Origin of the sequence: Micromonospora sp. NPDC005291 (genome assembly GCF_040607415.1) — a bacterium.
Taxonomy (GTDB): Bacteria; Actinomycetota; Actinomycetes; order Mycobacteriales; family Micromonosporaceae; genus Micromonospora.
On record NZ_JBEXGR010000024.1, the window covers coordinates 1 to 103,100 of the forward strand.

The following is a 103,100-nucleotide window of genomic DNA, read 5'->3' on the forward strand; positions in this document are numbered from 1 at the left end:
GTGGTCGGGGGCGGTGTGGTGGGCGGCGGCGTGGTGGGCGGTGGAGTGGTCGGGGGCGGTGTGGTGGGCGGCGGCGTGGTGGGCGGTGGAGTGGTGGGCGGTGGAGTGGTGGGGGGCGGTGTCGTGGGCGGTGGGGTGGTCGGCGGTGGGGTGGTCGGGGGTGGACCGCCGGCCCGGTCGGCGACCAGGATGCCGCGACCGTTGGTGCCGAGGTAGACCCGGCCGTAGACGCGCGGGTCCCCGGTCAACGCCTCGGTGGGGTTGCCGTACTGGTGGCGGTCGTCGTTGACGCGTACCCAACTCGCGCCGGTGTCGTCGGAGCGGTGTACGCCGGGCTGACCGTCCACCGTGCCGTACAGGAACACGGCGGGATTGGTCCGCCCGGGTGCCGCCTTGCCGAAGCCGACGTTGCCGGAGGCACTGACGCCGTTCAGTTTGGTGAAGCTGGCACCGGCGTCGGTGGAGCGCCACAGCCCACCGGGCCCGGCCAGCCACAGCTCGCCCGTACGGCCCGGCAGCGCCTTGAAACGGACGTCGGAGGTGGGCAGCCCGGTCGCCGCGGTCGGGGAGAAGCTCGCCCCACCGTCGGTGCTCAGGTAGACCCGCCCGCCGCTGAGCCCGTAGAACCGGTTCGGGTCGACCCGGTCGGACTCGATGGTGGCGTTGGCCGGGATGCCGGTGGACGGCGTCCAGGAGTTGCCGAATCCGACCGAGTGGACGACGCGTTGGCCCGCGTCCCCAGGCGCCCAGACGAACCGGCTGCCGTCGGCCGCCGCGGCGACCGTGCCGCCGGTGTTGACCCCGGACGGCTCGGTGCCCTGGAACCAGGTGGCCCCGCCGTCGGTGGAGAAGGCGACGTGGCTGTCGGCGGGCCGGTCGGCGTCGGTGAAGTTGCCGGCACGGACCAGTACGGCCGGCTTGCTCTCGGCGTAGTCCAGGCTTGTCGTGGACGTGAAGACCGGCTGGGTGAACAGCATCGGCGGGATGGCGTCCAGGTCGGTGTGCCGGAAACCACCGACGTCACCGAGCGCGCTGATCAGTGGCGCACCGCTGGGTGGGCTGATCAGGTCGAGCACGGCCGTCTCCTCCAACCCGCGGACCATCGGCCGGATGGTGAACTGGCCCCCGGTGTCCCACCTGGTCAGGTCCGTGGTGCCGTAGATGGTGGCACCGGTGCCGTACATCATGCGGTCGGAGTCGTGTGGGTCGATCTCCACCGACTCGTTCATCCAGCCGAGCTTGGGTGCGGTCTCCGGCGGTGCCGGGTTGACGCCGAAGGTCAGCCAGGGCACCGCACTGACGTCCATGGTGTAGCGGCGGGACGTCTCCGGATAGTTGGTGAACTCCCAGATCCGGGTCCAGGTCGCCCCGCCGTCGGTGCTGCGATAGAAGATCGCGTCCGGCCACCAGGAGACCTGGGTGGCCACCATCAGCGTGTTCGGGCGCTGCCGGTCGATGGTGAGGCCGCTGTAGCCGAAGTAGGCGTCCGCGCTGGTGGACGGCAGCGGGCTGATCCGCGTCCAGGCCCCGGTCGACCGGGTGAACTTCCAGACGTCGCCCTTGCCGCCGTCGTACGGGCCGCCGGTGTCGCTGGTGGCGATGTAGAGGTGGCCGCCGACCGGGTCGACGACACCCTTGTGCGCCAGGTAGCCGGTGGGTTGGCCGGCGATGCGCGCCCAGGTCGCGCCGCCGTCGGTGCTGCGGTAGACCGGGTTCTCCTTGTCCGCCACGCCCACGTAGATGGTCTGCGTGGTGGAGCCGGCGGTGCCGGTGCTCTTGTCGAAGCTCACCCAGGTCAGGCCCTGGTTCTGCCCGTTGTAGCCGTTCGGGTCGCTGGGGTCGGCCCGGTAGTTGCCGGCGTTCGGGAATGCGGTGACCCGGGCCCAGGTCGCCCCGTGGTCGGTGCTGCGCCACAGCCCGTTGCCACCCTCGGCGCCGTAGTACACGATGCTGTTCCGGTTGGGGTCGACGGCCAGCCGCTCCCCCATTCCCCGGCCCGGCATGTTGCCGCCGTTCTTGAACGGCAACTCGGTGATCTGCCAGGTGGCACCCTTGTCGGCCGAGCGCAGGATCGCACCGTTGTTCGGGTCCCAGCCGTTGGTGTACATGCCGACCGCCGCGTACACCCGGTTGGTCTGCACCGGATCGGTGGCGATGCTGACCACGCCGTTGTAGCCCCACCGGTCGGCGCCGACCCAGTCGAGCAGCGGCGTCCACGACTGGCTGGCCTGCTCCCAGCGGTACGCGCCGCCGATGTCGGTCCGCGCGTAGATCAGATTTTTCTCGGTGGGACTGAAGACGATGCCGGGCACGAAGCCGCCACCGCCCACGGGGACGTTTCGCCAGGTGTACGCCTCTGCGGCGGCCGGGGCCGGGGCCGACCCGGCGGCGGTGAACGGGACCACCACGACGGCTGTGGCGGCGGCCAGCACGGACACGATCGTGCCAGCGAGACCTCTCGGCATCTGTGGTTCCTCTCGGGATGGAGCCCCGGGGGACGGGGTCGACCAGGTGGTGCCGCCGTGGCCTGGGGGACAGGCACGACGACGGGTACGGGCGGAGCTGCCCTGGCTCCCACCACCCGACGCGACGGCTCCCGCGATCGAGGAACGCGCTTACCGTAACCGATCCCGGCCGTCTATGGAAGCGCTCCCACCATTGATGTCGGTGCGTGTCCCAACCGGAGCCACCCCAGGCTCGGCGGGCCCGTCACCCGTTCCGGGCGAGGACGGCTCACCCGGGGCGGCGGCAGGATCGGACCCCGGCGGACCTCGGCCGCAGCCGCCTCCCGGTCCGCCAACCACGCACCGGAGGAGGGGCAGATGGCCATCGCGGAGATCGGCCGCACCGACCAGGACATCCAGAACGCCGTACTCGACGAGCTGACCTGGGAACCGCGGGTGCAGCCGCACGAGATCGGCGTGACAGTCGCCGAGGGCGTCGTCACGCTGACCGGCCGGGTGGACAGCTACGCCAAGAAGTGGGCCGCCGAACGGGCCGCCCACCGCGTCACCTGGGTCCGGGCCGTCGCCAACGACCTGACCGTGCAGCTGGCCAACGGCGCCGAGCGCACCGATCCGGACCTGGCCGCCGCCGCCAGCCACGCGCTGGAATGGGACGCGTTCGTGCCCATCGAGAAGCTCCAGGTCACCGTCTCGGCCGGCTGGGTGACGCTGCACGGCGAGGTCGAGTGGGAGTACCAGCGCCGAGCCGCCGAGCGGGCGGTCGGTCGGCTGACCGGCGTACGCGGGGTGAGCAACGGGATCACGGTCCGTCCGGCCGCCGCACCGGACGGCCGGAACCTGGCCGATCGGATCGTCGACGCCCTGGCCCGTGCCGGGGCGACCGAGGCCGAACGGATCAGCGTCCGGGTGCATGGCGACACCGCGATCCTCGCCGGGTTGGTGCACTCGATGCCCGAGCGGGCCGAGGTGGAGCAGGTGGCCTGGTCCGCGCCGGGCATCCGGGAGGTGCAGAACCACATCGCGGTCGCCCCGGTGCTGCGCTGAGCGAGCGCGGAACCACCCGGGGTGGGTGAGCCGACCTCACCCACCCCGGGAGCAGGCTGGGGGCATGAGTGATCCGAACGGGCTGATCCAACCGGGGCGCCCCGCGCCCGGCTTCACCCTGCCGGCCACCCCGGACGGGCGCCAGATTGGGCCCGAGCAGTTCCGCGGCCAGCCGATCGTGCTCGCCTTCTACCCCGCCGACTGGAGCCCGGTCTGCGGTGACCAGATGTCGCTCTACCAATCGGCGGCACCCGTCTTCGCCCAGTACCAGGCGGTGGTGCTCGGCATCTCGGTGGACAGCGTCTGGTCACACCGGGCGTTCGCGGAGAGCAGGGGCATCGAGTTCCCGCTGCTGGCCGACTTCGAGCCCAAGGGCGAGGTGGCCCGCCACTACGGCGCGTACAGCCCGCAGGGTGAGGCGGCGCGCGCACTGGTGGTGCTCGACCCGGCCGGGAAGGTGACCTGGAGCTACCTCTCCCCACCCGACGTCAACCCGGGCGCCGACGGCATCTTCGACGCGCTGGACCAGCTCGCCGCCGATCGGAAGGTGATGGCCCGATGACCACGCCACTGCAGGTCACGGCCCGACTTCGGGACCCGGTGACGACCGAGGACCACATTCGAGGGCCGGCCGACGCGTCGGTGACCATCGTCGAGTACGGCGACTTCCAGTGCCAGTTCTGCGGTGCCGCGTACCCGAACCTGCACGAGGTGCTGCGACAGCGGGCCGACACCGTACGGCTGGTCTACCGCTACTTCCCGATCGCCAACGTGCACCCGTACGCCGAACGCGCCGCCGAGACGGCCGAGGCCGCCGCGGTCCGGGGCCGGTTCTGGGAGATGCACGACTGGCTCTACGAGCATCAGGACCAACTCGACCCGGTGCACCTCTCGCTCGGTGTCGAGCAGGTCGGACTGCCGCCGGAGGAGCTGAACGCCGAGGTGGAGAGCCGTGCGCACGCGGACCGGGTGCGCCGGGACTTCGTGGGCGGCATCCGCAGCGGGGTGAACGGCACCCCCACCCTGTTCGTCAACGGCGTCCGGCACGAGGGCGGGTACGACCTGCCCGACCTGCTGGCGGCTGTGGACGGCGCGGGAGAGGCCTGACCACTCAGATCAGCCGCAACTCGCGCGCCCGCCGGACCGCCTCGCGCCGGCGGGTCGCGTCGAGTTTGCGGTAGATGTTGCGGACGTGGGTCTTGACCGTGTTGACCGAGAGGGACAGTTCGCTGGCGATCTCCACGTTGGACAGGATGCTCTGCAGGTAGCGCAGGATGGTCAGCTCCCGCTCGGTGAGCGGCTCGTCGAGCGTGCCCCTCGGCTCGGCGGCAGGCCGGGCGGCAGTCTGCCCAGCCCCTCGCACCAGGTCACTGACCAGCGGGAAGTGCGCGGTGCCCGCGTCGAGGTGTGCGGCCAGCAGGTCCCGCACCGGCGGTTCGGCGCGGGTGAAGACTCGCCGGCAGCCCTGCGGGCCGGCCAGATCCAGCACCTGCTCCAGGATCCGACCCGCCCGCCGCCCGTCCCCGGCTCGTTCGGCCAGCACCGCGTCCAGCAGGCCCGCGTTCAGGCGTACCGGCAGGGGCCAGGCCGTGGCGGCTGGTGCCTGCCAGCCCGGCAGGGTCCGCCCAGCGGCAGCGGTGTCGCCGGCCAGCAGCTCCACCCTCGCCACGGTGACCGCGAGCACCGGGTCGGCCCCGTCGTCTGCGCCGCCGGCCAGCAGGGCGCGGGCGGAGTCCAGGTCACCCCGTTCGGCACGCAGTTCGGCCTCGGCGGCCCGCAGTAGGCCGGCCACCTCGGCGGCGGACCGTCGGTCGACCAGCGCCTCCCGGGCCCGGACGAGCAGCCGTTGGCCGGCCGCCGGGTCGCCGGAGTCGCGGTGCAGTTGCGCCCGGCACAGCGCGGCCACCGCCACCGCCACCGGTTCGCCGGAAGCAGCGGCGAACCAGTCGTCGCCCGCATCCGCCTCGGAGTCGCCGACCCGGCCGCCGGAGACGCCGAGCGTCGGGCCGGCGAGGGCGAGGTTCGCCGCGGCCTCCTCGGGCTGGTCACGCAGCAGCGCCACCAGGGCCAACGCCAGGTACGCGTAGGCGCAGTCGAGCCGACAGGACCAGCCCCGACAGGGCGGCATGCCCAGCGCGTCCCGGGCCGCTTGCTCGGCCGCGCGCAGCTCACCGCGTACCGCGAGCAGCAGCGCGGCGCGACTGGCGGCGACCAGCTCCGTACGCGGCCGACCGGCCTCCCGAGCCGCCGCGCGGGCCCGGACGAACCGCGCGGTCGGCAGCGCCCCGTCGGCCAACTCGACCAGCCCGAGCGCGGTACCGGTGAACGCCCGTAGGTCCGCGTCATCGGCCGCACCGCCACCACCGGCGGTCGGAGCGGAACTCGCCACCCCGGTCGGCGCGGAGTCCGGCACTCGGGTCGGCGTGGAGCCCTCCGGACGGGTCCGCAGCAGCCGGGCGGCGGCGGCCCGGACCTCCGCCGGATCGTCGGCGAGCCGGGCCACGGTCAACTCCAGCGCGGTGACCAACCGCAGGAACCGGTCCCGGCGCGGTAGCGGCAGGCCCGCGGCGTGCCCGGCGGCGGCCCGCAGGTAGCCGGTGGCGGCGGAAAGATCACCGGCGTACGCACGCTCAGCGGCGCAGGCCAACGCCACCTCCGGATCGGCACGGATCACCTCCGTTGGCGGGGCCACGGGTGCCGGGGCGTGCACCGGGTCGCGGTCGTACCGGGTCAGCTCCGGCCAGTGCGCGACGAACAGGTCGCCGGCCAGGTCCCACCGGCCGCCGGCCAGCGCGTGCCGCAGACCGTCGGTCGGGCGTCCGTCGCCCGCGTACCAGTCGGCCGCCCGTACGTGCAGCTCACGCAGCTCGTCCACGGGCAGCCGGGCCAGGTCGGCGCGGAGCAGGTCGGCGAGCAGGGGCTCGCAGCGGTACCAGGGCGGGCGGCTGCCCTCCCGGTGCAGCAGACCACCGGTTCTGGCCAGGTCGGCGAGGGCCTGCCCGGCGTCGGCGCGCCCGGTCAGCGCCTCGGCCAGGTCGGCGCAGACGGTCTCGACGACGGCGGTACGACGCAGCAGGTCCTCGTCGGCCGGGTCGAGCGTCGCGAGCACCTCCTCGTGCAGATAGCCGGCGATCTCCGGTTGGTCACCACCGAAGTGCCCCACCCAGCGCTCCGGGTCGGCCTGCCCCCGCACCGCCAGCGCGGCGATGCGCAACGCGGCCGGCCAGCCCCCGGTGCGCTCGCGCAGCCGGTGCACGGCGACCGCCGGCAGCGCCGCGCCGTGGACGGTGAGCAGATCGGCCACCTCGTCGTCGGTGAACGCCAGCTCGTCGGGACCGATCTCGGTCAGCTCGCCGGCGAGGCGAAGCCGGTGCAGGGGCAGGTGCAGCCCGGCTCGCGCCCCGATCACCAGGTGCAGCCGCTGCTCGGCATGGCGCAGCAGGAACTCCAACCCGGTCAGCGCCGCCGGGTCGGCGACCCGCTGCAGATCGTCCAGGATCAGCAGCACCGGCCGGTCCGCGGCGGCGAGCGTGGCGGCCAGCACCTCCAGTTGGTCCGGGCGCGGCGGCCCGTCGGGCACCGGCCCGTCATCCGCGGACCCGGCCGCCGACCGCAGGGCCGCCGCCAGGTACGCCCAGAGCCGGTCACCGTCGTCACCGACCTCCACGGACACCCACGCCGACACCGGGCCGACCTCGGGCAGAACCGACAGGTTGCCGGAGTCGGGCACACCCGCGCCCGTTTCGGCCCCAGGTGTGTCGCCGGCCAGCCGCGCCCAGGAGGCGAGCAACGTGGTCTTGCCCCAGCCTGCGGGGGCGGCGACCAGGGTGACCGGTCCCGCACTGCCCTCGTTCAGCCGGCGTAGCAGTCGGGGACGGGCCACCACCGGCGCCGGCGGCACGGCCGGAATCAACCGGGACGCCAGCAGCGGTGCCTCCGCCCGGCGCCCCGCTGCCGTGTCGACCCCTGCGCGATCCCGCTGTTCTGGCACCCAGCCCCACCCCCACCACGCGTTCCGCCCCCGGTCGGCCAGCGGTTACCCGGCGCGGGCCGGTTCACCCCTTCCGGGCGAGCACGCTTCACCCGACCGGGACCGATGATCGAGGGACGTGAACCGGGAGGACGGGTGGGACCGATGGGACGGCTGGCGCGGGCGGGACCCGCCATCGGCAGCGCGGCGCTGACCGGCGCGGCGCGGCTGCTGCGCGTACCCCGATGGCGCGGCCGGACCGACGCGGAGGGCGACCCTGCCGCGCGGGCCCGGTGGGAGGTGGTGACGGTCGACCGGCCGCCGGAGCAGGTGCTCCCCGGTGGCCGATGGCCCGAACCGCTTGCCCGCCTGGACGGCGCGGTCGAGGTGCGGGTGCGACTGGCACCCGGCGACCGGGGCACCGAGCTGGCCGCCCGGCCCCTGGTCGGCGCCATCCCGCCCGCCGGGTTGGCCGCGCACCTGGTCGGGGACGACCCGGGTCTGCTGGTGCGCCGGACGTTGCGCCAGATCAAGCAACGTGTGGAGGCTGGCGAGGTGCTGCGCACGGACCGGTCCGCGCTGGACCGTTCCGAGGCCCACGGGTGAGGGCGCTGTGCTGGGTGGCCGCCGACGAGCTGGCGGTACGCGAGGTGCCCGACCCGGAGCTGCGCAACGAGCGCGACGTCATCGTCGGGGTACGCCGCAGCGCCACCTGCGGAGGGGACCTGCCGCTGCTGGCCGGCCCGGACCCGCTTCTGCGGACCGGGGACGTGCTCGGGGCCGAGTTCCTGGGCGAGGTGGTCGAGGTCGGCCCCGCGGTCCGCCGGCACCGGATCGGCGACCGTGTGGTCGTCGGCGCGAGCGTCGCCTGCGGCGGTTGCTGGTACTGCCGCCAGGGCCTGCACTCCTGCTGCGACAACGGCAGCGCCGACCCGGCGAGCACGGACCCGGGTTGGGGACGGTTGGACGCGGGCTGCTTCGGCCGGCCCCGGGCGGCGGGCGGCTTCGCGGGCGGTCATGCCGAGTACGTCCGGGTGCCGTACGCCGACGTGGGCGCGTTCCAGGTGCCGGACGCGGTCGACGACGACCGGGCGCTGTTCGCCGCCGACGCGGCGCCCGCCGGGTGGCTGGCGGCCGAGCTGGGTGCGGTACGACCCGGCGACGTGGTGGCGATCTGGGGCGCCGGGGCGGTGGGCCAGTTGACCGCTCAGGCGGCGGTGCTGCGCGGTGCCGCCCGCGTGCTGGTGGTGGACCGGTACGAGGAGCGGTTGCGGATGGCAGAGCGACACTCCGGCGCCGAGCCACTGGACTATCGCCGCACCGACATCGCGGCCGAGTTGCGCGATCGCAGCGGTGGGCGCGGGCCGGACGTGTGCGTGCTGGCGATCGGCACGTCACCGGCACGGTCGGCGACCGATCGGTTCGGTGGGCGTACCGCCGATCGACCGGACGCGCTGCGCGAGGCCGTGCACGCCTGCCGCAAGAGCGGTGTGGTGGTGGTGCTCGGCGGGGCCGACGAGTTCGTCGACGCGTTCCCGCTGGGCGCGGTGACCGACCGCCGGCTCACCCTGCGCGGGGCCCGTCGGCCCGACCTGCGGGACGTGCCGATGCTGTTGGACCGGATGGCCCGCGACGAGCTGCGCACCGAACATCTGGCCACCCACCGCCTGCCGTTGGAGCACGGCCCCCAGGGGTACGCGCTGTTCCGGGACCGGGCCGACGGCTGCGTACGGGCCGTGTTCACCCCGTGACGCCACACTCGTGATCGCCCATCGGCGACGGCGGATGGCAGACTCTGGGGATGGTTGGGGAGCGAACGTACGACGTGGTGCTGTTCGGGGCGACCGGATTCACCGGAGGTCTGACCGCCGAATACCTGGCCCGGCATGCGCCGCCCGGGTTGCGCTGGGCGCTGGCCGGGCGCAGCCCGGACCGCCTCGCCGCCGTCCGGGAACGGCTCGCCGCGATCGACCCGACGCTGGCCGGGTTGCCGCTGCTCACCGCCGACGTGACCGACGCCGACTCGTTGCGCGCGGTGGCGGACAGCGCCCGGGTGGTGGCCAGCACGGTCGGCCCGTACGTCCACCACGGGGAACCGCTGGTCGCCGCCTGCGCCCGAGCCGGCACCGACTACCTGGACATCACCGGCGAGTCGGAGTTCGTCGACCTGATGTATGTGCGTCACCACGACGAGGCGACCCGCACCGGCGCGCGGCTGGTGCACGCGTGCGGGTTCGACTCCATCCCGCACGACCTGGGCGTCTGGTTCACCGTCAAGCAACTGCCCGCCGACGTTCCGATCACGGTGGACGGTTACGTACGCGCCGGTGGTCGGTTCTCCGCCGGCACGTACCATTCCGCGCTCACCGCGTTTTCCCGCACCGGGCAGGCCAGCCGGGCCGCCCGGGACCGCCGGGCCGTCGAGCCGCGCCCCACGGACCGTCGGGTCCGGGCAATCCCCGGCCGGCTGGCCCGCTCAGCCGAGCTGGGCATCTGGACCGTGCCGCTGCCGACCATCGACCCGCAGGTGGTCCGCCGCTCGGCGGCGGCCCGTCCGGAGTACGGCCCGGACTTCCGCTACCGGCACTTCGCCGCGGTGAAGCGGCTGCCCACCGTGCTGGCCGGCGCGGCCGGGCTCGGCGCGCTCATGGGGCTGGTGAAGCTGCCGCCAAGCCGACGCTGGCTCCTCGGCCGGCTCGCCTCCGGGCAGGGGCCCACCGCGCAGCAGCGGGCGGCGTCCTGGTTCCGGGTCCGGTTCGTTGGCACCGGCGGCGGGCGGCGGGTGGTCACCGAGGTCGCTGGCGGCGACCCGGGCTACGACGAGACGGCGAAGATGCTCGGCGAGTCGGCGCTCTGCCTGGCGCTCGACGAGTTGCCGCCGACCGCCGGCCAGCTCACCCCGGTCGCCGCGATGGGCGACGCGCTGCTCGACCGGCTCATCCGGGCCGGTCTCACCTTCCGGGTGCTGGAGCAGGACACGACGACGCCGCAGGGGCAGGTGGCTTGACCCTCCACCAGGTCGAGGGGGCAGGATTCCCAGCGTGGAGAACGACCTGCACAGCATCGGCGAGCTGGCCCGGGCCAGCGGCCTGACCGTCAGCGCGCTGCGCTTCTACGACTCGGCGGGGGTGCTGGAGCCGGCCCTGGTCGACCCGATGAGCGGCTACCGCTGGTACACCGAGGAGCAGATCACCCCGGCCCGGTTGGTGGCCGGGCTGCGCCGGATCGGCATGCCGGTGCCGGAGATCGCCGCTGCGGTCCGCGCCGAGCCGGCCGGGGTGCACCGGCTGCTCGACACGCACCTGCGCCGGCTGGCGGACGGGCTCACCGACGCCCGACGTGAGGTCGCCCGGCTCCGGGCCCTGGTCGATCCGGCCGAGCCCGCCACCACCACGCTGCTGCTCTCCCCCGCCGGCCTGGCCGTCGCGGTCGACGCGGTGCGCTTCGCCGTCGGCACCGACCCGGAGCTGCCGGTGCTCTCCGGCGTGCTGCTCGACGTGGAGCCGGACGGCGTCCAGCTCGTCGCCACCGACCGGCACCGGCTCGCGGTGGCCCGGGTCGTGCCCGGGGCGACCGTCGACGGCCCACCGGTGCGGGTGCTCGTCCCCGTGGCCCTCATCGACCAGCTCCGCTTGCTGCTCGACGCCGCCGACACCCGGCCGGTGCGGCTGACCGCGTCCGGCGCCGACCTGCGGATCGTGGTGGCTGGCCGGACACTGACCGGCACCGCCCTGCCGTACGACTTCCCGGACTACCGCCGGTTGCTGCGCGAAGCCGTCGACGAGCGGCCAGCGGCTCGCCGGATCCCGGTGGACGTGGCGGCGCTGCGCGCCGCGCTGGCCGACCCGGCGGCACCCACGGTGTCGCGCGACTACGGTGGCGAGCTACGGGAGGTCACCGTGCTGGGCCTCGACGACCAGGGCGGCCTGCGCCTGCTCGCCACCGCCGACCTGTCCTCGGACGCGCTGCGGGTCGGGGTGGACGGTGGCTACCTGCTGGACGCGCTGAACGCGGCCGGCGCACCTCAACTGGTGTTGGAGCTGGACGGCCCGATCGCCCCGCTGGCCGTACGACGCCCGGACGACGCGGACACCTACTCCATGCTGATGCCGATCCGGCTCTGAACCGGGGTCGCCGCACCCCTTCCGCGCTCCCCGTCCCGGGGCGACGGGGGCGCGACGGTAGCATCTGGTGGTTCACCTGTGACCCCGGACGGAGGCGTACGGAGCAGCATGCTCGACATGGAGTTGATCCGGAAGGATCGCGAGGCGGTGGCAACCGCGCTGGCGAAGCGTCTGGATCCCGCCGAGGTCACCCGTGCCCTGGACGAGATCCAGCGGCTCGACCAGGAACGCCGCACCCTGATCACGGAGATCGACGCCGAGCGGCAGCGCCGCAAGGCGGAGGCCCGGGCGTACGCGCAGGCCAAGCGCGCCGGCGAGGAGCCGCAGGTCGCCGCGCCGGAGGCCGAGCGTCAGCAGCTCGCCGAGCTGGAGTCCCAGCTGGACGAGGTGCAGGCACGGCTGCGCACGGCGATGAGTGAGCTGCCCAACCTGCCGGCCGACGATGTCGTCGCCGGGGGCAAGGAAGCCAACCGGGTCGTGAAGACCTTCGGCGAGCCGCCGGTGATCGAGAAGGTCCGCGACCACGTGGAGCTGAGCCGTGCGCTGGGTCTGGTCGACTACGAGCGCGGGGTCAAGCTCGGTGGGTCCGGTTTCTGGATCTACACCGGGGTGGGCGCCCGGCTGGAGTGGGCGCTGCTCAACTACTTCATCGACCAGCACGTCAAGGCCGGGTACGAGTTCCTGCTCCCGCCGCACCTGCTACTGGACTCGGCCGGCTTCGCCGCCGGGCAGTTCCCCAAGTTCTACGACGACGTCTACCACCTGGACAAGGAGTCCGCCCCGCGCGGGCAGTTCCTGCTGCCCACGTCGGAGACGGCGATCCTCGGCGCGTACCAGGACGAGATCCTGGAGACCCCGAAGCTGCCGCTGAAGGCTTTCGCCTACACCCCGTGCTACCGGCGGGAGTCGGCCGGCTCGCACTCCGACGAGCGCGGCACGGTGCGTGGGCACCAGTTCAACAAGGTGGAGATCTTCCAGTTCACTCTGCCGGAGCAGGCCGACACGGCACTGGAGGAGATGCTCGCCCACGCCGAGAGCCTGGTCGAGGGGCTGGGCCTCCACTACCAGCGCACTCTGCTCTCGGCCGGTGACGCCAGCGCCTCGATGAAGAAGACCCTCGACATCGAGGTGTGGATGCCGAGCACCGGCAAGTACAAGGAGGTGTCGTCGGTCTCCTGGGCCGGTGACTACCAGGCCCGCCGGGCGGCCATCCGCTACCGCGAGCCGGGCGGCAAGCAGACCCGTTTCGTGCACACCCTCAACGGCTCGGCGCTGGCCACCAGCCGGCTCTTCCCAGCCATCCTGGAGCAGAACCAGCAGGCCGACGGCTCAGTCCTGATCCCCAAGGTCCTCCAAGACCGCCTAGGCACCGACCGCCTGTCCCCCCGCTAACCCCTCCCTCACCGCGTTGATCATGAAGTTATTGCCTCTCGCCTCGGCGTGTCGTGGCAATAACTTCATGATCAACCGGGCGGGGGCGGAGGCGCCTGGTCAGGGCTGCTGTTAGGAGGAGGGCGGCCAGGGCTGCCAGCAGCAGAGCCGGGCCGATGGTGTCCAGCGTCGTGGCCAGGGTGTGTTGGACCTGGGACGCCGCCTGGATCACCGGGTCGTGCAGGGCGTTGCGGTTGCCGGCGGCGAGCCGTAGCTCGTACCAGCCGTACCAGGCGACGTAACCGCCGGCGAGCAGCAGCACCAGGCCGCTGAGCCGGGGCACCAGCGCGCCGGCGACGCGCAGCCGGGCCACCAGCCCGTCGCGCAGCAGCGCCACACCGAGCGCGGCGACCGCGACCACCAGACCCATCCCGAGGGCGTACGCGCCGAACAGCGCCAGCCCGCGCCCCGTCGAGCCGGCCTGGAGGCTGGTCACCACGATGGCCAGGAACGGCGCGATGGCGCAGCCGAGCGACGCCAGCGCGTACGCCGCGCCGAACAGCACCATCGACGGCCAGGAACGGGTGAGCCGGGGCGCCCGGGCGGACCAGCCGGGCGCGGGCAGCCGCCGGCCGGCGAGCAGCCAGCAGCCGGCCACCACCAGCAGCACGCCGAGCGCCACGGTCAGCCACGGCAGCCGGGGCCGCAGCCAACCGGCCAGCGGCGCGAGCGCCAGGCCGAACGCGCCGAAGACCAGCACGTACCCCAGGGTCAGCCCGGCCGCCGCGGTAAGCGCGCGACCGACCGCGCCGCGGGCGTCCGTCGCCCCGGCGACCAACAGCGAGAGGTACGCGGGCAGCAACGCGAAGCCGCACGGGTTGACCGCGCCGAGCATGCCGGCGGTCAGCGCGAGCAGCAGTGGGGCGGTCACGCCCCGGCCAGGGCGGCGACCCGGGCGGTGAGCGCCTCTCCGTCCAGGAAGCCCTGGTGGACCACCTTGCCGTTCCGGTCGATGATCACGAAGATGCTCTGCTCGGTCACCTTGAACCGGCGCCAGAGCGTTCCCTTGCGGTCGTCGAGCTGTGGCGTCCCGGCGAGGTCGAACTCGGTGACGAACTCCTTCATGGCCTTCTGCTCACCGAGCCCGGCGACGCCGATGATCGGCACGGTGTCGCGGTATTGGGGCGCGACCTCGGCCACCGTCCAGGCCTGGCTGGCGCAGGTGGCGCACCACGGCGCCCAGAACCACAGCACCACGGGCCGGCCGGCGAGCTGTGCCGCGTCGAACGCCGCGCCGGTGAGGGTGGTGCCGGTGAAGCGCAGAGTGTCCGGAACCTGCGCCGGAGCGGCAGCCGGTGATCCGGGCGGAGCGGCAGCCGCGGAACCGGTCGGTGCGGCCGAGGCGCTGGTCGAGGCTGGTGGGGATCCGGCGGTGGCCGGTCCGGACGCCGCCGTGCCGGTGCAGGACGCCAAACCGAGCAGGGAAACGACGAGCGCGCCGGCAAGGGCGGCCCGACGATCCGCGTCGAGCCGGGGCGGTCGCCTCCATGCGTGCCAGCGGCGCATCCGCGTCTCCCTTCGACAGTCGCACTTCCCCTACACCAGGCTGCGAAGGGGTCTATCCCTACTCGGCCTTGGCCAGCCGGAGGGCCAGCTCGGGGCACACCTTGACCGCCTTCAGCGCGCCCTCCCGCAGCCAGGTCGGCACGGGGGTGGTCGGGAAGGCGGGATATCCGTTCGCGTCGAGCCGGATGAAATCCGGGACGACGTGCGCGCAGAGGCCGTGCCCGTCGCACCGCGACCAGTCCAGGGTGAGCTTCTGCGGGTTGAGATCGGGTGCGCCCGGCAGCCCCATCACGCCCTTGACCCGGCGGCCACAACCGTCGCCGGTGCTGTGCAGCCGCAGGTCGTCGGCGAAGACCTCGATCGCGGAGAGGGCGAACCGCGCGGTGCCGTCCGGGTGGCTGCACGCGCCCCGGCCCTTCACCTCGCCGGCGGCGGCCCGGACCACGTCGGCCGGTTGGCTCCCGGCGACGGCCAGGTCCACGGCGCGGGCCAGGTCCGGCAGGCCCATCTTGCACGGTCCGCACTGGCCGGCGGACTCGCCGGCCAGGTAGCGCACCACCTGCGCGGCCTCACCGAGCGGGCAGGTGTCGACGCCGAGCGGGATGATGATGCCCGCACCGAGGGTGCCGCCGACCGCGGCCAGGCCCTTGCGGGAGACCTCGGCCTTCTCCGCCGCCTCCGGGGTGATCCACTTGCCGTGGTAGCCGCCCATCAGGATGCCCTGCACGTCCGGCACCTCGCACAGGTCGAGGACGTCGCGCAGCGGCATGCCGGCGGTGCACTCCACCACGGCCGGCCGGCCCGCCGCGCCGGTCACGGTGAGCAGCACGGTGCCCGGCTCGTCGTCGGTGCCGAGCGCCGCGTACTCGTACGGGCCGAGTCGCGCCCCGACGGCGAGCTGGGCGTACGTCTCGGCGTTGGACAGCAGGGTGGGCAGGCCACTGACGCCGGAGTCGCTGGAACGCTTCTTGGTGCCCGGCGGAATGTGCGGCAGACCGTTGATCCCATTGACCAGCGCGCCGCCCTCGCCGGAGATGAACCGGTGCGGCACGGTGACGATGGTGGTCGGCACCGGCATCCGGCGCTCCTCCAGGGCCTCCATCAGCGAGTCCCGGCCAACCCCGTCGTCGGCCACGCCGATCACGATCTCGTCGGCGTCCAACGCGTACGCGGCCAGCGCCGCGCCGTCCAGGATCAGGTGGGGGGCGCGGGTCAGCAGGACCTTGTCCTTCCAGCTGGCCGGCTCCCCCTCGGTGGCGTTGACCACCACCACGGCGGCGAGGTCCTGCCGCTCGCACGACTCCAGCACCGCGCGCAGTTTGCGGGCGAACGGGAAACCCGCCCCGCCCTTGCCCTTGAGCTGCATGCCCTCGGCGAGCCGGAGCAGTTGCGCCGGCTCCATCGGGCCGATCGGGCCGTGCACCTCCTCGTGCGCGGCCAGGTCGAGCCGGCCGAACTCGGCGAAGCCGGCGGTGAGCCGGGGCTCACCCACGCAGGCGACCGCTGGCACGGCAGTCCGCATCATTTCGCCTCACCTCGCAGCCCAGCCCAGTACGCCCCGTCCACCGCATCCGCGCTGGCCTTGCGGCGCTTGGCGGACCGACCCTCGCCGGCTGCCCGCTTGGCGCGGCGAGACGCCAGGTCGACCAGGGTCGGGGTGTCGTCGACGGGCGGCGGCACCTCGTCCGGCACGTACCGGGCCGGGGGGCGCCAGTAGTCCGGCTCCTCCGGCAGGTCGTCCTCGACGCTGTGCCGGCCGCTGCCACTGCGGGGCGTCGCCGAGATCGGGCTGCTGGAGATCGGCTCGGCGGAGACGGGGCCGGCCGAGATCGGCTCGCCGGCCTGCCACCGGCGCGGGCTGTCCCACGGCTCCTCGGGCTCGGCGACCGTCGGTTGCGGCGGCGCCGAGTAGCGGCTGCCGTCGTCCTCGGTGCGGGACCGGCGGCTGGACCGCTCGGCGACCGGCTCCTCGGCGCTTCGCCGCCGCGTCGTGGCAGCCTCGTCCCGGGTACGCGAGCCGCGTCGCCGGGCCACCGGCTCCAACTCCTCCTCGTCGCGTCGACGGGTGTCGGTCTCCTCCGCGCTGCGGCGGGTCGAGCGGCGGGTCGCGGGCTCCTCGTCGCGCCGGCCGCGCGACGGCCGTTCGGTGTCGCGGCGGGCCGCGGGCTCTTCCTCGCGACGACGCCGGCTGGGCCGGGTCGGCTCGACGAGGGAGCCGGGCTCGGGCACCACCGGGACGGTGAACCGTTCGGGGTCGCGCCGCCCGGCTGGCGCGGCCCACGTGGCGGTGGTGGTCTCCGCCCAGGCGGGACGCTTGTCCGCATCGGAGGTGCGGCGGCGGCTCATACCGGCCAGCAGCGATCGGCCACGGCTCGCCTCGCCCGCCCGGCCGGCCAACGCCGCGTTCCGCACCGCGGCCTGGTGCTGCTCGCGGCTGCGCCGACCGATGGTGACCGAGAGCCGGACCAGCAGGGCCAGCACGACCAGCAGGATGCAACCGAGGTAGCTGAGCACCACCCAGGACTGCGCGGCCCGGCCGGCGTTGAGGCCGTGCAGCACAGAGAACGGCCAGGCCAGGTACGCGATGGAGTGCATCGTGCGCCACAGCCACTTCGGACCGACGCCGGCGAAGCGGGCCCGGATGATGCCGGTCCAGATCACGCTGACCATCAGCAGGGCGGCCACCGTGCCGAGCCCGACGTAGAGCCCTCGGCCGCCGACGAACGGCACCAACGCGTCGGTCGCCGCCGCACGACCCGTGGCGATCTTGGTGAGGACGTGGAAACCGAGCCCGGCCACGCCCAGCACGCCGGTGGCCCGGTGCGCCGACTGCATCAGCACCCGGTGCGAGATGCGCAGCACCAGCCGATCGGTGGCGAGCAGGCCGAGCATCACGGTGAGGCTCAACGCCACCAGGGCGATCACCCCGGCGAAGAACTCGGTGAAGAAGAAGCCGTACGCGTACGCCGTCTGGCCGGCGCCGGTCAGCATGATCGCCGCCCAGAGCGCGGCGAGCACCGACGCGATCAGCATGGCGGCCGCGGACCGCGACGGGGCGCGTACCCCCCGACTGCTGGCGCTGGTCCGGACGGTGGCCGCCTTCTGGTCCTGCTGTGCCCGGGCCATCTGCTCCTCGATCGTCTCGCGGCGGCGTACCACCGGCCGACCCCTGCTCCCCCATCCAGTACGGACCGGCGGGGCGCGCGGATCATCCGCTGGCGAAAATTTCTGGGGCGCGATCGAACCGAGTGGTGCCGACGTGCGTTGCACCCGCTCCCCCGCACCGGTTCAGACAGTGACAGATGTCCATGCATTGACAGTCACTGCAACACGCTTGTAACCTTTCAGAAAATTTCAGCCCGGGTTGCAAGATTCCGACAACCGGCGCTTCCCCGTCGCACCACCACCCCGCCCCTGCCCTCGTCAGGAGTCCTCGATGCACCGTCGTCGACGCGGCTCGGCGATCCTCGCCCTCGGCCTGATCGCCAGCCTGCTCGTCCCCACCACCATGACGGCACCCCCGGCCGTCGCCGCCCCGCCCGGCGGCAAGAAGGTCAACGTCCAGCTCTTCGAGTGGAACTGGCCCTCGGTGGCCAGCGAGTGCCAGAGCACGCTCGGCCCGAAGGGCTACGGCTACGTCCAGGTATCGCCCCCGCAGGAACACGTTCGGGGCAACCAGTGGTGGCTGGCGTACCAGCCGGTCAGCTACCGGATCGAGTCCCGCAAGGGCACCCGGGCCCAGTTCCAGTCGATGGTGAACACCTGCCACGCGGCCGGGGTCAAGGTGATCGTCGACGCGGTGATCAACCACATGTCCGGTCAGGCCAACGGCGGCACCGGCTGGACCGGCTCGTCCTACTCGCACTACGACTACCCGGGCATCTACCAGAACCAGGACTTCCACCACTGTGGGCGTAACGGTGGCGACGACATCGCCAACTACAACGACCGGTACGAGGTGCAGAACTGCGAGCTGGTCAACCTCTCGGACCTGAAGACCGAGTCGGACTACGTCCGTACGAAGATCGCGTCGTACCTCAACGACCTGCTCTCCCTCGGTGTGGACGGCTTCCGGTTGGACGCCAGCAAGCACATGCCGGCCGCCGACATCGCCGCGATCAGAGGCAAGCTCTCCCGCTCGGCGTACATCGTGCAGGAGGTCATCTACGGTGCCGGCGAGCCGGTCCAGCCGACCGAGTACACCGGCAATGGTGACGTGCACGAGTTCCGCTACGGCAAGGACCTGGCTCGGGTGTTCCGCTCGGAACGGCTGTCCTACCTGCGCAACTTCGGTGCGGGCTGGGGGCACCTGCCCACCGGGCCGGCCTCGGTGTTCGTCGACAACCACGACACCCAGCGCGACAGCGGTGGCGTGCTCACCTACAAGGATCGCGGCATCTACGCGCTGGCGAACGCGTTCATGCTGGCCTGGCCGTACGGGTCACCGACCGTCATGTCCAGCTACACCTTCAGCAACCGGGACGCCGGCCCGCCGTCGGACGGTGCCAACAAGACACTCAACACCACCTGCTACTCCGGCTGGGAGTGCGAGCACCGCTGGCCGATGATCGCCAACATGGTCGGCTTCCGCAACGCCACCGAGGGCGCCGGCATGGCCAACTGGTACGACAACGGCAACAACCACATCGCGTTCAGCCGTAGCGGCAAGGGTTTCATCACCGTCAACGACGAGGAGTCCGCGGTGAACGGCCGCTCCTACTACACGGGGCTGCCCGCCGGTCGGTACTGCGACGTCATCCACGGCACGTACGCGGGCGGCACGTGCAGCGGGCCGGTGATCACGGTGGACGGTAGCGGCTGGTTCGCGGCCATCGTGCCGGCGCACGACGCGGTGGCCATCCACATCGGCGCCCGGATCTGAGTCGGCTGGGGCCTCCGGCCGGCGGGTATCGCCGAACCGGGGGCCCCGAACCATCCGCCACCATAGAGTGGTTTCGTGCCGTTTGACCCAAACTCTTCGTACCGTCGCCGTGTCGGCTGGGTGGCCGCCGCCATCGCCGTACCCGCACTGCTGGTGGCCGCACTGCTGGTCGGCCAGGCCCTCACACCGAGCTCGACGACCCCCGACGACCGGGTTGTCGTGGCAGCCGACCCGACCCCGAGCAGTGTGGAGCAGAGCCCCGAGGAGTCGGTCCCCCCGGCCGCGCCCGCCCCGGCCGGGCTGCCGGTGGTCGACTACGACCCGGCCCCCGGAGGGTTCCCCGCCGATCCGGCCAGCATGGACACCACGCCGCTGACCGAGGGCGTGCACCCGACCAAGCGGATCGCCGCGTACGACGCGCCCGGCGGTCGTCCGCGAGCCTTCCTCGAACCGTCGATCCGCGGTGTCGAGCTGACCATGCCGATCGCCGAGCGGCGCGCCGGTTGGACGGCAGTCCTGCTGCCCTCGGCCAACCGGCGGCTCGCCTGGCTGCCGGCCGGCGGGTTCGACACCGTGCCGCTGCGCGACCAGATCGTGGTGGAGCGCAAGGTCCACCGGCTCACCTGGTACCGCGCCGGCAAGGCGGTGCGCTCCTGGGAGGTCAGCCTCGGCCAGTCGGGGCAGAACACTCCGCTCGGGCGGACCTTCATCCTGGGCCGCACCCCACCGCCGGAGGCGGTCTACGGCGGGGTGGACATCTACGCCCTCGGTTCGATCCCCGACGACCCGGAGTCGGTGCCGGCCGGGCTGCGCGGCGCGCACATCGGGGTGCACACCTGGCACAACGACGACGAGCTGGGCGAGAACACCACCAACGGCTGTATCCGGCTGACCCGCAGCGGTCAACGGGAGTTGCTCGCCGAGGTCCGCCCCGGCAGCAGCGTGCTGGTGGTCGACCAACTGCCCACCCCGCCGCCCACCGCCTGAGCGGCGCACAGGGGGCACAACGCTCACTCGCCGAGCAGCCAGCCGTTCTGCTCGGCGACCCGGATCGCATCGGCCCGGTTGCGGGCGCCGGTCTTGCCGATCGCCGCCGAGAGGTGGTTGCGTACCGTCCCCTCGGACAGGTGCAGTGCGCCGGCCAGGTCGGCGACCGTGCCACCGTCCCGGGCCGTCCGCAGCACCTCGGTTTCCCGCCCGGTCAGCGGGCTGACCCCGGTGGCCAGGGTCTCCGCCGCCAATGTCGGGTCGACCACCCGCAGGCCGGCGTGCACCCGGCGGACCGCGTCGGCGAGTTGCCGGGCCGGGGTGTCCTTGACCACGAAGCCGCTCGCGCCGGCCTCCATCGCCCGGCGCAGGTAGCCGGGCCGGCCGAAGGTGGTCACCACCAGCACCCGGCAGGTCGGCAGCGCGGCCCGTAACGCGGCGGTGGCGGCGATCCCGTCCATGCCGGGCATCTCCACATCCAGCAGGGCGACGTCGGGGGCACACCGGCGGGCCTCGGGCACCACCTCGTCGCCCCGGCCGACCTCAGCCACCACGGTCAGGTCCTCCTCCAGCGAGAGCAGCGCGGCCAGCGCACCCCGGACCAGCGCCTGGTCGTCGGCGAGCAGCAGCCGGATCGGCGCGGGCTGGCTCACCGGGCCTCCGCCGGGGTGCGTACCCGCAGCAGGAAGCCACTTCCGTCCGGCCGGCGACCGACGCTCACCACGGCGTCCAGCCGCCGCGCCCGCTCACACAGGCCGATCAGCCCGTGCCCGGTCGCGTCGGGAGTGGACGGACCGCGACCGTCGTCGCTCACCTCGACCCGGTCCGGGTGTACCCGGATCGTGCAGCACCGCGCCCCGCTGTGTCGGACCACGTTGGTCACCCCTTCCCGCACCGTCCAACCGAAGAACCGGTCCCACTCGTCCGGCAGCGCCGGCACCTCGGCCGGCAGGTCCGCCGCGATGCCCGCCGCGGCCAGCGCGGAGCGGGCGCCGGCCAGCTCCACGGCGAGAGTGACCTCGCGGTACGCCCCAACCGTCTGTCGTACGTCGGCCAGTGCCGCCCGAGCCAGCCCCTCCACCTCGGCGATCTCGGCGGCGGCGCGGTCCCGGTCCACCTCGATCAGCCGGCCGGCCAACTCGGCCTTGATCGCCACCACGGTCAGTGAGTGCCCGAGGATGTCGTGCAGGTCGCGGGCGGCGCGGGCCCGCTCCTCGGTGACCGCGAGCCGGCCGATCTCCTGCTGGGCGGCCTGGAGTTCACTGTTGCGCTGGGCCAGCTGCGACACCCCGAACATGGCGAACGAGGCGAGCAGCACCGCGAAGACGATGCCGCTCTCCGCCTCCCAGCCCGGCACCAGCCAGGACGCCAGGACGGGGGTGACCGCGCAGAGTGCCACGCTGGCCGCCGCCTCCCACCGCGGCAGCAGGAACACCGCCGCCGCCGCTACATAGACCAGGGTGGCCAGCCAGTCCCCCTCGGTGCCCGGGATGCTGGCCAGGCCCACCGCGAGCAGGAGCAGGAGCCCGACCCGCGCCCGGCCCGCCGGGATCGGCAGCAGGGACTGGCGCAGCCGGCGGGCCCACTGGAACAGCAGCACGTAACCGACCCCGAAGACCACCAGGGCGGTCACGCCGAGGACTTGCCGCCAGAGCTGTGGCTGGTGCACCGCGGTGGAGAGCGGCACGTTGAGGAAGAACAGCCAGACCGCGGCCAGCAGCCAGCCGGTGTACCGCCAGTGGCGGTTCGCCGGCCGGGGCTGCCCCGTGGAGAGGTCCATCGGGTTCACGCTAGCCGTCGCGCCGGTCAGACCCGCGCGGTGTCCCGGCGGAACAGCCGGGCCGCACCGACGCCGAAGACCAGCGCCCAGACGACGAGGTTCGCCACCGCCGCCGCGCTCACCCCCTCGCCGGTCAGCGGGGCACGGGCCAGCACGCCCATGCCGTACACCGGGGTGAACTTCGCGACCTGCTGGAGCACCTCCGGCAGCACCTCGACCGGGACGAACAGCCCGCCGAACATGGCCAGCACGGCCAGGATCGGGCCGATGAACTGCATGACGTTCTCGGCCGGCACCAGGTAGCCGATGAACAGACCGAACGCGGCGAAGACCAGCGACCCGATCCAGGCGGCGAGCCCGGACAGCAGCCAGACGTACACCGGGATGCGGACCCCGGCCGCGGCGCCCACCAGGAACTCGACCACGACCGCGAGCAGCCCGAGGGTCATCGCGGTGATCAGCTTGGTGGCCACGTACGCGGTCGGGCGCAAGGGGGTGAGCCGCAGCTGCCGGCTCCAGCCCAGCGCCCGCTCGGTGGCCACCGCGCCACCGGCGCTGGTGGTCGCCACCATGGCCGCGTACACGGCCAGGCTGATCATGACGTACGCCGTCACCGGGCGGCCGTTGTCCAGCAGCTGCCCGCCCTGTGGCAGGCCGAAGATGAGGAAGAAGACGCCCGGCATGATCAGCGTGAAGGCGAGGGTGCGGCGGTTGCGCAGCACCCGGCGCAGCTCGATGCGCAGGACGCCCGGGGCGAACCCGCCCAGGGCGGGCAGCCGACGGTCCGGCTCATCGGCACGGGCGGTGACAGGGGTGGGGGTGGCCGGCAGGGTGGTCATCTCAGGCTCCGGTGTGCGCGGTGGTCAGGGCGAGGAAGGCGTCCTCGAGGTTGCGGGAGGTGATCTCCACATCCCGGGCGTTGGTCCGGGTGAGCAGGTGCCGGGCGATCGCGTCCGAGTCGCCGGTACGCACCAGCACGCTGTCGCCGCGTACCTCCACGGCGTCCACGCCAGGCAGCGCGGCGAGCGCGGCCTGGTCGGCGCCGGGCAGGGTGGCCCGCACCGTACGGCCGGCGGCCAGGTTCTTGATTTCCGCGGTGGTGCCGTCGGCGACGATGCGCCCCTGCCGGACCAGCACGATCCGGTCGGCGTACGCGTCCGCCTCGTCCAGGTAGTGGGTGGCGAAGATGACGGTCCGTCCGGCGCGGGCGTCACGGCGAAGGGCCTGCCAGAAGTCCCGCCGGCCCTCGACGTCCATGCCGGTGGTCGGCTCGTCGAGCACCATCAGATCCGGGTCGGGCAGCAGGGCCAGCGCGAAGCGCAGTCGCTGCTGCTGGCCGCCGGAGCAGCGCCCGACCACACGATCGGTGATGTCGGCGATGCCGGCCCGCTCCAGCACCTCGGCGGCCGGGCGGGTGTGCCGGTAGAAGTGGGCGGTCATCTGGACCGTCTCGCCCACCGTGAGGTCCTTGAGCAGCCCGCCGGTCTGGAGCACGGCGGCGACCCGACCCCGGGCCACCGCGTTGTCCGGAGTGCCGCCGAGGATACGGACGGTGCCCGCGTCCGGGCGGGCCAGCCCGAGCAGCATGTCGATGGTGGTGGTCTTGCCCGCGCCGTTCGGGCCGAGGAAGGCCACCACCTCGCCGGGCTGCACCCGCAGGCTCAACCCGTCGACCGCGGTCACCGCGCCGAAGGTCTTGGTGAGGCCGTCCAACTCGACAGCCGGATGCGTACTGGTCATGTCACTGATGCTCCAGCGGCGCGTACTCCGATGCCCGGAGCGGTCGTCACGTCCCGGCCGTGACATTTGTCAGGGGCCGAGCCGATCTTGCGGGCCGAGGAATTCCGCGCCCGGCAACGGGTAACCGCCGGGCCGAACGCGACGACACCGGGAGGACGCGATGGGTACCACGCCGCAGGGCCAGGTCGACACGGTCGTGCTGATCCACGGGCTGTGGATGACCCCGCGCAGTTGGGAGGGGTGGGTCGAGCGGTACACCAGGCGTGGCATGCACGTCATCGCCCCCGCCTGGCCCGGCATGGACCTGCCCGTGGAGCAGTTGCGCGACGATCCCGGCCCCATCGCCCAGCAGAGCGTCGCGACGGCTGTCGCGCACTACGACCGGATCATCCGGGCGCTGCCCCGACCGCCGATCATCATGGGTCACTCGTTCGGCGGGCTGTTCACCCAACTCCTGGTCGACCGAGGCCTCGGCGCGGCCGGCGTCGGAGTGCACCCCGCGGCGGTGAAGGGGGTGCTCAAACTGCCACTGAGCCAGCTACGCTCCGCGTTCTCGATCCTGCGCAACCCGGCCAACCGGCAGAAGGCCGTCCCGTTCACCCCGGACGAATTCGCCTATGCCTTCGGCAACACGATGAGCCGCGAGGACTCCGACCGGGCCTGGCAGCGCTACGCCGTCCCGGGTGCCGGTCGGGTGCTCTTCGAGAGCGCGTTCGCCAACCTCGACCCGACCTCGCCCGCCAAGGTGGACAACGGCCGCAACGACCGCGCGCCGCTGCTGCTGATGGGCGGGGGCGCCGATCATGTGGTGCCGGCGACGGTCGTGCGCTCCAACGCGGGTCTCTACCAGAAGTCCCGGGCGCTCACCGCGTACGAGGAGTTTCCCGGACGCTCGCACTTCACCGTCGGGCAGGACGGCTGGGAGGCGGTCGCCGACTACGCGCTGGACTGGGCGCTCCGCGCGGCGGCACTGCCCCGGGAGGCGACAATCGCCAGCGAGGCCCCCCGCCGCTGAGCCGTCGCGCCCAGCTTCCGCCAGAGGAACTCCAACGTCAGCGCCCAGAGGAAGGCCCGCTGTTCGTTGGTCGCCGCTGCGCCGTGTCCACCATCGACGAACTCGTAGTAGGCCACCTCGTGACCGTCCTCGCGCAGCCGGGCCGCCATCTTGCGGGCGTGCCCGGGATGCACCCGGTCGTCCCGGGTCGAGGTGATGAGCAGGGCCGGCGGGTACGACCGGAAGGTACGGGTCATCGCCGTCATCGGTCAGCCTTGCCACCCTCGCAACTATTCCGACGGGCGACTCGCGGCCGCATTCAGATGTCAGCATGGCGACTCAGCGGGGCTTGATATCAATTTCGCGCTTGATTGATATCATCGACGATGATCGCCCACCTGAGGAGGCACCGTGAGCCGGACGATCCTTGATGTCGATGACGAACTACTCGCCGAAGCCGGCAAGATCCTGGGCACCACGACGAAGAAGGCCACCGTCAACGCCGCCCTCAAGGCTGTCGTCGACCGGGAGAAGCGGCGGCAGTTCGCCGACTGGCTCAAGAGCGGTGGGCTACCCGATCTGACAGGCCCTGTCGAGACCGCCAAGCCGGACGCGGCGTGAGTCACGAGCATTACCTGCTGGACAAGTCAGCCCTCGCCCGTTGGCCCAAACGCCGAGTGGCTCCGGTGCTCGGTGAGCTCTCCGACCGAGGGCTGCTCGCCGTGTGCGGAGCGGTCGAGATAGAAGTCATTCACAGTGCCCGCACTGCCAAAGATGCGCAGCGTGCCCGGTGGTTGCTGGGCGGCTTCCGGTGGCTGTCGATGCCCGACGAGGTCTGGGATCGAGCGGTCGACGTGCAGGTGCAGGCTCTGCACAAGGGCAACCACCGGGCGCTGTCCATGGCGGATCTGCTGATCGCCGCCACGGCCGAGCGACACGGCGTCACCCTCCTGCACTACGACGGCGACTTCGACCTGATCACCGCGATCACTGGGCAACCCAGCACCTGGGTCGTCCCGCCCGGCACCGCTGACTGATCACGCGCTTGTCCGGGACCTGCTTTCCCGGCATGCCTGCGAGCTTCGTGGGTATCTCCGCGGGATGAGGGCGAGCTTCCGGCTTGGCCGGGTCGCAGGAGTGCCGGTTGGCGTCAACTGGAGCGTTCTGGTCATCTTTGCGCTGATCGCGTGGGCTTTGGCCGCCAACCAGTTCCCCCGCTCGTACCCCGATCGCTCGCCCGTGGCGTACACCCTGGCCGGGCTGGCCGCGGCGGTGGTCTTCTTCGTCGGCCTGCTTGCCCACGAGGTGTCGCACGCGGTGGTCGCCAAGCGCAACGGGCTGACGGTCGACGGCATCACGCTCTGGCTGTTCGGCGGCGTGGCCGAGCTGAAGGGCGAGCCGCGCGACCCGGGCGCGGAGCTGCGAATCGCGGGCGTCGGCCCGCTGGTCAGCCTGCTGATCGGGGCGTTCTTCGGCGCCATAGCCGCGCTGCTCGCGCTGGCCGGGCAGGGCGGGTTGCTGCTCGGGGCGGTGGCGTGGCTGGCCGGCATCAACGTGCTGCTGGCCATCTTCAACGTGCTTCCGGCCGCGCCCCTGGACGGCGGCCGGCTGCTGCGCGCCGCCGTGTGGAAGGCCACCGGTGACCGGACCCGGGCGTCCGTGGTCGCCGCCCGGGCTGGCTGGGTGCTGGGGGTGCTGCTGATCGGGCTCGGGCTGTGGCAGTTCCTGTCCGGGGTCGGTTTCGGTGGGCTCTGGTTGGCGCTGATCGGCTGGTTCCTGATCGGCGCGGCCGGGATGGAGGAGCGGCAGGCCCGCACCGGGAGCGCGCTGCGCGGAATTCGGGTAGGCGACGTCATGACCCCGCAGCCGCAGACCGCCTCGGCGGAGATGACGGTCGCCGACTTCGTCGACCACTACCTGTTCGCGTACCGGCATTCGGCGCTGCCGCTGACCGAGGAGGGCCGGCCGACCGGCCTGGTCACCGTCGACCGTGTGCGGGGCGTACCGCCCGAGCGGCGGGCGTCGACCACCCTCGCTGAGGTTGCCTGCCGGGCCGACCAGCTGGTCCTGGCCCAGCCGGGTGAACAGCTCAACGACCTGCTCCCCCGGCTCAGCGAGTGCGCCGACGGCCGCGCCCTGGTGGTGACGGACGACGGCCGCCTAACCGGAATAGTCTCCCCCAGCGACATCAGCCGCGCCGTCCAACGCAGCACCCTCCGCACCCCCAACCCATCCCGTTGATCATGAAGTTATTGCGCCGACACGCCGCGCCAGGCGGCAATAACTTCATGATCAACGGGGAGGTCAACGGGGTGGGGGCAGCGGGGAGGTCAACGGGGGTTAGCGGGGGAAGTAGTGGTTTAGCAGGTTGGTTCCGAACTTCTGCTTCGGGTCCAGGTCGGTCAGCAGGGCGGTGAAGTCGGCGTGGCGCGGGTAGCGGGCGGCCAGCTCAGCCGGGTCGGTGACGAAGACCTTGCCCCAGTGTGGGCGGGGCGCGAACGGTGCCAGCCGCTCCTCCACCGCGGCCACCACCGGCAGCACGGCTGCGGTGTCGTCGGTCCAGGTGAAGTGCAGCACGAAGCTGTCCCGCCGGTGGTTCGGGCTGAGCCACAGCTCGTCCGCCGCCACCGTGCGCAACTCGGACACCTGCAGCACCGGAGCGATCAGGTGCGCCACGTCGTCCAGCGCGGCGAGCGCGTCGGCCGCCGCCGTCCGCGGCACGTGGTACTCGGACTGCAGCTCGTCGCCGCTGCTCGGGGTGAAGCCGAGCTTGAAGTGCGGCAGCCGCTCGTGCCACGGGCCCGGCTCGCCGAGCTGCGGGGTGCAGTTCTCCGCCGGCATCCCGAGCACCGGGTGCCGTGGCTCGTCGGCGGCCGTGGTGCCGAGCCAGTCCGCCGGGGGCGGCGGCTGGTCCGCCACCTGCTTGCGCCACACCTCACGCAGCCGGGGCGTACGCCAGTCGGTGAAGACACTCACGCTGTACGCCGAGCCGAGCGCCTCGTCCAACGCCTCCCGGGGCAGGTCGAGGCGTACGTACTGGCGCAGCGTGAAGGTTGGCACCACGTCCAGGGTGACCCGGGCGACCAGGCCGAGCGCGCCGAGCCCGACCACCATGCCAGTGAACGCGTCGTCGTCGCGGTCGACGTGCAGCAGGTCGCCGTCGGCGGTGACCAGCTCCAGGGCGGCGACGGAGGTGGCCAGGTTGCCGTGGGTCTGACCGGAGCCGTGGGTGGCGGTGGCCACCGCGCCGGCCACCGAGATGTGCGGCAGCGAGGCGAGGTTGGCCAGCGCGTTCCCCTGGGTGTGCAGTTGCTGGGCGACGTCGCCGTAACGCATCGCGCCGCTCACGGTGACCTGCCCACGCTCGGGGTCCACATCGACCACCGGTGGCAGCCCGGCGAGCGTGACCAGGTCACCGACGGTGTCGCCGAAGCGGTTGAAGGAGTGCCCGCTGCCCACCGCCCGGATCCGGGTGCTGCCGGCGACCAGGCGGCGCAGCTCGTCGATGGAGGTGGGTCGGTGGAACGCGCGCGCCGCGTACCGCACGTTGCGGGCCCAGTTGTGGCGCGGCACGACGCCCGATGCGTCGCTCTGCCCCTGCGCGGTCATGTGGCGGTCTCCCGATCGGTGGACTTGTGGTCGGCCAACGCGACGACTAGGGCGCCCAGAGCCATATCCGTCTGGAGCCCGCCATAGCCACGCTGAGCGACCGGCAGGCCAGCCGCGCAGGCGCGTTCGATCTCGCCCCGGGCTGCCTGCCGGGTCGGCGCGTCCCCGGACACCAGGGCGTCCTGGCCACGCCGGATCAGCTGGTCGACCCGGTTCATCTGGTAGCCGCGCAGGCTGGCGGGGAGGTCCGGGTCGGCGAAGGCGGCGCCGCGCAGAGTGGGCAGGTCGACGAAACGGTCACCGGCGTAGCGGGTGAGCGCGGCGGACACCTGCTCGGGCCGCTCGCGGACCTGGTCGAGGACGAGCAACTCGATGGCGGGGCGGCCGTCGATCGGATGGCGGGCGGTCACCGGCTCAACCGTCACACCCGGCACGGGCACCAGCAGCAGCCTCGGCGGCTCCGGACGGCCGTCGCGCCGGGGTGGCTCGTCGAGGATCAGCGCGTCGACCTCGGCCCACCGGATCACCCGGCGTAGGCCGGGCCGTCGGATGGTGAGCCCCTCCGCGCCGATCCCGAACCGGAACGGTCGCAGCGCGCTGACCAGCGCCACCACGCCGAGCGCAACAGCGCCCACCGCGATGACCATCCGTAGCAGGGCGCCGTCGCGCGGCAACGCCAGCAACACCACCCCACCGAGTACGCAGACCAGGGCGAGCACCAGGGCGCCCCGATTCCGGCGTAGTTCCACGCTCGGACCCCCGTTCATGACCGTGGCGTCGGTCCCAGCATCTTCCGCCAAACCGGGCACCGAGGACACCGGTCGATCGGGCACGGTTGTTCTCGTCATCGTCGGGGAACCCTACGCGCATGAGCAGCTACCGTGATCCGGCCCTACGGGGCGATGTCTTCCCCTCCGAGGAGGAGCTGGACCCCACCGGCACCGAGGTCGAGCAGGCCAGCGCGCCGCCGGCCAGCGGGTTGCCGAGCCATCCGGCGCCCACGCCCGGCCCCCGACCCACACCGGCACCCGCGCCGGCCCCGACGCCGGTGCCGACACCCGGGCCGGCGCCGCGCGCGCCCGGTGCCGGGGCACAGTCGATTGTGACCCGGCACCTGGACGGCTCGGTGGAGGTGGTCACCGACCTCGACGGCGACGGCGTCGCCGACATCGTCCAGATCGACGTGGACGGCGACGGGATCCCCGACATCACCTATGTGGACAGTGATGGGGACGGGCGACTGGACACCGTGCTGCGCGACCCGAACGCGATCGGGACGGGCGCCGGCGCTCACCGCGACGCCTGACCGGCGGCACCACGCCCCGGCTCAGAGCTTCGCCATCACCTCGTTGGCGACCAGCTCAAGGTGCTCCAGATCGCTGAGGTCCAGCACCTGGAGGTAGAGCCGCTCACTACCGATCTCCCTGTACCGACCAATGGTCTCCAGGACCTCGCCAGGGGTCCCGGCCAGACCGTTGGCCCGCAGCTCGTCCGGTTCACGGCCGATGGCGGCGGCCCGGCGGGCCACCTCGGCGTCGTCGCGCCCGCAGCAGAGCACCAGGGCGTTGGACCAGACCATCTCGGCCGGGTCCCGGCCGATCTCGACGCAGGCCGCGCGGACCCTGTCGAACTGCGCCGCCGTGTCCGGCACCGAGGCGAACGGCAGGTTGAACTCGTCGGCGTAGCGGGCAGCCAGGCGGGGAGTGCGCTTCGGGCCCGTCCCGCCGAGCAGGATCGGTGGGCGCGGCTGCTGCACGGGCTTGGGTAGTGCGGGCGAGTCACTGACCGGGTAGTACCGCCCGGCGTGATCGAACCGCTCCCCCGGCGGCGTGGACCAGAGCCCGGTGATGACCGCGAGCTGCTCCTCCAGCCGGTCGAACCGCTCGGCCAGCGGTGGGAACGGGATGCCGTACGCGGTGTGCTCCTCGGCGTACCAACCGGTGCCGATGCCCAGCTCGACCCGGCCGCCGCTCATCTGGTCGACCTGCGCCACGGTGATCGCCAGCGGGCCGGGCAGCCGGAAGGTGGCGGCGGTCATCAACGTGCCGAGCCGGATGCGGCTGGTGTCCCGGGCCAGGCCGGCCAGCGTGGTCCACGCGTCGGTGGGGCCGGGCTCGCCGGTCACGTCACCCATCATCAGGTAGTGGTCGGACCGGAAGAACGCACCGTAGCCGGCATCCTCGGCGCAGCGGGCGACGGCGAGCAACTGGTCGTAGGTGGCACCCTGCTGAGGTTCGGTGAAGATCCGCAGTTCCATGATCCGAGCATAGGGATCTGACTCCGGTGCCGCTCCGGGACGGGCGCACCGCCGCATATGCCTTGACGGACATATGATCCGAGGGGCATATTGGCTTCCGTGTCCCTCGACTCCTTCACGGTCCTCGCCGAGCCCACCCGGCGTCGGATCCTCGACCAGCTCCGGGACGCGGAGCACAGCGTCGGCCAACTGGTGGACAACCTCGGGGTCAGCCAGCCGGCCGTCTCCAAACACCTGCGCGTGCTCCGCGAGGCCGGCTTCGTCTCCTGCCGGATCGCCGCCCGGCAACGGATCTACCGCCTCGACCCGGGCCCGCTGCGGGCGGTCGACGGGTGGCTGGCCCCGTACCGCCGGCTGTGGGACCGGCATCTGGACGCCCTGGAACAGCACCTCGACAGTCAGGAGCAGTGAATGGACCGCGACGCGTTCCGCCCCAGCCCACCCGCCGAGGTGCGCGCCGAACCCGCCGAGGACGGCGTCACCCTGGTCTTCGTCCGCGACCTTCGGCATCCGCCGGCCACCGTCTGGGCGGCGCTGACCGACCCGGCCCGACTCGCCGAGTGGGCGCCCTTCCTCGCCGACCGGAACCTCGACTCCCCCGGGGCCGTGGTGCTCACCATGGTCGACGGGGAGACCACCACACCGACCGCGGCGGGCGTACGGCGTGCCGAGCCGCCGCACGTGCTGGAGTACACCTGGGGCGACGACCTGCTGCGCTGGGAGCTGAGCCCGCTGGGCACCGGCACCCGACTCACCCTGCGGCACACGGTCGCCGATCGGGGCATGCTGCCGATGGTCGCGGCCGGCTGGCACCTCTGCCTCGACGTGGCCGACCGGCTGCTCGACGGCGACCCGGTCGGCCCGATCCGGGGTGCCGAGGCCAGGGACTTCGGCTGGCCCGAGTTGCGCGACGCGTACGCCGAACGACTCGGCGAGAGCTGACCTGCCGTACCCGCTGACCGGCGAACGCGCCGCGCACCTCCCCCGACCGGGCCGTCACGGGCGACGGGTGTCCTGGTCATCCGGTGCCGACGCCTCTACCGCCCGCGAGGCCACAACGTCCACGCTGGACGGAGCCTGCCGCGACCGACGGCTCGGCGGACGCGAGGAGGAGACGATGGATGCTCAGCACCGCGACCGGCTGACGACGGCCGTGGCGGACCTGGTCCCGGAGCTGTCCCGACGGGCCGGCGAGATCGAGCAGACCCGGGGGTTGCCCGCCGACCTGCTCGACGCGCTGCGCGCCGCCGGCTGCTTCCGGATGTTCGTGCCGCGTAGCCACGGCGGTTACGAGGCCGACCTGCACACCGGGCTGCGGGTGCTGGAGACGCTGGCACGGGCGGATGGGGCGACCGGGTGGACCGTGATGATCGGCGCCGAGACACCGCACCTGCTGGCGATGTTGCCCCGGGAACGGTTCGACAAGCTCTACGCCGAAGGCCCGGACGTGGTGGTGGCCGGAGGCTTCGCCCCGCAGGGCCGAGCCGAGCCGACCGACGGTGGCTACCGGGTCACCGGGCGCTGGGCGTTCGCCAGCGGCAGCCGCCACGCCGACTGGATCTTCGGCAACTGCCTGGTGACCGACGCCGGACAGCCGCCGGCCGGGGAGCCGCCGCAGCTGCGCTCGATGCTCTTCCCGGCCGACCGGGTCACCGTCCACGACACCTGGCACGCGTTGGGCCTGCGCGGCACCGGCAGCCACGACGTCGAGGTGACCGACGCGTTCTGCCCCACCGACGACAGCCTCGACCTGTTCACCGGGGTGCCCTGCGTACCCGGGCCGGGCTTCGTCGCGCCGCTGGTGCACTTCGTGCTGCACCTCGGCGCGGTGGCCGTGGGCATCGCGCAGGGCGCACTCGACGACATGGTCGCATCGTTGGCCGGCGGCCGGCAGCGGCTCTACGCCCGCCAGTCGCTGGCGGACTCGCCGGCCTTCCGGATCCAGCTCGGCCGGGCCGACCTCGACGTCCGGGCCGCGCGGGCGCTGCTGCGCGACCTGGCCGACGATCTCTGGGCCGCCTGCGCCACCGACCCGGCAGCGGTGGCCCGGCTGCACCCGCGGATCTCGGCCGCGCTGCCCTGGGTGACCGAGCGGACCGCCGCCGCGGTGGACGCCTGCTACCGGGCCGGTGGCGGCGGGGCGTCCCGGGACGGTGCGCCGCTGCAACGCCGGTTCCGGGACATCCACACGTTCAGCCAGCACGCCGCGGCAGCCGAGGGTTGGCTGGGCAACAACGGCACTCAACTGCTCGGCCGCTCGGTCGAGCTGGCGTACTGAGCGCTGGCGGCTCGGTCAGACGTAGGGCCGCTTGGTGTACGCGGCCCGGAGCGCGGCCAACCCTTCCGCCTTCGGCGTCAGGGTGCCCCACCCGGAGTTGAAGTAGTTGGTCCGCACGATCCGCGGCCCACGCTCGGCGTTGAGCTGGGCGATCGCCGCCGGCACGGTGGCGATCCAGGCCGACTGGTTCGGAATTTCGGCCGACCTGACTCCCCACTCCGCGATGATCACGGGCCGGGACAGCGCCACCGGGCCGAGGTCCGCCACCGCCCAGTCCTTGGTGCGGCGAAACCGGGCCAGCGCGGTGTGGCTGGCGTTGGTGGCGTACGCGTTCCACTGGAGGAAGTCGAGTCGGGCCATCAGCGCCTCCGGGTGGGTGCGCTGGAAGCAGGCCCGGTCGAAGCCGCCCAGCCCCACCGAGAAGGTCGTCCCGGCGGGCACCGTCCGGGCCTTGAACCAGGTGAGGATGTAGTTCATCGCCTGCACCGCCCGAGCGTCCGACTCGGCCCAGGTGTACGCCTTGCCGTCCTCGGTGGTGCCGAACTCGTGGTCGGTGTCCAACTCCGAGGCGAGCTGGATGTTCACCCCGAAGCCGAGCGTCCGGTACTGCGCCAGCGCGCGGTGGAACAGCCCGTCGCACTGGCCCTTGAGCACCTGGCCGTACCCGTACGCCCTCGGCCAGGTGGTGCCGGGTCGCTGCTGGATGGTCATCGACGGCGCTGGCACGGTGTAGTTGGTGACGTCCACGGTGAAGGTCTGCGGCCCCGCGTTCGGGGCGCCGTAGTGCTTCAGCTCAAGGACCATGTTCATCTGCACCCCGGCCTTACCCAGGTTGATCAGCCAGGGCCGGTTGTAGCCGGGAAAGGTGTAACCGTCGGCGAAGCTGCGGTACTGGGTGAGCGACCGGAAGCTGCCGCCGGCCATGTCGGCGGTCGGATCGGCCCCGCCGGACAGGTAGTAGCCACCGAGCACCGGCTGGCTCAGGCTGTAGTCGGCGGTGGCCGTCGCGGTGTTTCCGGCGGCGTCGCGGACCTGGGCCGTGACCCGGGGCATCACGCCACCGACCGGTACACGGCCACGGAGCCGCTGTCGGAGACCCGGGTCCAGGCACGCCCGGAGTTGTCGGTGACGGTCACGGTGAGCGGGTCGATGACCGCGGTGACCTTGACCGGCGCGCTGCTGTTGCCCTGCGCGTCGGTGACCACGATGGTGACGGTCAGCGGTTTGGTGTCGGCGTCTGAGTAGGTGACGGTCAGCAGCATCTGGTCACCCGGCGCGAAGACGGATGCGTTCAAGGCTGCGGTCGCGGTGGGAGCGGCCATGTCGGGCCCTTTCTGGCTCGATCGCCAGGGCTCGGCGCGCGGTTGAGCGACGCCGGACCCGGCGGGGTCCACAGTGCGAGAGGCCGGCGGGGCACGGGGACGGCAGGCACGGCCAGTGGGCGGCATCGCCTGACTGTCGGCGGTGCTGACGTCCTTTTCCCCGTGGGCGGAAGCACCGCTGCGGGCGCCCGCAGGGGTGTCGGTGGCAGCCACGGACGGTCGTACGCGTGATCGACACGGCTTCTGTGCCGTGACCGCCGCCGCGTCGAGGCCGGGCTGTGTGAGGGCGGCACCGGTGCGGACGATGTTGTCCCCGCCGGTCCGGAGGATTGGGATGTGGCCCGCCACCCGTCTACCTCCACCTGCCCCAACAGTGCTCTACCAGGGGCTTTACCGTCCAGTCCGGATCGCGACACCGCGCTGGTGTGGCTTCGGCGCAGTGGTTACTCGGAGGCGGTGCCCCGCACAGCCCAGGCCCGCGCGGTGAGCCGGAACGATACGACAGGCCCTTTCCGTCGGCGCTGACGTTCAGTCGAGATGGTCGGCGGGGACAGTCTGGAGCAGCCAGGCCAGCGGCATCCGTGCCCGCGCCTCGTAGGCGCCGTCCCCGCTGAGCCGGTGCAGGGTGACCGTCTGAGCGCCGTCCCGGTCGACCACCCAGTACTGCGGTATCCCCGCCGACGCGTACTCGCGCACCTTGGTCACCGCGTCCATCGCCTCTGAGCCTGGCGAGACGATCTCCACGACGAGTACGACGTCGGTGACCGCTGCCCAGACGCTGCGAGTCGGCGGCTTACGCCAAACACTGAGGTCTGGAATGCGGCCGCCGTCACCGTCCGGTCCGGAGATGCGCACACCGGCCGCCTGGAGCACCTGTTCGGCGGGCCATCCGGCCATGATCAACCAGGCGAAGAGGCGACTGGCGATCATGGCGTGTTCCGAATCGGGCGGCGGCATGACCGACAGGACCCCCTCGGGGCTGGTCTCGTAGCGGTGACCGTTCGGATCGGCAGCGTTCATCGCCGCCACGTCGTCGAGCGTCACAACGGCGGGCATGTGCATGCCAACAGCCTCAGCGCTCATGAACCCCATCCTAGGCGACCAGCTCCGCCGACTCGGGCAGCGTGGAATCAGCGACGTCGCTGTGCCGCGTCGAGCAGAGCGGGCGGGGTGTCGAACTTTTCGTGTGCGGCAAGGTCGACGCCGGGCGCGACGATCGCGTCGATCGCGTCGAGCACGTCGGCGGTGAGGACGGTGTCCGCGGCGGCGAGCTGCGAGTGCAGGTGATCCATGGTGCGGGGGCCGATGATCGCGCTGGTCACGGCGGGGTGCGCGGTGACGAACCCGAGCGCGAGCTGGATCATGGTGAGGCCGGCCTCGTCGGCGACTGTGGCCAGCTGCTCGACGGCGTCCAACCTGGCCTGGTTTGTTGGGATGCTGATGTCGAAGCGCTCCGGCAGGATCGCCGAACGGCTGGTGGTGATGTCCCGGCCCGCACGGACCGCGCCCGACAGCCAGCCCGAGGCCAGCGGGCTCCACGCGAGCACGCCGAGCCCGTACTGCTCGGTCACGGGCAGGACGTGGGCCTCGACCCCGCGCTGCAGGATCGAATAGCTGGGCTGCTCCGTGACGTAGCGGCTGAGGTGATTTTCCCGCGCGGCCCATTCGGCCTGCACGAGCCGGTACGCGGGGAAGGTCGAGGAGCCGAAGTAGCGGATCTTTCCCGCCCGCTGCAGATCGGTCAGAGCCGACAGCGTCTCCTCGTCGCTGGTGGTCGGGTCCCAGCGGTGGATCTGGTAGAGGTCGACGTGGTCGACGCCGAGGCGGCGCAGGCTGTTGTCCAGCTCGGTGACCAGCCAACGGCGCGAGCTGCCCCGGTGATTGCGCTCATCACCCATGGGCATGGCCGCCTTCGTGGCCAGCACGATGTCGTCGCGACGGCCGGCGATGGCCTTGCCCACCAACTCCTCCGACTCGCCCTGGCCGTACATGTCGGCGGTGTCAATCAGGTTGATCCCGCCCTCCAGCGCGGCGTCGACGATCGCCGTCGCCTCTTCCTGGGTGGTTCGTCCCAGTTGGCCGAAGTTCATCGCGCCCAGTACGAGGGTGCTGACCTGCACACCGGTGCGGCCCAAGGTGCGGTACTGCATGACTGTTCCTCCATGAGACGGGAGCGTGGCTTGGCTCTGGCCCACCTGCTCTGGCATGCTGGGCAAGTGGAACCGTGTTCCGCTAGAACCATACGGAACGCTGTTCCGTTTGCCAAGTGGAGTGGTGGAGGTAACGGCGCGGTGGCCGACATCGACAGCGGATCAGGGCAAGCGGCCCCGCGGAAGCGAGCCGACGCCCGGCGCAACGAGGCGACGCTGCTGAGCGCCGCCGCCGCGGCATTCGTCGCCTCCGGCGTCGACACGCCCGTACGCGACATCGCGGCCAGGGCCGGCGTCGGTGTCGGCACGATCTACCGCCACTTCCCGACGCGCGCCGACCTCATCGTCGCCGTCTATCGACACCAGGTCGAGGCGTGTGCGGAGGCCGGGCCGGTGCTGCTGGCCGACAGCAGCACGCCGCACGCTGCCCTGGCGCAATGGATCAACCTCTTCGTCGACTTCCTGGTCACGAAGCACGGCCTCGCCGAGGCGCTACAGTCCGACAACGCCGCCTTCGCGACCCTGCACGCCTACTTCCTGGACCGCCTGGTGCCCGTGTGCGCCCAACTGCTCGACGCCGCCGCCACGGCGGGCGAGATCCGCCCCGACGTGAATGCCTTGGAGTTGCTGCGTGGCGTCGGCAACCTCTGCATCGGCGCTGGCGATCCCCGCTATGACGCGCGCCGCATGGTCGGGTTCCTCGTCGCAGGGCTGCGCCAACGCTAGAACCGCCTGGCAGCGATAGCTTGGCGATCATGGTGGACTGGGAGATTCGACCGGCCTCGGTGATGGACGTCGAGGCGGTGGCCGAGTTGCGGGCTGTGGTGCTACGGGCGGATCTGGAGCGGCTCGGGCGGTACGACGAACAGCGGGTGCGGCAGCGCCTGCGGGACGGTTTCGCAGCGGCGTACACCTGGGTTGTCGAGGTGGGCGGCGCGTTCGCCGGTTGCGTGGCGCTGCGGCCCGCCGCCGACGCCCACTGGCTGGAGCACTTCTACCTGGCCCCGCACCTGCAGGGCAGCGGCATCGGTACGGCCGTGCTGCGCGGGCTGTTGGACCAGTGCGACCGTGACGGCACCCGGCTCCGGCTGAACGTGCTGCAGGGCAGTCCGGCGCGGCGGTTGTACGAGCGGCACGGATTCACGCTGGAGACCGAGGATGCGGTGGACGTGTTCATGGTGCGCGAGCCGGCCCGGCTGGAGCGCCCTGAGACAGGCATGGCGTCAATGTAACGTTGACACATGACGTCGGAGCTGGCTCAGTTGGCGGAGGTTCGCGCTACCCGTGCCCGCCTGGACGAGCAGGAGTTGGCGCTCATCGATCGGGCGCGCCACGACGGCGCGACGTGGGCGCAGATAGCGACAGCATTGGGTCTCGGCAGCCGGCAGGCCGCGGAGCAGCGCCGGCAGCGCCTGGTGGCGGCGCGGTGGTCGCGGCGGCAGCACCTGGACCTCCGCTTCGCACCGCGAATCGCTGCACTACGGACCGCCGTGGCCGACCTCGGGCGTTGGATTGCCGCAGACCAGCGGTGGGACACACGTTTTCGTCGAGCGGCGCTCGTGCGGAGCACGGTGGACGCTGCCCTGGATGCCGCCCCGGGCTCGCTGTACGCGTTGGCCCTGCATCTCGCCACTGACCTCGCCGCAGCGGGCGAGCGACTGCCGGCACCCGTCCGGGCTGCCGCGGCCAAGATTGACGCCACCTTGTCAACGGATCATTGACGCACACCGACGCTATTGCCTGCCCCAAGCTCAAGCTTGAGGATCTGAGTCATGCGTCGCAACGCGGGACTGTTCGTGGCGATCTCGCTGCTGTCCGGCTTCGGCAGCAGCGCCATGTCCCTGGTGGCCGGCATCTGGATCCTGGACCTCACCGGCTCCACCGGGCTCGCGGCCCTCGCCGGGCTCTGCGTGTACGCCCCGGTCCTCGCCGGCCCGTGGCTGGGCGGCCTGCTCGACCGGGCGCCCCGGCGACCCCTGGTCATCGCCGTCAACCTCCTGTTGGCCGCCGCCCTGCTGGCACTCCTCGCGGTGCGGGGGCCAGGGCAGACATGGCTCATCTTCGTCGTCTCGTGCGCCTACGGCGTCAGCTACGTGCTGATCGACGCCGGCGAGACAGCGCTGCTGCCGTCCGCGCTGTCGCCGACGGAACTCGGCAACGTCAACGGGTGGCGCTCAAGCGCACAGGAGGGCATGAAGCTCGTCGCTCCACTGGCCGGGGCGGGCCTCTACGCATGGCGCGGCGGTCACGCGGTCGTCGTACTCAGCGCGGCCATGCCGGTCCTGGTCGCGATTCTGTACGCGGCGGTGCGTCTGCGCCGAACGCCACCCGACCAGCCAACGCAGCGGCGTCGCGGCCTGCGTACCGGATTATCTGTCCTGTTCGGACAGCGTGCGACGGGCGTGCCGGTCGTGCTCGCGGCCGTGTCGATTGCCATGTCCGGGTTCACGACCGCGGCGATCTACGCGATCGTCATCTCGGAGCTGCGCCTACCGACGACGTTCCTCGGTGTGCTGGCCAGCGCGCAGGGCGCCGGTTCCATCATCGGTGGCCTGATCGTCGGCCGGCTCATCGCCCGACGAGGTTCCATTGCCGTCGGCGTCGCCGGGACGGTGCTGTTCGCGGTCGGTTGTCTGGCACGTTGCGTGCCGTGGGTGCCGGCCACGGTGATCGGCGCGGTGGTCGCGGGCGTCGGCCTGCCCTGGACCCTGGTCGCGGCGGTGACCGCCGTGCAGACGCACACACCGGCGGCGCTGCTGGGCAGGGTCTCCGCGACGGCCAACACCGCGATGTTCGGGCCTCTCGTCGCAGCGATCCCACTCGGCTCCGCAGCCGTCCACCTCGGCGCCCGCCCGCCGCTCCTCGCCGCCGTCGCGATCTGCCTGACGACCGTGGCCGCCACGCTCTACCGCCCGCGCCGTGTACCGGGCAGGGGGAGACCCGACCTGTCGACCGTCGGAGACGCTGGACGAGCAGGACGCTGTCCCCCACCTGGGGACGGTCAGGCGGTGCGCGACACGCGTGGATACTGTCGAACCATGTCGGTCAGTCCGGACGAGGTCGAGCTGTTCCAGCACTCCAGGGCTCGCCTGGAGGCGATCGCCTATCGCCTGCTGGGCTCGGCGAGCGATGCTGAGGACGCCGTCCAGGACACGTTCCTGCGCTGGCAGGCCGCCGACCGGGAGCGGGTCGAGACGCCCGAGGCGTGGCTCACGAAGGTGCTCACCAACCTGTGCCTCAACCAGCTCACCTCGGCGCGAGCCAGGCGCGAGAGCTATGTGGGCACGTGGCTGCCCGAGCCGGTCCTCGCCGGGGACCGGATGCTCGGCCCGCTCGACACGGCCGAGCAGCGCGAATCGGTCTCGATGGCGGTGCTCACCCTCATGGAGCGGCTGTCGGCCAAGGAGCGGGTGGTGTACGTGCTGCGGGAGGCCTTCGGCTACTCGCACGGCGAGATCGCCGAGATCCTCAGCGTCACCGAGTCGAACTGCCAGCAGATCTACCGACGCGCCAAACAGCATGTCGCGGGCGACCGGGCCCGCGCGGAGGTCGACGGGGCCGCCGCGCGGAAGATCGTCGCGGAGTTCCTCACAGCGGCCAACAACGGCGAGATCCAGCGGCTGGTCGAGCTGCTGACCGACGACGTGACGAGCACCGGTGACGGCGGGGGCAAGATCCCGGCTCGGACCACGCCGGTCGTCGGCGCGCTGGCGGTGGCGAGGTTCCTGCGCGGCCTGTTCAAGCCCACCGACGCCAAGAGGAACGTGGCGGGCGGCATCCCCGCCTTCTACGCCGAAGTCGTCAACGGCGGCCCTGCGGTGGTGGTCGTGATCGACGGCCAGGTCTTCGGCGTCATATCCCTGGAGGTGACGTCGGAGGGTATCGCGGCCATCCAGAGCCAGGTCAACCCCGACAAGCTTGTACGCGCCACGCGGCAGTGGGCCGCCTCCGAACATGGGGAGCCCCTCCTCCGCGTCTGGTGACCCAGGTCATAGCCGCCTCCTGTCAGGAATCGCGTCGCTGTCCGGTTCAGGAAGCGACCACCACCGAGACAGGAGTGACACCATGAAGCACCGCATCGTCGTCCTCGGGGCCGGATACGCCGGAGCCATCGCCGCCGGGCGTCTCGCCAAGCGGCTGCACCCCGGCGACACTGAGATCACCGTCGTCAACGCCGACGCCGATTTCGTCGAGCGGGTCCGCATGCACCAGGTCGCCACCGGGCAGGACCTCAAGCGCCGCCCGCTCAGCGACGTCTACGCGGGCACCGGCGTGACGGTGCGACTTGCGCGGGTCACCGCCGTCGACGCCGACCGCAGGACCGTGGCACTCCTCGACGAACAGGGCACCGACGAGATCGCGTACGACACGCTCGTCTACGCCCTCGGCAGTGCGTCCGCGGACCACGGCGTCCCCGGTGTCGCCGAGCACGCGTACGACATCGCTGGCCGGACCTCGGCGCTGCGGCTGCGCGACCGCCTCGACCAGCTCGCGGCCGGCGGAAGCGTGCTCGTCGTCGGCGGGGGCCTCACCGGCCTCGAAGCTGCCACCGAGATCGCGGAGGCCCGACCCGACCTCGACGTCGCGATCGCCGCACGCAGCGGCCTCGGGGACTGGCTCAACGAGAAGGCGCAGCAGCACCTGCGCGTCGTCTGCGATCGGCTCGGCATCACCGTCCACGAGCACACCGACATCGCACGGGTCGAGGCGACCGGCGCGGTCACCACCGACGCCCGGGTGATCCCGGCCCAGGTCACCGTGTGGACGGCCGGCTTCGCCGTCCACCCCATCGCCGCCGCCACGACCCTGACCGTCGCGGCGACCGGGCAGATCATCGTCGACACCACGATGCGCTCGGTCTCACACCCCGAGGTGTACGCGGTGGGCGACGCCGCACTCGCCGAGGGGCCGGGCGGCAAGCCACTGCGGATGTCCTGCGCCTCGGGGGTCCCGATGGCCTGGCAGGCCGCCGATGCCATCGCCGCGCGCCTGACCGGTCTGAAGATCCCCCAGACTTCGCCGCGCTACTACAACCAGTGCATCAGCCTCGGCCGCCGCGACGGCATCATCCAGTACGTCACCGCCGACGACCGGGCCAAGCCATCCCTCCTCAAGGGAAAGGTCGCAGCCCGCTACAAGGAGGTCATCTGCAAGGGCGCCGCCTGGGGCATCTCCCACCCGGTGCCGTACCCGGTGCGCCGCCGCCGCATCACCGCGACCCGACCGGAGATCGCCACCGCTATTTCGTGACGAGGTATGCGTCCAGGTACGCGGTATGGGCCAAGCCCGACTGATACGCGCGGGTGGTACCGGCCAGGACGCTGCAGCTCAGCCATATCGGCATTGACACTCGCTGGTCGGCCGCCTCGCATCCCCAATACTGCTCGGCGTGGCCGAGCCGTCCTCGGACGACTCGGCCCGCTTCCGCTGCGTCAGGGTGTCACCCGGGTAGCTGGGCTGTCGCCCGGCAGTCCCCCTCCGTCGGTGTCGGTTTCGACCGGCGGCAACGGTGTGGTTCCGAGGACGCCGCCATCCGTGGAGTACGCGGTGAGGGTGGCCGGCTGGTCCGTCGGCACCTGGGTGGTGCCGGCGTTCGACGCGTCGAGGGTGACCGTCGCCGGGGGTGCGCCTCCGACCGTCACCGTGACACGGGCCGCGTCCGGCGGGGCGATCACCCGCACCCGACCCGTGGGCGGCCGGGTGCCGTCGTCGGCCCGGATCCGCCAGCCGATCGGTCGCTGGTCGGCGCCCTCGGCCGGCAGCAGCAGCCGCAGGTCCGTCCACCATCCGGTCCGATCGTCGCCGTGCATGGCGTACACGATCACTCCCCCGCCGGTTGGCTGCACGGTGAGCAGCGCGGCGGCCTGGCCATGCTCGCTGCCCGACCACCGCACCCGTACCGTCGTGCCGGTTGCCGGGAGATGGCTGTTCAGGAGTGCCGTTTGGACGAAGTTGCGGAGGTTGGCGTCGTCGAGCGGCGTACCTCGGGCGGGTCGGCGGGCGGCGGTGAGCAGGGCATCCATCTCCGGCCCGGTCGGGTCGACCGCGGCGTACGGGCCGCCACCCAGACCGCCCTGGAAAAACACCTGGTCGCCGCGGCTGACCCGGACAACGGGCTCACTCGGAAGGGGTTCGGAAGGCAGGACGGCGAACCCGACTCCTCCTCCGTCCGCCCTGGCCATGTTCTGGTATTCCAGGGTCCCCCTCGACGTGTACCGAGGGTCGCCACTGATCGTCACGGTGGATTCAGCCGGACCGACAACGACCGCAAATCCGGCCCGGTCAGGATAGGCCTGCATCAGCGTCATCACCGGGTCGTCGTCACCCTCGCTGTGGCCGCCGTACCGCATCTGCTGGGCAGCGGCCCCGACCGGACCCACGTACCAGACCAGTGCCTCCCTGGTCAGCAGGCCGAACCGCAGCGGCACCGCGACCAGCGCCACCCGGTGGCCCGGCTGGTCACTGCCGTAGATCAGACGGATCCGGTCACGATCGCCGACCTTCCAGCCGCCCAACGGGGCATCGATTCTCACCGGCGGATCGGTGCTGATCCGCGCCCGGAGCGTGTCCAGCCAGGCCTGATCCCCGGCCAGCGCGCCCCGCGGTGACGCGTCGAGCAGCGCTGTCGGGGTGGCGGCGACCGCGATGCCAGGTGCCCATCCGGGCAGGGGAACCACGTTGGTCTGGACTCCGACGAGCGCGACCCCGACCGCGGCGGCCAGCGCCGTTCGGATTAGCCGCGTCCGCTGATGCCGTCGCTCGCTGCGGGCGAAGCCGGGCCACGGGTCCTCGGGTACGTCGACGCCGTGCGCGGCCTGCCGCAGCGCGGGACTGAGCGTCGAATTCGCGAAGCTCTCGGTCATGCCAGTTCCTCCTCGAGCCGTACCGGGGACTGAGCGGCGGGTGGGGCGAACTCGCTCCGCAGCCGGGCCAACCCGCGCGACGACTGGCTCTTCACCGAGCCGACGGAGCAGCCGAGAACCTTGGCGGTGTCCGCCTCGCTGAGATCCTCGAAGTAGCGCAGCACCAGCACCGCCTGGGTCCTGGGCGGTAACCGCCGCAACGCGGCGAGGAGCAGTTGTCGCTCCTCCACCTGCGCGTACGCGTCCCGCGTCGGCTGGCTGTCGGAGGTCAGCAGCGGCACCTCCAACGGCCGCCGCCGACGCCGCCAGGAGATCGCCGTGTTGACCATCGCCCGGCGTACGTAGACCTCCGGCGCGTCCCTCCGCAGCACCCGCCCCCAGCGTCGATGAGTCTTCTCCAACGCCGACTGCGCCAGGTCCTCGGCTGACCCCCGGTCACCGGTCAACAGGTAGGCCGTTCGGAGCAGTGATCCCCACTGCCGTTGGACGAACAGCCGGAACTGTTCGTCGTCCTCGTGCCGACTCACGCCACCTCCAGGTCGCGTCCACCTCGCGTCTACGTGCGGACGCAGAGTGAGACGCGACCGGGGGCGTCCAGGGTTGAGTCGAGGGTCGCACGCCGGACAGATCTGGGGTTGCGGGTGGCTACCCGGGCGGGGCGAATATCTGGGCACCGATCATGGCGAACGTTGATACCGCCATGATGATTGACCCGAGCGCGGTGTTGACCGTCAAGGCAAGCACCAGCCCTACCAGCGCGATGCAGGCACCGACGACGAATATGGCTCGCTGCCTCCGAGTCATCCGGAACCACGTCCGTGCGCTCATCCTCGCCATGCCGGTAGCGTCCCACGACTCGACCAGACCGGCTTCCCGGCCGTGAGCGGATCTCCTGGTCGGGCAGTCGCCTGACGGTCAGGACGCCGCGAGCAATCGGATCTTGCAGCGAACGCCGCTGGCCTTGGCGAGCCGACCATCACCGGTCAAGTGGACAGGCCATCAACTCCTCAGCCGCGACAGCTTTCCACCGAGGACCTTGCCTCTGATCACCCACGGCCCGGCCGGATGACGGCGGACGCGGCAGAGGCCCGCCGTCACCGACGTCGCTAGCCGGTGTACTTGCCGTTGCGGGTGTCCCCCGCCGCCCCGTCATAGACCACCTTGCGGTAGCGGTGCACCGAGCCCTTCTTGACCGCCTGCCAGTGGAAGGACGCCACCTCGTAGTCGTGGTGCTTGTAGTAGTCACCGGCCGACTTGTAGTAGATCCGGTGCCGGGCGTACCCGCCGCAGTTGGCGAGGTAGCTGTAGGAGTACATCTTCATGCCGCCGAAGTCGGACGAGTAGTAGGTCTTCGCCGGGTGCCACACCGAGCCCGGATTCGGATACCCGGGCAGCTCGGCCCAGTTGTACGAGTTCCAGTACAGGTCCCAGCACGTCATCACCGCTGCGGTGGACATTCCGCCCGACGTCGGCACGGCGAGATCGTCGGCGACGACCAGGGACGCCACGATGGTCCGGTAGGCCAGCTCCGGTGGGGTCGGCGTGCCGGCCGGTGGCTCCGACAGCAGCACCCGCGGGACGGGCACGGACCTGGGCGTGATGGTCAGGTACGTCTGCAGCAGGCTCTGCTTCTCGTCGTACGCCAGGGGCGCGTTGCGGCCCATCTCCCCGTCCTGACGGATACCCCAGTCGCCGGACGCCTCGTCGCGGGAGAACACCACCCGCACACCGTTCTGGTAGCCCAGCCGCGCCAGCTCGATGTCGCGGTCCACGGGCTCGTCGTACACCCCTGGGCTTGCCCCACCGGCGGCGCTGACCGGCGCGGCATTCCACGCGGTCAGCGTCGGCAGGACGACCAGCACTGCGAGCAGTGCACGTCCCGACAGCACTCGTGCCATCACAACTCCTCATCCGATCGATTGCGAGACGCGGACCCCGACGGTTCGTGCCTCGGCGTGCCTTTCCCGGGACATCCTTCGAGGCGAGGTTCAGAGCGTCGTCAAGGTGGCGTCAAATACGCCGGGATTCGGTGTCGTAACGGCGACGCTCGCGTGCGCGATGCCGCCAGCACAGCGCCCAATGGAACATGGACCAGCTTCGACCGGAAGGCACCGGATGAACGCCACGGCGGATCGAGATTGGAGCCGGCGGTGCACCGTCGTGGTCGCCGCCGCCGGGTACGGCAAGACGTTCGCCGTGCGCGGCTGGTTGGGCGACCGCTCGGTGCGTTGGTGCGACGGACCGGACGTCGCGGCGCTGGCGACGGCCGGGCCGGAATGGCTTGCCACCCTCGGCGCCCGGTCCGCGACGGACCTGCCCGCCGACGAGCCGAGCTGGCTCATCCTCGACGACGTTCCGCGACTCTCCGGCCGCCGGCTACAGACATTGCTGGACACGCTGGAACGCCTTCCCCCGCAGCTCAGGGTCGTCCTGGTGACCCGCCACCCGCCAACGCTCTCCCGGCGGCAGTCGGGGCTGCTCGCCGTGCACGGTCCGACGGATCTCACGCTCTCGCCCGACCAGGTGGCGTCCGTACTCGCCGCCGACCACGGCCTGACCGACCCGGCACTCGCGAGCCGGATCCACACCGCGACCGGTGGCTGGCCGGCGCTGGTCACCCTGGCCGCGCGGGCCGCGGCTGCCACCGGCACGGACTGGGACAACCCGTCCGAGCCGGGAACACCACTGGAGTCCTTCCTGGTACGGGAGGTGTTCGCGGAGCTGCCGCCCGAAGTCCACCGGCTGCTGCGGGACGCGGCGCACCTCGACCCGTCACACCCCGATCTGTGCCGTGTCCTCGGGCACCGACACGGGGGGCATCGGCTGGACCAACTGGCCCGCACCGGCATTCTCGTCCCGGTGACCACGGGCGGGCACGGGTACCGGATGGTGCCGGTCGTCGCCAGCGTCGCCCGCCGCCGTTTCCCGTTGGTTCCGGCGGCAGCGAAACGCCTGCACACCAGAGCGGCGGCCTGGTACGTCGAGCACGGGCTCCTCGACCCGGCCCTTCGGTCGTACGGGAAATCCGGTGTCACCGAGGCGGCGGCGCGGATCCTCCTCGACCACGGCGGGGAGCTGCTCGCCTCCGGCGGCGCCGAGGCCGTCGTCGACACCTTCCAGTCCCTACCCGACCATGCCCGAACCAACGGCCTGCGGCTGCTGTACGGGGAGGCGCTTCAGATGCGCGGCGACTTCGACACCGCACTCGCCGTGTACGCCGCACTGGCCGATCGTCAGGAGTCCCTCGCGGCGGGGCTCGCCTGGCGGTACGGCCTCGTGCACTATCTGCGTGGCGAGCCGCAGTCCGCTCTGGAGGTCCTCCAGCGCGGTGTGCTCGACGCGTACCCGTCCACCGACAACGCCCGCCTGCTGGCCTGGACCGCGTCGGCACAGTGGACGACCGGGGACGCCGAGGCGTGTCGGGACAACGCCGAACGGGCTTTCGTCGCAGCGACAGCGGTCGGGGGTGACGCCGCACTCGCCGCCGCGCACACCGCGCTCGCCCTCGACGCCAAGCTGCGCGGTGATCGACCGGCGGCCGACGAGCATCACGAGAAGGCGCTGCGGGCCGCCGAGGCGGCGCGCGACACCGTCCAGGTGACCCGCATCCGAGCCAACCGCGCGTCCGCCCTGGTGGGCGAGGGCCGATATCTCGAAGCGCTGGCCGAGGTGCGACCCGCCGTGGAGTTGGCCCAGGCCAACGGACATGCCGCGATGCTCGCGTTGGCGCTCTGCAACGAGGGCTCGGCCTACTTCCGCCTCGGTCAGCTCGCCGAGGCCACCGCGTGTTACGAACGCGCCGTACCGCTCCTGCAGCGCATGGGGTCCCGCAAGGTGGCGTACCCCTTGGTGGGTATCGGCGATATCCACGCGCTGCGGGGCCGCACCAATCTGGCTCGCGCAGCGTACGAGGAGGCGCTCCGCGCCAGCGAACCCGTCAACGATCTTCAGATCCAGGTGCCCGCGCTCGCCGGACTGGCCCGCGTGCTGGCCGCCGAGGACGGCGCCACGGCGTTCGCCCTGGCACAACGCGCCGTCGAACTGGAACGCGGCCCGGACTCGGCGACCGCCCAGCTCGCGCTCGGCTGGGTGGCACTGGAGATCGGAGATCGCACACGGGCCGCCGAAGTGGCGCGGACGGCATCCGCCGCCGCCCGGTTGCATCGTGACCGTGCGGCGCTCGCCGAGGCGTTGGAGCTTCGCGGGGCTGCCGCCACCGACTTCGACGACACCCGCGACGCCTGGCGGGAGGCAGCGGCGACGCTGCGCGACATCAGGTCGGCCGTGGCGGCGGACCGACTCGCTGTGCTGCTCAGCCGGCTGCCCGGCGCGGATCCGCAGGAGCGCGTCAACGCCCAACTGGCCGCGGAGCGGCTGACGGGTGCCGGCGTGCCGCCGCCGACGCTCAGCCGGCAGGGCCCGCGCTGCGTCGCACAGGTCACCGTCCGCACCCTCGGACGCTTCGAGGTGTTCGTAGAAGGCTCGCAGGTGCTGGCCACGGCGTGGCAGTCACGCAAGGCACGGGATCTGCTCCGGATCCTCGCCGCCCGGCGTGGTCGCGCGGTCCCCCGGGAACAACTCGGCGAGATGCTCTGGCCCGCCCAGGACCCGGACCGGGTCGGTCACCGGTTGTCCGTGGCCCTGTCCACCCTCCGCGGAGTGCTCGATCCGGAGCGCCGTACGTCGACCGACCACTTCATCATCGCCGCGCACCCCAGTCTGGCGCTCGACGTCGGTCACCTTGAGCTCGATGTCGAGGAGTTCCTCACCGAAGCGGCACACGGCTTCCGGTTGGCCGAGCACGGTGAGACCGATGACGCGCGCGCCACGCTCCTCCTCGCCGAACAGCGCTACCGGGGAGATTTCCTGGAGGACGAGCCGTACGACGACTGGTCCCGACCGACACGCGAGGAGGCCCGTCGGGTCTACCTGCGCGTGATACGCAAGTTGGCCTCGCTGGCACACGGTGCCCGCGAGGTGGACGAGACCATCCGCCACCTGGGCCGCGCTCTCGAACTGGAGCCCTACGACGAGGGCGTGCACGGCGAGTTCATTGGAACGCTGACGGCTGCGGGGCGGCACGGCGAGGCCGCACAGGCGTACCGGCGCTACGTGGACGCCATGTGCTCCATTGGCGTACCGGCCCAGGCGCGAGGCGAACTGTGCGGCGCACAGCCGTGATGGTGGACCGAACCCACCCGACTCCGACTTTCGGGCGGCGAGCCCGGTTGCTCACACCCGCGCCGACTACGCCCGTGGCCCGTAGGTCAGGCGGCGCAGGGCGATCTCGGCGGGACCGGCCTGCTTGCGCCTGTCGAGCAGGCGGGCAATCAGAACGGACACAAGCCAGACGGCCACCGCGATGACCAAGCCGGTCACGGTGGGGCTGCTGAAACGGTCACCGAGAGCGAGCGTGAAGGGTGCCAGGAGGATCAGCCAGGCCATCGACTGGAACAGGTACCCCGACAGGGAGCGCTGACCCAGGGCCGAGAGCCCGCCAACGACGGGGCCGGGCCGGGTCACCCGCAGGGCGATCAGACCGAAGATGGCCACGTAGCCCGGGCCGGCGAACATGCCGCTGCCGCCGTGGAGCAGAAGCATCAGACCGGTGGCCGAGTCGTCGACGTGCAGCCATCCGGCGCTGACCAGGGCAGCCGGGAGACCTCCGACGATGGCGACGCCGAGTCCACAGACGGCCGTCCACGTGAGCAGGGTCTTGTGGCGAGCCGGCTCTTCGAGGATGCGGCGGCGGGCGGCCCACATACCCAGCCAGGCGATCATGATGAAGGGCACGACAGTCACAGTGTGCATCGGCCATTCACTGAGACGATCCAGCATGGACGCAAAATAGTCCGGCGCGGCAAGGGAGTCGACGTGGCCCGACGGCAGCGGCGCCGACCCGTCCGAACCTCCGAGGAGGCGGCTCACCAGGATGGCGCCGACGACCAGGAGCTCGACGGCCGACAGCGCCCAGAGCACCAGCGCGATCCGGTGGAACTTGTCGCCGCGGCGCAGCAGCACCAGGGTCATCACGATCCCGACGATCCCGTACGCGCCGAGGAAGTCGCCGTAGTACAGCAGGGTGGCGTGCGCGAATCCGAAGACGACGAGCCAGACGTTGCGGCGCAACAGCACCGAGCGGACCTGCTTCGGCGTAGCGCCGGAGGCATCCTGACGACGAGCGAGCTGGATGATTCCGTAGCCGAACATCACGGCGAACACCGGATAGCCGCGGGCGTGGACGAGTTCGAAGAGCAGAAAATTCAGGCCCCGGTCAGTGCCTTCCGGCGTGGTGTCCAGGCCGGGCTCGCCAGCGAAGACGACTCCGGCGACGTTGGCCAACGCGATGATCAGCAGCATCGATCCTCGGGCCAGATCCGGCGCGAGGGCACGTTCGGAGTGCCGCACCGGCCCTCCCGATGTCCGCGGTGCGGTGTCAATGCTCACGGCCGTCCCCTCCTCAAGACCCAGGCTTTAGTTTCTTCGACAAAGTATCAGAAGCAAACTAATGCGGTCTGGCATGATGGGGACCCCCTTTCCGGACGAACGAGGGAGCCATGACCAGCGAGGACTTCGTTCCGGCGCCGCTGCGCCGACTGTGGAGGATGTCGGAGCCCTCGCGTCTCGGGCGGCCCGCGGCCCTCGACGTCGACCTGGTCATCGCCGCGGCGGTAGAGATCGCCGACCGCGACGGACTCGGCGGCGTGACACTCCCCAACGTCGCCAAGAGCCTCGGCGTCACGGGGATGTCGCTCTACCGGCACATCGGATCCAAGGACGAGCTGCTCACGCTCATGGCCGACGCCGCGTTGGGCGCGCCGCCGGACCTGGGCACCGACGACTGGTGCGAAGGGCTGCGTAGCTGGGGCTTCGCACAGCGCGCGGTGCTTCAGCGCCGGCCGTGGCTGACGCGCGTGCCCACCGCCGCGCCGCCCTCCGGGCCGAACCAGATCGCCTGGATGGAGGCCGCGCTGACGATCATGTCCCGCACCCGCCTCGACTGGGCACACAAGGTCGGTGTCCTATCGCTGATCAGCGGCTATGTGGTCCAGTCGGTGCGGCAACACAGCGAGCTCACCGAGGGCAGGGCCGAGGGCCAGGGGCAGGCCGACGCCGAACGCGACTACGGCCGCGCCCTGGCGCGACTCGTCCAGCCCGAGCGCTTCCCCGAGACCGCGCGGCTGTTCTCCTCGGCGCTGTTCGAGGCGCCGCCGTCGGACACACCCGACGCGACGATCGCCGATGCGGACTTCACACTCGGGCTGGAACTGATCCTCGACGGCGTCGCCGTCCGGATCCAACACTCCGACTCCTGACGCACGTTCCGACGCCTGTGGGGACCACCTGACGTCGCGCGGCTGATCAGTAGAAGTGGCGGCGATCACATCATCGCGGGACCCGATCACGCGGGAGCCGTCGTCTTACCCCATGTGAGACGAAGCCTGGATGCGGCCGACGAGCAGGAGCTCGTGCGTCGCGTGGCCCGCGGCGACCGGCGGGCCTTCGACGAGCTCTACCGGCGTACGGCGCCGTGGCTGGAGGTGCGGCTGCGCCGCCGGTGCGCCGACCCTGATGTGGTCGCCGACGTGCTCCAGGAGACCTACCTCGCGGTCTGGCGGGCGGCCGGCAGCTTCGCCGGCGACCACGTCAAGGGCAGCGCCGTCGGCTGGCTGTGGACCATCGCCGCGCATCGCCTGGTCGACGCGTTCCGACGCCGCGCCCGGCAGGCCCAGATGCCGCAGGTACACCCGACCGACACCGTCGCGCCCGCCGCCGAGGACGAGGTGCTGGCCGGCCGGGTCGGGCAGGAGCTCGAACAGGCCCTCGCCGTCCTACCGCCCGAGGTTCGGGCGGTGTTGCGCGCCACCGTCCTCGACGGCTTCTCCGTCCGCGAGACGTCGTTGCTGCTGGGCGTGCCCGAGAACACCGTCAAGTCCCGGGTCCGCCGCGCCCGGGTCGCCCTGCGGGAGGCACTGTCATGACCACCCATCCCACCCCGAGCGAGATCGACTGCTACGCCGACGGCGACCCCGGCCTGGACGAGGCGACCGTCTGGTCGATCGAGGTGCATCTGGAGAGCTGCGGCGACTGCCGCGCCCGCCTGGCCGGCAGCACCACGGCCGCATCGCGCGCCCTGATCGCCGAGGTCGCGTTCGCCGTCGACCGCGAGATCGCCGCCGGCCCCGCCCCAAGATCCAAGGCCATCTTTCGTACGACGGTGCGACAGCGTTGGTTCGTGGCGGCGCTGCTGCCCTGGGTCGCCATGACCGCCGCCGTGCTCGGCACCGCGGCCCTGCTCACCCACGTCCTGCCCGAGCTGCCGTCGATCGTGTTGCTGCTCGCGCCCCTGGCGCCGCTGCCCGGGGTCGCGGCTGCCTGGAGCAGACGCACCGACCCGGCCTGGGAGCTGATCGCCGGCACCCCCTCGGCCGGTCTGACGATGCTGCTGCGGCGCACCGCCGTGGTGCTGGTCCTCGTCATCCCGGTGCTCGCCGCGTTCGCCTCCCTCGGTGCGAGCCGGGCGAACCCCGCGCTGATGCTGCTGCCGTGCCTGGCCTTCACCACCGCAACGCTGTTGCTCGGCTCCCTCGTCGGCGTCCACCGCGCCTCGATCGGCCTGATGGTGGCCTGGGCCGCCGCCGTGGTAGCCCCCAGCCTCGCCACCGCCGAACTGCCCGTGCTGCTCACGCCCGCCGCCACCGGCGGGTGGGCCATCCTCACGGTCGCGCTGGCCGCCCTGACCCTCCTGCGCGCCAGCAGTTTCCGGCGCCTCACCTCGTTCTGAAAGGAACCACCATGCGAGCGGTGAGCACGGCCGAGACGGCCCCCACCACCCACCCCTGGGCCATTCACGCCCAAGCGCTGAAGGTGCGCGCCGGACGTCACCTGGCCGTCGACGGGCTCGACCTGAGCCTGGCCACCGGCGTCCACGGCCTGCTGGGGCCCAACGGCGCGGGCAAGACCACGCTGATGCGAGCCCTCGCGACGGTGGTCAAGCCGTCCGGCGGCCGGCTGACCCTGCTCGGCAGCCCGGTCGACGGCCGCGCCGACCTGCGGCCGGCCCGGCGAGCGCTGGGCTACCTGCCGCAGCACTTCGGCTACTACCCACGGTTCACCGTGCGCGAGTTCGTGGCGTACATGGCCTGGTTGAAGGAGATGCCGAAGGCCAGCATCCCGGCGGCCACGCAGCGCGCGATCGACCGCGTGGGGCTCAGCACCAAGGCCGACGCTCGGCTCCGGACACTCTCCGGCGGCATGCTGCGCCGGGCCGGCGTCGCTCAGGCCATCGTGAACGACCCGCAGGTGCTGCTGATGGACGAGCCGACCGTCGGCCTCGATCCCGAGCAGCGCCTCGACCTGCGCGAGCTGCTGCGCGACCTGGGTACGGACGCCTGCGTGCTGGTCTCCACCCACCTGGTCGAGGACGTGGTCGCCGCCTGCACCGAGGTGGTGCTGGTCAACGAGGGCCGGCTGGTGTGGCAGGGCACGCCCGCCGCGCTGGTCGCGCACGGCGACGACAGCCACGCGGGCGACAGCCCCGCCGAACGCGGCTACTCGGCTCTGCTGCGCCGTCACCGCGCGGAGGCCGCCCGATGAGCATCCTCCGGATCGAACTGCGTCGCTCCGCTGCGGCCGGCGCCGCCCTGCTCGCGTTGGTGGTCGGCGTCGCCGCCCTCTACCTCGACCCGGGACGCTGGTCGGAGGGCTGGATGCCCCTCGTGCTGACCACGAAGGAGTACACGATCCTGCTGTGGCCGCTCGCGCTGGCCGCCGGCGCCTGGCAGGGTCGCCGCGAACACCGGGCCAAGGTCGGCGAACTGTTCGACACCACACCCCGTTCACCCGCCCGCCGGATGCTGCCGGTCCTCGTCGCGATGGGGGCCACTCTCGGGCTCGCCTATCTGCTCGTGGTCGTCGCGGGCGGCGTGCGGATCGCCTCGACCGCCGCCTACTTCCCGCCGGACGTCGTCGCCATCGTGCTGGTCGGCGCACTCTCCCTGGTCGCGGCGGCCTGGCTCGGCCTGGGCATCGGGCGGCTGCTGCCTGCCCTGGTGACCGCTCCCGCACTCGCCGTGGCCGGCGTGCTGCTGGTCTTCTTCACCGCGATCATGCGGCCGGACTGGTTGGGTGCGGTGCTGTCCCCGGTCTACGGAAGCAGCCGGTTCTACTCGTTCCAGACCATCGACGCCCGGGTGACCGGCGCGCTCGCGATCTGGATGGGCGCGCTCGCGCTGACCGGCGTGGTGCTGCTGGTCGCCCGGAGCCCACTCGCTCGGGTGGCCGCCGTGCTGCCGGCGCTGCTCGGCCTCACGGCCGCGGCGGTGATCGTCCCCCGCGACGAAACCGCCCTCATCGCGCCGATCGACCCGGTCGCCCGCGAACTCGTCTGCACCGACGACGCGCCGAAGGTCTGCGTCACCCGGGTCAACGCCAACGTGCTGGACACGCTGACCCCGCTCGCCCGCGAAGGGCTGGCCGTCCTCGCGAAGCTGCCGGGCACGCCGACGCAGGTGCACGAGGACAGACGGTCCTACGCCGTCCCCATGGAGATGCCCGCCCGCGACGGCGACATCCTCATGATCACCGTACGGATCGACGACCGCGGCGGCCTTGCCCATCCGGCCGCCGTCGTACCCGAGATCGTCCTCAGCCTGGGCGTCAACGGCACCGGAGAGTGCCTGCGCAACGGCGTGGTCGAACGGGCAGCCGCCTACTATCTGCTCGGCCGCGAGCCGGTCTCCGACGTCGGCGTGATCCCCGAAATGATCTCCGAAGATCTTGAGATCAACGCCGAGGCTGTCGCGCTCTGGCAGGGCCTGCGAAAGTTGCCGTCGTCGGAGGCGATGTCCCGCGTGGCGGCAGTGCGCGCAGCGGTCCTGGCATGCCAGGACACCAACGGACTGCTGTCGCGATGACCCTTCATCTGCGCGCGCGGCGCGTACCCCTGGCTCTGGCCGCGTCGGTCGGCGCCGCAGCCCTGATCTGGGCCCTGTGGCTGGCCTTCTCCGACGAACGCGACCCCATTGCGCTGCTCGTCGTGCTGACGATCGTGTTGATGGTGGCGGTCCTGTCGACCACGCTGGCCGCTCCGGACGAAGACCTGGAGCGCACGGCCTCGTTGCGGTGGCCCTGGCGTCGGGCCCTGCACCTGCTGGCCGCGCTGGCGCTCGTCCTCGTCGTGCTGCTCGCCACCCTGCCCACCGGCGCCCGTTTCGGCCCGGCCGCGCTGGTGCTCCGCGACGCCGCCGGCCTGCTGGGTCTGACCGCCCTGTGCGCGACCGTCGTCGGCGCGGCCCGCGCCTGGTTCCTCCCTCTGGGCTGGACGGTCGTCGCCGCCATGTTCCCCCAGTCGGGCACGTGGGGTGCCCTCGCCACGTGGCAGGGCCAGCCCCACAACAGCGGGCCGGCGGCGGTGGTCGCCGCCGTCCTGGCGGTCACGGGCCTGCTGGCGTACGCCATCCTCGGAGCCGCCCGCCGCGAGTGAAGGCGGTGCGGAGGGGACGGGGCGTACGCAGGGCAACCGCAAGCCAGACAACCGCCTCAGTTACGCCTGCTAGCCGCCTTTCCTGTCCTGAATCTTTGCCAGAGCCGCGGCGAACTCGGCGTCGGTGAGCGCGCCACGCTGGTGTTGTCGGGTCAACGCGTGGATGTCCCGCCGCTGGTCAGCGGTGGGGTCACCACGCGTGATGCGGGGCCCGCCGACTCCGACGGATGGGCTCGTCGTCCCGGCATCGGCGGTGAAGGGCCGTGCAGGCCCACCGGTCTGCGCGTTATGCCGGGGCTGCGCGTCGCGGTGGTGTGCCCGCAGTGTCGTCAGGATCTCGTCGTAGTGCTCCGGCCAGGTGGCAAGCCGCCCCAGTTCGGGCCGGAACGTGAACGGCCGGAGCAGGTCACCGCGCTGGAGCGCGGTCTGGACCGAGACCCCGTCTGTTCGCTCAATGACGATCGCGGAGCGGCCCATGTCCAGACCCGCGATAGTGGCGATACCGCTGTGGATGGCCGCCACCGATTCCCAGGGCACCGTGGTCGTGTGGAGAAGGGTTCGGGACCGGATGCCGTCCGCGCTGACGTAGACGCCGAGCATCGTCTGTCGTACGGCGACGGCGAGACAAACGGCCAGCCACGCCCCCATAAGGGTCGCAACCGACGCAGGCACCGCCCGCTCGCGCACATACGTGATCGCGAGGAACGTGGCGAAACCAGCCAACCCGACCAGCCCCAGCATCGCGAAGCCGGTCGCTGCGTCGAGAGAGTACGGACGTTGCCATCTACCCATGCCGCCATGGTGACCGGCGGCGTCCAGCCGCCGTCAGACGTCTGCCTGACGCCTGCGGTGGACGAGGCTGCCGGAGCGCGGTGACTCCTCTGTGCGAGGAGGAACACCGACTCCGGCACCTCGTCTTCGGGTGGCGCTCCGAGGTCAGATCCGCGTCATGGTGGAGGCGTATCCGCCGCCGCCGGGGTAGGTCCATTCGCCGGTGACCGTGGTGTCGTCAGCGCTGAACGTGCCCTCGTAGTAGGCCGGGCTGCCCTTCGCGCCGGCCCAGATGGTCAGCTTGTCGCCGACGAGCTCGTAGACGTAGTCGAAGGTGTTACCGGCCGCGTCGTAGAACCGCGACACCACGTCCGCACCGACCGGCTCACCGAACGGGTGCAGGTGGCCGATGACCTCCATACCGGTGACAGGCTGGTCGAACTGGCTGAGCTGCACGTGCTGGAGCAGGAAGAAGCGGCCGGTCATCCACTCGTATCGCACAGTTCCCTCGGCGCCGCCGGTCACCTTCCAGGTACCGACCAGACGGTCCAGAGCGGTCAGTTCGACGCTCGGTTGTGGGTTCTCAGACATCGTGTCCTCCTCGTTGGGTGCTTGCCGGTACCTCGGAGGCGGCACTCCCGCTTTGACAGGCATCTGCCGTGACCCAGGTCACCACCACGGCGCGTCAAAGTTCTCGGTGCGGCCACGAGGTACCGGCAGAGCCCCTCAAGGAGGAAGTCATGACCACCACCGCCGTCACCGTTCCCGTCCGCCGCTCGTCCGACCGACTGCTCCTCGCCGGCGCCCTCGCCGGGCCGATCTTCTTCGCCTCGGCAGTCACGCAGATGGTCACTCGTGCGGGCTACGACATCACCCGGCACCCGATCAGTCAGCTGGCCACCGGCGGCCTCGGCTGGATCCAGATCACCACGTTCGTGCTCGCTGGCCTCGGCGGGCTGGCGCTCGCCGTCGGTGTCCGGCGCACCCTCATCGGCAGCGTCGGCCGGCGAGCGCTGCCGATCTTCGTCGGAATCTTCGGCGCTGGGCTCGTCGCGGCCGGCGTGTTCACGATGGATCCGGAGTACGGCTTCCCCGCCGGCACGCCGGAGGGTCCGGTCGGCGAGATGTCCTGGCACAGCATCGTGCACTCGGCTGCGGCGGCCGTCGCCTTCACCGCGCTGGCCATCGCCGCGATCGTGCTCACCGTCCGCCACGCCCGTCGTCGGGCACTGCTGCCGGCCCTGCTGAACGGTGTCGCCGCGCTCATCCTGCTGTTGCCCATGTCGCCGAGCCGCATGAGCATCCAGATCGCCGTGAACGGCCTGGTCGCGTTCACCTGGACGACAGTCCTCGCTCTCTCGCTGCGCCGCGCGTCCTGACCAGCGGCCTAGCATGATTCACATCGGCACAACCGCTAGGAAGACGATGAAGTATCTGCTGCTCAGCTACACGCCAGCCGCCGCCTGGGACGCCGCGACCGCCGACACGCCGTCGGAGGAGGCGCTGGCCGCGTTCGCCGCTTACCAGCGCTTCGAACAGGAGTTGGTCGAGACCGGCGAGTTCGTCACCAGCGAAGGGCTTGGCCACCCTGCCGTCAGCACCACGATCCGCAAGGGCCCGGCCGGAGTAGTGGCGACCGACGGCCCGTTCATCGAGCTCAAGGAAGTCCTGGCCAGCTTCGCGGTGATCGACGTGAGCAGCCATGAGCGCGCCGTCGAGATCGTCTCGCGGATGGTCGCCGCGCTGGGCGAGCCGATGGAGATCCGGCCAATCATGGGCGAGAGCTTCGTCGCATGAAGCGCCCCCGCGACGTCGCAGGTCGCCGAGCGACGGATTGCCCGTGACCCCGAATGTCGAGCACCTGCTGCGCACCGAGGCGCCGCAGGTGCTCGGCGCGCTGGTGCGGCGCTTCGGCCACTTCGACATCGCCGAGGAGGCCGTCCAGGAAGCACTGCTCATCGCCAGTGGGACCTGGACGGCCGACGGCGTGCCGGAGAACCCGCGGAGCTGGCTGATCCGGGTCGGGTACCGGCGAATGATCGACCTCCTCCGGACCGAACAGGCCCGACACCGCCGCGAGCGGCACGCCGGCATGAGTGAGATGGCGATGCGGGATCCGGCCCGACGGGTGCGCCCCGCGCCGGAGACTGACGAAAGCCTCACCCTCCTGCTGCTGTGCTGTCACCCCGCGCTGAGCCCCACCTCTCAGGTCGCGCTCACGCTGCGCGCGGTCGGCGGTCTCACGACCAGGGAGATCGCGCACGCCTACGGAATGGCCGAGAACACCATGGGCGCCCGGATCAGCCGCGCCAAGCAGCAACTGGCCCGCGCCAACGCCCGGTTCATCCCGCCTACCAACGCCGACCGCGACAGTCGGATGAAGGCGGTCATGCAGGTGCTGTACCTGATCTTCAACGAGGGCTACACCGCCTCCACCGGCGACGAACTCGTCCGCGTCGACCTGACCCGCGAGGCGATCCGGCTGACCCGCATGCTTCGCGACTCCCTGCCGGGCGACCCCGAGGTGACCGGGCTGCTCGCCCTGATGCTGCTGACCGAGTCGCGGCGCGCTGCCCGGACCGACAGCGACGAACTGGTGCCGCTGGACGAACAGGACCGGACACGGTGGGATCCCGAGCTGATCCGCGAGGGCACCGAGCTGATCGACAGCGCCTGGCGGCGGCGCGAGGTCGGCGCGTACCAGCTACAGGCGGCAATCGCCGCCGTGCACACCGCTGCCACGTCGCCGGATCGGACGGACTGGCCACAGATCGCGGCACTGTACCTGGGGCTCGAGCGGCTCAGTCCGACCGCGCCGATACGGCTGAGCAGGGTGGTGGCGCTCGCACACGCGTACGGGCCGGCCCGCGGGCTTGCCCTGCTCGACGACCTCAACCGGCGCTACCACCTGGACGAGGAGCCGCTGACCCGGCAAAGGGAACGCGCCGTCCGCGCACATCTGCTGGAGATGACCGGCGACACGGGCTGCGCGGCCTCGCGGTACCGCGAGGCGACCGCGCTGACAAGTAACCGGGTCGAACAGCGGTATCTGCAGAGTCGGGCGGATCGCCTCGACTCACCGATCGTCGACTAGCGCACGCCCATCGATCCCGGGGGAAAGCGCTGGTCGCCAGCTGGCCGTCGAGGGGAGCCAGCATGGCTGACCAGGGAAAGTGCGTGGTGGGGCGGGCGGGACTCGAACCCGCGACCGAGGGATTATGAGTCCCCTGCTCTAACCCGCTGAGCTACCGCCCCGTACCGGCGGCGATCCTATCCCGGCAGCTCAACTCCGAGCTACCGATCCTCGTTCCGGTCCGCCACCGGTACGGGAGAGGCTACTGGTCCGGGGGCGTTCCGGGGCAGCTCAGCCGCCGGATGGCTGGTGTCGTCGACCAGGCCCGGCGCCATGCTGCCGCCGTGCTCGAGGTCCTGCCCGCCGGCCTCAGGCGGTGACGGGCGCGCCCAGCGACGTCAGGACCGCACCGGCGGTACGCCACCCGCTGGCCAGCGCGCCCTGGATCGACGGGCTGTCGCGGTGGTCGCCCGCCACGAACAGGCCGTCGCCCAGCGCCACCGGCTTACGCAGGTCGGCCTGGGGGACGTTCGCCGTGGGCAGGGCGTGGGGCAGGGTGATCACGTTCAGCAGTTCCCAGTCCTCGGTGGGGACGCCGTACATCCGGGACAGCTCGACCCGGATCACCGCTTCCGAGGCGCCCGATGGCGCCGAGACGCCCACCGACGAGGCCGCGATCAGCGATTTGCCGGCCGGGGCGTACTCGGGCGCCGCGTTCGACATCACGACCGTGTTGGCGACGATCTCGCGGCGGTCGCCGTCCAGCAGCAGGGTCGGTTCGTCGATCGGCGCGTGGTCCGCGCCGAAGTAGTACGTCGTCAGCCCGCGCATGTCCGGCACCGGCAACCCGGGCAGCAGCGTCGCCGCCGTCGCCGGGTCCGTCGCCACCACCACCGCGCGGCAGCGGATCTCGCCGCCGTCGGTCACCACCAGGCCCGGCCCGATCGACAGGGTCCGGGTTCCGACCAGGAGCTGTGGGTACGGCAGAGGACCCGCAACCGCCGCCGGCAGCGCAGCCATGCCACCGGCCGGCACCCCGATCCGGCCCCGGGCGAACGAGCGCATGACCATCGCCAGCACGTGGCTGGACGTGTCGAGGGAGCGGTCGGCGAACACCCCGGACAGGAACGGCCGCAGCACCTCCTCGATCAGGCGGTGGGACAGACCCGCGCGGCGCAGCGCCTCCTGTGTCGTCGTCTCCGGCGCGTTCAGCAGCCTGGCCGGCGAGACTGTCGCGTACCGGGTGGCCAGCGCGGCGAACGTGAGCCGGTCGGCCAGCGTGCCCACGCCGGAGGTCAGGGTCCCGGGAGCGGCCAGCGGGTCGCGCAGCGGGTTCTCCAGGCGGTGCAGCCCAGACCCGCGGCGGACCAGCACGCCGGAGGTGAAGTACCGCATGTCCAGCGCGTCGATGTCGACCAGCGCGGGGACCCGCGGGTACGCCGTGTTGAGAACCTGGAAGCCGCGGTCCAACCGCCAGCCGTCGACCACGTCGGTCGTCACCCGGCCGCCGATCCGGTCGGCCGCCTCGACCAGCAGCCAGTTCACCCCGGCCCGATCCAGCCGCCGGGCAGCGGCGAGACCGGCGAGACCGCCGCCGACGATGACGACGTCCACCGATACGGGCTGCGACACGGGCAAACCTCACTGGAGGACGAACAACGCGGGCCTCAGCCTAATGATGCAGGAGGCCGCACGCAGGGCAACCGAGTGATCCATCGCGGACGGCCCGGGCCGGCGCATCCCCGGCACGCACCTCAGCCTCCCGGCGACGCCGGACGGACCGGAAGCTGCTCCACCACCGCCTCCTCCTGCGGCACGACGAGCTCCCGCACCCGCCCCTCACCCGGGCCGTCGGTCCACTCCCGGAAGCGCTGGAACACCATCGGCAGGCCGCGCGCGACGGAGAGGTCATCGCTGTCCATGGCTTGCAGGTGGACGTGCGGCTGGGTCGAGTTGCCGGAGTTGCCGCAGTCGGCGACGTGTTGACCCACCACCACCTGCTGTCCGACGGCGACCCGGACGGAGCCGGTCCTGAAGTGCGCCAGAGCCACGAATCCGGCCCCGCCGGGCAGCGCGATGATCAGGTGGTTGCCGGCGACGGCACCGACCCCCCGCCGCAGCCGGGCGCCCTGCCCCAGCGTGTAGGGCACCAGGGCCGGCTGCGAACGCCGTGCCTCGTGGTCCGGCTCGCCGTCGTGGGCGGCGACGACGGTGCCGCCGACCGGCGCCAGGACCGGCCGGCCGAAGGCGTAGAAGGTCTCCGGCGGTTCGGTGGTGAGCAGGCTCCGCCAGTTGTGGGTGGCCGAGGTCCGGTGCTTGTCGTCCACGGCGACGAAGTCAATGGCGTAGCGCCCGCCGAGGAGGTCGGTCCCGTGGCTCGGCACCTGCCGGGCCGGGCTGTTGCGCGCCAGCCACAGCCCGGTGAACGGCAACGAGAGCACCGGCCCCCGGGTTCCCGGCCGCTGTGCGGTCGCCCCGCCGGACCGGCTGGCGGCGGCGCCACCTGCGGCGAGGACGGTGGCGCCGACCGCGACCGTACGGGCCACGAAGAGCCGGCGGGAGGCGTCCGCGGCATCGGGCGACCGGCCGCCCCGGCGGGCCAGGACCCGGCGGAGCACCGGGCGGACCAGCTCGCCCACCAGGAGCGCGACGGTGAGGTAGAGCAGCAGGGGCAGCCAGGCGGCGGCCGACCAGGACGCGATGCGGCGGACCTCGAACGGCGGCTCCAGCGGACCGACTGTCAGCAGCAGCGCGGTGGTCGCTGCGAGCAGCCATACGAGCACCGTGCCGATGCGCCGCCACAGGCTGCCCTCGCTGGCGATGTCCCGGACCAGTCGCCGGTGGAGATACCAGTGGGCGGCGGCCAGGACGGTCAGGATGATCGCGGCGTTCAGCAGGGAGAGTGCCATGGGGTGAGCCTCACATCGCCAGACCCGGATCCACCTCAGCGCACCGTCTGCAGCAGCTTGTCGGGCGTGGCGGCGGGCACACCGGACAGGGCGCCGGCCACCGCGGCGTGGTCCAGAGCACGGCCCACCTGACGCGGGGTGGCCTTGGGGCGACCGGCGAGGTAGAGCGCCGCGACACCGGACACGTGAGCCGCCGAGACCGACGTACCGGAATCGGTGTTCGATCCGCCGCCCGGCCAGGCGGAGGTGATGTCGACCCCGGGGGCGTAAAGGTCGAGCCCTGGGCCGTAGTTGCTGAAGGACGCGACGTTGTCGGCGCAGTCGGAGGAACCCACAGTGATCGCCTCCCGCACCCGGGCCGGTGACGAGTTGTCGATGTCGTCGGAGCTCGCACCCGCCGACAGCACATAGGTGACGCCGCCGGCGACGGAGGTGCGCACCGCTTCGTCGAGCACCTCGCTGACCGGGGCGCCGATGATGAAGTTGGCCACCGACGGACCCGAGGCGTGCGCGGTGACCCAGTCGATGCCCGCCACCACCCCGGCGAGGGTGCCGCCGCCCTGTCCGTCCAGCACCTTCACGGAGATCAGCCGGGCCTTCTTGGCGACGCCGTACCTGGTGCCGCCGACGATCCCGGCCATCAGGGTGCCGTTGCCCAGCTCATCGCTGCCGTCACCGCCGAAGGCGTCGAAGCCGGGCCGGGCGCGCGGCGCGAGGTCGGGGTGCCGGTAGTCGAGACCCGTGTCGATCAGGTAGACGTCCACACCGGCCCCTGCGGCGGCCGGGTAGGTGTAGGAGCCGTTCAGCGGCAGCGCACGCTGGTCGATCCGGTCGAGACCGCAGGACGGGTCCCGCTGCGTACGAGTGCGCTTCGCCGGCTGCCGTACCCGGGTGTTCTGCTCCACCAGCCGTACGGACGGATCCGCGGCCAGCCGCCGTGCCTGCTGTTCGCCGGCCTCGACCAGCACGCCGTTCAGCGCGCTGTCGTAGGTCTCCACGACCCGCACGCCGTACTCGCTGGCGACGTCCGGCCGGGCGCCCTCCTCGAAGAGCACCAGGTAGCTACCGCTCAGCGCCAGGGCACTGCCGGCGTTGACCACGGTCCCGGTGGCCTCGGCGGGCCCGGGGACGGCCAGGACGCCCAGGCCCAGGCCCAGCACGATGGCGCCAGCGCTGCGGCGGACGGTCAGCGACACTGCGGACACTGCTCCTCCTCATGATCAACGGTCGTTTCGGCTGGTCGTCCGTCCACAGTAAGCGAAGCGCCGGTGGCACCTTGACCGAGCGCGCACGCACTCTGCGGAATACGCGCACACCGGCCGGATCCCTGCGCGGATCGTCGATGTCCCGTGCGGTGGCGGCACGTCTCAGCCCGGCCGGCCTGGGCCCGGCGGCGGTACTCGCGGGGCGGCAGGTCGTAGCGGATCCGGAACAAGCGGCTGAACTGGGAGGCGCCGACGAATCCCGCCCGCTCCCCGATCAGGGACACCGGCAGGTGGTCGAAGCAGGCGTCGGCGAGTTCCGCCTCGCACCGGGCGAGCCGCTGGTCGCGGATGGACCGGGCAGGGCTGGTGCCCTGCTCCTCGAAGAGTTTCTGGAGGTAACGCAGTGAGATGTTGCAGTGCCGGGCAACCAGCGCCGGGCTCAACTGGGGGTCGCCGAGCTGGCCCCGGATGAACGTCTGGATGCGCGGCATCATCGCCGTCCCGGTCCGGGCGGTCCCGGGAGCCACCGCCTTCATCCGCTCGGTGAGCAGTGCCCCGGTGAGACCGGCGAAGCTGTCGCCGACGGGGCCGAGGGAGTCCTCGGGCTCCCGGCAGTGCGGTTCGATCCCGGCCAGCAGCGACGAGAGCAGCGCGCCGGGCCCACGGGTCCCCGGCCAGGGCGAGGCGGTCAACAGCCGCGCGTCCGAAGGATCGAGGCCCGCCCACCTGTGCGGCAGGCGCATCTCCATCATGCGGAACCGCTCGGGGAACACGACCCGGTAGGGCGCCGAGCTGTCGAAGCAGACAAGGTCGGGTGACCGGGCGGGAGCGCGCCGGCCGTCCTGATGCACCACGATCTCACCCGTCAGCGGGCGGCACACCCGCAGAACACCGTCGCCGGTCCGGTCGACCAGTCGGCCGGGCCGGAGCAGCTCGCCGGGTCCGCCCTCCACCAGGGACACCCGCAGGTGGCCCAGCCGCCGGCACACCACGGTTCCGGCGAGCTCGCCACCGGCGTCGGCCATGACCTGCACGGATCGTGGCCGGTCGACGGCGCTCCCCCGGATCACCGTTCGCCCCGGCCGGCCGGGGCCGTCTCGTTCTCCGCCATGGTGAGACTCCAGCCGCCCGGGCGGCTGCTGTCGACATCCCGCTCCAGGTTCCAGGTGTTGTTCTAGTACCTCCTCGTTCCGACCACCGGCCGTGTCGCCCTCAGGGTCGAATGGGCCGGGAACACCTCGACCACCCACGGAGGAGCGATGAGCGACACCCAGGAGAGCCGCCCCTACAAGGTCGTGCTCAACCACGAGGAGCAGTACTCGATCTGGCCGGACGGCCGCGAGAACGCCCCGGGCTGGCGCGACGAGGGCACCTCGGGCACCCGCGACGAGTGCCTGGCGCACATCGAGGAGGTCTGGACCGACATGCGTCCGCTCAGTCTGCGCACCCGGATGGCGGAGCAAGCGGCGTGAGGGAGAGCGGTTCGGGCGCTCTGACGCACGAGGTCTTCGCGCGCTGGGCGCAGATGCGGCCGGACGCCGAGGCGGTGCGGTCCGGCGAGCGGTCCCTCACGTACGCCGAGGTCGATGGGTGGGCCGACCGGCTCGCCGGCGTGCTCCGCTCGCAGGGGGTCGGTCCGGAAGTACGCGTCGGCATCTGCCTGCCCCGGTCAGCCGAGTGGATCGTCGCGTTGCTGGCCGTCCTCAAGGCCGGCGGCGCCTACGTCCCCCTCGACCCGGACTACCCGCCCGCCCGGCTGGAGTTCATGCTCGCCCACTCCGGCGCCCCGGTGTTGATCGGCGCCGGCCCCGTCAGCGAACAACTCGCACACGCGTGTGACGTGCCGCTCGTGGCCCCGGACGCACACGGCGACGCGCCGGCCACCGGACCCGCCCCGGCACCGGAGAACCTGGCCTACGTCATCTACACCTCCGGCTCCACCGGCCGACCCAAAGGCGTCCAGATCACCCACGCCTCGCTCGGCAACATGCTGGTGGGGCTGGCACCGTCGCTGGAGGTCGGTCCAGGGCGGCGCACGTTGCAGTGCGTGTCGTTCAGCTTCGACATCTCCGTCTTCGACACCCTGGCCACCCTCACCAACGGCGGCACGCTCGTCATCGCCACCAAGGAGGAGGTCTCCTCCCCGGATCTGCTGGCCCGGAGGCTGCGGACCGACCGGATCCACACGGTGGCGCTACCCCCCTCGGTGCTCGCGGCCCTGGCCGGCCAGGAATTCCCCGACCTCGCGGTGGTCGGCTCAGGTGGCGAGGCGTGCCCGCCCAAGCTCGCGGCCTCATTCGCCGCCCGGCACCGCTTCGTCAACGGCTACGGCCCGACCGAGGCCACGGTCGCCGCTTCCCTGTTCGAGGTCACCCCCGACCACGGTGAGCTCGCCTCGGTGCCCATCGGAGCCCCGTTCGCGGGCGTGTCGCTGTATGTCGTGGACGACCCGGCGGGGACGACGACGACGCCGGGTGAGACGGGCGAGATCTGCATCGGCGGCGCCGGAGTCGCCCGCGGCTACCTCGGTCGCCCGGCGCTGACCGCGGCGGCGTTCCTCCCGGATCCCTTCTCCGGTGTGCCGGGCTCCCGCTTGTACCGCACGGGAGACCGGGGCAGGTTCCGGCCGGACGGCGCCCTGGAGTTCCACGGCCGCGCCGACCGCCAGGTCAAGATTCGCGGCCACCGGATCGAGCTCAACGAGATCAGGCAGGCGCTGGAACGCCACCCTCAGGTGGGCCAGGCGGCGGTGACCGTCACGGAGACCGGGCTGCTGGGCCCGCAGATCCTCGCGTTCGTGCTGCCCGTGCCGGGGAAGACGGCCGCGAGCGGCAGCGCGCTGCGCCGTCATCTGGCGGCTGAGTTGCCCGACTACATGATCCCCAACTCCATCACCGGGCTGCGGGAGTTCCCGCTGACACCGAACCACAAGATCGACTATCCGGCCCTGTCGTCTCAGAGCGTCTCCGCACGCAAGCGCGATGCGGCTCCCGTGCCGCCGCGTACGCCGGTCGAGCAGGAACTGGTACGGATCTGGCAGGAGCTGCTCGGGCAGCCGGAGATCGGGATCCGGGACGACTTCTTCGAGCTGGGCGGCCATTCGCTGCTCGCCGCCCAGGTGGTCGCCCGGATCGAGAAGTCGCACGGCGTACACCTGCGGCTCGAGACGCTGCTGGACCAGGGCCGGACCGTCGAGGGCCTGGCCGGCGTCATGTCCCGGGCGACGGCCGGTGGTGGACCATCGCGACCGCCCATCACCCGTATCCCACGCCCGGCACGGCGCGCGTAACGCCCGGCTGACGCCGACCAGATGTGAAGGAGGAGGTATGGAACTCTCCGAGGAGAAGTTCGTCGTACCGACGTCGTACTCCCAGCGGCGACTGTGGTTCCTCGAGCAGATGGAGGGCGGCGGGCACGCCTGGAACATCCAGGCCGTGCTGCGTCTGCGCGGCGTCCTCGACCCCGGCCTGCTGCAAGACGCGGTGAACGCGGTCGTGCGCCGCCACGAGGCGCTGCGCACGACGTTCGCCGCGGAGGACGGTGACCCGGTCCAGGTGGTGTGGCCCTGGCCCGGCGTCGAGCTGGAGACCGTGGCGTGCGACGACAGCGACGATCCGGCGGGCGCCGCGGAACAGTGGCTGTCGCGGGCCTGGCAGCGGCCGTTCGACATCGAGAACGGCCCGTTGTTCCGCGCCGCGCTGCTGCGACTCGGCGAGGACGAGCATCGGCTGGCCCTCGGCCTGCACCATCTGATCGCCGACGGGTGGTCGCTCCAGGTCCTCTACCAGGAGGTCATCGAGAACTACCGGCGCCTGCGGGCCGGTCAGGAGCCGCTCGGCGACGACCTCCCGATCCAGTACCCGGACTTCGCCGTCTGGGAGCGGGAGACCCTCACACCCGAGACGCTCGAGCCGTCCATGGAGGTGTGGCGTCAGCGGCTGAAGGGAGCCGGAGACGCCACGGAACTGCCCGCGGACCGGCCGCGGACCGCCGGCACGGCCGCCCAGGACGGCCTGTTCCTGTCCGTCCTGCCCGGGGACCTGGTCGAGGACGTCCGTGCCTTCGCGGCCGGGCGCGGCGCCACCGTCTTCATGGTGCTGCTCGCGGCCTTCGACACGCTCCTGCACCGGCACTCCGGCCAGGCCGACGTGATGGTCGGCGTCCCCGTGGCGGGCCGCAGCCAGCCCGGCCTCGGCGAGCTGATCGGCTGCTTCGTCAACACCGTCGTCGTCCGCGCCGACCTCGGCGGCGACCCCACCTTCGACCAACTGCTCGAGCAGGTGCGGGAGGTGTCGCTGGAGGCGCTCCAGCACCAGGAGGTGCCGCTGGAGTGGCTCGTGAAGGAACTGCGCCCGGTACGCGACGCAGACCGGCAGACATTTTTCCAGACGGTGCTCCACCTGGCGGAGGTCTCGCTGGACAGCATCCACCTCGATGAGCTCACCGTCGACGTGGTGCGGATGGACACCCAGGCTCCCGGCGTCGATCTGGCGCTGACCCTCGTACCGACCGGCTCGGGCCTCGCCACCGCCTGGGAGTACGACGCCGCCCTCTTCGACGCCGAGACCATCGAGCGCCTGCAGGGGCGCTTGCAGACGCTGCTCGAAGCGGCGGTGACCGAGCCCGGAGTGCGCCTGTCCGAGCTGCGGATGCTCGACGACGCGGAGCACGATGCGCTGACCGCCGGTGGCCCGGTGGCCGACCCGAACCCGCCGATGCTGCACGAGCTGTTCGCCCAGTGGGCCCACGAACAGCCGGACGCCGTGGCCGTGAGATCCGACCGGCAGACCCTCACGTACGCCGCAGCCGACGCGTGGGCCGACCGGCTCGCCGGCACACTGCGCACGCGGGGTGTCGGTCCGGACGTACGCGTCGGCGTCTGCCTGCCCCGCTCGCCCGAGTGGATCGTCGCGCTGCTGGCCGTGCTCAAGGCCGGCGGCGCCTACGTCCCCCTCGACCCGGACTACCCGCCCGCCCGGCTGGAGTTCATGCTCGCCGACTCCGGCGCTGCCGTGATGATCGGCGCCGGCCCGGTGAGCGAACAGCTCGCACACACCTGCGAGGTACCGCTGGTGGCCCCCGACGCACATGACGACACCGCGGACATCGGCCCTGGCCCGGCGCCGCAGAACCTGGCCTACGTCATCTACACCTCCGGCTCCACCGGCCAGCCCAAAGGCGTCCAGATCACCCACGCCTCGTTCGCCGCGCTCCTGGCCGCGCAGCGCGCTCGGCTTCCGCACGACGCCGGGGACACCGTGCTGCAGTTCTGCTCGCCCAGCTTCGACGCCTCGCTGTTCGAGATCGGGCTGGCCGTGGGTGCCGGGGCCGGCCTTGCGCTGGGCACCCGGGACGACCTGGTGCCCGGTGCGCCCCTGGCCGCGCTGATGCGCCGGCACGAGGTCACCTCCTGGACGGCGCCGCCGTCCGCCATCGCCGCGCTGGGCGCCGCGGACGTGCCCAGCCTGCGGGTCGTGATCGGGGCCGGCGAGGTGCTCACGGCGAGCGCCGTCCGGCACTGGACGGGTCAGGCGCGCTGCTTCAACCTCTACGGCCCCACCGAGGCCACCATCTGGGCCACCGGCCACGAGGTCCAGGCCGCCGATGAGGACGGTGGCCTGCCGATCGGCACCGCCATCCCCGGATACAGCGCGCTGGTGCTCGACGAACACCTGCGCCCGGTGCCGGTCAACGTGGTCGGCGAGCTGTACGTCGGAGGCGTCGGGACGGCTCGTGGCTATCTCGGCCGGCCCGGGCTGACAGCCGAGCGCTTCCGGCCCGATCCCTACTCCCGGGAACCCGGCAGCCGTCTCTACCGGACCGGCGACCTGGTGCGCCGGCGGTCGGACGGCAAGCTGATGTTCGCGGGGCGGGCCGACGACCAGGTCAAGATCCGCGGTTTCCGGGTGGAGCCGGGCGAGATCGAGTCGGCCGTGACCGCGTATCCCGGAGTCCGCGAGTGCGCGGTCGTGGCCCGCGCCGACGCACTGGGCGTGCTAGGGCTGACAGCCTGCGTCGTGACCGAGCCGGACCGTCCGGCGGTGTCGGCCGAGGACCTGCGGGCCCACCTGGAGGGCAGGCTGCCCGCCCATTTCTGGCCCGCGCGCTATCTCTTCCTGCAGAGCCTGCCGTTCACCAGTAACGGCAAGGCGGACCGGGCCGCGCTGGCCGCGCTGATCGACGAGAACGGCGAGCGGACCGGGCCCGGGGACGCCGGTTACGAGGCACCGCGCACCCCGCTGGAGGAGCTCCTGGTGGAGATCTGGCAGGAAGTGCTGGACGTCCCCCGGATCGGCGTCCACGACCAGTTCTTCGAGAAGGGCGGGCACTCGCTGCTCGCGGCTCAGGTCATCGCGCGGGTCAAGGCGGCGACCGGCCTGGACGTCTCGGTGCGGCTGCTCTTCGAGCACCGGGTCCTCGCGGACCTCGCCGAGGCGATCATGGAGCTTGCCCTGGAGGACGAGTGATGGCGGCTCCGGACCTCGCGGACCCCGCCGGCGTCGACGTCGCGGACCCCGTGCTGCACCGGGATGGCGTGCTGCCGCCGGTGTGGCGGTGGCTGCGCGGCAACGATCCGGTCCGCTGGACCGTACGCCCCAACGGGGACAGCTTCTGGTCGGTCACCTCCCACGCCGAGGGTGTGCGGGTGCTGCGCGACAGCGGGACGTTCTCGTCGGAGCGCGGCATCCGGCTGGGCGGAGAACCCAGGGCCGCGGCCGCCGCCGCCGGCCGGATGCTCATCGTCACCGACCCGCCCCGGCACGGTGAGATCCGGCGCATCATCGGCTCGGCGTTCACCGCGCGTACCGTGCGGCGCCTGGAGCAGAACATGCGGGAGACGGTCACCGCCTGCCTGGACCAGGCCGTCGAGGAGGGCACCACCGATCTCGTACGGATCGCCGCCCGGCTGCCCGTGTCCGTGATCTGCGACCTGCTCGGAGTCCCCCGGGAGGACTGGGACTTCATGCTGGACCGCACGACCACGGCTTTCGGCGCCGTCGACGAGCACGGCGGCCCCACAGCCGCGGCCGCCGAGGCGCACACGGACATCCTGCTGTACTACCTGGAGCTGGTTGGACAGCGACGGCGCGAGCCACGCGAGGACGTCGTCACCGCCCTGGTCCAGGGCGAGGTTGACGGCCGGCCGCTCACCGACGAGGAGATCCTCCTCAACTGCGACGGTCTGATCTCCGGCGGCAACGAGACGACCCGGCACGCCGCGGTAGGCGGTCTGCTCGCCCTGGCCGCGTACCCCGCCCAGTGGCGGGCGCTGCGCGACGACCCTGGCATCCTGCCCACCGCCGTCGACGAGATCCTGCGCTGGACCACACCGGGTGCGCACATCCTGCGTACCGCGGTCCACGACACCGAACTCGGCGGCCGTGCGATCGGGGCGGGGCAGTCGGTCGTGGTGTGGGGGGCGTCGGTGAACAGGGACGAGTCGGTCTTCGACGCGCCGGACGAGTTCCGGCTCGACCGCAAACCCAACCGCCACCTGACCTTCGGTCACGGCTCCCACTACTGCCTCGGCGGTGCTCTGGCGACCAGTGAACTGCGGGTGCTGTTCGGCGAGGTGGCGCGGCGGGTGGCCGCGGTCGGGGTCACCGGTCCGGTACGCCGGGTGCGCTCGAACCACATCGCAGGATTCGAGGAGGCCTTCATCGCCCTGGAACCCGCCGCCTCACGTTCCCCGGCACCGGCGGGAGGCGGCCGGCATGGGTGACGACGGTGCTCGCACGGTCTCGGCCGCACGCATCGACTTCGAGCGCAAGTTGCTGGCCCGCGCCGCCAAGGGCAGGCAGGCCACCGTGGAACGGCCTGACGTCATCCCGGCCAGCTTCGGTCAGGAACGCATGTGGCTGTCGGACTGGCTGGACCCCGAGGCGTCCACCGAGAGCACCGTGTTCGTCATCGGTCTGCGGGGCGACCTCGACGTCGCGGCGCTCCGGGGCGCCGTCACCGATCTGACCCACCGGCACGAAGTGCTGCGCACCGTGGTCGAGCCACGGGGGCGCGGGCTCATCCAGCGGGTCCTGCCGCCGACGGACGTTCCGGTGCCCGTGGTCGACCTCCCGGGGGACGTCGAAGCGTTCGCCCGAGAGCAGTTGGTCCGCAAGCTCGACCTGGCCGTGGAACCGCCGCTGTCGTGGACGCTGCTGCGCCACGCCGACGACGAGCACCACCTGGTGCTCCGCATGCACCACATCGCCGCCGACGGCTGGTCGGAGGGCGTCCTGAACCGGGAACTGTCCCTGCTCTACCGGGTTCGGGTGACCGGAGCGCCGCTCCGGCTGCCCGACCTGCCCATCCAGTACGCGGACTTCTCGATCGGCCAGCGGGAGCGGCAGTCCGGCACCCGCTTGGAACGTGGCCTGTCCTACTGGAAACAGCGGCTCGCGGGGGCGCCCACGACGGTGTCGCTCCCCTTCGACCGCAAGCCCGGCGAGGACGCCGCGCTGGCCTCGGGCACCGCCTTCGCCAGGATCCCGGGAACCGTCGTGGACCACCTGGAGAAGGCGAGCGCCGCCGAGGGCGCCTCCGGATACATGGCGCTGCTCGCGGCCTTCGCGGTCACCCTGTGGAGCGGCTCCGGCCAGCGCGACCTGGTCATCGGTTCGCCGGTGGCCGGCCGCGAGTCGCCCGAGACCGAGCAGCTCATCGGCGTGTTCACCAACACCCTGCCGATGCGGGTGCTGGTGCGGCCCGGGGAGTCCTTCGCGCACCTGCTGCGCCGTGTCCGGGAGAACGCGCTGGACGACTTCACCCACGGCGAAGTGCCCTTCCAGCGCCTGGTCGACGCGATCAGGCCCGTCCGCGTCCCCGGCCGGCTGCCGCTGGTGCAGGTGATCCTGCAGCTCGACAACACCGGTTTCGCGGAGCCCGAGTTTCCCGGCGTCGAGGTCTCCTACCGGCAACTGTTCGCGGAGAAGTCGGCGCTGGACCTGACCGTCAGCCTCGGGCGGCGCGGTGCGGACTACATCGCGGTCTGGAAGTACCGCTCCGGCCTGCTGGACGAATCCACGGTACGGCTGCTGCACGACCGCTTCGTCGCCGTCATGCGGCAGGTCGTCGCGCGACCCGGGACGCCGTTGGAGACCCTCGGGCTAGTTGGCGGCTGAGGCGGAGGGCGTCGCCACGACCGCTCGGCCCCGCTCCTCCTCGTCGGCGGCGTCCGGCAGATCCTGCTCCAACCGCCGCACCGCCCGGGGCACGCAGGTGGCCGCGACCACGCCCAGCAGCAGCACCCCGGACAACAGGAACACCATGGCGATCCCGCCGCTGGTGCCCGTCCCGGTGAGCCGGCCGGTGCTGTCCGCCAGCGGCACGCCGACCTGCTCGGTGAGCGGACCGGCGACCGCGAACGCGATCGGGCCGGCCGACCAGGCGAGCAGGCGGCGGATGGAGAAGACCCGGCCCTGCACCTCCACCGGGGTCTTGCGCTGCCAGAGGGTCGGCGTGACCGCGTTCGTCACGGCGTAACCGCCCAGGATGCCGAACATGCAGATGCCCAGCAGCCAGGGCGTACCGCGACTGGATCCGATGGCCAGCAGCAGGAAGCTGTGCAGGACGGCGACCGCGAGGATCGCGCGGACCAGGTGCTTCGGCGCCCGGGTGAAGCTCATGACACCGCTGACCGCGATCATGCCGACCGCGCCGACGGCGTTGATGATGCCGAGGGCCGACGGCGGGTGCGAGCTCAGCACCAGCGGCGCGAGCAGGACGAGTGCCATCTCCATCATCAGGTTGTAGCCGGCGAAGAAGACGAGCAGGCCCAGCAGACCGGGGCGCTGCCGGATGAAGGTCCAGCCCTGGACCATCTCGGACAGCAACGGGCGGCTCTTCGCACCTTCGGCGCGTACCGGCGGCATCGCGGGCAGGAGGCGGTAGGACAGCAGCATGGTGCAAATCGCGATGACGAAGGTGGACAGGTCGACCAGCAGCAGGCCGTTCAGGCCGAGCACCCCGTACAGGGCGCCGCCGAGAAGGTCACCGAAGACCATGCCGACCGCCTCGGCCGTGCCCACCCGGGCGTTGGCCTTGCTGAGCTGGTCCCTGGCCACCACTTGCGGCACCAGGCTGGCGAAGGCCGGCCACTGGAACGCCTGGAAGACCGAGCCGATCGCGACCATCACGTAGAGGTGCCACAGTTCCAGCGAGCCGGTGACGTTGAGCGTCAGCAGCACCAACGGCCCGGACGCGGTGCCCAGGTCGCTGAGCATCATCACCCGCCGCCGGTCGAAGCGGTCGACGACCACACCGGCGAACGGCAACGTGAGCAGGCCGGGCAGCGCGCCCGCCAGGATGAGGGTGGCGAACGCCGTCGGCGACCCGGTCTGGGCGAAGATCCACACGCCGATGCCGAAGGTGGTCATCGCCGAGCCGATCAGCGAGGTGGCCTGCCCGGCCCAGATCAGGTTGAACACGCGCACTCAGCGGACTCCGGGGGTGTCGGGGGCGGTGACCGCCTCGGCCAGCAGGGTCAGGAAGTCGCGCAGCCGCGCACGCAGCGCCGGCCGTTCGAAGAGGTCGGTGCTGTACTCCAGCCAGCCGGAGAGCCCGTCGGCGGTCTCGTAGCAGCGCATGTGCAGCTCGTAGCGGCAGGTGCCCCGGTCCAGCAGCAGCGGGGTGGCGGACAGCCCCGCCAGGCCCTCCCCCGCCGACGGCAGGTTCTGCACGGCGAACATCGCCTGGCACAACGGCGGACGGCTGTCGTCGGTCGCGGCGTGTGCGGCGGCCACCTTCTCGAACGGCAGGCCGCGGTGCTCCCACACCGATAGGAAGTTCTCCCGGACGCGGGTGACGAGCTCCCGGAACGTCGGGTCGCCGGTGAGGTCGGCGGGGACCGGCACGATGTTCGCGAACGGCCCGGCGACGCGCTCGGAGTCGGGGTCGGGTCGGTTGGCCACCGGGACGGCGACGACGAAACGCTCCGCGCCCCCGAGCCGGTGGAGCCAGCTCTCGAAGGCGGCCAGCAACACGACGAAGGGGGTGGCGTCCGCCTCGGCCGCGAGCTTGCGCACCCCCGCGGCCACGGCGGGGTCGATGTCGAACTGCTCCACCGCGCCGTCCGTCGACCAGCGGTCCGGGCGCGGCCGGTCGGTGGGCAGGGGCAGCAGCGGTGGGACACCGCGCAGCGTGTCCCGCCAGAAGGCCGCGGCGGCCTCCGACTCCGGCGTCGCCAGCCAGGCCTGCTGCGCCGCGGCGTAGCCGTCGAAGCCGGGCACGGGCGGCAGTTGCGGCAGCCGGCCGGCGACCAGTTCGCCGTAGAGCGCGGCGAGGTCGCGCTGGAGCACCGACAGTGTCCAGCCGTCGGCGACGATGTGGTGCACCGTCAGGCCCAGCATGTGCTCCTGCGGGCTGCTACGGACGAGGACGGCCCGGGCGAGCGGCCCGCGTTCCAGGTCGAAGGGCGCCCGGAGCTCGGCGGTGGCGAGCCGGACCGCCTCCTGCCTCGGGTCGGCGGCCGCCGAGACGTCGTGCCTGACCAGCGGGAGCAGTACCTGCGGCTCGACGACCACCCCGGGGCCGGGGAACCGGGTACGCAGCGCCGGGTGGCGGTGGGCCAGCGCGTCGAGGGCGCGGGCCAGGGCCACCTCGTCGACGTGTCCCGCGATCCGCGCGTTGAAGCCGACGTTGTACGCGGCGGTGTCCGGTTCCCGCCGCCAGTGCCGCCAGATGAACTCCTGACCGGGTGTACGGCCGGCGCTGCCAGAAGGTGCCGGGGCCGCCGGGCCGACGCCACCCGCTGCCGGTCCTGCGGCGTCGAGCCAGCCGGCGAGCGCAGCCACCGTGCGCAGATCGAGGACCTGCCGCAGCGGCATCTGGTGCCCCGTGGCCCGGTGCAGGCGCGCGGCGAGCCGGGCGGCGAGCAGCGAGTGGCCGCCGAGGGCGAAGAAGTCGTCGTCCCGGCCCACCGGCACACCGGTGGCGTACTCGTCGCCGAGCACCTCCGCGAACACGGCCGCCACCACGTTCTCGGTGGTCGTCCGCGGCGGCACGGCACGTCCGGCCGGCTCGTCGGGCACGGCCAGCGCCCGGCGGTCCACTTTGTTGTTGGCGGTGCGCGGCAGCGCGGGTAGCACCCGGATGACCGCGGGTATCTGATGATCGGGCAGCAGGCCACGCAGTGCCGCGCGCAGTGCCCCGGTGTCCAGGGTCGCTGGTGCGACGCAACCGACGAGCCGGACGGGGCCGGTCGGTCCCGCGGTCCGCACCGGCACGACCGCGGCCTCCTCGACGCCCGGCAGGGTACGCAGCACGCTTTCGATGCCCGCGGGCTCCACCCGGTGACCGCGGATCTTGACCTGGTCGTCGCCGCGGCCGAGGAAGATCAGCGTGCCGTCGGCCTCGCGGCGGGCGAGGTCGCCGGTGCGGTAGGCGCGGGCGCCCGGGACGCCGGAGAACGGGTCGGGCACGAAGCCGGCCGCGGTGAGCGCCGGCTGGCCGTGGTAGCCCTCGGCCAGCCGGTCACCGCCGATCCACACCTCGCCGGGCACACCCACGGGGGCGAGGTCGCCGTGCCGGTCGACGATCCACACCCGGGCGCTGGCGACGGGCACGCCGAGGGGGGCCGGGCCGCTGTCGCCCGGGGCGGCGGTGACGCGGGCGCTGGTGGTGGTCATGGTGGCCTCGGTCGGCCCGTACTGGTTGACGACCACCGGCCGGCCGGCGAACGCCGTGCTGGCCCGGGCGCAGTCGGCCAGGTCCAGGGCCTCGCCCGCGGTCAGCAGCAGGCGCAGCCGGCCACCGGGCGACGGACGGCACTCCTCGGCCGCGGTCAGCAGCGCGCGCAGCAGCGTCGGAACGACACTCAGCAGGCCGGTGGCCTCGTGCCGGTCGACGGCGGCGACGACCGCCCGGGGGTCGGCGGCGCGCTCGTCGTCCAGCAGCACCACCCGGGCTCCAGTGGTCAACGGTCCGAGCAGGTCACGGACGCAGGCGTCGAAGGCCAGCCCGGCGAGCTGCACGACGGTGTCCTGGCCGTCGAGGCCGAAACCGCCCACGTAGTCGCGGAGGTAAGCGGCCGCGGCAGCGTGCGGGGTGCGCACTCCCTTGGGCCGGCCGGTGGAGCCCGAGGTGTAGACGACGTAGGCGAGGGCGGCCGGGTCGACCGCCGCGGCGGTGTCGGGGGCGCCGGAGTCGTGCACGGCGACGGCCGCTTCGTCGTCGCCGAGCACCACGGTGGGCAGGCCGCTGCCTTCGCAGGCTGGGACCCAGGGCCGGTCGGTCACGACGAAGGCGGCGCCGCTGTCGGCCAGGACGCCACGCAGCCGGGCCGGCGGGTGGCTGGGATCGAGGGCGACGTAGGCCGCGCCCGCCAGCAGGACGGCCAGCACCGCGACCGGCTGCTGCGGCCCGCGGCCGAGACAGAGGCCGACCAGTGTCCCCGGTCGTACACCACGGGTGCTCAGGTGCCGGGCGAGACGGGCGGCCCGCTCGCCGAGCTGGCGGTACGTCCACTCCCCCTGGTCTGTGATCAGGGCGACGGCCTCGGGTGTGCGGGCGATCTGATCGAACACCAGGGTGTGCAGGCAGGCCGGTGCGGTGACGGCGGCGGGCTGCGGCGCGCCGCCCGGGGCGAGCTGCGCGCGCTCGGCGGAGGTGAGCATGCCGAGCCCGCCCAGTGGGGTGTCCGGACCGCGCGTCGCGGCGTCGAGCAGGACCAGCAGATGGCCCGTCAGCCGCCGGACACGGTCGGGGGACAGCAGCGGCGTCCGGTGGACGACCCCGCCGCCGAGGCCCTGATCGCCGTCCTCGAACAGCACGTTCAGATCGGCCTTGGCGTGCCGCGGGCCGAACGGCTCCGGTTCGAGGGTGATGCCGTCGGCGAACGCTACGGTGCCGGCCCGCAGCGGGTCCATCGACACGGCGAACCGGGCGAGCGCTCGGCCGTCGAGCCCGAACGCGTCGACCACCTGGTCGAAGGGCAGCAACCGGTGCTCCCGGGCGTCCAGCACCGCTGTCCGCGCGGCGCGCAGCAGTGCCCGGAAGCCGTCTCCGGCCCGCACCTGGATCCGCAGGACGGCGGTGTCGAGCAGTAGGCCGACGATGCCGTCGAGGTCGGGGCGGCCACGGTCGGCCACGGGCATGGTCAGCACGATCTCGTCGGTGGCGCAATGGCGGGCGAGCACGGCGACGTACGCCGCCAGCAGCACCATGAACGGCGTGCAGCCCTCGGCCCGGGCCAGCTCCCGTACCCGTGCGGCGGTCACGGCCGGCACGGTGAACGGCAGGGCGGCCCCCGCCGAACCGTCGCCGGCCTCGCGCGGAGCGTCAGCGGGCATTTCGGGCGGGCCGTTCACGCCCGCCAGCCGCTCGCGCCAATGGGCCAGCTCCGCCGCCCGCGCCTGTTCGGCGAGAGCGCCGTTCCGCCAGCTCGCGTAGTCGCCGGCGCCGAGCCGATCGGGCAGTTCGGCGGGCCGGCCGGCGCGAGCCGCGCGGTAGGCCGTACCCAGATCGTCGAGCAGTACCTGGATCGACCAACCGTCGGCGACGATGTGGTGCAGGGTCAGCGCCAGCACCAGTTCGTCCTCCCCGAGCGGCACCAGTGCCGCGCGGACCAGCGGCCCGGTGGCCAGGTCGAACCGGGCGCCGGACTCCTCCGCGAGCACCGCCTCGAGCGCGCGGCCACGCCCGTCAGCACCGAGGTGGCCGAGATCGACCACACGCAGCGGAAGCTCGACCGCGTCCGCCACGACGCGCACCGGTCGTCCGTCGGCCGAGGGGAAGCAGGTACGGAGCGCCTCATGCGCAGCCGGGAGCGCCCGCAGTGCCGATCGCAGAGCCAGCACGTCGACGCCGCCGCGCAGCCGGCCGACGACGGGCATGTTGTAGGCGGGGTCGCCCGGTTCCAGTTGGTCGGCGAACCAGATCCGCGCCTCGGCCGCGGACACGTCCGCGACGCCGTCACCGCGGGGGTGTACGGGCTCCGCCGGCGTGGTCTCCGGCTCCCCGACGGGCAGCTCCGCGACGCGGGCGGCGAAGGCGGCGAGGGTGGGCGCCTCGAAGACGAGCCGTAGCGGCACCGACTTGCCGACCAACTCGCGGACGGCGAGCAGCGCTTCCATGGCGAGCAGCGAGTGGCCGCCGCGGGCGAAGAAGCTGGCGTTCCGGCCGATCCGGTCGACGCCGAGCGTGCGCGCCCATACCTCGGCGATCGTCCGTTCGAGTTCACCCCGCGGTGGCTCGTACGTCTCGGTGGGGGCGGCCCCGGGCTCCGGTTCGGGCAGGCTCTTGCGATCCACCTTGCCGCTGGGCAGCAGCGGGAAGGCCGGCAGCACGACGAAGGCGGCCGGGACCATGTACTCCGGCAGTCGGGCGGACAGCCACTCGCGCAGCTCCGCGACCGCCGGGGTGCCGGTGACGCTGGGCAGCAGGTACGCGACGAGGCGGACACCGCCGGGCCGGTCGTCCCGGGCCGCGACCACCGCCTGGCCGACCGCGGGGTGCTCGGCGAGCATCGACTCGATCTCGCCCAGCTCGATCCGCATGCCGCGGATCTTGACCTGCCGGTCGGCGCGGCCGAGGTAGTCGAGCCGGCCGTCGGGCAGCCGGCGCACCAGGTCACCGGTGCGGTACAACCGGGCGCCGGGCGGTCCGAAGGGGTCGGGCACGAACTGCTCGGCGGTCAGACCACGGCGGCCGAGATAGCCGCGGGCGAGCTGCACGCCGCCAAGGTACAACATTCCGGGCACGCCCACCGGCTGTGCCGCGAAGGCGTCGTCGAGCACGTGGCACCGTACATTGTCGACCGGATCACCGATCGTGACCAGTGGATCGTCCGGCCGGCAGCGAGCCGCGGTCACGTTGACCGCCGCCTCGGTGGGACCGTAGGCGTTGTAGAGCTCGACGTCGAACGCCGCGAGGCAGCGGGCAGCCAAATCGGGCGGCAACGGCTCACCCGCGCTCTTGAGCACCCGCAGGGAGGGCACGGGCCGGTCACCGCCGTGTTCCAGCAGTGCGGCCAGCATGGTCGGCACGAACCGTACGTAGGTGACCCGCTCGTCGGCCATCAACGCGCGCAGGTACTCCGGATCGCGGTGGCCCCCGGGCTCGGCGATCACCAGCCGGGCGCCACCGGCGAGCGCGGCGAAGACCTCCACCACCGAGTCGTCGAAGGTGACGTTCGTCTTCAGCAGGACCGTCCCGCCGGCGTCGATGCCGAACCGTTCGATCTGCCAGCGGATCTGGTTGTGCGCGGCCCGGTGCGGGACCATCACGCCCTTGGGGCGGCCGGTGGAGCCGGAGGTGTAGAAGACGTACGCCAACTGCTCCGGCAGGACGGCGGGCAGTGTCCAGGTGCCGGGCCGGGCGGCGATGTCCGCGGCATCGCGGGCGGCGTCGAGGCACACCGGGTCACTCCCCGCCGCCACCACCGTGTCCGCCCGGGCGGTGTGGGTGACGACGAGCCGCGCCCCGGCGTCCCGCAGCACGGCGGCGGTGCGCCAGGCCGGATGCTCGGGGTCGAGCGGCAGATAGGCGGCGCCGGACCGGACGATGCCCAGGATCGCCACCACCAGGTCGAAGGAACGTTCGAGCAGCATTCCCACCGGCTCGTCGGCACCGGCGCCCAGCGCCCGCAGGTGGTGGGCGAGGCGGTTGGCCCGCCGGTCCAGCTCCGCGTAGGTCAGCTCTGCCCCGCGGTACACCAGAGCGACGGAGTCGCCGGCCTGAGCCGCCCGTTCGGCCACCATGGCCGCCAGGTCGACCGGCCCGGCGTGCTCGCGCACTGGTCCCCGGGCGTGCCGGGCAGCCAGCTCGCGTTCGCCCGCGCCGAGCAGCGGCAGTCGCCCGACCTCCTGATCGGGGTCGGCGAGGGCGGCCGAGGTGAGGGTGACGAAGTGGTCCAGGACCCGGGCGGCGCTGACCTCGTCCCACAGCTCGCGGTCGTATTCCAGTGCCAGCTCGTACGTGTCGCCCTCCTCGGTGACCTCCAGGCTCAGGTCGAACTTGGCGGTGCCCGTCGCCGCGCAGGGCACGTAGGCGGCCTTGGCGTCGCCCAGCACCCAGGCGCCCTGGTCGGCTCCGTTCCAGACCAGCATCACCTGGAACAGCGGCGTGCCCGCGACGTCCCGCGACGCTGGCAGGGACTTCACCACGCGCTCGAACGGCACCGCCTGGTGCGCGAACGCGGCCGCGGCATCCTCGCGCGTCCGGTCCAGCAGCTCCCGGAAGGACACCGTGGGGCGGCAGTCGGCCCGCAGCACCACGGTGTTGACGAACAAGCCGATCAGCGGCTTGAAGCTCGGTTCCGTCCGGCCCGCGACCGGGACGCCGACGAGGAAGTCGGACTCGCCGGTGTAGCGGTGCAGCAAGGTCTGGAAGCAGGCCAGCAGCACCATGAACGGCGTTGCCGACGCTTGCCGGGCGAGCGTGCGGACCGGTCCGGCCACGTCGGCGCCGAGGATGCCGTGCACCAGGCCACCGGGCCGGGCACGGCGCTGTGGCGGGCGCCGGTCGACGGGCAGCTCCAACGTGGGCGGCAGGTCGGCAAGCCGCTTCCTCCAGTACGCGAGCTGCTCGTCGTGCCCGCCGCCAGCCTGCTGCCCGCGTTCCCACGCCGCGTAGTCGGCGTAGCGGATGGTAGGTGCGGCGGGCCTGGCGCCCCGGCCGAGCTCGGCGGCATATCCCTCGGCGAGTTCCCGCCGCAGGACGTCCATCGACCAGCCGTCGACAGCGATGTGGTGTGCCGTGAGCACGAGGTGGTGCAGGCTGTCGTGGGTGCCGGCCAGCACCCCGCGCCACACCGGGCCCGCGCGCAGGTCGAAGGTCTGTTCGAGCTCCGCCGCCTGAAGGGCCTCGACCGCGGCCGGATCGTCGGGGATCCCGGATCGGCGCAGCACGAACGACGGCTCGCGCGGCACCAGCGTCTCCATGCCGGCCCGTCGCTCGTACACGCTGCGCAGCACCTCGTGGCGCTCCTCGATGCCGCGCAGCGCCCGCTGCAGAGCCGCACCGTCGATCGGGCCTTCGAGCCGGAAGGTGATGATCAGGTGGTACGCGGAGGTCCCCGGCTCGAGCTCCTCAAGGAAGAGCATCCGTTCCTGCGCGGGGGCCACCGGGCCGGGGCCACTGGTGCGCTCGATGTCGGTGCGCAGGCCACGGTCGCGGCGGGCTGCGGACAGGCGCTGGGCGAGCAAATCCCGAAGCCTGTCCGCGCGGTCGTCAGTTCCACTGACCGGCACTGTGGCCTCCCGTTCCGCTCGTCTCGAGCTGATCGGCCGCCTCGATCTGGTCGAGCAGCGCACGCTCGACCACACCGGCGAAGCCGGCGAGCGTCGGGTGGTTCAGCATGATCAGCGGTGCCACGTCGATCTGGAGGTCGCTCTTGAGCCGGGCCAGCACCTGGGGAATCAGCATCGAGTGTCCGCCCAGATCGAAGAAACCGTCCTCGGCGCCCACCCGCTCGACCTCGAGCACCTCGGCCCACAGCGCGGCGACGGCCTCCTCGACCGGGGTCCGCGGCGCCACGTACGCGGCGCGGCCGGCGTCCGCGAAATGTGGCGCCGGCAACGCGGCCCGGTCCAGCTTCCCGTTGCCGGTGACGGGCAGCGCGTCCAGCAGCAGGATCTGCACGGGCACCATGTAGGACGGCAGCCGCGCCGCCAGACCGGCGCGCAGCTCGGCGGGATCGGGAGCCGCCCCCGGGCACGGCACGGCATAGGCGATCAGGTGCAGGTGGGGGGCGGTGCCGTGCACGGCGGCGACGGCGGAGGCCACGCCGGGCAGGGCGGCGAGGTGAACTTCGATCTCGCCGAGTTCCACCCGGAAGCCGCGGATCTTGACCTGGTGGTCCTGCCGGCCGAGGAACTCGATGAGGCCGTCCGGCCAGAAGCGGGCCCGGTCGCCGGTGCGGTACAACCGCCCGCCGGATTCCCGGCCGTACGGATCGGGAACGAACTTGGCGGCGGTCAGCCGCGCGTCGCCGTGGTAGCCGGTGGCCAGGCAACGCCCTCCGATGTAGAGGTCCCCCGGGGCGCCCACCGGAGCCGGGTGCAGTCCGGCGTCGAGCACGTAGTACCGGGCGTTGGCGATCGGCCGACCGTACGGGATGCTCGGCCAGTCCGGGTCGACCGTCTCCACCGGGAAGTGGTTGGACCAGATCGCCGCCTCGGTCGCACCGCCGAGGGCCACCACCGCCGGGCTGGCGAAGGCCGCGCGGGCGGCGTCCGGCAGGGTCAGCGGCACCCAGTCGCCACTCAGGAAGACCAGTCGAAGCGAGTGCTCGGCGGGCGGCTCACGCAGCGCGAAGAACGGCTCGAGCTGCTGCAACGCGGCCGGCGCGGAGTCCCAGAAGGTCACCGGCTCGCTGTCCAGGATCGCCAGCAGTCGTTGCGGGTCGCGGAGTTCCTCGGTGGCGGCCACCCGGATGCTGCCACCCGCGGCGAGCAGCCCGAAGACGTCGTATACCGACAGGTCGAAGGTGAGGGAGGCGGTGAACAGGATCTGGTCGGCCGGGCCCACCCGGTAGGTCTCGTTCACCCAGCGGACGAGGTTGACGGCGGGCGCGTGCGTCAGCACGACACCCTTCGGGCTGCCGGTGGATCCCGAGGTGAAGATGGTGTAGGCGGGGTCGTCGGGATGCGCCCGGCCGGGCGCGGGCGAGCCGGCAGGCGGTTCGGCGAGCGCGTCGCCGACCGCGACCGTCTCCGTTCCGGCGGTCGGTGCCCGGCCGTCGCCGCCCAGCCAGAGCACCGCCCGCACCGCCGGCAGCCCCGCGCAGCGCCGCAGCACCTCGGGGACGGATTCGGCGTCGGTGAGGACGACCGGCGCCGCAAGCGCCGCGACCAGATCACGCACCCGCTCGGCGGGCAGGTCGGGGTCGATCGGCCCGTATGCGGCACCCGCTTTCAGGACGCCGAGGAGGGCGACCACGGAATGAACGGTGCGGCGCAGGCAGAGTGCCACGGTGTCGCCCCGGCCGACACCCGCACCGGCGAGCCGGGCAGCCAGTCGGCCGGCGGCGGCGTCGAGTTCGGCATAGCTGAGGCGGTCCCGGCCCTGGATGACGGCGAGAGCGTCCGGGGTACGGAGGGCCTGCAGCTCGAACAGTTCGTGCAGGCAACGCGGTTCGCCGAGGTCGCGCCCGGTCGCGTTCCACCCGTCGATGACCTGGGCGAACTCCGTGTCCGGCAGCCGGTTGAGGTCACCGACCAGATCGGTGGCGACGCCGCCGGCGAGTGCGGAGACCATCCGGTCGAGGTGGGCGAGCAGGCGCCCGGCTTCCCCGTCGCTGAGGAGCCCGCCGACGTGGTCGAGGCACAGGCCGGGCTCCGCGCCCAACGCGACCGTGACCTCGATGTCGTACGTCGCCGGGCCGTGAGCGCCGGCCGAGTGCGTCACGTGGACCGCGGTGCCGAAGAGGGCGGTGCCGTCTGCGAGTCCGGCACTCGCGGCGAGCTCGGCGGCGGTCAGCCCGGCGTGGGCGCTGCCGTGCACGTGGGCCTCGCGGACGGCGTCGAGATAGGAGCCGAGCGGCTCCAGGGGGTCGGCCCGCACGCGCAGCGGCCAGGGCTGACCGCCTGCTTCGTCCGGAAACACGCCGAAGACCACGTCCGTTTCGCCGGCGTGGGCGGCGAAGACCAGTCCCCAGGCGGCGAGGAGCAGGTGGTCGGGACCGAGGCGGGCCGTCGCGGCGGCGCGCTCGACACCGGACACCCGTTGGGCCGTCCACGGCAGCCAGGTCCGGCTACGCTCGCCGACGACTGCGGCGGGAGGGCGCTCGACGCCCAGCCGCGTCGGCTGGGTGACGCCGGCCAGCCGCTCCCGCCAGTACCGCAGCGTTTCGTCCGCATTCACCGAGCACTCCTTCGTTCCGTCATCGGACCGTCGTCCCCGTCATTCGGCGAGCAGAGACTTCAGTTGTGTGGCGATGGTGAGCAGAGGATCGACGATCCGGTACCCGCCGCCGCGCAGCAGGCGCGTCAGCAGGTGGACCTCCGTGCACCCGGCGACCAGCCCCTGGCAGCCGTGGTCGGTCGCTATCCGCATGAAGCGGGCGGCGATCTCGTCGGTGACGGGCTCCCACTTCATCTGGTAGAGCAACTGGTGCAGCGTCTCCTGGACCTCGGGGCCGGGCAGCACGACCCGGTGCGCCACGGCGGACCAGCGTGCGGTCTGTTCGAGAATCCGGGCGTCGCGTGTGCCGTGGGTGGCCACCAGCAGCAGGCGCTCCTCGGCGCCGACGGCCTCGAGGTCGTCGAGGATCACGTCGACGAGCGAGATCACCCGCGCCCGCCGGGCGGGGTCGAGCCGGCCGAGGAAGTGGTGGGCGGTCACGCAGGCGACCACGATCCGGCTGGCCCCGAGGTCTTCCAGACCGGCCAGCCGGCGCGCGAGCCGCTCGGTGAACTCGGCCTCCCCGCCCGTGCGGATCGCCTCGGTGCGGTCGGGGAAGGCCGGGTCGGAGTCGAGCAGGCAGCGGGGCAGGGCCTGCTCGGCGAACGGGCCTGCCTGCTCCGCCGCCGTCTCGTACAGCGTTTGCAGGAATCCGGCCGACGCTGACGGGCCCATCCCGCCGAGGATGCCCAGAGCGCCGCCATAACCGGTGGAATTCATACGATCGGTAAAGCCACGATGCGCTGGGAACATTTCTGGACGAGAGTCAGCCTGGCTTTTCACTAAGGGATCTCCCAGTGGTCGGCGGCCGTGTCGGCACGGTCAGTCCCGGATGCACTCGGGGAGCACCCGGGGTGGCCAGCAGCCGATGCTGAAAATCCCCATCGAGTAGGCCTTCGCGGCGAGCGCGGTTCGATTGGGCACCTGGAACTGCCGGAGGAGGATGCTCACGTGGTATTCGATTCCCTGACGGCTCAGAAAGAGCTTCGCGGCCAACCGCATGGTGGAATCGCCGGCGGCCACCCCTTCCAGGATCTTGGCCGTGAGAGCGGTCAGCTTTCGCTGCTCCCGGACGACGGGAAATGATTCCTCGATTCGTTCGGGCGCGAACTGCACCGCGATCATGCGGACCCGGCCGGTGCTGTCGGTCACCGGGAAGGCGGCCAGTCGCCCGGCGATGCCCGTGGCCTCGAAGCGCACGGCGAGGGAGCGGCGGACGGCCGGCGAGGGCCGGCTCCGGATCAGCCGCTCGAACTGGCGCAGCAGATTGATCCGCGTGCTGAGGTGCACGAACGTCAGGAAGCTGTGGTCCATGACGGCCTCGCGCGGGCGCCCGCACTGCTCGCTGAACATCTCGTTGACCGCGCGCACACGCAGCGCCGGATCAAGGACCGCCAGGCCGATGCCCGACTTCTCGAACAGCGAGAGCACCACGTCGCCGCAATCCTCGGCGCTGATCTCCGATCCGAGCAGCGAGGGCGCCGGGACGCGGGCGAAATCCCTCTCTGCCACTGAATGTGCTGCATGCATGCGGTGACAACTCCCCCGTGTCGGTCTTTCATCGCGTCAGCAGACAAGTAGGTACGTGCATCGCGGAGCAAGGCCCGACACCTGTGACCACGGCTTCTCCTGGCCCCCGCGGAACGTCGAATGAGCATTTTCGACCATGACCGCGGGAGAAAGCAGCGTGCAGTGATCTGAATCAGGCCGGCCGTGTCAATGGGAGCAGATCAGTGGTCGACAATTCCGCGCCGTCGGTGGAATCCCCGTTCCGGCGCGGGCTATCGGCGCGTGACCTGCGATATGAGCCGAAGCTACAACCGGTCCGCCGACGCCGTCAAGGTGGTCGATCGGCTCACGACGGACGGGAAAACCGCGCCGTACCCCTAGCCGATCGGGGCGCGCCGGATAGCGCGGTTGAGACGCGCCACAGCCTTGTGCGACCGTCTGGTCCGGAGGTTGCGCTCAGTTCGAGCCCGGCCACGGGTCCGAGCGAGGTGAACGGCTATGAGCCAGCCTACGAGCGCCGCGTTGCCGTGGCTCGACAGCGCCGGCCCGACCCCCGCCCTGCGCCTGTTCTGCTTCCCGCACGCCGGTGGCGGCGCCGCCACCTTCCGGCCCTGGATCTCCGGCGGCAGCGGCGACGACGACAGGGCGCGGGTCCGGATCTGCCCGGTGCGGGCACCCGGCCGCGAGACCCGGTGGGCCGAACCCGCGCTCGACCGGGTCACTGATCTCGCCGACGATTTCCTCAGGGTGGCGACCCCACTGCTGACGACACCGTTCGCCCTGCTCGGCAACAGTCTCGGCTCCCTGGTCGCCTTCGAGGTCGCCCGGCGCCTGCACGACGGTGGCCTGCCGTCTCCCGCGCATCTGGTGGTCGCCGGCTCGGCGGCGCCCGGCGCGGACGCCGGCCGTATCCGGCTGTCCGGTTGCTCCGATCAAGAACTCGTGGGTGAGCTGCAGCGGCTCTACGGCGGCTTCCCGGACGCGATCCTGCACGATCCTGACTTTCTGCAGCCGTTCCTGCCGACCCTGCGCGGCGACATAGCCGCAGTCGAGTCCTATCGACCGGGCCCGGAGCCGGTGCTGGGCTGCCCGGTGACCGCGCTGGTCGGTGCCACCGACACCGGGGTGCCGGTCAAGGAGGTGGACGGCTGGCGGCGGTGGACCGCAGGCCCGTTCGCCCGCCGTGTCCTGCCGGGTGGGCACTTCGCCGTGCTGGACCACCGCGAGCTCGTGCTCGGCATCCTGGACGCCGCCGCACCGGTCATGCACACCTGAGCGGGCCGGCCACTGTCCAGGGCCCGGTCAACACCATCGGCTACGGCAGCAGACCCTCTTTGATCGCGACCGCGGCCGCGAGCGTCCGGTTGGAGCAGTTGAGCTTGGAGAGGATGTTGGCCACCAGCCGCTTGACGCCGTGCTGGCTGATCAGCATCCGGCGGGCGATCTGCTTGTTGCTGAGCCCGTCGGCGAGCAGCACCAGGGTCTCCCGCTCCCGCGGCGTCAGTTTCTGGGAGACCACGCGCTCGGGTGGCACCTCACCGCGCGCCCGCTCGAGCAGGCGCTTGGCGAGCATCGCCGGCATGGGCACCTCGCCGGAGGTGATCTGGTTCAGCGCCGCCGCGAGCGCACCCTCGGTCACGTCATCCTTGATCAGGAAACCGTTGCTGGGAAACTGCGTCACGGTGTCGAGGCAGTCCACCTTGCGCTCGATCAGCACCAGGATCTTCGTGCCGCACCGGACCGCCGTGTCGGCGACCAGGTTGACCCCCCGGCCGTTCAGGTCGTCGCAGGCGATCACCAGGATGTCGACCGGACCGTGCTCACAGAACGGCACGTAGTCGGGGTGGACACTGACGAACGTCTCCACGTCGGTCACGTCCGCCAGGCTGCCCAACATGTCGCTGAGACCCCGCCGCGTCAGCTCATTGTCGGTGAGGACGAGAACTCTATAACCATCGCGATCTTGCTCTTGCAGATCGTCTAGGAGATCCACGTCGATCGTTTTCCCCCGCACATCGAAGTGTGTCATACCCAAAACATGGTACGACACTGGTACCGGTCGATCAAGATACCTGCATTTGACATGCTGCCGCATTTACACATGTTAAGCCGAAAGTACTGGTGGGTTCGGAAGAGCGAGTTTCTGCCCGATTTTTGCAGGAATCGGAGCTCCGGGAGAAATGGTTTGCCCGCCCGGACAATCACCGCGGGCGGGGCCGCGCGGTGTTCGGCGTTCCGGCAACGCAAAATCATTATGGTCGGCCACCAGGCCACCCGCGTCGGCGCGACCCGGCCCCGGGTAGCACCGGCATCCCGGCAGAGAGCCGGCCGGTCGCCCGGCCACTGCGCTGCGCTCTCCCGGGAGGCTACCGGACGGCTTCCCGCCGGGCCTCCCGACAGCCGTCCACCGGCCGGTCGGCGGCCGCTCACCGGACCGCCCCGCAACTGTCCACCAACTGTCATCGGCCATCCGAGGGGCCGCCTCCTGTCCGATATCGATCGCTCGGGCCTCGCCTCGCGGCCCAGCCCGGCCCGCTAAATGCGCCGGTTTAGCCCGTATCGCGTACGGCGAGGCCATCACGACCAGCGGCATCAACCTGATGGCCGGCCGCCGCCAGCAGGCTGATCCACGCTGGTGACGGAGTCACGGTCCGATGCCGGGAAAGCCACCGGACAAAGTATTCGGGAGCGTGATCATCGCCCCGGCCCACAGGTTCCGCGACACCAGAGCACCGACCCCTGAGTGCCGGCGCACAGCTCGGCAGGCGCGCCCCGGCCGGGCCGGCGACGGCGGACGGACCGGCTCAACGGCGGTGGACGAACTGGGTCATCGCGCGCCAAATAATGATCTTGATTAGCCCGGGCAACCGGCCGAACGCGGGCCGAATTCTTACGGAAAATCGGCCCGACACCGGCATTGTCCGCTGCCGGAATCGGTCCCGGACTTTATACTCAATCGATGCGAGAGGATTTATCCACCCAGCACGAGACCGCTATTCAATTGCCGTTTACAGGGTTGTGGCTCGCCCGTAATAGCCCGGCCCGCCGCGTTCCGAGTCATGGGACCGATCTGCTGGGAGAACGCTACGCCATTGATTTCGTCGGCGTCGACGAGCGACGCCGTACCGCCCCGGTCCGGGACTGGCGGACGATACTGGCGACCGAGCCGCCGGACCGCTACTACGCGTTCGGGCGGCCGATCCTCGCTCCGGCCGACGGCGTCGTCGTCGACGTGCACGACGAGGAGCCCGACCATGACGGGCGGCGGTCGCAGCTCGCGCTGGTGCCCTATGTGCTGGGTCAGGCGCAGCGTCTGCGGCAGGGTGTGGGAGCGGTCGCCGGCAACTATGTGACCATCGCGCTGCCCGGCAACAGGGCGTTCGTCGCACTGGCGCACCTGCGGGCCGGGTCCGTCCGTCCCGCGGTGGGCGACCCGGTCCGGGCCCGGCAACAGATCGCGGAGTGCGGCAACTCCGGCAACTCGACCCAGCCGCACGTGCACCTGCAGATCATGGACAGCGCCGACATCACCGTGGCCCGGGGCGTGCCGATGGCCTTCCTCGACTTTCACGAACAGGCCCGTGGCTCGAAGGGCTTCCAGCACCGGCGCGCCGGGATCCCGGGCGAGGAGTCGATGGTGCGGCCGGTGACCGGCTGAGAGGCACCCGTCAGCCAGGCGACGGGGTGCACGAAAACCTCCCGGCCGGGGCCCAAGCTCCGGGTCAGGACCAGGAGCCGGTCAGGTGGTGGTCTGACCCCGGCGGGAGGTGCTCGTCGACATCGTCTCCGTCAGGCGGCGTGCGCCTTCTCCAGCACCACGAGGCGGCCGGTGCCAGCCAACGTCCCCAGGTCGAGGTCGGCCACGCATCGCACCGGTACGTAGTCGAGCGTCAGGGTCCCCTCGACGTGCACCCGGCCGGTGCCGGCAGTGAAGTCGGCCCCGCTCAGGTCGGTGGCGGTGCGGTCCACCCGTACGCCGAGGTCGGTGCCGCCGTTGGTCCCGGGGAACTTCACGAAGACGTGTCCGATGTCGGTGAGGCGCTGCTCAAGCTCCGCCACCGAGGGATCCGGGCCGCCGACAACGACGGGCAGTTCACCGGCGGACAGCCGGCTGATGAGGTCGTTCACGACAATGTCTCCATTCAGAATCAGTTAGCGGTGGGCGGGCGCGGGCTCGCGGGACTCGTCCTGATCCGGCGTCTCCACGAGGACGTCCCGCCGCCGGCCGGGCCACCAGTTGCGCGGGCCGACCTTGACGGCGATCGCCGGAACGAGCAGCGTGCGGATCACGAAGGTGTCCAGCAGCAGACCGACGACGATCGCGAAGCCCATCTCGAGATAGGACTTGATGCCCGAGAACAGCAACGGGGTGAACGTGCCGGCCAGGATGATGCCGCACGAGGTGATGACGGAACCGGTACGGGCGAGGGCGTTGCGGACCGCCTCGGTGTTCGGTCGCCCATGCGCGTGGTACTCCTCCTTCACCCGGGTCATCAGGAAGATGCTGTAGTCGATGCCCAGCGCCACCAGGATGACGAAGGCGGCGATCGGGGCGTCGATCCACAGCCCCTCGTAACCCAGGACGTACTGGAAGAAGGCCACCGTCAGGCTCATCGTCGCCGCGTAGGCCAGCACGATGGTCGCCACCATGTAGATCGGCGCCACCAGACTCCGCAGCAGCACCGCCAGGACGAGGAAGATGCCGAGGAGCACGACGAGGGCGATCACGACGGAGTCGCGCTTCTGCGTCTCCAGGTTGTCCCGGACCTCCGCGGTGACGCCACCGACGTAGGTCCTCGCCTCCCCCAGGTCGGTGCCCCGTAACGACTCCCGCAGCGCGCTGCGGATGTCGGTGACGGTGTCGAGGGCCTGCTCCGAGTACGGATCGTGGTTGAGCTCGGCGCTCAAGGCGACGGTGGTGCCGTCGGCCGAGACGGACGCGGCCGCGGTTTCCTGAGTCGGTACCGTCACCCGGCTCACCCCGGGCAGCGCCTCCAGATCCCGACCCAGTTCGGCGACGGTGGCCAGTTGCGGCTGTCCCCAGCCGCCCGGCCGCGACTCGACGACGATCGAGACCGCGTTCTCCGCCCCGGCCGCCTCGCCGAAGTTCTCCCGCAGCACGGTGAGTCCCTGGTATGAGTCGGTCGACGTCGGCAGGAGCGCGCGTAGTTCGTTGTTGTCGAAGCGGAATCCAGTCAGCAGGCCGAGGAAGGGCAGCAGCACCATGACGGTGACCACGATGAACCGGGTCGGCCGGCGGGTGACCGCGGACGCGATCCGGTCGAAGACGCCGGGCTTCGCGATGACCGCACCGCCTCCCGCGCGCAGGCGCCGGGCCCGCACCTTCGACGGCGCGAACGGCCAGAAGACCTTCTCGCCGAAGATCGCCATCGCCGCCGGGATGAGCGTCATGATGACCAGGAACTCGATGAACACCGCGATCGCCAGCGCCGGGCCGATGCCCTTGAAGTTGACGTCCTGGGCGAACGCCATGCCGCCGAAGGCCACGATGACCGCGCAGATGCTGGCGAAGATGGCCTCACCGCCGTAGCCGATCGCCCCGCGCAGTGCCTCCTGCTTCCCCATGCCGTCCAGCAGGCTGTCGCGAAACCGGGAGAACATGAGCAGCGAGTGGTCGGTGCCCAGCCCGAACAGGACGATGATGAGGAACACCAGCGCGTTCGGCGAGACGCTGAGCCCGGCGTCCGCCGCGAACCCCAGCACGGCCTGCGAGATCGTCAGGGCCAGGCCGACCGAGATCAGCGGGAGGATCGCGGCGATCGGCGACCGGTAGATGATCAGCAGCACGGCCAGGATGAACACCAGCGTCATCACGAGCGTGCGGTTGAGGCTCTCCTCCTGCAGCGTGATGGCGTCGCCCCAGACGGCGTTCCCGCCGGTGAGGTGCAGGTCGAGACCGACGGGCGCCGCCGGCGCGCCGCCACGTTCGGCGGCGTCACCGGACAGGTAGCCGCGGATCCGCGGCATGATCTCCTTGGTCTGCGCCAACCAGGCGTTGTTGTCCTCCGTCGCGTAGGCCATGTCGAGGTTGAGCGACATGAGGGCGGCCCTACGGTCCGCGCTGATCAGGGTGGCGGCGTTCTGCGGATCCGAGTACGGCGACGCGGTCTCCCGCAGCCGGATGTCGGCCTTCCTGGTGGCCAGGAACTGCTCCAGCGAGCGCAGGTAGGCCTCGTCGGCGGCGGTCAGGCCGGAGTCCCGGAAGGCGGTCACCGTGACCTGGTTGTTCGCCACCTCCTGCACCTGCGGGAACTTCTCCGCGATCAGTTCACCGGCCTGGAACGCCTCCAGGCGCGACTGCGACCGGGCCTGCTGCTGGCTGGTGTTCGCCTCCTCCTGCAGGTTGGGCGCGAACTGCACCAGGACGATCGCGAGGAGCACCCAGAGCACCACGGACACCCAGCGACCGGCGACGATGGCTCGGCTAGCCTTGAGAAACAACGTCTGCTCTTCTCGGTCGACGACTGTCGTCAGGAGGGGGTGGCCGCGGACTCGGCCATCCGCCGGCGCAGGCTCAGCGGGCGCATGTCGGTCCACACCTCCTTGACGTAGGACAGGCACTCCTGCTTGGTCCCGGCGACGCCGGTGTCCGTCCAGCCCGCGGGCACGTCGAGGAAGGCGGGCCAGAGCGAGTACTGCTCCTCGTGGTTGACGAGGACTTTCACGACGCTGTCATCCATGGCGGTCAGGCTCCTGTCGGGTGAAGGGGGTGGTCACACGGGCGAGTCGAGGAACAGCCAGGCCGCCTCCCGGCGGCGCCGCTCCTCGTACGCGGAGATCTCTGCGCCGCGGGACATGGTCCAGTCGACGCTGTCGAGGCCCTCCAGCAGGGCCTTCTTCTTGAAGGGGTCGACCTCGAACGACCGGACCTGCCCGTCCGGCATCGTGACCGTCTGTGCGGCCAGGTCGACGTGGACCTCCCGGCGCTGGTCGGTGATCGCGGCCACGAGGTCGTCGACTGCCTCCGGGGCGAGCACGACCGGCAGAATGCTGTTGTTGAAACAGTTGTTGTAGAAGATGTCGGCGAAGCTGGGCGCGATGATGCAGCGGAAACCGAACTCGCGCAGCGACCACGGGGCGTGCTCGCGGGAGGAGCCGCACCCGAAGTTCGGCCCGGCCACGAGCACCGTCGCACCCGCGTACCGGGGCTGGTTCAGGACGAAGTCCGGGTTGTCGTCCCGGTCGTCGATGTAGCGCCAGTTCGCGAACAGGGCATCGGCGAATCCGGTACGGCGGATGGTCTTCAGGAACCGGGCGGGCACGATGTCGTCGGTGTTGACGTTCGAGCGGGGCAGCGGCGCGGCCACGCCGGTGTGGATGACGAATTTCTCCATGTCGGACCTGCGCTCCTCTAGGCGTTGCGAACGTCGACGAAGTGGCCCGCGATCGCGGCGCCGGCGGCCATCAGCGGACTGACCAGGTGGGTCCGGCCGCCCTTGCCCTGGCGGCCCTCGAAGTTGCGGTTGCTGGTCGACGCGCAGCGTTCCCCGGCGGAGAGCCGGTCGCCGTTCATGGCGATGCACATGCTGCAGCCCGCCTCCCGCCACTGGAAGCCGGCGTCCTGGAAGATCTGCGCCAGGCCCTCCGCCTCGGCCTGCCGGCTGACCTGCATCGAGCCGGGGACGACGATCGCGCGGACGCTCGGCGCCACCTGCCGTCCTTCGACATAGCCGGCCGCCGCGCGCAGGTCCTCGATGCGGGAGTTCGTGCAGGAGCCGATGAAGACCGTCTGCACCTCGATGTCCTCGACCTTCTGGCCGGGCGTCAGACCCATGTACTCCAGGGCACGCTCGTACGCCTTGCGGGTCGTGCTGTCGGTCACCGCCGCCGGGTCGGGCACCGTGCCCGTGACGTCGATGACCATGCCCGGGTCGGTGCCCCAGGTGACCTGCGGCGCGAGATCGCCGGCGTCGATGTCGAGCATGGTGTCGAAGCGCGCTCCCGGGTCGCTGCTGAGCTCGCGCCAGTGCGCCGCGGCCTGCTCGAAGAGGTCGCCCTTCGGGGCGTGCCGGCGACCCCGGACGTACTCGATGGTGACCTCGTCGGGGGCGACCATGCCGGCCCGCGCGCCCGCCTCGATCGCCATGTTGCACAGGGTCATCCGGCCTTCGACGCTCAACGAGCGGACGGCCGGGCCGCTGAACTCGATGACGTGGTTGGCCCCGACGTTCGTGCCGAACTTGCCGATGATCGCCAGTGCCAGGTCCTTGGCCGTCACCCCCGGACCGAGTGTCCCCTCGACCCGGATGTTCATGGTGCGCGGCTTCTGCTGGAGCAGGCACTGGGTGGCCAGCACGTGCTCCACCTCGCTGGTGCCGATACCCATGGCGAAGATGCCGAGCGCGCCGTGCGTGGAGGTGTGCGAGTCGCCGCAGACCACCGTCATGCCGGGCAGCGAGATGCCCAGTTCCGGCCCGATGACGTGCACGATGCCCTGGAACTCGTCGGCCATGTCGAACAACGGGACCCCGAACTCGCGGGCGTTGTCCTCCATCGTCTCGATGCACTTCACGCTCGCGGCGTCGATCACGTCGACCATGCGGCGGCCGAGCACGGTCGGGACGTTGTGGTCCAGCACGGCGATCGTGGCACCGGTACGGCGGACACCGATCCCGCGCTCGCGCAGACCCGCGAAGGCCTGCGGTGACGTCGCCTCATGGGTGAGGTGCCGGTCGATGTAGAGGATCGGCACCTCGCCGGGCTCGTCCCGGACCACGTGGGCGTCCCAGATCTTGTCGAACATGGTTCGTGGATTCATGCGTCAGCTCGCCTTTCAGGAGACCGGGAAATCAGGACCGGGCGAACCACGCTTCGAGTTCCTCGCCCTCGAGTTCGCGGCCGAGGCTCTTGGCGTGCTGGAGGATCTCGTCGATGCGCTCGGCGGTGAGCTTCTCCGGGTCACGGCCGCTCTGCAGGCAGGCCAGCTTCACCGAGCTCTGGCCGCTCCACTGGCTGACGCCCACCGAGTAGGTGCCACCGATGCTGGCCGGGTCGATCGCCGAGTAGACGGTGCGGGCCATGGTCCGCAGCCGGTTCTCTAGCTGGAAGTCCTGGGCGTCGCGGGCGCTCTCGGCCAGCGCGTTGGCCTTGAGGATCGCGTCGGTGTGGATGCCGGAGCTGGTGTAGCTGTAGCGCTTGCCGAGCACCCCGTGATCCGGGGTGATCACGTCGACCATGTCCTGGTAGAAGGAGATCAGGCTGAGCAGCTCGGACATGTTCCAGGACACCGGCCGGCCGCCCTCCTCGCGGATGGACGCCAGGTTGAGGACGACCTCCTCCAGCGAGGCGTTGCCCGAGCGCTCACCGACGCCGCGCGACACGACGTGGATGCGGTCGGCGCCGGCCGCGACGGCCATCATGGCGTTGCTCAGGGCGTTGCCGGTGTCGCGGTGCCCGTGCCAGTCCAGCTTCATGTCGGAGGTGCCCATCTCGTCGAGCACCTCCCGGACCAGCCGGCAGAGCCGGTAGGCCCCGATCGGCCGGGCGATGCCGATGGTGTCGGCCACCGCCACGCGGTAGGCGCCGTTCTCGACCTGGACCCGGGTGATCGCGCGCATGTCCTCAGGCGACGTCTGGGTGCTGTGCTCGGTCCCGGCGATCACCGGGATGCCCAGGTCGGCGGTCCGCTTGATGTAGGTCGCGAGCTTGCCCAGCACGAAGTCGAGGTCCCAGCCCTGCACCAGGCGGCGCGAGGGGGCACTGCCCATGAAGACCACGGACTCGAGCGCGGGGTGGATCTCCCGGCAGTCGGCGCTCCACGCCAGGGACGCGTCGGTGCAGACCGACAGCACCGACGGCACGATCCGGGGGAACTGGTCGCGCATGCCGGCGAGCAGTTCCTTCATCGTCGAGTCCAGCACGCCCGACCCGGTGTGGATGCCGACCGTGGCGGACCGGACGCCGAACGCGTCGAGCAGTTCGACGTACCGCAGCATCGCGTCCACGTCCGGGTACCGGCTGACGCCCTGCAGCCCGTCACGCAGGCACTCGGACAGGATGTCGGCCGCGGCGGCCTGCTCCGCGGTCGGCTCGGCGGGCAGCGACGCCGGCAGCGGGGACAGCTGGCTCGGCTCGCTGTTCCAGTTGAAGTCGACCGGCAGGTCGTCGGCCGCGAGCGGGGCGGCGGCCGGTCGGCTGATCGTGTGAGTCACGGGTTCCTCCTGGCAGGGGGTTCGGCGGGAGACTCGGAAGAGGCGCCGGTCGATCCATCGGCCGTCACCGGCAGGATGCCGACCGAGAAGCGGACATAGCGGTCCGAGTAGTGGAAGGTGGAGCCGGGGATGCCGGCGATTCCGGTCTTTTCGAAGACGGAGAAACAGTCTTCGCCCGCGCGCAGCTCGCTCCAGTTGTAGATCGTCGCGTCGTCGTCGGCGAAGATCCGCTCGAAGAGGCCGAACCTCTGGTCGAGCTGGGTGAGCTGGGCGCGGAGCTGCCTGCGGCGCAGGGCGTACAGGTTGCGGATCTTGGTCGTCAGGTGCGGGTTCTCGCGGAAGAGGCGGTGGTAGGCCATGAAGCGCAACTGCCACTCGCCGGGCATCGAGGCGATGCTGTTGATCCAGCTACCGGTCAGCCGGGCGGCGAGATCGGCGTCGCCGAACGTCACCCAGCCGAACCGTTCGCCGGTGAGAGTGTGGGTCTTGGAGAGGCTGCTGATGAGGATCAACTGCTCGGCCAGGTCGGTGGCCGAGCTGAGGGCGAGCATCCGGGCCTCGTCGTCGGCGGGGATGCCGGTGCCGATGTAGGCGAGGTCGGCCATGAGGTAGACGGTCCGCCCGCGTTCCCGCCACCGGCGGAGCACCGCCACCAGGTCGCGCAGCTCCTCCGGCCGGTAGGCGAACGCGGCCGGGTTGCTGGTGACGATCAGATAGACGATGCCGATGTCGGCGTTCTCCGTCAGCGCCCGGTCGAGCTGCGTGGCGGTCAGCTTGAAGCAGTCCTCCGCACTGGTCGTTACGGGGTGCACGCGATAGCCGTAGCCCACGGCCTGCGCCGCCACGACGTTGAAGCCGGGTGCCGGCAGGAGCAGGGCGCCGGCGGGCCGCGAGTCCAGGCGGGCGGCCGCGGCCAGGCCGCGGAGCACCTTGTCCATGCAGTCGGTGGCGCCGAGGCCGAGCGCGACGTGGCTGGCGTCGACCGCGAGCCCCCACTGCCGCATGTCCTCGGCCAGCCATTGCCGCAGGACCGGATTACCGACACTGGCCAGGTCGTAGACGCGCGCGTCGAAGCCGGCCCGCATCACGATCTGTTCCATCACCATCATCTGGTCGCGCAGCCGGCGGTACGCCCGGCCGGTCGCGATCCGGCCCTGGAGTTCCTCGCCGGGCAGCGCGATACCGAGGTCGTCGGCGAGCGTCCGGTAGTCGCCCGGGCCGCCGGCCGCCCCCTCGCACTCGGTGATGAGCCGGGGGTCGACATCGCCGATGGTCCGGTTGACGATCTCCAGCCGGGTCGCGGCCGGATCCAGCCGGCGCCGGGCGCATTCCTGCTCCAGGGCCCGCACGATGGACGCCATCATCCGGATCGGTGGCTCGTCGCCGCTCTGGAGCCGGGCCCGGTACTGATGCACCAGGTCGGTGCGGACCTGCCGGACGAGCTGCCGCTGCTCCTCCAGGTAGGTCGCGGGGGCGGTCACGTCGGTACGCGTCGTCATCGCCGGTGCCCCTCCGCCACTGCGGCCACGATGCGTTTGCCCATCTCACGGGTGCCGACGGCCCTGGTGTCCGGCTCCTGCACGTCGACCGTGCGGTAGCCCTCGGCGACGACCGCCTCCACCGCCGCCTCCACCGCCTCGGCCTCCCGGGGCAGGCCGAGGGAGTGACGCAGCAGGAGAGCGGCGGAGAGCACGGCGCCGACCGGGTTCGCGAGGTCCTGTCCCGCGATGTCCGGGGCGGAACCGTGGATCGGCTCGTACAACCCGAAGGTGCCGGCGGCGGTCCGGCGGGTGCCGAGGCTCGCCGACGGGATCATGCCGATCGAGCCGGTCAGCATGGCGGCCTCGTCGGTCAGGATGTCGCCGAAGAGGTTCTCGGTCACGATGACGTCGAACCGGGCCGGGTCACGCAGCAGGTGCATCGCGCAGGCGTCGACGAGCATGTGCTCCCAGGTCACCTCCGGGTGATTCGCCGCGACGCGCTCGACCACCCGCCGCCAGAGGATCGACGAGCTCAGCACGTTGGCCTTGTCGACCGAGGTGAGCACCCCGCGGCGGGTCGCGGCGATGGCGAAGGCCGCGCGCACCACCCGCTCGATCTCCTGCTCGGTGTAGCGCAGCGTGTCGATCGCCACCGCGCCCCGGTCGGTGTCGCGGATCTCGCTCGGCTTGTCCGGGGTGGAGTCCAGGTGCCCGTAGTACAGGCCGGCTGACAGCTCCCGGACGAAGATCAGGTCGGCGCCCGCGACGTGTTCCGGCTTGATCGGTGACGCGTGGTGCAGACCCGGGGCCGGCCGGATCGGCCGCAGGTTGGCGAAGAACTCGAAGTCCTTGCGCAGCCGGAACAGCGCCTGCTCCGGCTTGACCCGGGCCGCGCGACGCTCGCCCGGCGGCAGGCTGCCGATCGCGCCGAACAGGACGGCGTCGCTCTGCCCGCACAGGCTCATCGTGGCCTCGGAGATCGCCACCCCCTCGGCGGCGATGGCGTCGAGGCCCGCGAGCCGGCTGTGCAGCGTGAACTCGTGCCCGAATAGATCCGCTACGGCGAGCAGGACGTCGATGGCCTGCTCGGTGACCTCCGGTCCCACGCCATCGCCGGGAAGTACGGTGATCGTGTGCTGTGCCATTACTCAGTCCCCTTTTCGAAGGTCATGCGGCGGAGGTCAGGGCGAGCAGACGCTGGACCAGCGTGCCGCGCCACGTGATCATGTCGTGACCGCCCGAGTACTCTGAGTAGTCGACCTCGTAGCCCTTGCCGATCAGCACGTCCCGCAGCTTGCGGTTGGTCTCGAGCTGGTCGAAGTCGACGATGGCCGCCTCCAGGGAGCCGACCTCCAGGGAGAACCGGATGGGCAACCGTGGCGCGGCGGCGAACTGCCGGGTCAGCCACTCCATCTCGGTGTCCGGTGTCGCGCTCTCCGGCCACCAGAACGATCCCGACTGCGAAATCACGTTGCCGAACAGGTGCGGCAGCTTGAAGGCCACGTACGCGGCCGCCAGCCCGCCGAAGCACGACCCGGCGACGTACGTCTTCGCGGGGTCGGCCGTGACGTTGTAGTTGTCGTGCAGGAAGGGCATCAGCTCCCGGTCGAGGAACTCGGCGAAGGGCTCGTGGCACGGCAGTTCCCGGGCGCGTACCGCCTGGTCGGTGTTGCTGTGCATGACCAGCACGAACGGCGGGGTCCGCCGGGCGTACAGCAGGTTGTCCAGGACGGTGGGGGTTGCGGCGAAGTTGAAGTACGCCCAGCCGTCGAAGAGCAGCAGCACGTGGTACGGCTCGGCGTCGGTGTGGTAGCCGGGCGGCACGTGCACCGTGACGTGGTGCTTGGTGCCGAGCACCTCGCTGTCGAGGAGGTGCATGTGGTTGCTGCCCTTGGGCACGCCCCGCCGGGCGATGTTCCAGGGCTGCTTCGGCGCCTGCGGCAGTTCCAGCACGGAGACCCGCAGGTCGTCCAGGATGGTGACTTCCTGGGGGTTCAGCGGATCGGGCTGGTAACCGGGGATGCGCGCCAGCACGTCCGCATAGGTCTCGTAGGGCACCAACGAGTCGTTGACCGACAGCAGGTAGGTGGTGCGCAGATCCGACGGCAGGACGTAGGACGCGTACCAGAGGTCGGTCGAGGGCATCTGCCGCATCAGGAAGTCGTCGAAGCCCGACTGCGTCGGCGCGCTGTAGAACAGCACGAGCACGTTGTCGGTGTCGCCCGGATCGCGCCAGACGAACGTGACGAGCGTCCGGTCATCGTCGAGCGGCTCCATGAGCGGGGAGCCGTCGGCGGCGACGGTCTTCCAGAAGTCGTCGAGCGCCGTCTGGTCGCTGGCCGCGAGTGCCTCTTCGAGACGGATGATGCGGTGGTCGGTGTGGGTCCGGGTAGGGACGATCATCGGAACTCCTAACGCCGGTCGTGGTCAGGGCAGCAGGAACAGTTCGTCGGCATCCAGTTCCTCGCCCTCCGGGTCGGCCAGGGTCTCGTCGATGACCCGGGCGAGGGCCTCGATCGTCCGGTTCTGGAAGACCGTCGGGAGCATCAGCGACACGTCCCAGACGGTCTGGACCTCGGTGGCGAGGGAAGCCACCAGCAGGGAGTGGCCGCCGAGCAGGAAGAAGTCGTCGTGGCGGCCGACCCGGTCGACGTTCAGCAGCCGCGCCCAGATCTCGGCCAGCGCCCGCTCGGTGCCGGTGTCCGGCGCCACGAAGCTCTCCCGCTGCTGCGCCTCGCGGACGATCTCGGCCAGCGACGGCAAGGCCTTGCGGTCGATCTTGCCGTTGGCCGACAGCGGGAACTCCCGCAGCGCCACGAAGTGAGCCGGGATCATGTACTCGGGGAGTTGCTCCCGCAGGTGGTCGCTCAGCTCCTCGACGGTGACCGTTCGGCCGCTCCGCGTGGTGTGGAAGGCTGCCAGCCGCTTGTCGGTCGCGCTCGCCTCGTACACGGTGACCAGGCAGGTCTGCACGGCGGGATGCTGAGCCAGGACGGCTTCGATCTCGCCGACCTCGATCCGGTGACCCCGGATCTTGATCTGATTGTCCTTGCGCCCGGCGTACTCGACGGCGCCGTCCTCGCGGTAGCGCGCCAGGTCGCCGGTGGCATAGAGCCGGCCGGGCCCGAACGGGTTGGCCACGAAGCGTTCCGCGGTCAGATCCGGGCGGTCGAGGTAGCCGCGGGCGAGCTGCACGCCCCCGATGAACAGCTCCCCGATCACGCCGCCGGGCACCGGGACCATCGCTGGATTGAGGATGTAGAGCTGGGTGTTGGCGACCGGCCGGCCGATCGGCACCGTGGTGGCGCCCGGGATCCGCTGACATTCCCAGTAGCTGACGTCGACCGACGCCTCGGTCGGCCCGTACAGGTTGTGCAGGCGGACGCCGGGCAGCAGCTCCAGGAAGCGGTCCTGCAGTTCCAACGGCAGGGCCTCGCCGCTGCAGACAACGTGCCGGACGGTGCGGCAGCCGGCGGCAGCCGCCGGGTGGCCCAGGAACGCCTGGAGCATCGACGGGACGAAGTGCAGCACCGTGATGCCGTACCGGTCGATCGTCTCGGCCAACTGGCCCGGGTCACGGTGCGCGCCGGGCTCCGCGACGTGGAGCTGGGCGCCGACGATGAGCGGCCAGAAGAACTCCCAGACCGAGACGTCGAAACTGTACGGCGTCTTCTGCAGGACCCGGTCCTGCTCGCCCAGCCGGTAGGCGTCCTGCATCCACAACAGACGGTTGCTGATGCCGCGGTGCGACAGCATGGCGCCCTTGGGCTTGCCGGTCGAACCCGACGTGAAGATGACGTAGGCCAGGTTGTCCGGGTGCACGTGGCCGGCCGGCGGCTCGGTGCTCTCCCGTGTCCAGGTGGCGCCATCGCCGGTGAGGTCCAGGACCGGCACCGCCGGCAGACCGGCGGCCTCGATCCGCTCGCGGGTCCCCGGCTGCACCAGGACGGCCTGCACCTGGGCGTCGCGCGCCATGAACGCGAGCCGGTCGGCCGGGTGGTCCGGGTCGAGCGGCACGTACGCGCCACCGGCTTTGAGGATGCCGTACAGGCCGATGACCATCTCGAGCGAGCGTTCGGCGCAGATGCCGACCCGGGATTCGGGGCCGACCCCGGACCGGCGCAGGGCGTTCGCCACCTGGTTGGCGCGCTGGTCCAGCTCGGCGTAGGTGAGCCGGCCGGCCGCGGACGTCAGGGCGACGTGTCCCGGGGTCCGCCGGACCTGCTCGGCGAAGAGGTCGGTCAGGGTCGCCGGCCGCAGCAGATCGCCGCGTCCGGTGTCGTTCCACTGCTCCAGCCGCCGGTGGCGTTCCCCGGCGTCGAGCAGCGACAGGGCGGAGACGGGAGTGTCCGGCGCCGACAGCGCCTCGTCGATCAGGATCTCGAAGTGCCGGGCCATGGCCGCGATCGTGGGGGCATGGAACAGGTCGGTGCTGTATTCGAAGGTGTACCGCAGGGCATCGGCCGTCTCCTGCAGGCTCAGGCCCACGTCGAACTTGGCGACACCCATGCCCTCGTTGGTGACCTCCTGGAGCCAGGCCGGCTCTGCCGGGTCGTCGGGCCGCTCGTTGAAGATCTTGTCCAGGCCGGTGAACATGACCTGGAAGACGGGGTTGTGGCTGGAGCTGCGATCCGGTTTGAGTTCCTCGACGATCTTCTCGAACGGGATCTCCTGGTGGCTCTGCGCGTCCAGCAGCTTCCACCGGATCTGGTCCACGATCTCGGCGAAGGCCGGCTCACCGGTGAAGTCCACGCACAGCGCCACCGTGTTGACCAGGAAGCCGATCAGCGGCTCGGTCTCGATCCGGTTCCGGCTCGCGACCGGCACACCGATGACGACCCGCTGCTGCCCGCTGTACCGGGACAACAGCACCGCGAAGGCGCTGAGCATCGTGATGAACTGGGTCGTCTGGTTGTCGACGCTGATCTGCCGCACCTGACGGGTCACCTCGGCCGACAACGACCCGGAGTGGGTGGCGCCGCGGAACGTCTGCACCGCCGGGCGCGGCCGGTCCAGCGGCAGGGTGATCAGCGTCGGGGCGTCAGCCAGTTGTTCCTTCCAGTAGTCCAGGTGCGGGCGCAGCCGCTCCTCTTCGAGCCACTGCTGCTGCCAGACCGCGTAGTCCGCGTACTGGATGGGCAGCTCCGGGAGCTGCGCCGGCTCGCCGGTCGCCGCCGCCCGGTAGAGCTGCCGCAGCTCCCGGTTGAACAGCCGGATCGAGTAGCCGTCGACCACGGTGTGGTGGGCGCTGAACACCAGGACCGACTCGGTCTCGCTGAGGCGGACGGTCAGGACGCGTAACAGCGGGCCCTCGGCCAGGTCGAGCGGCCGGCCCCACCAGTCGAAGCCGAGCCGCCGCATCGCCGCCACGGAATCCGGCTCGCCGGAGATGTCCGCCTCGGCCTGGTCCACCTCGGTCTGGTCGCCGATCACCTGCCAGACCCGGCTGTCGCGCAGCCGGAACGTCGTCCGCAGAGTCTCGTGGCGGTCGGTCAGCTCGCGCAGGGCCGTGCGGAGGGTCTCCTGGTCGAGGGCCTGCGGCCAGTGCAGCAGCCAGCCCACGGTGTAGAAGGCGCTGCCGGGGTTGAGCCGGTCCATGAACCAGAGCCGCTGCTGGTCGAAGGTCGTCGGCAGCCACCCGTCCCGCGGCACCGGCACCAGGGGCACGGCCGGGTTCGGCTGCCGGCTCTCGCGGAGCTGTTCCAGCTCGGCCGCCACCCGGGCGATCGACGGGTGGGTGAAGACCACCCGGACCGGCATATCGACCCCGAAGGTGTGGCGGATGCGGGCGATCACCTGCACCGCGAGCAGCGAGTGACCGCCCAGGGCGAAGAAGTTGTCGAAGATACCCACCGGGGTCCGCCCCAGCACCTGCTCGAAGATCTGCACCAGCAGGGCCTCGGTCCTGGTGCGGGGCAACGCGCCCTCGGCCACCGGCGCCGCCGACACGTCCTCCGGCAGCGGCAGCGCCGGGCGGTCCAGCTTCCCGTTGCGGGTGAGCGGCAACTCGTCCAGAAAGACGAACGCCGAGGGAATCTCGTGCTCGGGCAGTTTCTCCGCGAGATACGCCCGCACCTCGCCCTCCGGAAGGACCGGACTCACGTACGCGACCAGTCGTGGGCCGGAGTCGTCGGGCATCACCAGTACCGCGCAGGTCGTGACGTCGGGATGCCGCAACAACGTGTTCTCGATCTCACCCAACTCGATCCGGAACCCACGAATCTTCACCTGATGATCAACACGACCAACGAACTC

Annotated in this window: 84 protein-coding genes, 1 tRNA gene and 2 pseudogenes; 41 read left to right on the forward strand and 46 right to left on the reverse strand. The window is 71.7% G+C overall.

What is annotated here, in order from left to right; genetic code table 11:
* Positions 1–2,465: xyloglucanase (locus ABZT18_RS26240; protein WP_355252682.1), on the reverse strand; the 2,465-nt coding region annotated here is incomplete at its 3' end.
* 357 nt (positions 2,466–2,822) lie between these two features.
* Here ABZT18_RS26240 and ABZT18_RS26245 point away from each other — a divergent pair.
* The 3 genes from ABZT18_RS26245 (at position 2,823) to ABZT18_RS26255 (ending at position 4,616) form a co-directional block, all read left to right on the forward strand.
* The gene (locus tag ABZT18_RS26245; RefSeq protein WP_354997001.1) at positions 2,823–3,509 is read left to right on the forward strand and encodes a BON domain-containing protein; all 687 of its coding nucleotides are present in this window, start codon (positions 2,823–2,825) and stop codon (positions 3,507–3,509) included.
* A gap of 64 nt (positions 3,510–3,573) precedes the next feature.
* Complete coding sequence (locus tag ABZT18_RS26250) at positions 3,574–4,071, forward strand: redoxin domain-containing protein (protein WP_354997000.1); 498 nt, start codon at positions 3,574–3,576, stop codon at positions 4,069–4,071.
* On the forward strand, positions 4,068–4,616 hold the full coding sequence (locus tag ABZT18_RS26255; RefSeq protein ID WP_354996999.1) for a thioredoxin domain-containing protein: 549 nt from the start codon (positions 4,068–4,070) through the stop codon (positions 4,614–4,616). Before ABZT18_RS26250 ends, ABZT18_RS26255 begins: the two co-directional genes overlap by 4 nt.
* Before the next feature lie 4 nt (positions 4,617–4,620).
* Here ABZT18_RS26255 and ABZT18_RS26260 read toward each other — a convergent pair whose 3' ends face one another.
* The gene (locus tag ABZT18_RS26260) at positions 4,621–7,500 is read right to left on the reverse strand and encodes a LuxR C-terminal-related transcriptional regulator (RefSeq protein WP_354996998.1); all 2,880 of its coding nucleotides are present in this window, start codon (positions 7,498–7,500) and stop codon (positions 4,621–4,623) included.
* A gap of 144 nt (positions 7,501–7,644) precedes the next feature.
* Between ABZT18_RS26260 and ABZT18_RS26265 the strand changes: the two genes are divergently transcribed.
* From ABZT18_RS26265 to serS, 5 genes are all read left to right on the forward strand, one after another.
* Positions 7,645–8,085: a hypothetical protein gene (locus ABZT18_RS26265; RefSeq protein ID WP_354996997.1), complete on the forward strand. Its 441-nt coding sequence runs from the start codon at positions 7,645–7,647 to the stop codon at positions 8,083–8,085.
* Positions 8,082–9,230, forward strand: a complete 1,149-nt coding sequence (locus ABZT18_RS26270; protein ID WP_354996996.1) for an alcohol dehydrogenase catalytic domain-containing protein — start codon at positions 8,082–8,084, stop codon at positions 9,228–9,230. The genes ABZT18_RS26265 and ABZT18_RS26270 overlap by 4 nt, the downstream gene beginning before the upstream one ends.
* A gap of 50 nt (positions 9,231–9,280) precedes the next feature.
* Complete coding sequence (locus ABZT18_RS26275; protein WP_354996995.1) at positions 9,281–10,486, forward strand: saccharopine dehydrogenase NADP-binding domain-containing protein; 1,206 nt, start codon at positions 9,281–9,283, stop codon at positions 10,484–10,486.
* Positions 10,487–10,532: 46 nt separating this feature from the next.
* On the forward strand, positions 10,533–11,603 hold the full coding sequence (locus ABZT18_RS26280) for a MerR family transcriptional regulator (protein ID WP_354997005.1): 1,071 nt from the start codon (positions 10,533–10,535) through the stop codon (positions 11,601–11,603).
* Between the two features lie 108 nt (positions 11,604–11,711).
* A complete protein-coding gene (serS, locus tag ABZT18_RS26285) occupies positions 11,712–12,995 on the forward strand; it encodes a serine--tRNA ligase (RefSeq protein WP_354997004.1) in 1,284 nt (427 codons plus the stop codon).
* Positions 12,996–13,023: 28 nt separating this feature from the next.
* On the opposite strand, the gene ABZT18_RS26290 is transcribed toward serS, so the two are convergent.
* Genes ABZT18_RS26290 through ABZT18_RS26305 form a run of 4 tightly spaced genes read right to left on the reverse strand, consistent with a single transcriptional unit; the run spans position 13,024 to position 17,699 of the window.
* On the reverse strand, positions 13,024–13,905 hold the full coding sequence (locus ABZT18_RS26290; protein WP_354996994.1) for a cytochrome c biogenesis CcdA family protein: 882 nt from the start codon (positions 13,903–13,905) through the stop codon (positions 13,024–13,026).
* Complete coding sequence (locus tag ABZT18_RS26295) at positions 13,902–14,540, reverse strand: redoxin domain-containing protein (RefSeq protein WP_354996993.1); 639 nt, start codon at positions 14,538–14,540, stop codon at positions 13,902–13,904. Before ABZT18_RS26295 ends, ABZT18_RS26290 begins: the two co-directional genes overlap by 4 nt.
* 58 nt (positions 14,541–14,598) lie before the next feature.
* A complete protein-coding gene (locus ABZT18_RS26300) occupies positions 14,599–16,065 on the reverse strand; it encodes an NADH-ubiquinone oxidoreductase-F iron-sulfur binding region domain-containing protein (protein ID WP_354996992.1) in 1,467 nt (488 codons plus the stop codon).
* A complete protein-coding gene (locus ABZT18_RS26305; RefSeq protein WP_354996991.1) occupies positions 16,062–17,699 on the reverse strand; it encodes a hypothetical protein in 1,638 nt (545 codons plus the stop codon). Before ABZT18_RS26305 ends, ABZT18_RS26300 begins: the two co-directional genes overlap by 4 nt.
* Before the next feature lie 277 nt (positions 17,700–17,976).
* Here ABZT18_RS26305 and ABZT18_RS26310 point away from each other — a divergent pair, with 277 nt between their 5' ends.
* Positions 17,977–19,422, forward strand: coding sequence for an alpha-amylase family protein (locus ABZT18_RS26310; RefSeq protein ID WP_354996990.1), 1,446 nt, complete (start codon positions 17,977–17,979; stop codon positions 19,420–19,422).
* A 75-nt stretch (positions 19,423–19,497) separates the two neighbouring features.
* Positions 19,498–20,409, forward strand: coding sequence for a L,D-transpeptidase (locus ABZT18_RS26315; RefSeq protein WP_354996989.1), 912 nt, complete (start codon positions 19,498–19,500; stop codon positions 20,407–20,409).
* A 23-nt stretch (positions 20,410–20,432) separates the two neighbouring features.
* On the opposite strand, the gene ABZT18_RS26320 is transcribed toward ABZT18_RS26315, so the two are convergent.
* From ABZT18_RS26320 to ABZT18_RS26335, 4 genes are read right to left on the reverse strand one after another with little or no spacing between them, the layout of a single operon-like run.
* A complete protein-coding gene (locus tag ABZT18_RS26320) occupies positions 20,433–21,062 on the reverse strand; it encodes a response regulator transcription factor (RefSeq protein WP_355252685.1) in 630 nt (209 codons plus the stop codon).
* Positions 21,059–22,189 (reverse strand): histidine kinase, encoded by a 1,131-nt coding sequence (locus tag ABZT18_RS26325; RefSeq protein ID WP_355252688.1) that lies wholly within the window; start codon positions 22,187–22,189, stop codon positions 21,059–21,061. The genes ABZT18_RS26320 and ABZT18_RS26325 overlap by 4 nt, the downstream gene beginning before the upstream one ends.
* Before the next feature lie 26 nt (positions 22,190–22,215).
* Entirely contained in the window at positions 22,216–23,028 is an 813-nt protein-coding gene (locus tag ABZT18_RS26330; protein WP_355252691.1) for an ABC transporter permease, read from the reverse strand.
* A 1-nt stretch (position 23,029) separates the two neighbouring features.
* On the reverse strand, positions 23,030–23,929 hold the full coding sequence (locus ABZT18_RS26335; RefSeq protein WP_355252694.1) for an ABC transporter ATP-binding protein: 900 nt from the start codon (positions 23,927–23,929) through the stop codon (positions 23,030–23,032).
* 160 nt (positions 23,930–24,089) lie between these two features.
* Here ABZT18_RS26335 and ABZT18_RS26340 point away from each other — a divergent pair, with 160 nt between their 5' ends.
* Positions 24,090–24,944: an alpha/beta fold hydrolase gene (locus ABZT18_RS26340; protein WP_355252697.1), complete on the forward strand. Its 855-nt coding sequence runs from the start codon at positions 24,090–24,092 to the stop codon at positions 24,942–24,944.
* On the opposite strand, the gene ABZT18_RS26345 is transcribed toward ABZT18_RS26340, so the two are convergent.
* Positions 24,866–25,189, reverse strand: coding sequence for a prolyl oligopeptidase family serine peptidase (locus ABZT18_RS26345; RefSeq protein ID WP_355252700.1), 324 nt, complete (start codon positions 25,187–25,189; stop codon positions 24,866–24,868). The two genes, ABZT18_RS26340 and ABZT18_RS26345, sit on opposite strands and share 79 nt — an antisense overlap.
* Positions 25,190–25,334: 145 nt before the next feature.
* Here ABZT18_RS26345 and ABZT18_RS26350 point away from each other — a divergent pair, with 145 nt between their 5' ends.
* From ABZT18_RS26350 to ABZT18_RS26360, 3 genes are all read left to right on the forward strand, one after another.
* The gene (locus tag ABZT18_RS26350) at positions 25,335–25,544 is read left to right on the forward strand and encodes a type II toxin-antitoxin system VapB family antitoxin (RefSeq protein ID WP_354996982.1); all 210 of its coding nucleotides are present in this window, start codon (positions 25,335–25,337) and stop codon (positions 25,542–25,544) included.
* Positions 25,541–25,960: a PIN domain nuclease gene (locus tag ABZT18_RS26355; protein WP_354996981.1), complete on the forward strand. Its 420-nt coding sequence runs from the start codon at positions 25,541–25,543 to the stop codon at positions 25,958–25,960. The genes ABZT18_RS26350 and ABZT18_RS26355 overlap by 4 nt, the downstream gene beginning before the upstream one ends.
* A 64-nt stretch (positions 25,961–26,024) precedes the next feature.
* Complete coding sequence (locus ABZT18_RS26360) at positions 26,025–27,164, forward strand: site-2 protease family protein (RefSeq protein WP_355252703.1); 1,140 nt, start codon at positions 26,025–26,027, stop codon at positions 27,162–27,164.
* Positions 27,165–27,263: 99 nt separating this feature from the next.
* Here ABZT18_RS26360 and ABZT18_RS26365 read toward each other — a convergent pair whose 3' ends face one another.
* Both ABZT18_RS26365 and ABZT18_RS26370 read right to left on the reverse strand, forming a co-directional pair.
* On the reverse strand, positions 27,264–28,532 hold the full coding sequence (locus tag ABZT18_RS26365; protein ID WP_354996979.1) for an FAD-binding protein: 1,269 nt from the start codon (positions 28,530–28,532) through the stop codon (positions 27,264–27,266).
* Positions 28,529–29,281 (reverse strand): hypothetical protein, encoded by a 753-nt coding sequence (locus ABZT18_RS26370; protein WP_354996978.1) that lies wholly within the window; start codon positions 29,279–29,281, stop codon positions 28,529–28,531. The genes ABZT18_RS26365 and ABZT18_RS26370 overlap by 4 nt, the downstream gene beginning before the upstream one ends.
* A 119-nt stretch (positions 29,282–29,400) precedes the next feature.
* Between ABZT18_RS26370 and ABZT18_RS26375 the strand changes: the two genes are divergently transcribed.
* The gene (locus ABZT18_RS26375; protein ID WP_354996977.1) at positions 29,401–29,838 is read left to right on the forward strand and encodes a hypothetical protein; all 438 of its coding nucleotides are present in this window, start codon (positions 29,401–29,403) and stop codon (positions 29,836–29,838) included.
* Positions 29,839–29,859: 21 nt separating this feature from the next.
* Here ABZT18_RS26375 and ABZT18_RS26380 read toward each other — a convergent pair whose 3' ends face one another.
* On the reverse strand, positions 29,860–30,789 hold the full coding sequence (locus tag ABZT18_RS26380; protein ID WP_354996976.1) for an LLM class F420-dependent oxidoreductase: 930 nt from the start codon (positions 30,787–30,789) through the stop codon (positions 29,860–29,862).
* 99 nt (positions 30,790–30,888) lie between these two features.
* On the opposite strand from ABZT18_RS26380, the gene ABZT18_RS26385 reads away from it, so the two are divergent.
* The 3 genes from ABZT18_RS26385 to ABZT18_RS26395 all read left to right on the forward strand — a co-directional run bounded on the left by ABZT18_RS26385 (position 30,889) and on the right by ABZT18_RS26395 (position 33,067).
* Positions 30,889–31,200, forward strand: a complete 312-nt coding sequence (locus ABZT18_RS26385; RefSeq protein ID WP_354996975.1) for a metalloregulator ArsR/SmtB family transcription factor — start codon at positions 30,889–30,891, stop codon at positions 31,198–31,200.
* Complete coding sequence (locus ABZT18_RS26390; protein WP_354996974.1) at positions 31,201–31,731, forward strand: SRPBCC family protein; 531 nt, start codon at positions 31,201–31,203, stop codon at positions 31,729–31,731.
* Positions 31,732–31,906: 175 nt separating this feature from the next.
* Positions 31,907–33,067: an acyl-CoA dehydrogenase family protein gene (locus tag ABZT18_RS26395; RefSeq protein WP_354996973.1), complete on the forward strand. Its 1,161-nt coding sequence runs from the start codon at positions 31,907–31,909 to the stop codon at positions 33,065–33,067.
* 15 nt (positions 33,068–33,082) lie between these two features.
* Here ABZT18_RS26395 and ABZT18_RS26400 read toward each other — a convergent pair whose 3' ends face one another.
* The 4 genes from ABZT18_RS26400 to ABZT18_RS26415 all read right to left on the reverse strand — a co-directional run bounded on the left by ABZT18_RS26400 (position 33,083) and on the right by ABZT18_RS26415 (position 36,539).
* Positions 33,083–34,120 carry a hypothetical protein gene (locus ABZT18_RS26400; protein ID WP_354996972.1) on the reverse strand — a complete coding sequence of 346 codons (1,038 nt, stop codon included), beginning with the start codon at positions 34,118–34,120 and terminating at the stop codon, positions 33,083–33,085.
* A complete protein-coding gene (locus ABZT18_RS26405) occupies positions 34,120–34,389 on the reverse strand; it encodes a hypothetical protein (RefSeq protein ID WP_354996971.1) in 270 nt (89 codons plus the stop codon). Before ABZT18_RS26405 ends, ABZT18_RS26400 begins: the two co-directional genes overlap by 1 nt.
* A 528-nt stretch (positions 34,390–34,917) precedes the next feature.
* The gene (locus tag ABZT18_RS26410; RefSeq protein ID WP_354996970.1) at positions 34,918–35,472 is read right to left on the reverse strand and encodes a Uma2 family endonuclease; all 555 of its coding nucleotides are present in this window, start codon (positions 35,470–35,472) and stop codon (positions 34,918–34,920) included.
* Between the two features lie 47 nt (positions 35,473–35,519).
* Positions 35,520–36,539, reverse strand: a complete 1,020-nt coding sequence (locus tag ABZT18_RS26415) for an aldo/keto reductase (protein ID WP_354996969.1) — start codon at positions 36,537–36,539, stop codon at positions 35,520–35,522.
* A 141-nt stretch (positions 36,540–36,680) separates the two neighbouring features.
* Here ABZT18_RS26415 and ABZT18_RS26420 point away from each other — a divergent pair, with 141 nt between their 5' ends.
* The 6 genes and pseudogenes from ABZT18_RS26420 to ABZT18_RS26445 all read left to right on the forward strand — a co-directional run bounded on the left by ABZT18_RS26420 (position 36,681) and on the right by ABZT18_RS26445 (position 41,789).
* Positions 36,681–37,265, forward strand: a complete 585-nt coding sequence (locus tag ABZT18_RS26420; RefSeq protein ID WP_354996968.1) for a helix-turn-helix domain-containing protein — start codon at positions 36,681–36,683, stop codon at positions 37,263–37,265.
* Between the two features lie 29 nt (positions 37,266–37,294).
* Positions 37,295–37,771: a GNAT family N-acetyltransferase gene (locus ABZT18_RS26425; protein WP_354996967.1), complete on the forward strand. Its 477-nt coding sequence runs from the start codon at positions 37,295–37,297 to the stop codon at positions 37,769–37,771.
* A 9-nt stretch (positions 37,772–37,780) separates the two neighbouring features.
* Positions 37,781–38,260, forward strand: coding sequence for a hypothetical protein (locus ABZT18_RS26430; protein ID WP_354996966.1), 480 nt, complete (start codon positions 37,781–37,783; stop codon positions 38,258–38,260).
* Between the two features lie 51 nt (positions 38,261–38,311).
* Positions 38,312–39,484, forward strand: a pseudogene (locus ABZT18_RS26435) (MFS transporter); the annotation flags it as partial.
* 93 nt (positions 39,485–39,577) lie between these two features.
* On the forward strand, positions 39,578–40,522 hold the full coding sequence (locus ABZT18_RS26440) for an RNA polymerase sigma-70 factor (protein ID WP_354997003.1): 945 nt from the start codon (positions 39,578–39,580) through the stop codon (positions 40,520–40,522).
* 82 nt (positions 40,523–40,604) lie between these two features.
* Positions 40,605–41,789 (forward strand): FAD-dependent oxidoreductase, encoded by a 1,185-nt coding sequence (locus ABZT18_RS26445; RefSeq protein WP_354996965.1) that lies wholly within the window; start codon positions 40,605–40,607, stop codon positions 41,787–41,789.
* Positions 41,790–41,971: 182 nt separating this feature from the next.
* Here the strand turns inward: ABZT18_RS26445 and ABZT18_RS26450 are convergent, their stop codons facing one another.
* From ABZT18_RS26450 to ABZT18_RS26465, 4 genes and pseudogenes are all read right to left on the reverse strand, one after another.
* Positions 41,972–43,402, reverse strand: a complete 1,431-nt coding sequence (locus ABZT18_RS26450) for a hypothetical protein (RefSeq protein ID WP_354996964.1) — start codon at positions 43,400–43,402, stop codon at positions 41,972–41,974.
* Complete coding sequence (locus ABZT18_RS26455; protein ID WP_354996963.1) at positions 43,399–43,929, reverse strand: SigE family RNA polymerase sigma factor; 531 nt, start codon at positions 43,927–43,929, stop codon at positions 43,399–43,401. The genes ABZT18_RS26450 and ABZT18_RS26455 overlap by 4 nt, the downstream gene beginning before the upstream one ends.
* Before the next feature lie 388 nt (positions 43,930–44,317).
* Positions 44,318–44,420: pseudogene (locus tag ABZT18_RS26460) on the reverse strand (VapC toxin family PIN domain ribonuclease); the annotation flags it as partial.
* 88 nt (positions 44,421–44,508) lie between these two features.
* Positions 44,509–45,300, reverse strand: a complete 792-nt coding sequence (locus ABZT18_RS26465; RefSeq protein ID WP_354996962.1) for a hypothetical protein — start codon at positions 45,298–45,300, stop codon at positions 44,509–44,511.
* A 217-nt stretch (positions 45,301–45,517) separates the two neighbouring features.
* On the opposite strand from ABZT18_RS26465, the gene ABZT18_RS26470 reads away from it, so the two are divergent.
* The gene (locus tag ABZT18_RS26470; RefSeq protein WP_354996961.1) at positions 45,518–48,583 is read left to right on the forward strand and encodes a BTAD domain-containing putative transcriptional regulator; all 3,066 of its coding nucleotides are present in this window, start codon (positions 45,518–45,520) and stop codon (positions 48,581–48,583) included.
* 66 nt (positions 48,584–48,649) lie between these two features.
* On the opposite strand, the gene ABZT18_RS26475 is transcribed toward ABZT18_RS26470, so the two are convergent.
* The gene (locus ABZT18_RS26475) at positions 48,650–49,849 is read right to left on the reverse strand and encodes a DUF418 domain-containing protein (protein WP_354996960.1); all 1,200 of its coding nucleotides are present in this window, start codon (positions 49,847–49,849) and stop codon (positions 48,650–48,652) included.
* 110 nt (positions 49,850–49,959) lie between these two features.
* Between ABZT18_RS26475 and ABZT18_RS26480 the strand changes: the two genes are divergently transcribed.
* The 6 genes from ABZT18_RS26480 (at position 49,960) to ABZT18_RS26505 (ending at position 54,887) form a co-directional block, all read left to right on the forward strand.
* Positions 49,960–50,718, forward strand: coding sequence for a TetR/AcrR family transcriptional regulator (locus ABZT18_RS26480; RefSeq protein WP_354996959.1), 759 nt, complete (start codon positions 49,960–49,962; stop codon positions 50,716–50,718).
* Between the two features lie 114 nt (positions 50,719–50,832).
* A complete protein-coding gene (locus ABZT18_RS26485; protein WP_354996958.1) occupies positions 50,833–51,384 on the forward strand; it encodes an RNA polymerase sigma factor in 552 nt (183 codons plus the stop codon).
* Positions 51,381–52,187, forward strand: coding sequence for a zf-HC2 domain-containing protein (locus tag ABZT18_RS26490; RefSeq protein WP_354996957.1), 807 nt, complete (start codon positions 51,381–51,383; stop codon positions 52,185–52,187). Before ABZT18_RS26485 ends, ABZT18_RS26490 begins: the two co-directional genes overlap by 4 nt.
* 11 nt (positions 52,188–52,198) lie before the next feature.
* Entirely contained in the window at positions 52,199–52,999 is an 801-nt protein-coding gene (locus ABZT18_RS26495; protein WP_354996956.1) for an ATP-binding cassette domain-containing protein, read from the forward strand.
* Positions 52,996–54,318: a hypothetical protein gene (locus tag ABZT18_RS26500; protein WP_354996955.1), complete on the forward strand. Its 1,323-nt coding sequence runs from the start codon at positions 52,996–52,998 to the stop codon at positions 54,316–54,318. The genes ABZT18_RS26495 and ABZT18_RS26500 overlap by 4 nt, the downstream gene beginning before the upstream one ends.
* Positions 54,315–54,887, forward strand: a complete 573-nt coding sequence (locus tag ABZT18_RS26505; RefSeq protein ID WP_354996954.1) for a hypothetical protein — start codon at positions 54,315–54,317, stop codon at positions 54,885–54,887. The genes ABZT18_RS26500 and ABZT18_RS26505 overlap by 4 nt, the downstream gene beginning before the upstream one ends.
* Positions 54,888–54,956: 69 nt before the next feature.
* On the opposite strand, the gene ABZT18_RS26510 is transcribed toward ABZT18_RS26505, so the two are convergent.
* Positions 54,957–55,628, reverse strand: a complete 672-nt coding sequence (locus tag ABZT18_RS26510; protein ID WP_354996953.1) for a hypothetical protein — start codon at positions 55,626–55,628, stop codon at positions 54,957–54,959.
* A 195-nt stretch (positions 55,629–55,823) separates the two neighbouring features.
* On the reverse strand, positions 55,824–56,249 hold the full coding sequence (locus ABZT18_RS26515; RefSeq protein ID WP_354996952.1) for a hypothetical protein: 426 nt from the start codon (positions 56,247–56,249) through the stop codon (positions 55,824–55,826).
* A gap of 149 nt (positions 56,250–56,398) precedes the next feature.
* Here ABZT18_RS26515 and ABZT18_RS26520 point away from each other — a divergent pair, with 149 nt between their 5' ends.
* The 3 genes from ABZT18_RS26520 to ABZT18_RS26530 are packed head-to-tail and all read left to right on the forward strand — an operon-like array spanning position 56,399 to position 58,752.
* Complete coding sequence (locus ABZT18_RS26520; RefSeq protein WP_354996951.1) at positions 56,399–57,037, forward strand: DUF998 domain-containing protein; 639 nt, start codon at positions 56,399–56,401, stop codon at positions 57,035–57,037.
* A gap of 46 nt (positions 57,038–57,083) precedes the next feature.
* A complete protein-coding gene (locus tag ABZT18_RS26525) occupies positions 57,084–57,455 on the forward strand; it encodes a YciI family protein (RefSeq protein ID WP_354996950.1) in 372 nt (123 codons plus the stop codon).
* Between the two features lie 43 nt (positions 57,456–57,498).
* The gene (locus ABZT18_RS26530) at positions 57,499–58,752 is read left to right on the forward strand and encodes a sigma-70 family RNA polymerase sigma factor (protein WP_354996949.1); all 1,254 of its coding nucleotides are present in this window, start codon (positions 57,499–57,501) and stop codon (positions 58,750–58,752) included.
* Between the two features lie 84 nt (positions 58,753–58,836).
* Here the strand turns inward: ABZT18_RS26530 and ABZT18_RS26535 are convergent.
* From ABZT18_RS26535 to ABZT18_RS26555, 5 genes are all read right to left on the reverse strand, one after another.
* Positions 58,837–58,913, reverse strand: a tRNA-Ile gene (locus ABZT18_RS26535).
* 187 nt (positions 58,914–59,100) lie between these two features.
* The gene (locus ABZT18_RS26540) at positions 59,101–60,363 is read right to left on the reverse strand and encodes an NAD(P)/FAD-dependent oxidoreductase (RefSeq protein ID WP_354996948.1); all 1,263 of its coding nucleotides are present in this window, start codon (positions 60,361–60,363) and stop codon (positions 59,101–59,103) included.
* Between the two features lie 122 nt (positions 60,364–60,485).
* Positions 60,486–61,640, reverse strand: a complete 1,155-nt coding sequence (locus ABZT18_RS26545; RefSeq protein ID WP_354996947.1) for a peptidoglycan DD-metalloendopeptidase family protein — start codon at positions 61,638–61,640, stop codon at positions 60,486–60,488.
* Between the two features lie 35 nt (positions 61,641–61,675).
* Positions 61,676–62,845, reverse strand: a complete 1,170-nt coding sequence (locus tag ABZT18_RS26550) for a S8 family serine peptidase (RefSeq protein ID WP_354996946.1) — start codon at positions 62,843–62,845, stop codon at positions 61,676–61,678.
* Positions 62,827–63,870, reverse strand: a complete 1,044-nt coding sequence (locus ABZT18_RS26555) for a helix-turn-helix domain-containing protein (RefSeq protein WP_354996945.1) — start codon at positions 63,868–63,870, stop codon at positions 62,827–62,829. Before ABZT18_RS26555 ends, ABZT18_RS26550 begins: the two co-directional genes overlap by 19 nt.
* A gap of 234 nt (positions 63,871–64,104) precedes the next feature.
* Between ABZT18_RS26555 and ABZT18_RS26560 the strand changes: the two genes are divergently transcribed.
* Genes ABZT18_RS26560 through ABZT18_RS26580 form a run of 5 tightly spaced genes read left to right on the forward strand, consistent with a single transcriptional unit; the run spans position 64,105 to position 71,964 of the window.
* Positions 64,105–64,317: an MbtH family protein gene (locus ABZT18_RS26560; protein WP_354996944.1), complete on the forward strand. Its 213-nt coding sequence runs from the start codon at positions 64,105–64,107 to the stop codon at positions 64,315–64,317.
* Positions 64,314–66,134 carry a non-ribosomal peptide synthetase gene (locus tag ABZT18_RS26565; protein WP_354996943.1) on the forward strand — a complete coding sequence of 607 codons (1,821 nt, stop codon included), beginning with the start codon at positions 64,314–64,316 and terminating at the stop codon, positions 66,132–66,134. Before ABZT18_RS26560 ends, ABZT18_RS26565 begins: the two co-directional genes overlap by 4 nt.
* Positions 66,135–66,171: 37 nt before the next feature.
* Positions 66,172–69,312, forward strand: coding sequence for an amino acid adenylation domain-containing protein (locus ABZT18_RS26570; protein ID WP_354996942.1), 3,141 nt, complete (start codon positions 66,172–66,174; stop codon positions 69,310–69,312).
* A complete protein-coding gene (locus ABZT18_RS26575; protein WP_354996941.1) occupies positions 69,312–70,568 on the forward strand; it encodes a cytochrome P450 in 1,257 nt (418 codons plus the stop codon). Before ABZT18_RS26570 ends, ABZT18_RS26575 begins: the two co-directional genes overlap by 1 nt.
* Positions 70,561–71,964 (forward strand): condensation domain-containing protein, encoded by a 1,404-nt coding sequence (locus tag ABZT18_RS26580; protein ID WP_354996940.1) that lies wholly within the window; start codon positions 70,561–70,563, stop codon positions 71,962–71,964. The genes ABZT18_RS26575 and ABZT18_RS26580 overlap by 8 nt, the downstream gene beginning before the upstream one ends.
* On the opposite strand, the gene ABZT18_RS26585 is transcribed toward ABZT18_RS26580, so the two are convergent.
* The 5 genes from ABZT18_RS26585 to ABZT18_RS26605 form a co-directional block, all read right to left on the reverse strand.
* A complete protein-coding gene (locus ABZT18_RS26585) occupies positions 71,950–73,275 on the reverse strand; it encodes an MFS transporter (RefSeq protein ID WP_355252707.1) in 1,326 nt (441 codons plus the stop codon). The two genes, ABZT18_RS26580 and ABZT18_RS26585, sit on opposite strands and share 15 nt — an antisense overlap.
* Positions 73,276–80,985 carry an amino acid adenylation domain-containing protein gene (locus tag ABZT18_RS26590; protein WP_355252710.1) on the reverse strand — a complete coding sequence of 2,570 codons (7,710 nt, stop codon included), beginning with the start codon at positions 80,983–80,985 and terminating at the stop codon, positions 73,276–73,278.
* Between the two features lie 25 nt (positions 80,986–81,010).
* A complete protein-coding gene (locus ABZT18_RS26595) occupies positions 81,011–83,644 on the reverse strand; it encodes an amino acid adenylation domain-containing protein (RefSeq protein WP_355252713.1) in 2,634 nt (877 codons plus the stop codon).
* A gap of 39 nt (positions 83,645–83,683) precedes the next feature.
* Positions 83,684–84,403 carry an aspartate/glutamate racemase family protein gene (locus tag ABZT18_RS26600; protein WP_355252716.1) on the reverse strand — a complete coding sequence of 240 codons (720 nt, stop codon included), beginning with the start codon at positions 84,401–84,403 and terminating at the stop codon, positions 83,684–83,686.
* Positions 84,404–84,505: 102 nt separating this feature from the next.
* On the reverse strand, positions 84,506–85,195 hold the full coding sequence (locus ABZT18_RS26605; protein WP_355252719.1) for a LuxR C-terminal-related transcriptional regulator: 690 nt from the start codon (positions 85,193–85,195) through the stop codon (positions 84,506–84,508).
* Positions 85,196–85,690: 495 nt separating this feature from the next.
* Between ABZT18_RS26605 and ABZT18_RS26610 the strand changes: the two genes are divergently transcribed.
* Positions 85,691–86,467, forward strand: coding sequence for a thioesterase domain-containing protein (locus tag ABZT18_RS26610; protein WP_355252722.1), 777 nt, complete (start codon positions 85,691–85,693; stop codon positions 86,465–86,467).
* Between the two features lie 40 nt (positions 86,468–86,507).
* Here the strand turns inward: ABZT18_RS26610 and ABZT18_RS26615 are convergent, their stop codons facing one another.
* Entirely contained in the window at positions 86,508–87,287 is a 780-nt protein-coding gene (locus ABZT18_RS26615) for a response regulator transcription factor (protein ID WP_355252725.1), read from the reverse strand.
* 864 nt (positions 87,288–88,151) lie between these two features.
* On the opposite strand from ABZT18_RS26615, the gene ABZT18_RS26620 reads away from it, so the two are divergent.
* Entirely contained in the window at positions 88,152–88,850 is a 699-nt protein-coding gene (locus ABZT18_RS26620; RefSeq protein ID WP_355252728.1) for a M23 family metallopeptidase, read from the forward strand.
* 131 nt (positions 88,851–88,981) lie between these two features.
* On the opposite strand, the gene ABZT18_RS26625 is transcribed toward ABZT18_RS26620, so the two are convergent.
* From ABZT18_RS26625 to ABZT18_RS26670, 10 genes are read right to left on the reverse strand one after another with little or no spacing between them, the layout of a single operon-like run.
* Positions 88,982–89,320 carry a hypothetical protein gene (locus ABZT18_RS26625; RefSeq protein WP_354996931.1) on the reverse strand — a complete coding sequence of 113 codons (339 nt, stop codon included), beginning with the start codon at positions 89,318–89,320 and terminating at the stop codon, positions 88,982–88,984.
* Positions 89,321–89,344: 24 nt separating this feature from the next.
* Entirely contained in the window at positions 89,345–91,654 is a 2,310-nt protein-coding gene (locus tag ABZT18_RS26630; protein WP_355252731.1) for an MMPL family transporter, read from the reverse strand.
* A gap of 29 nt (positions 91,655–91,683) precedes the next feature.
* A complete protein-coding gene (locus tag ABZT18_RS26635) occupies positions 91,684–91,893 on the reverse strand; it encodes an MbtH family NRPS accessory protein (RefSeq protein ID WP_355252734.1) in 210 nt (69 codons plus the stop codon).
* 33 nt (positions 91,894–91,926) lie between these two features.
* Positions 91,927–92,547, reverse strand: a complete 621-nt coding sequence (gene leuD / locus ABZT18_RS26640; RefSeq protein WP_354996928.1) for a 3-isopropylmalate dehydratase small subunit — start codon at positions 92,545–92,547, stop codon at positions 91,927–91,929.
* 17 nt (positions 92,548–92,564) lie between these two features.
* Complete coding sequence (gene leuC / locus ABZT18_RS26645; protein WP_355252737.1) at positions 92,565–93,971, reverse strand: 3-isopropylmalate dehydratase large subunit; 1,407 nt, start codon at positions 93,969–93,971, stop codon at positions 92,565–92,567.
* 31 nt (positions 93,972–94,002) lie between these two features.
* Positions 94,003–95,364, reverse strand: a complete 1,362-nt coding sequence (locus ABZT18_RS26650) for a hypothetical protein (RefSeq protein ID WP_355252740.1) — start codon at positions 95,362–95,364, stop codon at positions 94,003–94,005.
* Complete coding sequence (locus ABZT18_RS26655; RefSeq protein ID WP_355252743.1) at positions 95,361–96,863, reverse strand: pyridoxal phosphate-dependent aminotransferase; 1,503 nt, start codon at positions 96,861–96,863, stop codon at positions 95,361–95,363. The genes ABZT18_RS26650 and ABZT18_RS26655 overlap by 4 nt, the downstream gene beginning before the upstream one ends.
* Positions 96,860–97,990 (reverse strand): 3-isopropylmalate dehydrogenase, encoded by a 1,131-nt coding sequence (leuB, locus tag ABZT18_RS26660; RefSeq protein WP_355252746.1) that lies wholly within the window; start codon positions 97,988–97,990, stop codon positions 96,860–96,862. Before leuB ends, ABZT18_RS26655 begins: the two co-directional genes overlap by 4 nt.
* A gap of 22 nt (positions 97,991–98,012) precedes the next feature.
* Complete coding sequence (fes, locus tag ABZT18_RS26665; RefSeq protein ID WP_355252749.1) at positions 98,013–99,248, reverse strand: enterochelin esterase; 1,236 nt, start codon at positions 99,246–99,248, stop codon at positions 98,013–98,015.
* Between the two features lie 24 nt (positions 99,249–99,272).
* Positions 99,273–103,073, reverse strand: a complete 3,801-nt coding sequence (locus ABZT18_RS26670; protein WP_355252752.1) for an amino acid adenylation domain-containing protein — start codon at positions 103,071–103,073, stop codon at positions 99,273–99,275.
* Positions 103,074–103,100 lie beyond the last annotated feature (27 nt).

Coding starts and splice junctions, on each gene's coding strand:
- ABZT18_RS26245 (WP_354997001.1), top strand. CDS start 2,823: ATGGCCATCGCGGAGATCGGCCGCACCGACCAGGACATCCAGAACGCC.
- ABZT18_RS26250 (WP_354997000.1), top strand. CDS start 3,574: ATGAGTGATCCGAACGGGCTGATCCAACCGGGGCGCCCCGCGCCCGGC.
- ABZT18_RS26255 (WP_354996999.1), top strand. CDS start 4,068: ATGACCACGCCACTGCAGGTCACGGCCCGACTTCGGGACCCGGTGACG.
- ABZT18_RS26265 (WP_354996997.1), top strand. CDS start 7,645: ATGGGACGGCTGGCGCGGGCGGGACCCGCCATCGGCAGCGCGGCGCTG.
- ABZT18_RS26275 (WP_354996995.1), top strand. CDS start 9,281: ATGGTTGGGGAGCGAACGTACGACGTGGTGCTGTTCGGGGCGACCGGA.
- serS (WP_354997004.1), top strand. CDS start 11,712: ATGCTCGACATGGAGTTGATCCGGAAGGATCGCGAGGCGGTGGCAACC.
- ABZT18_RS26295 (WP_354996993.1), bottom strand. CDS start 14,540: ATGCGCCGCTGGCACGCATGGAGGCGACCGCCCCGGCTCGACGCGGAT.
- ABZT18_RS26300 (WP_354996992.1), bottom strand. CDS start 16,065: ATGATGCGGACTGCCGTGCCAGCGGTCGCCTGCGTGGGTGAGCCCCGG.
- ABZT18_RS26310 (WP_354996990.1), top strand. CDS start 17,977: ATGCACCGTCGTCGACGCGGCTCGGCGATCCTCGCCCTCGGCCTGATC.
- ABZT18_RS26325 (WP_355252688.1), bottom strand. CDS start 22,189: ATGGACCTCTCCACGGGGCAGCCCCGGCCGGCGAACCGCCACTGGCGG.
- ABZT18_RS26330 (WP_355252691.1), bottom strand. CDS start 23,028: ATGACCACCCTGCCGGCCACCCCCACCCCTGTCACCGCCCGTGCCGAT.
- ABZT18_RS26335 (WP_355252694.1), bottom strand. CDS start 23,929: ATGACCAGTACGCATCCGGCTGTCGAGTTGGACGGCCTCACCAAGACC.
- ABZT18_RS26340 (WP_355252697.1), top strand. CDS start 24,090: ATGGGTACCACGCCGCAGGGCCAGGTCGACACGGTCGTGCTGATCCAC.
- ABZT18_RS26345 (WP_355252700.1), bottom strand. CDS start 25,189: ATGACGGCGATGACCCGTACCTTCCGGTCGTACCCGCCGGCCCTGCTC.
- ABZT18_RS26360 (WP_355252703.1), top strand. CDS start 26,025: ATGAGGGCGAGCTTCCGGCTTGGCCGGGTCGCAGGAGTGCCGGTTGGC.
- ABZT18_RS26365 (WP_354996979.1), bottom strand. CDS start 28,532: ATGACCGCGCAGGGGCAGAGCGACGCATCGGGCGTCGTGCCGCGCCAC.
- ABZT18_RS26375 (WP_354996977.1), top strand. CDS start 29,401: ATGAGCAGCTACCGTGATCCGGCCCTACGGGGCGATGTCTTCCCCTCC.
- ABZT18_RS26380 (WP_354996976.1), bottom strand. CDS start 30,789: ATGGAACTGCGGATCTTCACCGAACCTCAGCAGGGTGCCACCTACGAC.
- ABZT18_RS26390 (WP_354996974.1), top strand. CDS start 31,201: ATGGACCGCGACGCGTTCCGCCCCAGCCCACCCGCCGAGGTGCGCGCC.
- ABZT18_RS26395 (WP_354996973.1), top strand. CDS start 31,907: ATGGATGCTCAGCACCGCGACCGGCTGACGACGGCCGTGGCGGACCTG.
- ABZT18_RS26400 (WP_354996972.1), bottom strand. CDS start 34,120: ATGCCCCGGGTCACGGCCCAGGTCCGCGACGCCGCCGGAAACACCGCG.
- ABZT18_RS26405 (WP_354996971.1), bottom strand. CDS start 34,389: ATGGCCGCTCCCACCGCGACCGCAGCCTTGAACGCATCCGTCTTCGCG.
- ABZT18_RS26410 (WP_354996970.1), bottom strand. CDS start 35,472: ATGAGCGCTGAGGCTGTTGGCATGCACATGCCCGCCGTTGTGACGCTC.
- ABZT18_RS26415 (WP_354996969.1), bottom strand. CDS start 36,539: ATGCAGTACCGCACCTTGGGCCGCACCGGTGTGCAGGTCAGCACCCTC.
- ABZT18_RS26425 (WP_354996967.1), top strand. CDS start 37,295: ATGGTGGACTGGGAGATTCGACCGGCCTCGGTGATGGACGTCGAGGCG.
- ABZT18_RS26430 (WP_354996966.1), top strand. CDS start 37,781: ATGACGTCGGAGCTGGCTCAGTTGGCGGAGGTTCGCGCTACCCGTGCC.
- ABZT18_RS26440 (WP_354997003.1), top strand. CDS start 39,578: ATGTCGGTCAGTCCGGACGAGGTCGAGCTGTTCCAGCACTCCAGGGCT.
- ABZT18_RS26445 (WP_354996965.1), top strand. CDS start 40,605: ATGAAGCACCGCATCGTCGTCCTCGGGGCCGGATACGCCGGAGCCATC.
- ABZT18_RS26450 (WP_354996964.1), bottom strand. CDS start 43,402: ATGACCGAGAGCTTCGCGAATTCGACGCTCAGTCCCGCGCTGCGGCAG.
- ABZT18_RS26465 (WP_354996962.1), bottom strand. CDS start 45,300: ATGGCACGAGTGCTGTCGGGACGTGCACTGCTCGCAGTGCTGGTCGTC.
- ABZT18_RS26470 (WP_354996961.1), top strand. CDS start 45,518: ATGAACGCCACGGCGGATCGAGATTGGAGCCGGCGGTGCACCGTCGTG.
- ABZT18_RS26480 (WP_354996959.1), top strand. CDS start 49,960: ATGACCAGCGAGGACTTCGTTCCGGCGCCGCTGCGCCGACTGTGGAGG.
- ABZT18_RS26490 (WP_354996957.1), top strand. CDS start 51,381: ATGACCACCCATCCCACCCCGAGCGAGATCGACTGCTACGCCGACGGC.
- ABZT18_RS26495 (WP_354996956.1), top strand. CDS start 52,199: ATGCGAGCGGTGAGCACGGCCGAGACGGCCCCCACCACCCACCCCTGG.
- ABZT18_RS26500 (WP_354996955.1), top strand. CDS start 52,996: ATGAGCATCCTCCGGATCGAACTGCGTCGCTCCGCTGCGGCCGGCGCC.
- ABZT18_RS26505 (WP_354996954.1), top strand. CDS start 54,315: ATGACCCTTCATCTGCGCGCGCGGCGCGTACCCCTGGCTCTGGCCGCG.
- ABZT18_RS26510 (WP_354996953.1), bottom strand. CDS start 55,628: ATGCTGGGGCTGGTCGGGTTGGCTGGTTTCGCCACGTTCCTCGCGATC.
- ABZT18_RS26515 (WP_354996952.1), bottom strand. CDS start 56,249: ATGTCTGAGAACCCACAACCGAGCGTCGAACTGACCGCTCTGGACCGT.
- ABZT18_RS26520 (WP_354996951.1), top strand. CDS start 56,399: ATGACCACCACCGCCGTCACCGTTCCCGTCCGCCGCTCGTCCGACCGA.
- ABZT18_RS26525 (WP_354996950.1), top strand. CDS start 57,084: ATGAAGTATCTGCTGCTCAGCTACACGCCAGCCGCCGCCTGGGACGCC.
- ABZT18_RS26545 (WP_354996947.1), bottom strand. CDS start 61,640: ATGGCACTCTCCCTGCTGAACGCCGCGATCATCCTGACCGTCCTGGCC.
- ABZT18_RS26555 (WP_354996945.1), bottom strand. CDS start 63,870: ATGGCCGACGCCGGTGGCGAGCTCGCCGGAACCGTGGTGTGCCGGCGG.
- ABZT18_RS26560 (WP_354996944.1), top strand. CDS start 64,105: ATGAGCGACACCCAGGAGAGCCGCCCCTACAAGGTCGTGCTCAACCAC.
- ABZT18_RS26570 (WP_354996942.1), top strand. CDS start 66,172: ATGGAACTCTCCGAGGAGAAGTTCGTCGTACCGACGTCGTACTCCCAG.
- ABZT18_RS26575 (WP_354996941.1), top strand. CDS start 69,312: ATGGCGGCTCCGGACCTCGCGGACCCCGCCGGCGTCGACGTCGCGGAC.
- ABZT18_RS26580 (WP_354996940.1), top strand. CDS start 70,561: ATGGGTGACGACGGTGCTCGCACGGTCTCGGCCGCACGCATCGACTTC.
- ABZT18_RS26600 (WP_355252716.1), bottom strand. CDS start 84,403: ATGAATTCCACCGGTTATGGCGGCGCTCTGGGCATCCTCGGCGGGATG.
- ABZT18_RS26610 (WP_355252722.1), top strand. CDS start 85,691: ATGAGCCAGCCTACGAGCGCCGCGTTGCCGTGGCTCGACAGCGCCGGC.
- ABZT18_RS26615 (WP_355252725.1), bottom strand. CDS start 87,287: ATGCGGCAGCATGTCAAATGCAGGTATCTTGATCGACCGGTACCAGTG.
- ABZT18_RS26620 (WP_355252728.1), top strand. CDS start 88,152: ATGCGAGAGGATTTATCCACCCAGCACGAGACCGCTATTCAATTGCCG.
- ABZT18_RS26635 (WP_355252734.1), bottom strand. CDS start 91,893: ATGGATGACAGCGTCGTGAAAGTCCTCGTCAACCACGAGGAGCAGTAC.
- leuD (WP_354996928.1), bottom strand. CDS start 92,547: ATGGAGAAATTCGTCATCCACACCGGCGTGGCCGCGCCGCTGCCCCGC.
- leuC (WP_355252737.1), bottom strand. CDS start 93,971: ATGAATCCACGAACCATGTTCGACAAGATCTGGGACGCCCACGTGGTC.
- ABZT18_RS26655 (WP_355252743.1), bottom strand. CDS start 96,863: ATGACGACGCGTACCGACGTGACCGCCCCCGCGACCTACCTGGAGGAG.
- leuB (WP_355252746.1), bottom strand. CDS start 97,990: ATGGCACAGCACACGATCACCGTACTTCCCGGCGATGGCGTGGGACCG.
- fes (WP_355252749.1), bottom strand. CDS start 99,248: ATGATCGTCCCTACCCGGACCCACACCGACCACCGCATCATCCGTCTC.